The 115,343-nt window shown below is 64.6% G+C and carries 80 protein-coding genes, 3 tRNA genes, 1 other RNA gene and 12 pseudogenes (1 of these 96 only partly in view); 34 read left to right on the forward strand and 62 right to left on the reverse strand.

Annotation, left to right across the window (positions count from 1 at the left end; all coding sequences use genetic code 11):
- Positions 1-385, forward strand: partial view of a fimbrial protein gene (locus LN139_RS14060; RefSeq protein WP_236354433.1) — the final stretch only. 689 nt of this gene lie to the left of the window's left edge; only the last 385 of its 1,074 coding nucleotides appear in the window; its start codon lies off the left edge, out of view; its stop codon occupies positions 383-385.
- Between the two features lie 33 nt (positions 386-418).
- Here LN139_RS14060 and ffs read toward each other — a convergent pair.
- From ffs to LN139_RS14085, 5 genes and pseudogenes are all read right to left on the reverse strand, one after another.
- Positions 419-515: signal recognition particle sRNA small type (ffs, locus tag LN139_RS14065), an RNA gene on the reverse strand.
- 111 nt (positions 516-626) lie between these two features.
- Positions 627-2,954 (reverse strand): NAD-dependent DNA ligase LigA, encoded by a 2,328-nt coding sequence (gene ligA / locus LN139_RS14070; protein WP_236354435.1) that lies wholly within the window; start codon positions 2,952-2,954, stop codon positions 627-629.
- Positions 2,955-3,052: 98 nt separating this feature from the next.
- A complete protein-coding gene (zipA, locus tag LN139_RS14075; protein WP_236354440.1) occupies positions 3,053-3,931 on the reverse strand; it encodes a cell division protein ZipA in 879 nt (292 codons plus the stop codon).
- 196 nt (positions 3,932-4,127) lie between these two features.
- A pseudogene (gene smc / locus LN139_RS14080) lies at positions 4,128-7,611 on the reverse strand (chromosome segregation protein SMC).
- A 3-nt stretch (positions 7,612-7,614) separates the two neighbouring features.
- Positions 7,615-8,274, reverse strand: coding sequence for a GntR family transcriptional regulator (locus LN139_RS14085; protein WP_236354442.1), 660 nt, complete (start codon positions 8,272-8,274; stop codon positions 7,615-7,617).
- A gap of 156 nt (positions 8,275-8,430) precedes the next feature.
- Here LN139_RS14085 and guaD point away from each other — a divergent pair, with 156 nt between their 5' ends.
- From guaD to LN139_RS14120, 7 genes and pseudogenes are all read left to right on the forward strand, one after another.
- Positions 8,431-9,738 (forward strand): guanine deaminase, encoded by a 1,308-nt coding sequence (guaD, locus tag LN139_RS14090; RefSeq protein ID WP_236354444.1) that lies wholly within the window; start codon positions 8,431-8,433, stop codon positions 9,736-9,738.
- An 83-nt stretch (positions 9,739-9,821) separates the two neighbouring features.
- Positions 9,822-10,529 (forward strand): 4'-phosphopantetheinyl transferase family protein, encoded by a 708-nt coding sequence (locus tag LN139_RS14095; protein WP_236354448.1) that lies wholly within the window; start codon positions 9,822-9,824, stop codon positions 10,527-10,529.
- Between the two features lie 367 nt (positions 10,530-10,896).
- Positions 10,897-13,773: a ribonucleoside-diphosphate reductase subunit alpha gene (locus LN139_RS14100; RefSeq protein WP_236354450.1), complete on the forward strand. Its 2,877-nt coding sequence runs from the start codon at positions 10,897-10,899 to the stop codon at positions 13,771-13,773.
- Positions 13,774-13,894: 121 nt separating this feature from the next.
- The gene (ypfJ, locus tag LN139_RS14105) at positions 13,895-14,770 is read left to right on the forward strand and encodes a KPN_02809 family neutral zinc metallopeptidase (protein WP_236354452.1); all 876 of its coding nucleotides are present in this window, start codon (positions 13,895-13,897) and stop codon (positions 14,768-14,770) included.
- Positions 14,771-15,024: 254 nt separating this feature from the next.
- Positions 15,025-15,195, forward strand: coding sequence for a YhfG family protein (locus tag LN139_RS14110; RefSeq protein ID WP_236354453.1), 171 nt, complete (start codon positions 15,025-15,027; stop codon positions 15,193-15,195).
- Positions 15,196-15,197: 2 nt separating this feature from the next.
- A pseudogene (locus LN139_RS25730) lies at positions 15,198-15,796 on the forward strand (Fic/DOC family protein).
- Positions 15,797-16,105: 309 nt separating this feature from the next.
- A complete protein-coding gene (locus tag LN139_RS14120) occupies positions 16,106-17,362 on the forward strand; it encodes a ribonucleotide-diphosphate reductase subunit beta (protein WP_236354455.1) in 1,257 nt (418 codons plus the stop codon).
- 67 nt (positions 17,363-17,429) lie between these two features.
- On the opposite strand, the pseudogene LN139_RS14125 reads toward LN139_RS14120, so the two are convergent.
- The 7 genes and pseudogenes from LN139_RS14125 to LN139_RS14155 form a co-directional block, all read right to left on the reverse strand.
- Positions 17,430-18,688: pseudogene (locus tag LN139_RS14125) on the reverse strand (IS256 family transposase).
- A 133-nt stretch (positions 18,689-18,821) separates the two neighbouring features.
- The gene (cobA, locus tag LN139_RS14130; protein ID WP_236354459.1) at positions 18,822-19,577 is read right to left on the reverse strand and encodes a uroporphyrinogen-III C-methyltransferase; all 756 of its coding nucleotides are present in this window, start codon (positions 19,575-19,577) and stop codon (positions 18,822-18,824) included.
- 51 nt (positions 19,578-19,628) lie between these two features.
- Positions 19,629-21,297 (reverse strand): annotated as a pseudogene (locus tag LN139_RS14135) (protein kinase domain-containing protein).
- Between the two features lie 10 nt (positions 21,298-21,307).
- On the reverse strand, positions 21,308-22,519 hold the full coding sequence (locus LN139_RS14140) for a nitrate/nitrite transporter (protein WP_236354461.1): 1,212 nt from the start codon (positions 22,517-22,519) through the stop codon (positions 21,308-21,310).
- A gap of 331 nt (positions 22,520-22,850) precedes the next feature.
- Positions 22,851-23,426 (reverse strand): ANTAR domain-containing response regulator, encoded by a 576-nt coding sequence (locus tag LN139_RS14145; protein WP_236354463.1) that lies wholly within the window; start codon positions 23,424-23,426, stop codon positions 22,851-22,853.
- Positions 23,427-23,438: 12 nt separating this feature from the next.
- Positions 23,439-24,653 (reverse strand): CmpA/NrtA family ABC transporter substrate-binding protein, encoded by a 1,215-nt coding sequence (locus tag LN139_RS14150; RefSeq protein WP_236354466.1) that lies wholly within the window; start codon positions 24,651-24,653, stop codon positions 23,439-23,441.
- A gap of 59 nt (positions 24,654-24,712) precedes the next feature.
- Positions 24,713-28,794: pseudogene (locus LN139_RS14155) on the reverse strand (molybdopterin-dependent oxidoreductase).
- Between the two features lie 582 nt (positions 28,795-29,376).
- Here LN139_RS14155 and nirB point away from each other — a divergent pair.
- Both nirB and nirD read left to right on the forward strand, forming a co-directional pair.
- A complete protein-coding gene (gene nirB, locus LN139_RS14160; protein ID WP_236354468.1) occupies positions 29,377-31,929 on the forward strand; it encodes a nitrite reductase large subunit NirB in 2,553 nt (850 codons plus the stop codon).
- Complete coding sequence (gene nirD / locus LN139_RS14165) at positions 31,929-32,300, forward strand: nitrite reductase small subunit NirD (RefSeq protein WP_236354470.1); 372 nt, start codon at positions 31,929-31,931, stop codon at positions 32,298-32,300. The genes nirB and nirD overlap by 1 nt, the downstream gene beginning before the upstream one ends.
- 43 nt (positions 32,301-32,343) lie before the next feature.
- On the opposite strand, the gene LN139_RS14170 is transcribed toward nirD, so the two are convergent.
- From LN139_RS14170 to LN139_RS14180, 3 genes are all read right to left on the reverse strand, one after another.
- Positions 32,344-33,042 (reverse strand): anti-sigma factor, encoded by a 699-nt coding sequence (locus LN139_RS14170; protein WP_236354471.1) that lies wholly within the window; start codon positions 33,040-33,042, stop codon positions 32,344-32,346.
- Positions 33,039-33,515, reverse strand: a complete 477-nt coding sequence (locus tag LN139_RS14175; protein WP_236354473.1) for a sigma-70 family RNA polymerase sigma factor — start codon at positions 33,513-33,515, stop codon at positions 33,039-33,041. Before LN139_RS14175 ends, LN139_RS14170 begins: the two co-directional genes overlap by 4 nt.
- A 175-nt stretch (positions 33,516-33,690) precedes the next feature.
- Entirely contained in the window at positions 33,691-34,218 is a 528-nt protein-coding gene (locus LN139_RS14180) for a DUF3455 domain-containing protein (protein ID WP_236354476.1), read from the reverse strand.
- Between the two features lie 104 nt (positions 34,219-34,322).
- Here LN139_RS14180 and LN139_RS14185 point away from each other — a divergent pair, with 104 nt between their 5' ends.
- From LN139_RS14185 to LN139_RS14200, 4 genes are all read left to right on the forward strand, one after another.
- The gene (locus LN139_RS14185) at positions 34,323-34,964 is read left to right on the forward strand and encodes a sigma-70 family RNA polymerase sigma factor (protein ID WP_236354479.1); all 642 of its coding nucleotides are present in this window, start codon (positions 34,323-34,325) and stop codon (positions 34,962-34,964) included.
- A complete protein-coding gene (locus LN139_RS14190; RefSeq protein ID WP_236360607.1) occupies positions 34,961-35,302 on the forward strand; it encodes a hypothetical protein in 342 nt (113 codons plus the stop codon). Before LN139_RS14185 ends, LN139_RS14190 begins: the two co-directional genes overlap by 4 nt.
- On the forward strand, positions 35,272-35,667 hold the full coding sequence (locus LN139_RS14195) for an anti-sigma factor (protein WP_442964315.1): 396 nt from the start codon (positions 35,272-35,274) through the stop codon (positions 35,665-35,667). The genes LN139_RS14190 and LN139_RS14195 overlap by 31 nt, the downstream gene beginning before the upstream one ends.
- Positions 35,668-35,793: 126 nt before the next feature.
- Positions 35,794-36,303 (forward strand): fasciclin domain-containing protein, encoded by a 510-nt coding sequence (locus tag LN139_RS14200; RefSeq protein ID WP_236360415.1) that lies wholly within the window; start codon positions 35,794-35,796, stop codon positions 36,301-36,303.
- 177 nt (positions 36,304-36,480) lie between these two features.
- On the opposite strand, the gene LN139_RS14205 is transcribed toward LN139_RS14200, so the two are convergent.
- The 4 genes from LN139_RS14205 to LN139_RS14220 all read right to left on the reverse strand — a co-directional run bounded on the left by LN139_RS14205 (position 36,481) and on the right by LN139_RS14220 (position 41,141).
- Positions 36,481-37,932, reverse strand: coding sequence for an amidase (locus LN139_RS14205; protein ID WP_236354481.1), 1,452 nt, complete (start codon positions 37,930-37,932; stop codon positions 36,481-36,483).
- A gap of 11 nt (positions 37,933-37,943) precedes the next feature.
- Positions 37,944-39,161: an MFS transporter gene (locus LN139_RS14210; RefSeq protein ID WP_236354483.1), complete on the reverse strand. Its 1,218-nt coding sequence runs from the start codon at positions 39,159-39,161 to the stop codon at positions 37,944-37,946.
- 11 nt (positions 39,162-39,172) lie between these two features.
- Positions 39,173-40,099: a SphA family protein gene (locus tag LN139_RS14215; protein WP_236354485.1), complete on the reverse strand. Its 927-nt coding sequence runs from the start codon at positions 40,097-40,099 to the stop codon at positions 39,173-39,175.
- Between the two features lie 79 nt (positions 40,100-40,178).
- Entirely contained in the window at positions 40,179-41,141 is a 963-nt protein-coding gene (locus LN139_RS14220; protein WP_236354487.1) for a helix-turn-helix domain-containing protein, read from the reverse strand.
- Positions 41,142-41,344: 203 nt separating this feature from the next.
- Between LN139_RS14220 and ada the strand changes: the two genes are divergently transcribed.
- Positions 41,345-42,433, forward strand: a complete 1,089-nt coding sequence (ada, locus tag LN139_RS14225; protein ID WP_236354488.1) for a bifunctional DNA-binding transcriptional regulator/O6-methylguanine-DNA methyltransferase Ada — start codon at positions 41,345-41,347, stop codon at positions 42,431-42,433.
- 28 nt (positions 42,434-42,461) lie between these two features.
- On the opposite strand, the gene betA is transcribed toward ada, so the two are convergent.
- The gene (gene betA / locus LN139_RS14230; RefSeq protein WP_442964316.1) at positions 42,462-44,201 is read right to left on the reverse strand and encodes a choline dehydrogenase; all 1,740 of its coding nucleotides are present in this window, start codon (positions 44,199-44,201) and stop codon (positions 42,462-42,464) included.
- A gap of 49 nt (positions 44,202-44,250) precedes the next feature.
- Positions 44,251-45,724: pseudogene (betB, locus tag LN139_RS14235) on the reverse strand (betaine-aldehyde dehydrogenase).
- A 267-nt stretch (positions 45,725-45,991) separates the two neighbouring features.
- Between betB and LN139_RS14240 the strand changes: the two are divergent.
- Positions 45,992-47,617, forward strand: coding sequence for a BCCT family transporter (locus tag LN139_RS14240; protein WP_442964317.1), 1,626 nt, complete (start codon positions 45,992-45,994; stop codon positions 47,615-47,617).
- A 69-nt stretch (positions 47,618-47,686) separates the two neighbouring features.
- On the opposite strand, the gene LN139_RS14245 is transcribed toward LN139_RS14240, so the two are convergent.
- The 5 genes and pseudogenes from LN139_RS14245 to LN139_RS14265 all read right to left on the reverse strand — a co-directional run bounded on the left by LN139_RS14245 (position 47,687) and on the right by LN139_RS14265 (position 52,004).
- On the reverse strand, positions 47,687-48,661 hold the full coding sequence (locus LN139_RS14245; protein WP_236354490.1) for a biotin-dependent carboxyltransferase family protein: 975 nt from the start codon (positions 48,659-48,661) through the stop codon (positions 47,687-47,689).
- Positions 48,658-49,532: pseudogene (locus LN139_RS14250) on the reverse strand (5-oxoprolinase subunit B family protein). The gene LN139_RS14245 and the pseudogene LN139_RS14250 overlap by 4 nt, the downstream one beginning before the upstream one ends.
- Positions 49,529-50,899 carry an acetyl-CoA carboxylase biotin carboxylase subunit gene (locus LN139_RS14255; RefSeq protein ID WP_236354491.1) on the reverse strand — a complete coding sequence of 457 codons (1,371 nt, stop codon included), beginning with the start codon at positions 50,897-50,899 and terminating at the stop codon, positions 49,529-49,531. Before LN139_RS14255 ends, LN139_RS14250 begins: the two are co-directional and overlap by 4 nt.
- A 9-nt stretch (positions 50,900-50,908) precedes the next feature.
- A complete protein-coding gene (locus LN139_RS14260; RefSeq protein WP_236354493.1) occupies positions 50,909-51,154 on the reverse strand; it encodes an acetyl-CoA carboxylase in 246 nt (81 codons plus the stop codon).
- A 91-nt stretch (positions 51,155-51,245) separates the two neighbouring features.
- Positions 51,246-52,004, reverse strand: coding sequence for a 5-oxoprolinase subunit PxpA (locus LN139_RS14265; RefSeq protein ID WP_236354495.1), 759 nt, complete (start codon positions 52,002-52,004; stop codon positions 51,246-51,248).
- A gap of 117 nt (positions 52,005-52,121) precedes the next feature.
- Between LN139_RS14265 and LN139_RS14270 the strand changes: the two genes are divergently transcribed.
- Positions 52,122-53,039: a LysR family transcriptional regulator gene (locus LN139_RS14270; protein ID WP_236354497.1), complete on the forward strand. Its 918-nt coding sequence runs from the start codon at positions 52,122-52,124 to the stop codon at positions 53,037-53,039.
- Between the two features lie 329 nt (positions 53,040-53,368).
- Positions 53,369-54,481, forward strand: a complete 1,113-nt coding sequence (locus LN139_RS14275) for an acyl-CoA dehydrogenase family protein (protein WP_442964318.1) — start codon at positions 53,369-53,371, stop codon at positions 54,479-54,481.
- A 6-nt stretch (positions 54,482-54,487) separates the two neighbouring features.
- Here the strand turns inward: LN139_RS14275 and LN139_RS14280 are convergent, their stop codons facing one another.
- The 3 genes from LN139_RS14280 to LN139_RS14290 all read right to left on the reverse strand — a co-directional run bounded on the left by LN139_RS14280 (position 54,488) and on the right by LN139_RS14290 (position 55,683).
- Positions 54,488-54,949, reverse strand: a complete 462-nt coding sequence (locus LN139_RS14280; protein WP_236354502.1) for a YitT family protein — start codon at positions 54,947-54,949, stop codon at positions 54,488-54,490.
- Positions 54,904-55,095: a hypothetical protein gene (locus LN139_RS14285; protein ID WP_236354504.1), complete on the reverse strand. Its 192-nt coding sequence runs from the start codon at positions 55,093-55,095 to the stop codon at positions 54,904-54,906. Before LN139_RS14285 ends, LN139_RS14280 begins: the two co-directional genes overlap by 46 nt.
- 114 nt (positions 55,096-55,209) lie before the next feature.
- The gene (locus LN139_RS14290) at positions 55,210-55,683 is read right to left on the reverse strand and encodes an Lrp/AsnC family transcriptional regulator (protein WP_236354507.1); all 474 of its coding nucleotides are present in this window, start codon (positions 55,681-55,683) and stop codon (positions 55,210-55,212) included.
- Positions 55,684-55,854: 171 nt separating this feature from the next.
- Between LN139_RS14290 and LN139_RS14295 the strand changes: the two genes are divergently transcribed.
- Positions 55,855-56,697: a hypothetical protein gene (locus tag LN139_RS14295; protein WP_236354509.1), complete on the forward strand. Its 843-nt coding sequence runs from the start codon at positions 55,855-55,857 to the stop codon at positions 56,695-56,697.
- Between the two features lie 24 nt (positions 56,698-56,721).
- On the opposite strand, the gene LN139_RS14300 is transcribed toward LN139_RS14295, so the two are convergent.
- Entirely contained in the window at positions 56,722-57,738 is a 1,017-nt protein-coding gene (locus LN139_RS14300; RefSeq protein ID WP_236354510.1) for a LacI family DNA-binding transcriptional regulator, read from the reverse strand.
- A gap of 185 nt (positions 57,739-57,923) precedes the next feature.
- Between LN139_RS14300 and LN139_RS14305 the strand changes: the two genes are divergently transcribed.
- From LN139_RS14305 to LN139_RS14325, 5 genes and pseudogenes are all read left to right on the forward strand, one after another.
- Positions 57,924-60,128 carry a TonB-dependent receptor gene (locus tag LN139_RS14305; RefSeq protein ID WP_236354512.1) on the forward strand — a complete coding sequence of 735 codons (2,205 nt, stop codon included), beginning with the start codon at positions 57,924-57,926 and terminating at the stop codon, positions 60,126-60,128.
- 3 nt (positions 60,129-60,131) lie between these two features.
- A pseudogene (locus LN139_RS14310) lies at positions 60,132-61,457 on the forward strand (LLM class flavin-dependent oxidoreductase).
- Between the two features lie 15 nt (positions 61,458-61,472).
- On the forward strand, positions 61,473-62,510 hold the full coding sequence (gene mgrA, locus LN139_RS14315) for an L-glyceraldehyde 3-phosphate reductase (protein WP_236354513.1): 1,038 nt from the start codon (positions 61,473-61,475) through the stop codon (positions 62,508-62,510).
- Positions 62,507-63,457: an aliphatic sulfonate ABC transporter substrate-binding protein gene (locus LN139_RS14320; protein WP_236354514.1), complete on the forward strand. Its 951-nt coding sequence runs from the start codon at positions 62,507-62,509 to the stop codon at positions 63,455-63,457. Before mgrA ends, LN139_RS14320 begins: the two co-directional genes overlap by 4 nt.
- A 433-nt stretch (positions 63,458-63,890) precedes the next feature.
- Positions 63,891-64,808 (forward strand): hypothetical protein, encoded by a 918-nt coding sequence (locus LN139_RS14325; protein WP_236354516.1) that lies wholly within the window; start codon positions 63,891-63,893, stop codon positions 64,806-64,808.
- Between the two features lie 1,040 nt (positions 64,809-65,848).
- Here the strand turns inward: LN139_RS14325 and LN139_RS14330 are convergent.
- The 10 genes and pseudogenes from LN139_RS14330 to LN139_RS25750 all read right to left on the reverse strand — a co-directional run.
- Positions 65,849-67,069, reverse strand: coding sequence for a hypothetical protein (locus LN139_RS14330; protein WP_236354517.1), 1,221 nt, complete (start codon positions 67,067-67,069; stop codon positions 65,849-65,851).
- A complete protein-coding gene (locus tag LN139_RS14335; protein WP_236354518.1) occupies positions 67,066-70,209 on the reverse strand; it encodes an outer membrane lipoprotein-sorting protein in 3,144 nt (1,047 codons plus the stop codon). Before LN139_RS14335 ends, LN139_RS14330 begins: the two co-directional genes overlap by 4 nt.
- On the reverse strand, positions 70,202-70,666 hold the full coding sequence (locus tag LN139_RS14340) for an SRPBCC family protein (RefSeq protein ID WP_236354519.1): 465 nt from the start codon (positions 70,664-70,666) through the stop codon (positions 70,202-70,204). Before LN139_RS14340 ends, LN139_RS14335 begins: the two co-directional genes overlap by 8 nt.
- Entirely contained in the window at positions 70,653-74,627 is a 3,975-nt protein-coding gene (locus LN139_RS14345; protein WP_236354522.1) for a non-ribosomal peptide synthetase, read from the reverse strand. The genes LN139_RS14340 and LN139_RS14345 overlap by 14 nt, the downstream gene beginning before the upstream one ends.
- Positions 74,624-74,878 (reverse strand): acyl carrier protein, encoded by a 255-nt coding sequence (locus LN139_RS14350; RefSeq protein ID WP_442964439.1) that lies wholly within the window; start codon positions 74,876-74,878, stop codon positions 74,624-74,626. Before LN139_RS14350 ends, LN139_RS14345 begins: the two co-directional genes overlap by 4 nt.
- A 29-nt stretch (positions 74,879-74,907) precedes the next feature.
- Positions 74,908-76,707 (reverse strand): acyl-CoA dehydrogenase family protein, encoded by a 1,800-nt coding sequence (locus LN139_RS14355; protein ID WP_236354525.1) that lies wholly within the window; start codon positions 76,705-76,707, stop codon positions 74,908-74,910.
- On the reverse strand, positions 76,704-77,213 hold the full coding sequence (locus LN139_RS25735; protein WP_442964440.1) for a hypothetical protein: 510 nt from the start codon (positions 77,211-77,213) through the stop codon (positions 76,704-76,706). The genes LN139_RS14355 and LN139_RS25735 overlap by 4 nt, the downstream gene beginning before the upstream one ends.
- Before the next feature lie 39 nt (positions 77,214-77,252).
- A pseudogene (locus tag LN139_RS25740) lies at positions 77,253-78,460 on the reverse strand (AMP-binding protein); the annotation flags it as partial.
- Between the two features lie 236 nt (positions 78,461-78,696).
- The gene (locus LN139_RS25745) at positions 78,697-79,578 is read right to left on the reverse strand and encodes a methyl-accepting chemotaxis protein (RefSeq protein WP_442964441.1); all 882 of its coding nucleotides are present in this window, start codon (positions 79,576-79,578) and stop codon (positions 78,697-78,699) included.
- 27 nt (positions 79,579-79,605) lie between these two features.
- Positions 79,606-80,661, reverse strand: a pseudogene (locus LN139_RS25750) (methyl-accepting chemotaxis protein); the annotation flags it as partial.
- A gap of 228 nt (positions 80,662-80,889) precedes the next feature.
- On the opposite strand from LN139_RS25750, the gene LN139_RS14375 reads away from it, so the two are divergent.
- Entirely contained in the window at positions 80,890-81,654 is a 765-nt protein-coding gene (locus LN139_RS14375) for an SDR family NAD(P)-dependent oxidoreductase (protein WP_236354531.1), read from the forward strand.
- Here the strand turns inward: LN139_RS14375 and LN139_RS14380 are convergent, their stop codons facing one another.
- The 6 genes and pseudogenes from LN139_RS14380 to LN139_RS14400 form a co-directional block, all read right to left on the reverse strand.
- Entirely contained in the window at positions 81,655-82,206 is a 552-nt protein-coding gene (locus LN139_RS14380) for a C40 family peptidase (RefSeq protein ID WP_236354533.1), read from the reverse strand.
- A 117-nt stretch (positions 82,207-82,323) separates the two neighbouring features.
- Positions 82,324-82,560: a C40 family peptidase gene (locus LN139_RS25755; protein WP_442964319.1), complete on the reverse strand. Its 237-nt coding sequence runs from the start codon at positions 82,558-82,560 to the stop codon at positions 82,324-82,326.
- Positions 82,491-82,985, reverse strand: coding sequence for a C40 family peptidase (locus LN139_RS14385; protein ID WP_442964320.1), 495 nt, complete (start codon positions 82,983-82,985; stop codon positions 82,491-82,493). The genes LN139_RS25755 and LN139_RS14385 overlap by 70 nt, the downstream gene beginning before the upstream one ends.
- A gap of 653 nt (positions 82,986-83,638) precedes the next feature.
- Positions 83,639-84,346, reverse strand: a complete 708-nt coding sequence (gene hda, locus LN139_RS14390) for a DnaA regulatory inactivator Hda (protein WP_236354535.1) — start codon at positions 84,344-84,346, stop codon at positions 83,639-83,641.
- 99 nt (positions 84,347-84,445) lie between these two features.
- Positions 84,446-85,519, reverse strand: a complete 1,074-nt coding sequence (locus tag LN139_RS14395; RefSeq protein WP_236354536.1) for an AI-2E family transporter — start codon at positions 85,517-85,519, stop codon at positions 84,446-84,448.
- A 9-nt stretch (positions 85,520-85,528) separates the two neighbouring features.
- Positions 85,529-86,532, reverse strand: a pseudogene (locus LN139_RS14400) (DUF2066 domain-containing protein).
- A 252-nt stretch (positions 86,533-86,784) separates the two neighbouring features.
- On the opposite strand from LN139_RS14400, the gene purM reads away from it, so the two are divergent.
- The 4 genes from purM to LN139_RS14420 all read left to right on the forward strand — a co-directional run bounded on the left by purM (position 86,785) and on the right by LN139_RS14420 (position 89,649).
- Entirely contained in the window at positions 86,785-87,843 is a 1,059-nt protein-coding gene (gene purM / locus LN139_RS14405; RefSeq protein ID WP_236354538.1) for a phosphoribosylformylglycinamidine cyclo-ligase, read from the forward strand.
- A complete protein-coding gene (gene purN, locus LN139_RS14410) occupies positions 87,843-88,496 on the forward strand; it encodes a phosphoribosylglycinamide formyltransferase (protein ID WP_236354543.1) in 654 nt (217 codons plus the stop codon). The genes purM and purN overlap by 1 nt, the downstream gene beginning before the upstream one ends.
- Positions 88,497-88,504: 8 nt before the next feature.
- Complete coding sequence (locus tag LN139_RS14415) at positions 88,505-89,215, forward strand: DUF3108 domain-containing protein (RefSeq protein ID WP_236354544.1); 711 nt, start codon at positions 88,505-88,507, stop codon at positions 89,213-89,215.
- Between the two features lie 254 nt (positions 89,216-89,469).
- Positions 89,470-89,649: a hypothetical protein gene (locus tag LN139_RS14420; RefSeq protein ID WP_236354545.1), complete on the forward strand. Its 180-nt coding sequence runs from the start codon at positions 89,470-89,472 to the stop codon at positions 89,647-89,649.
- A 145-nt stretch (positions 89,650-89,794) separates the two neighbouring features.
- Here the strand turns inward: LN139_RS14420 and LN139_RS14425 are convergent, their stop codons facing one another.
- The 11 genes and pseudogenes from LN139_RS14425 to tig all read right to left on the reverse strand — a co-directional run bounded on the left by LN139_RS14425 (position 89,795) and on the right by tig (position 104,486).
- Positions 89,795-90,334 (reverse strand): DUF2058 domain-containing protein, encoded by a 540-nt coding sequence (locus LN139_RS14425; RefSeq protein ID WP_236354546.1) that lies wholly within the window; start codon positions 90,332-90,334, stop codon positions 89,795-89,797.
- A gap of 36 nt (positions 90,335-90,370) precedes the next feature.
- Positions 90,371-91,203, reverse strand: a pseudogene (gene mazG / locus LN139_RS14430) (nucleoside triphosphate pyrophosphohydrolase).
- A gap of 10 nt (positions 91,204-91,213) precedes the next feature.
- Positions 91,214-93,460, reverse strand: coding sequence for a GTP diphosphokinase (relA, locus tag LN139_RS14435; protein WP_236354547.1), 2,247 nt, complete (start codon positions 93,458-93,460; stop codon positions 91,214-91,216).
- Positions 93,461-93,532: 72 nt separating this feature from the next.
- Positions 93,533-94,906, reverse strand: a complete 1,374-nt coding sequence (gene rlmD / locus LN139_RS14440) for a 23S rRNA (uracil(1939)-C(5))-methyltransferase RlmD (protein WP_236354549.1) — start codon at positions 94,904-94,906, stop codon at positions 93,533-93,535.
- The gene (cysM, locus tag LN139_RS14445; RefSeq protein ID WP_236354551.1) at positions 94,906-95,808 is read right to left on the reverse strand and encodes a cysteine synthase CysM; all 903 of its coding nucleotides are present in this window, start codon (positions 95,806-95,808) and stop codon (positions 94,906-94,908) included. The genes rlmD and cysM overlap by 1 nt, the downstream gene beginning before the upstream one ends.
- A gap of 186 nt (positions 95,809-95,994) precedes the next feature.
- The gene (locus LN139_RS14450; RefSeq protein WP_236354553.1) at positions 95,995-97,869 is read right to left on the reverse strand and encodes a SurA N-terminal domain-containing protein; all 1,875 of its coding nucleotides are present in this window, start codon (positions 97,867-97,869) and stop codon (positions 95,995-95,997) included.
- A 172-nt stretch (positions 97,870-98,041) separates the two neighbouring features.
- Positions 98,042-98,314, reverse strand: a complete 273-nt coding sequence (locus tag LN139_RS14455; protein ID WP_236354555.1) for an HU family DNA-binding protein — start codon at positions 98,312-98,314, stop codon at positions 98,042-98,044.
- Positions 98,315-98,464: 150 nt separating this feature from the next.
- A complete protein-coding gene (gene lon, locus LN139_RS14460) occupies positions 98,465-100,864 on the reverse strand; it encodes an endopeptidase La (RefSeq protein WP_236354556.1) in 2,400 nt (799 codons plus the stop codon).
- Between the two features lie 187 nt (positions 100,865-101,051).
- On the reverse strand, positions 101,052-102,332 hold the full coding sequence (gene clpX / locus LN139_RS14465) for an ATP-dependent Clp protease ATP-binding subunit ClpX (RefSeq protein ID WP_236354557.1): 1,281 nt from the start codon (positions 102,330-102,332) through the stop codon (positions 101,052-101,054).
- A gap of 106 nt (positions 102,333-102,438) precedes the next feature.
- On the reverse strand, positions 102,439-103,077 hold the full coding sequence (gene clpP, locus LN139_RS14470; RefSeq protein ID WP_236354558.1) for an ATP-dependent Clp endopeptidase proteolytic subunit ClpP: 639 nt from the start codon (positions 103,075-103,077) through the stop codon (positions 102,439-102,441).
- Between the two features lie 92 nt (positions 103,078-103,169).
- Entirely contained in the window at positions 103,170-104,486 is a 1,317-nt protein-coding gene (gene tig / locus LN139_RS14475; RefSeq protein WP_236354559.1) for a trigger factor, read from the reverse strand.
- A 149-nt stretch (positions 104,487-104,635) separates the two neighbouring features.
- Between tig and LN139_RS14480 the strand changes: the two genes are divergently transcribed.
- Together LN139_RS14480 and LN139_RS14485 are read left to right on the forward strand one after the other, a co-directional pair.
- Complete coding sequence (locus LN139_RS14480) at positions 104,636-105,301, forward strand: biliverdin-producing heme oxygenase (protein ID WP_329610959.1); 666 nt, start codon at positions 104,636-104,638, stop codon at positions 105,299-105,301.
- On the forward strand, positions 105,298-107,457 hold the full coding sequence (locus LN139_RS14485) for an ATP-binding protein (RefSeq protein ID WP_236354562.1): 2,160 nt from the start codon (positions 105,298-105,300) through the stop codon (positions 107,455-107,457). Before LN139_RS14480 ends, LN139_RS14485 begins: the two co-directional genes overlap by 4 nt.
- 265 nt (positions 107,458-107,722) lie before the next feature.
- Here LN139_RS14485 and LN139_RS14490 read toward each other — a convergent pair.
- The 3 genes from LN139_RS14490 to LN139_RS14500 form a co-directional block, all read right to left on the reverse strand.
- A tRNA-Leu gene (locus LN139_RS14490) sits at positions 107,723-107,807 on the reverse strand.
- A gap of 58 nt (positions 107,808-107,865) precedes the next feature.
- Positions 107,866-107,941 (reverse strand) — tRNA-His (locus LN139_RS14495).
- Between the two features lie 36 nt (positions 107,942-107,977).
- Positions 107,978-108,054: transfer RNA gene (locus tag LN139_RS14500), tRNA-Arg, on the reverse strand.
- Between the two features lie 272 nt (positions 108,055-108,326).
- On the opposite strand from LN139_RS14500, the gene folD reads away from it, so the two are divergent.
- The 3 genes from folD to LN139_RS14515 all read left to right on the forward strand — a co-directional run bounded on the left by folD (position 108,327) and on the right by LN139_RS14515 (position 112,475).
- A complete protein-coding gene (folD, locus tag LN139_RS14505; protein ID WP_236354563.1) occupies positions 108,327-109,181 on the forward strand; it encodes a bifunctional methylenetetrahydrofolate dehydrogenase/methenyltetrahydrofolate cyclohydrolase FolD in 855 nt (284 codons plus the stop codon).
- A gap of 79 nt (positions 109,182-109,260) precedes the next feature.
- A complete protein-coding gene (locus LN139_RS14510; RefSeq protein WP_236354566.1) occupies positions 109,261-112,017 on the forward strand; it encodes an ATP-binding protein in 2,757 nt (918 codons plus the stop codon).
- 35 nt (positions 112,018-112,052) lie between these two features.
- Positions 112,053-112,475 carry a hypothetical protein gene (locus tag LN139_RS14515; protein ID WP_236354568.1) on the forward strand — a complete coding sequence of 141 codons (423 nt, stop codon included), beginning with the start codon at positions 112,053-112,055 and terminating at the stop codon, positions 112,473-112,475.
- A 29-nt stretch (positions 112,476-112,504) separates the two neighbouring features.
- Here the strand turns inward: LN139_RS14515 and LN139_RS14520 are convergent, their stop codons facing one another.
- Together LN139_RS14520 and prmB are read right to left on the reverse strand one after the other, a co-directional pair.
- Complete coding sequence (locus LN139_RS14520) at positions 112,505-114,067, reverse strand: inorganic phosphate transporter (protein WP_236360426.1); 1,563 nt, start codon at positions 114,065-114,067, stop codon at positions 112,505-112,507.
- Positions 114,068-114,336: 269 nt separating this feature from the next.
- Entirely contained in the window at positions 114,337-115,254 is a 918-nt protein-coding gene (gene prmB / locus LN139_RS14525) for a 50S ribosomal protein L3 N(5)-glutamine methyltransferase (RefSeq protein ID WP_236354575.1), read from the reverse strand.
- Positions 115,255-115,343 lie beyond the last annotated feature (89 nt).

Consider the following 115,343-nt stretch of genomic DNA (forward strand, 5'->3'; position numbering starts at 1 on the left):
CACCAGTGACTTCACCGGCCCTGGCTACACCACGGTGGCCACGAAGTTTTCCATCGCCCTGGCCAATTGCCAGGATGACCCTGCCAACGGCGCCACCGAGGTGTATCTGCAGTTCGACCCTCAACGTGGCTCGCTCACCATTGATCGGGACAAGGGTATCTTTTCGCTGATGACCGGCTCGACCGCCAAAGGCATCGCGATGCAGGTGTTGCAGAGCGACGGCAGCCCAATGATGCTCAACGATATCGTGCACATGCAGCGGCTCCCGGTCAGCGGGGCAACACAGCTGGATTTCGCCGTGAGGTTGTATCAGACAGGCACGGCTTCGGAGGTTGTGGCAGGAATAGCGTTGGGGGCTCTGGGATTCACCATCAGCTACATGTGAGGTGAGCGATACGGCGGGGGAGTTGGGTGGCAACCCCTCCAGCCACACCCCGGCACACGATGTTCCCGCTATGGCTGCTCCCTTCCGGGCCTGACCAGGTTAACGGGTAATCATTGCGAGGGGACCGAAGGGGTCACCATAACGCACACCTGGCAGGGTTGCCCTGGCAAGCGGGGGCCATTGTACAGGCTTGCCGGCCGGATACAACCGGCAGCCCGAAAAAACACGCCACTTCAAACGCTTACCGCGAATGCCCGGCCAGCAAGGCCTGCAACGCGGCCTCATCCAGCACCGCAACACCCAGTTGCTGAGCCTTGGCAAGCTTCGAGCCTGCGCCAGGGCCGGCGACCAGCGTGTGGGTCTTGGCCGAGACGGAACCGGCCACCTTGGCGCCCAGCGCTTCCAATTGCTCCTTGGCCTGATCGCGGGTCAGGCTTTCGAGCGTGCCGGTGAGCACCCAGGTTTGGCCGGCCAGTGGCAGGTCACTGCTGGCCTCGCGGCGTACGCTGGCCCAATGCATCCCGAAGTCGCGCAGTTGCCGTTCTGCGGCCAATGCCTGCTCGCGGCGGCCTTGATCACTGAAATAGGCACGCACCGATTCGGCGGCACGCTCCGGCAGCGCCTGGCGCAGGTCCAGCCAGTCGGCCTGCACCAGCTGCTCGATGCTTGCGAATTTTTCTGAAAGCTTTTGCGCAGCGCCTGGCCCCACATAAGGAATCTCGAGCTTCGCTATCAGCCCGTCGAACGTGGTGCTGGCGGCAAACTCGGCGTGCACCTCACCCTCTCCCTGCGGCGTGACACCGCGGGCGAGCAACTGCTCGATCACGGTACGGTTGTGGGCCTCTTCGAAGAAATGCCCGATCTCGTAAGCCACTTCATTGCCGATATCCGGCAGGTAGGTGAGCAGCAAGGGCTGAGCCACCTGAATCCGCTTCAAGCTGCCCAAGGTGCGGGCCAGCACCTTGGCGGTTTCCTCGCCTACGTCCGGGATGCCCAATGCGAACACGAACCGCGCCAGGGTAGGCTGGCGGCTGGCGTCGATGGCGTTGATCAGGTTGCGGCTGGACACCTCGGCAAACCCCTCCAGCGCCAGCACCTGTTCCTGCGCAAGCGTGTAAAGGTCGGCCGGCGACTTCACCAGCCCGCTCTCCACCAGTTGCTCGACGATCTTGTCCCCCAGCCCGTCCACGTCCATCGCCCGGCGCGAGACGAAATGGATGATCGCCTGCTTGAGCTGCGCGGCGCAGGCCAGCCGGCCGACGCAGCGATACACCGCGCCTTCGCTGATGGTTTGCTTGCCTTTGCTTCGCTTGATCAGTTGCGTGCGCTCCACCTCGGAGCCGCACACCGGGCAGTGGCTGGGCACCTCTACCGCCGTTGCGTTCTCCGGGCGGCGATCGGTGACCACTTGCATCACCTGCGGGATCACATCCCCTGCTCGGCGGATGATTACCGTGTCGCCGATCATCACCCCCAGGCGGGCCACTTCGTCCATGTTGTGCAGCGTGGCGTTGGCCACCGTCACACCTGCCACCTTCACCGGCTGCAAACGCGCGACCGGTGTTACCGCGCCCGTGCGGCCCACCTGAAAGTCCACGCCCAGCACCTGGGTCAGCTCTTCGGATGCGGGGAATTTGTGCGCGATCGCCCAACGCGGCTCTCGGGCGCGAAAGCCCAGCTCGCGCTGGCCGGCGATGCGGTTGACCTTGAACACCACACCGTCGATTTCATACGCCAGGCCCTGGCGTCGCTCGCCGATGTCGCGGTAGTAATCCAGGCAGCCCTGCACATTGGCCGCCACCTTCAGCTCGCGGCTGATGGGCAAGCCCCAGCTGCGCAGCTGTTCCAGATTGCCGATGTGGGTGTCGCTCACGTCTTCGCTCACCTGGCCGATGCCATAGCAGCAGAATTCCAGCGGGCGGCTGGCGGTGATCTTCGAATCCAGCTGGCGCAGGCTGCCAGCGGCTGCGTTGCGCGGGTTGGCGAAGGTTTTGCCGCCCACCTCGGCCTGGGCGGCGTTGAGCCGTTCGAAACCGGCCTTGCTCATGTATACCTCGCCGCGTACCTCCAGCGTGGCTGGCCAACCCTTGCCTTTGAGCTTGAGCGGCACGTTGCGGATGGTGCGCACATTCACCGAGATGTCCTCGCCAGTGCTGCCGTCGCCCCGCGTGGCGCCGCGCACCAGTTGCCCGTCCTGGTACAGCAGGCTCACCGCCAGCCCATCGAGCTTGGGCTCGCAACTGTACTGCACCGCCTCGTCCTCCAGCCCTTCGCGCACGCGGCGGTCGAAATCGAGCAGGTCCTGCTCTTCGAAGGCATTGCCCAGGCTGAGCATGGGCACTTCATGCCTGACCGTGGCGAACGCCGACAGCGCCGTGCCACCCACACGCTGGGTCGGCGAATCCGGTGTAATCAGGTTGGGGTTGGCCTCTTCCAGCGCCTTGAGCTCGCGAAACAGGCGGTCGTACTCGGCGTCGGGAATGCTGGGTTCGTCGAGCACGTAATAGCGGTAGTTGTGCTCGTCCAGTTGCTGGCGCAGTTCGAGGATGCGGGTTTCGTCGACGTTCATGGCGATGGTTTCACAGGTTCCGGAATGACAATCGCCCGGCACCGCCTGCCTCGGTTACTGGAGGCCGGCCATGCCGGGCGACGCGTGAAAGGTGAAGCTTAGCGCTTCTGAGTCAATGCCCGGCGCTCGAATTCGACGATGCGCTGGCGGTAATGCTCGATGGTCTGGGCGGTGAGCACGCTGCGCTGGTCGTCCTTGAGCTCGCCGTCGAGTTCGTGGGCCAGCTTGCGCGCTGCAGCCACCATCACATCGAACGCCTGCTTGGGATGGCGCGGGCCAGGCAGGCCGAGGAAGAAGGTCACCGCGCGGGTGCTGAAGTGGTCGATGTCGTCCAGGTCGAACACACCAGGGTGCAGGGCATTGGCCATGGAGAACAGTACTTCGCCATTGCCGGCCATGCTTTCGTGGCGGTGGAAGATGTCCATTTCACCGAAACGCAGGCCGCTTTCCAGAATGTTCTGCAGCAGTGCCGGGCCTTTGAAGCCCGCTTCGCTACGCGATACCACCAGGATCACCAGCACCTCTTCAGGCTCGCCCACCAGGCCCGGGCCACCGCTGTGCGACGGCGCAGGCGCGTCTTCATCAGGGAAGTCATCGAGGCGCTCGCGCGGCTTGATACGCGGCTCGTCCACTGCCAGCTCGACATCGAGCTCAGGCTCCACGTGGCGAGGGGCTTCGGCAGCTACCGCTGCCTTCTTGCGCTTGCCTTCACGGGGTTCGCGAGGCTCGCGAACCGGCGCGCTCATCGACGGCAGGTCAGCTTCGTCCAGTTCAGGCTCCTTCTGGGTTTCCAGCACCCGCGAAGGGCCCAGTACCTCTGCGCTGCCTTCCTCATCGGGAAGGTTGCTGTAATTGCGGTCCAGTCGGAACCTCAGTTTGCCCTTGCCACCGCGCATACGGCGCCAGCCATCGAAGAGTATCCCGGCGATCACTACGATGCCGATGACGATCAGCCACTCACGCAGACCGATTTCCATGTAAACCTGTGCCTCGAATAAAAAGTGAACACAAAAATAAGGGTGTAAACCCCTTTAAATCGTGGCGCCAAGCCGCTGTTCTGACTGGCGTTTTACCCACGCATAGAAAAATCTTGACACTAAACTAGCACGACCTGCGGCAAACATACACCGCCAGTCGCCTTCACCTTGCATTTAGAGCCACCCTCCCCTCTGCTCAGCTTTCCACCATGGCCATGGCTTCTTCTACATCCACCGCCACAAGGCGCGAACAGCCCGGTTCGTGCATGGTGACCCCCATCAGTTGATCAGCCATTTCCATGGCGATCTTGTTGTGGGTGATGTAGATGAACTGCACCGTTTCGGACATCTCCTTCACCAGCCGCGCGTAGCGGCCGACGTTGGCGTCATCGAGCGGCGCATCCACCTCATCGAGCATGCAGAACGGCGCGGGGTTGAGCTGGAAGATCGAAAACACCAGGGCCAGCGCCGTCAGCGCTTTTTCACCACCGGACAGCAAATGGATGGTGCTGTTCTTCTTGCCCGGCGGGCGGGCCATGATCGTTACCCCTGTATCGAGTAGATCTTCGCCCGTCAGTTCCAGCCAGGCGCTGCCACCGCCGAAAACTTTCGGAAAAAGTGCCTGCAAACCGCCGTTTACCCGATCGAAGGTTTCCTTGAAGCGGTTGCGGGTTTCCTTGTCGATCTTGCGGATCACGTTTTCCAGGGTTTCCAGCGCTTCAGTGAGATCGTCGTTCTGCGCATCAAGGTAGCGCTTGCGCTCGGACTGCTGCTGGTACTCCTCGATCGCCGCCAGGTTGATGGCGCCCAGGCGCTGGATACGCGCATCGATCAGTTCCAGATGCTGCTCGGCGCTTTGCTCGGTGGCCTCGTCCGTGAGCGTGGCGAGCACCCCGTGCAAATCGTAGCCATCGGTGCGCAGCTGCTCCTGAAGGCCGGTGCGGCGAACGCTCAGGCCCTGCCATTCCAGGCGCTGGCTTTCGAGCTGGCCACGCAGCATCTGCGATTGCTGCTCGGCCTGGGTGCGGCGTTTTTCGGCGTCGCGCAGCTCGCGGTCAGCGTCATCGAGGCTGGCGCGAGCCATGCGCATCTCGTCGTCCACGCCCATGCGCTGTTCGAGCAGGGCTTCGAGCTTGATGCGCAGCTCCTCGAGCGGTGCGTCGCCTTCTTCCAGGTTCAGCGCCAGTTGCTCCTGGCGCTCCACCAGCCGCGCCGATTGCATCTCAAGCCGCTCCAGCGCTTGCTGGGTAGAACGGTGCTGGGCGCGCAACGAGCCCAGGCGCAGAGCAAGCTGGTGGGCGCTGTCCTTGTGCTGGCGAGCCTGCTGGCGCAACTGGTCGAGCCCTTCGCGCAGCTGTTCGCGCTGGGCCATCAGGCGCTCGCGCTGGTCGGTGTCTTCGGCCATGGCCTCAAGGGCTTCCTGCAATTGCAGGCGCGCCTCGCCGACGCTTTCGGTTTCGATCGCACGCTGCTCGGCGAGCTCCGCCAGCTCTTCTTCGAGCCGGCGCCGGCGCAGCGCCAGTTGCTCGGCCTTGGCCTGGCTGGCCGACAGCTGAGCGCGGTATTCACCTTGCTGGCGGGTCTGTTCCTGCAAGCGGCGGCGCAGTTGCTCACGGGCCTGCTCCTGGTCGGCCTGAGCCTGGCGCAACTCGGCCTGGCGCTCGGCAAGCTCGGCCAGCGCCTGCTCCCCGGCTTCGCGCCGGGCCTGCAACTGGTCGATTTCCTGCCCACGCGCCAGTACGCCACCCTGGGCATCGTTGCCGCGGCTGACGCGTAGAAAGTGCCGCCCCACCCAATAGCCATCCTGGGTGGCGAAGCTCTGCCCGCCCGCCAGCGAAGCACGCTGGGCCAGCGCAGCCTCCAGGCTCTGGGCCGGCAACACCTGGCCCAGCCAGGGGCTGAGGTCGACCGGGCTGTGCACCTTGCCCAACAGGCTGCCCTCGGCCACCGGCGCCGGGCCGGCACTGGCCAGGCGCAGCTCGCCTTGGTCGAAGCTGTCGAAACGTGAGGCCTGAAGATCATCGACCAGCACCGCCTGAAGGTCGGCGCCGAGCACCGCCTCCACTGCGGCCTCCCAACCCGCCTCGACCCGCAGCCCTTCGGCCAGCCGTGGCTGCTGCGCCAGGCCCTGCTCCGCCAACCACTGGCTGGCACCGGCACCAGGCTCAAGCGCGGCCTGCTGCAAGGCTTCGAGCGAAGCCAGGCGGCCTTCCAGGCGTTGCTGCTCGCCCTGGGCCTGCTGCTGCTCGGCAGTGACGGCCTGCAATTGGGCACGCACCTGTTCCAGATCGAGGGCGCCCTGTTCGTCTTCAGCCTGCAAGGCTTCCAGCGCCATCTCGCACTCGGCCAACTGCTCGCTGGCCTCGAGGATCGCAGCACTCTCGGGGTCGGCCGCCAGCTGCCCACGCTCTTCGCCCAGACGGCGCTGGCGCTCGCTGAGGCGCTCCATCGACTGCTCAAGCCCAGCGATGCGCGACTGCTGCACCTCGGCCTGGCGGCGCGGTTCGGCGGAGCGGGTGTTGAAGGCGTCCCACTGTTCCTGCCAGCCGTGCAGGCCGGCTTCGGCTTCTTCCAGCGCTGCGGCACTCTGCTCCGATGCTTCGGCCAGCCCCTCGTGCTCGGGTTCGAGCATTTCCAGCTCTTCGCCCAGGGTTGCCAGCAAGGTGCGGTCATGGCCCAGGTGCGACTCGGTTTCAAGCCGCGCCCGCTCGGCCTCTTTCAGGTCGTCCTGCAACTGGCGCAAGCGCTGCTGGCCGTGCTGGATGCTCTGCTCGACCCGGGCGATGTCGCCACCGACCGAATAGAAACGCGCCTGCACCTGGTTGAAGCGCTCCGACAGTTCGTGATGGCCGTCGCGCAGCCGCTCGATGCTGGCGTCAGCGTTACGCTGCTCGGCCACCAGCGCTTCGAAGCTCACTTCCTGGTCGCCGATCACCCGCTCGCGCTCGGCGACCTGCTCGTTCAGTGCGCGCCAACGCAAGGCTGCCAGTTGCGCCTTGAGCTGGCGCTCCTCGGCTTTGTATTCCTGGTATTTCTCGGCAGCCTGGGCCTGGCGGTGCAGGCGCTCGAGCTGGCGGTCGAGCTCTTCGCGCAGGTCGGTCAGGCGCTCGAGGTTCTCATGGGTGCGGCGGATGCGGTTCTCGGTTTCGCGGCGGCGTTCCTTGTACTTGGAGATGCCGGCCGCTTCTTCGAGAAGTTGCGCAGCTCTTCGGGCGGGCCTCGATCAGGCGGCTGATCATGCCCTGCTCGATGATCGAATAGCTGCGTGCGCCGAGGCCCGTGCCGAGGAAGATGTCGGTGATGTCGCGGCGCCGGCACTTGGTGCCGTTCAGGTAATAGGTGTTCTGCCCGTCGCGGGTGACCTTGCGGCGAATGGAAATCTCGGCGTACGCGGCGTATTCGCCCACCAGCGTGGTTTCGCTGTTGTCGAAGATCAGCTCGATGCTGGCCTGGCTCACCGGCTTGCGGCTGGTGGAGCCGTTGAAGATGACGTCGGTCATCGACTCGCCGCGCAGGTTTTTCGCCGAGCTTTCGCCCATCACCCAGCGCACGGCGTCGATGATGTTGGACTTGCCGCAGCCGTTGGGGCCCACCACTGCGGCCATGTTGCTGGGGAAGTTGACCGTGGTGGGGTCGACGAACGATTTGAACCCGGCCAGGCGCACGCATTTGAGCCGCATCGGTCAGCGCTGCCCCAGGCTTGCGAGGATCTGTTCGCAACTGCGCTCGCCATAGGCGCCGAGCACCGCACGCACGCCGGCCAGGTGCCGCGCACGCACCGCTTCGAGCAAGCGCGCGAACAGCTCCAGGTACTCGTGCATCGAGGCCTTGCGGGCGTCCAGCGCCAGGAGATAATGGCGGCTCATCGCCGGCTGGAGATTTTCCACGGTTTCCTGCAGGTAAGGGTTGTCAGCGAACGCGTAGGCGGCGCGCATCACCTCGAAGCTGTGATCGACGAAAGCGTTGATGTCGCCACGCTCGCAAGCCGCTGCCAGGCGCTGCTGCAGGGTGAGAAACGGCATGAAGTCGGCATCGGCCTGCCAGCGCTCGGCCACCGCCAGGCCAAGCAGGATGTACAGCTCGGTCATCAAGGTGCTCAGGCTGCGCACCTGGCGCTCGGTGATCGGCATCACCTGCGCACCCCGGCGCGGCAGGATCGCGATCAGATGGCGGCGTTCGAGAATCAGCAGCGCCTCGCGCACCGAACCGCGGCTCACGCCCAGCGCCTGGGTGACCTTCTGCTCCTGGATGCGCTCACCCGGCGCCAGCTCGCCACGGATGATCCGTTCGGCCAGGTGATGGGCAATCTGTTCGCAGAGGCTGTCCGAGGCCTTGAAGGTCATGGCGGGTCCTGGCAAGGGGCGTGGGGCGAGAAAAGCGGCGATTGTAGCCTAATTGCCGATTGAAATTGGAACCGGCGCAACAGCCGGAACATGCCGTGCGTGCCGGCAACGTTCTACACTGGCGTTCTTTCGCTGTTCGCGCCTCGAGGCCACCCCATGCCCGCTCACCGCCAAGCCTATCGCTGCGCCCTGCTGCACAGCCTCGGCGACCCTGCCGTCACCGGCCTGGATGGCTCGTACCAATACTGGCCCGATGGCCTGCTGCAAGTGGAGGATGGGCACATCGTCGCCGCCGGCGATGCCAATGAGGCGCTGCCGTATCTGCCGCCGGGCATTGAGGTGGAGGCACTGCCTGGCCGGCTGATCATGCCGGGCTTTGTCGACACTCACATCCACTTGCCTCAACTGGGCATGATCGGCGCGTTCGGCGAGCAACTGCTGGATTGGTTGAACCACTACACCTTCCCCTGCGAAGCACGCTTCGCCGACCCCGCTCATGCTCAGGACGTCGCTCGGCGCTTCATCGCCGAACTGCTGCGTAACGGCACCTCCACCGCGCTGGTGTTCGCCAGTGTCCACCCGGCGTCGGTGGAGGCGTTCTTCGAAGAGGCGCTGCGCCTGGGCCTGCGCATGCTCTGCGGCAAGGTGATGATGGACCGCAATGCCCCGCCTGAGCTGCTCGACGGCCCGGACCACGGCTACGCCCAGAGCCGCGACCTGATCGAGCGCTGGCACGGGCGCGGGCGCTTGCACTACGCCGTCACCCCGCGCTTCGCCCCTACCAGCAGTGCAGAACAACTTGAAGCCGCCGGGCGGCTGCTGCGCGAATACCCCAGCGTCTACCTGCACACGCACCTGAGTGAAAACCGCCAGGAGATCGACTGGGTGCGGCAATTGTTTCCCGAGCGCGCGGGCTACCTGGACGTGTACGCCCACCATGGGTTGCTCGGCCCACGCTCGGTGCTGGCCCATGGCGTGCACCTGGACGGCCACGAGTGTGCGCAGCTGGCGGCAGCCGGTGCTGCGGTCGCCTTCTGCCCCACCTCGAACCTGTTTCTGGGCAGCGGCCTGTTCAACCTGCCCCAGGCCGAGCGGCATCAGCTGAAGGTTGGGCTGGGCACCGATGTGGGCGCGGGCACCAGCTTCTCGATCCTGCAGACGCTCAATGAAGCCTACAAGGTGATGCAACTGCAGGGCGCTTCGCTGCACCCGTTCAAGTCGCTGTACCTGGCCACCCTCGGTGGCGCGCGTGCGCTCAGCCTGGATGACCGCATCGGCCAGTTGCGGCCTGGGCACGAGGCCGATTTCGTGGTGCTGGACCTGGCCGCCACGCCGCTGCTGGAGTACCGCCTGCGCCAATGCCGGGATATCACCGAAACGCTGTTCGTGCTGATGACGCTGGGCGATGACCGGGTGATCGAGAGGACCTACGCCCATGGAAACCGGGTGCATCAGCGCGGCTGACATATCCCTTCCAAGGCATCGAGGCGCCAAGCTGGTATGCTTGCCGCCCTCGAATCGCCACACCTCAAACGCCCGATACGCCCATGCAACCGACCCTCGGCCCCCTGAGCACCACCTGGCCCCTGCCCAACCCTGCCGGCGGCGCGGTGCTTACCTGCTGCACCTTCGCCCCCGCCGCCCTGCGGGCCGATGACTTCGCCCGCCATGCCGTGCAGCCACCGGAAAACATCCAGCGCTCGGTCGCCAAGCGCCAGGCGGAGTTCCTCGCCGGCCGGGTGTGCGCGCGGGAATCGGTGCGCGCGGTCAGTGGCCTGGAGTGGGTGGCGCCTGTGGGTGACGACCGCGCCCCGATGTGGCCGGCCGCGGTATGCGCCTCCATCACCCATAGCGACAACTGGGCCGCCTGCATCGCCGCGCACAGCGACGATTGGCAGGCCCTGGGCCTGGACGCCGAAACCCTGCTGGCGCCGGAGCGCGCCCAGCGGCTCAAGGGTGAAATCCTCACACCGGCCGAGCTTGAGCGGCTGCCGAGTGATGACGCACAAGCAGCGCTGGCGGTGACCTTGACCTTCTCGCTCAAGGAGAGCCTGTTCAAGGCGCTCTACCCGCTGGTGCGGCAGCGTTTCTGGTTCGAGCATGCCGAGCTGTCGAGCTGGTCGGCCGATGGCCAGGCACGTTTGCAGCTGCTGATCGATTTGAGCGAACGGTGGTGCCACGGGGTTGAAATCGACGCGCAGTTCTGCATCGAAAACAACCGTTTGCTGAGCCTGGTGGCGATCGCGAAAAATTGAAAAAATCCGCTGTTCGGCTGCAGCCCAGCAACCATGCAGGCGGGCGGTTTTTTCTACACTTTGCCCACACCTTATCCACACCCCCGCACGGTTGCAGATCCCCGCAGACCGCATTATCTTGTATCGCGAATTTACCGAACCACTACATGTTGGGGTTTTGGTGGAACCAGAACCACAATTCGAAGTCATAGCGCAAGCGTGTAAAAACGCTTTTTTTGCCAAATGCTTCGCTTTTCGCGCGCCGTCCGCGCACTGAAAGAATCAGTCGCCAGGAAGGGCTTCGCCGTACCTTCCCCGCCATTAACATGATGCCGCGAGCAGCGCCCAGCACGCCGCCGGCCAACACAGAGCTATCATGGAGAGCCCCATGCACACCGAACCGACTCGCGAGAACCCGCAGGCCAAGGCGCCACAGGGCGCGGAACAGTCCCATGAACTGACCGCCACCGCCCCCGGCCAACTGCGCGTGATCAAGCGTAACGGTACTGTCGTCCCCTACACCGACGACAAGATCACCGTCGCTATCACCAAAGCGTTCCTCGCAGTCGAGGGCGGCACTGCTGCTGCTTCCTCGCGCATCCACGACACCGTAGCGCGCCTGACCGAACAGGTCAGCACCACCTTCAAGCGCCGCATGCCATCCGGCGGCACCATCCACATCGAAGAAATCCAGGACCAGGTCGAGCTGGCGCTGATGCGTGCCGGCGAGCACAAGGTCGCCCGCGACTACGTGATCTACCGCGAAGCCCAATCCGTCAAGCGCAAGCAGCAGGGCGAGAACAGCATCGCCGAGCCGCACCCGAGCATCCGCATCAAGCGCGATGACGGTAGCCTCGAACCGCTGGACATGGGCCGCCTGAACACCATCATCAACGAAGCCTGCGAAGGCCTCGAAGAGGTCGACGGTGCGCTGATCCAGCGTGAAACCCTGAAGAACCTCTACGACGGCGTGGCCATCAAGGACGTCAACACCGCCCTGGTGATGACCGCCCGTACCCTGGTGGAGCGTGAGCCTAACTACTCGTTCGTCACCGCTCGCCTGCTGATGGACACCCTGCGCGCCGAAGGCCTGGGCTTCCTGGGTGTGGCCGATAGCGCCACTCACCACGAGATGGCCGAACTGTACGCCGCTGCCCTGCCCGCCTACGTCGCCAAGGGCGTGGAGTTCGAGCTGCTCAACCCGGAGCTTGCCAACTTCGACCTGGAAAAACTCGGCAAGGCGATCGATCACGAGCGCGACCAGCAGTTCACCTACCTGGGCCTGCAGACTCTCTACGACCGTTACTTCATTCATAAAGACGGCATCCGCTTCGAACTGCCGCAGGTGTTCTTCATGCGCGTGGCCATGGGCCTGGCCATCGAAGAAAAGAACCGTGACGAGCGCGCCATCGAGTTCTACCGCCTGCTGTCGTCGTTCGACTACATGGCCTCCACGCCGACCCTGTTCAACGCCGGCACCCTGCGCCCGCAATTGAGCTCGTGCTACCTGACCACCGTGCCGGACGACCTTTCCGGCATCTATGGCGCCATCCACGACAACGCCATGCTGTCCAAATTTGCCGGCGGCCTGGGCAATGACTGGACCCCGGTGCGCGCGCTGGGCTCCTACATCAAGGGCACCAACGGCAAGTCCCAGGGCGTTGTGCCGTTCCTGAAAGTGGTCAACGACACCGCCGTGGCAGTGAACCAGGGCGGCAAGCGCAAGGGCGCGGTGTGCGCCTACCTGGAAACCTGGCACCTGGACATCGAGGAATTCCTCGAACTGCGCAAGAACACCGGTGACGACCGCCGCCGCACCCATGACATGAACACCGCGAACTGGATCCCTGACCTGTTCATGAAGCGCGTGTTCGAAGGCGGCAAGTGGACCCTGTTCTCGCCGTCGGAAACCCCTGACCTGCACGACCTGACCGGCAAGGCCTTCGAGGAGCGCTACGAGTACTACGAAGCGCTGATCGAGTACGGCAAGATCAAGGTCTACAAGACCGTCGAAGCCAAGGACCTGTGGCGCAAGATGCTCTCGATGCTGTTCGAGACCGGCCACCCGTGGCTGACCTTCAAAGACCCGTGCAACCTGCGCAGCCCGCAGCAGCACGTGGGCGTGGTCCACAGCTCCAACCTGTGCACCGAGATCACCTTGAACACCAACAAGGACGAGATCGCAGTGTGCAACCTGGGCTCGATCAACCTGCCCAACCACATCGTCGACGGCAAGCTCGATACCGCCAAGCTGCAGCGCACCATCAACACCGCCGTGCGCATGCTCGACAACGTGATCGACATCAACTACTACTCCGTGCCGCAGGCGAAGAACTCCAACTTCAAGCACCGCCCGGTGGGCCTGGGCATCATGGGCTTCCAGGACGCGCTGTACCTGCAGCACATCGCCTACGGTTCGGACGCGGCCATCGAGTTCGCCGACCGTTCGATGGAAGCTGTGAGCTACTACGCCATCCAGGCCTCCTGCGACCTGGCCGACGAGCGCGGCGCCTACGAGACGTTCCAGGGCTCGCTCTGGTCCAAGGGCGTGCTGCCGCTGGACTCGCTGGCCACCCTGATCGAGCAGCGCGGCGCCAAGTACATCGAAGTCGACCGTACCGAAACCCTGGACTGGGCCCCGGTGCGTGCGCGAGTGCAAAAAGGCATCCGCAACTCGAACATCATGGCCATCGCGCCGACCGCGACCATCGCCAACATCACCGGCGTTTCGCAGTCGATCGAGCCGACCTACCAGAACCTGTACGTGAAATCGAACCTCTCCGGCGAATTCACCGTGATCAACCCCTACCTGGTGCGCGACCTCAAGGACCGCGGCCTGTGGGACTCGGTCATGATCAACGACCTGAAGTACTACGACGGTTCCGTGCAGCAGATCGAGCGCATCCCGCAGGAGCTCAAGGACCTGTACGCCACCGCGTTCGAAGTCGACACCCGCTGGATCGTCGAAGCCGCCAGCCGCCGCCAGAAGTGGATCGACCAGGCGCAGTCGCTGAACCTGTACATCGCCGGCGCCTCGGGCAAGAAGCTCGACGTGACCTACCGCATGGCGTGGTTCCGTGGCCTGAAAACCACCTATTACCTCCGTGCCCTGGCTGCCACCAGCACCGAGAAGTCGACCATCAACACCGGCAAGCTCAACGCCGTTTCCAGCGGCGGTGACAGCGCCCCGGTCCAGGCTGCCGGCCCGGCTCCTGTGCCGAAGGCTTGCGCCATCGACGAGCCGGATTGCGAAGCTTGCCAATAAGCTGAGCTGCGGCAGCCGACCCCTCGCCCCGCTTGCCGGGCCGAGGGGTTTTTCATGCCCGAACGAACCTGGCGCGGCTGCCTGGGTCTGTTGCTCTGACAACCCATCAGGAGATGCCACCATGCTTTGGAAAAAAGGCCGCCGCAGCGACAACGTGGTCGACGCCCGTGGTGACGGCGGTGGCGGAGGCGGCGGCATCCCCTTGGGCAAAGGCGGCCTGAGCCTGGGCGCGGTAGTGCTGATCGTCGGCTTCGGCCTGCTCACCGGCCAGGACCCGCTGCAGCTGCTCAGCGAGCTGACCGGTGCAGGCCAATCCAATACGCCGGCCCAGCGCCAGGCGCCGCCGGCCAACGATCAGCAGGCTGATTTCGTGCGCGCCATCCTTGGCGACACCGAAGACACCTGGCAGCAATTGTTCCAGGCGCAGGGCAAGCAGTATCAGGACCCGAAACTGGTGGTGTTCAACGGCCAGGTGAGTTCGGCCTGCGGCCGGGCGACCTCGGCAGTAGGGCCGTTCTACTGCCCCGGCGACCGCCAGGTGTATCTGGACATGGACTTCTTCCGCGAGATGCGCGAACGCTTCGGCGCAGCAGGCGACTTCGCCCAGGCCTATGTGATTGCGCACGAGGTAGGCCACCATGTGCAGAATCTGCTGGGCATTTCCGACCGGGTAGAAGCCGCGCGCCGGCAGGGCCAGCCGATGGAAGGTGCCAACGGGCTTTCGGTGCGCCAGGAATTGCAGGCCGACTGCTTCGCCGGGGTGTGGGCCAACCATGCGCAGGCGCGCCTGAACTGGCTGGAGCCAGGTGATATCGACGACGCCCTCAATGCTGCCAACGTCATCGGCGACGATCACCTGCAACAGCAGAGCCAAGGGCACGTGATGCCGGATGCGTTCACCCATGGCACCTCTGCGCAGCGCCAGCGCTGGTTCAAGGCAGGCTTTGCGCAGGGGCGTGTGGGTGACTGCGATACGTTTGCGGCAAAGGCGCTTTGAAGGTTTGCTCGACAGGCTTGAAGTTTGCCTCGTCGCGCGGCAAGCCGCCCTCCCCCTATATGAAGTGCGAAGCCGGATTTCAGTGGGAGGCCGGCTCGCCGGGCGATGAGCGACGAGCCGCTCCCCAACATCGAAATCGCTTGGGCATTGCAAACCCCAAAAGCATAGGGCCTCCAAAGCCGCGTTAAGCGCCAGGCGTTTGCGGTGTGGCAATTAGGCGTATACTTGCGCCATTCTCCAAGCAGGCAACCCTTATGCCCACGTCCCTGGAAACCAAACGCGCATACTTCGCCAAGGTGCGCCGCGCCAATTACGCGGCAAGCCTACGGCTCGAAGGGTTCAATGTGCCTCAGGGTGATGAGGAAAAGCCTGTCCCCACACGTGAGCAGGTACTGCAGCGGTATCGTACCGATAACGCTCGGTGACAGTGGACAAGTATGGGGTCGGGCAAGACCCTTACTGTTACCCCGGTACGTCCGTATTGCGCAATCACCTGAATCTTCGGGTTCAGTCAATGCTGGACGACGCTGAGCGAGAGCTGAGCAGCATTGCCGCCAGCGAGGTGGTTTTTCACCCCCCGCCCTACGACCTAAAGAGTTTGCAGGCTCTGCACCGTCATCTGTTCAAGGATGTTTATCCATTCGCCGGTGAGGTGCGTGAAGTCGACATCTCCAAAGGCGTGACGCGATTTTGCAACGTCTCCCGCATCGAACCTGAAGCCGCCAACTATTCGCTTGGGCAGGTAGCAGGCGATGGTTTCAAAGGCTCGAAAGGCCAGTGCTCATGGCGCTGCTGGCGGAATTCTTCGGCGAGCTGAACATGCTTCACCTTTTTCGAGAAGGCAATGGCCGAGCTCAACGGCTGCTATTCGAGCAATTGGTCATTGCTGCCGAGTACCCTATCGACTGGCGCCCCGTTTCACCCGACGAGTGGATTCAGGCCAATATCAGCGCTGTAGCCTGCAACTATGCACCGCTTGCCGGCATATTCGACCGCTGCATCGGTCAGGTGCCATTTTCGTCTTGATCAGCATGATGGACTTCTGCGGCGAAGCCTATATCCTGTGCCCCTGATCAATGAAACCTACCATATGTAGTTTTTACCCTGTAAAGAGCTGGTTTCTAACCAAAGAAGCTCGTTAAGCTAAAAGGGCGCGTCAAAGCACACTTTCCAGTACAATCGTGCCCCCTTAGTCGGCCGATACGCACAAGTGCATCGGCCCTCTCGAACTCACGCCGCCCGAGCCGGCATCCAGCTAAAGGCGCGGGCAACGTACAGATTTCCAACATCCACATGGCTGCCACCCATGCAGCCCTCACGCAGGAGCCACCCACCATGCTGAGCTGGGACGAATTCGACAAAGACGACACCGAAGCCACCTCCGCTGCCAAAGGCGCCGCGCCTTCGCAGCCGGCTGTTGGCGCAGAGCTGGAGCGCCTCGACAGCGCCGGTGACGCCGCCGCCCACCAGGCCCGCGCCATCGCTGCCGACGACAGCGCCGCCGTTGCCCGTGCCAAGGCCGCATTGAACGATCTCGACATCGCCGAAGGCCTGGCCGAGCTCGAAGGCTCAGCCGCCCGCGTGACCGTCGACTCCAAGCGCATGATCAACTGCCGCGCCGACCTGAACCAGCTGGTGCCGTTCAAGTACGACTGGGCCTGGCAGAAATACCTCGACGGCTGCGCCAACCACTGGATGCCGCAAGAGGTCAACATGACCACCGACATCGCCCTGTGGAAGAGCGCCGACGGCCTGACCGACGACGAGCGCCGCATCGTGCTGCGTAACCTGGGTTTCTTCTCCACCGCCGATTCGCTGGTGGCCAACAACCTGGCGCTGGCGGTGTACCGCCTGATCACCAACCCCGAATGCCGCCAGTACATCCTGCGCCAGGCCTTCGAGGAAGCGATCCACACCCACGCCTACCAGTACTGCATCGAGTCGCTGGGCATGGATGAAGGCGAGATCTTCAACATGTACCACGAGATCCCGTCGGTCGCGAAAAAGGCCGCCTGGGGCCTGAAGTACACCCGCGCCATCTCCGACCCCGAGTTCAAGACCGGCACTCCGGAAACCGACAAGGAGTTGCTGCGCAACCTGATCGCCTACTACTGCGTGCTCGAAGGCATCTTCTTCTACTGCGGCTTCACCCAGATCCTCTCCATGGGCCGCCGCAACAAGATGACTGGCGTCGCCGAGCAGTTCCAGTACATCCTGCGCGACGAATCCATGCACCTGAACTTCGGCATCGACGTGATCAACCAGATCAAGATCGAGAACCCGCACCTGTGGGACGCCGAGATGAAGGAAGAAGCGACCCAGATGATCCTGCAAGGCACGCAGCTTGAGATCGAATACGCACGCGACACCATGCCGCGCGGCGTGCTGGGCATGAACGCGGCGATGATGGAGGACTACCTCAAGTTCATCGCCAACCGCCGCCTGACCCAGATCGGCCTGAAGGAAGAGTACCCGGGCACCACCAACCCGTTCCCGTGGATGAGCGAGATCATGGACTTGAAGAAAGAGAAGAACTTCTTCGAAACCCGTGTGATCGAGTATCAGACCGGTGGGGCGTTGAGCTGGGATTGAGGCTTTGGGGACTGTCAGATTTTTTGTGTGCGGGCGGTTAACGCCCGTCACCTGACGGACAGTGAAATCACCAGGTTGGCCTGGTAAAGCGATCTTCATACAGGATCGCAAATTGATTCATCGCACTTTTCCAGTCATGCGCAGCCTTGCCCCAGTTGGCGGTGATGTTTCGCAGTCCCAGCCAGATCAGCTTGGTCGCCGCTTCGTCATTCGGGAAGTGCCCGCGCGTCTTGATGATCTTGCGCAACTGGGCGTTGATGCTCTCGATGGCGTTGGTGGTGTAGACCACCTTGCGTATTGCCTGCGGGAACACGAAGAACGGGATCACGCGATCCCAAGCCCGCCGCCACGCGGCAACAACCGTCGGATACTGCTTGCCCCAGGGCCCAGCCTCGAAGTCGTTCAATGCCTGCTCGGCGGCCTCGGCATTGAGTGCCTGATAAATCGGCTTCAGAGCTTTGGCCAGCCCTTTGCGTTTGTCCCAGGAGGCGTATTCAAGGCTATTGCGGATCAGGTGGACGATGCAGGTTTGCAGAGTCGTTTCAGGGTAAACAGCCGCCAGTGCTTCCGGCATGCCCCTGAGTCCGTCCGTGACGGCAATCAGCACATCCTCAACGCCTCGGTTGCGCAAGTCGTTGAACACTTTCAACCAAAACTTCGCACCCTCGGTGTTCTCGATCCAGATACCCAGAATGTCACGGGTGCCGTCCGGCAAAACGCCCAGCGCCAAGTAGATCGCCTTGTTGCGGACCACACCTTCATCGCGGATCTTCACCCGCAAGGCATCGAAGAAAATGACCGGATACATCGGCTCCAGAGGCCGCTGTTGCCATGCACCCACTTCTTCCATCACGGCGTCAGTAACAGAACTGATGAAGTCATGAGAGACGTCCGTGCCGTACTGCTCCAGCAGAAACGCACGGATCTCGCGTACCGTCATGCCACGGGCATACATGGCGATGATCTTGTCGTCGAACCCTGTGAAGCGGCGCTCATGCTTGGGAATCAGGATGGGCGCGAAACTGCCGTCGCGATCGCGGGGAATGTCCAGCTTGAGCGGGCCATCGTCAGTCAGCACTGTCTTGCCGCTGGTGCCGTTGCGCTGGTTATCGGTGCCTTCCGGGCGCGTCTCGCCGGACGCATAGCCCAAGTGATAGCCAAGCTCCGCACCCAGTGCGCGCTCGACCAACGCCTTCTTGAAGGCCATCGAGATGTCCTGGATCGCCTCAGCTGTCATCGGGCCTTTGACGAACTGTTCGACCAGGTCTTTGGGGATCTCTGGGAGGTCTTTCTGGCCTTGCCGGCCGGGGTCTTTTTGCTTGGCATGTCATGCACCTTAAACGCATGTGATGCCCGAACACAAAATTACTGATAGTCCCAGGCTTTGGCCTGAGCGTCTCCAGGCCACTCCCGTGTGAAGAAACCGCCAGCCTCCGCAAACGAGGCTGGCGGTTTTTTTCTAGCCTGTGAGTTTCTCCGCAAACCCCGGCAAACACCTACCACCCCTCCCCTCTACAACCACCTGCCCGATCACCAGCACCGCCGGCGCCTTGAGCTCGAACGCCAACGCCGCCTCATGCATGCCTGCCAGCTCACTGAAGCATTGCCGTTGCTGCGGCAGCGATGCGTTTTCGATCATCGCTACGGGCGTCTCCGCCGCCAATCCACCCGCGAGCAGCTCGTCGCGAACCTCCTTGAGCTTCGCTACCCCCATATAGACCACCAGGGTCGTACCCGCCTGCGCCAGCGCTCGCCAGTTCAGCGGGCTGTCGTCCTGCGTATGGGCGGTCACCAACGTCACACCGCGGGCCACCCCACGCAGCGTCAGCGGGATATCGCACTGCGTTGCGCCCGCCAGGCCAGCGGTGATCCCGTTGACCAGTTCCACTTCAATACCACGCTCGCCAAGCCACTGAGCCTCCTCACTGCCGCGGCCGAAGATGCACGGGTCGCCGCCTTTGAGGCGCACAACGCATTTGCCTTGGCGTGCATAACGCAGCATCAGGCGTTGGATGAAGGCTTGAGGGGTGGAGCGGCAGCCGCCGCGCTTGCCCACGCCGATGACCTTTGCGCCGGGGCAGTGCTCCAGCACGGCCGGGTTGACGAGGCTGTCGATCATCACCACGTCGGCGCCACGCAGCGCGCGCACCGCCTTGAGGGTCAAGAGCTCCGGGTCACCCGGGCCGGCGCCTACCAACCAGACTTTTGCGTTCATGCCGTTACCTCATCAGCGTTGCGAACCGCGAGGCGCGATCCGGGGTGGGTTTCATCCGTGCAACATCCAGATCAACAGCAGCCCGTTCACCAACAGTGAACACAGCGCCAGGGTGCGCCACACCTTAAGCGGTTCGCGCTCCAGCAACGGGCGAAAGCTTGTGCTGGGCTGTTGCTCGCCGTTTTGCAGCGCCAGCGCCCATTGTTCGGCCGTTTCGAAGCGTTGGGCCGGGTCGCTGGCCAGTGCCTGGTCCAGGTTGTGCACCAGCCATTCGGGCAGCTCGGGGCGATAGCGGCTGGCCGGCACCGGTGTGCCGAAGCGCGGGCGCTGGAAGGCCTCGACCTCGCCATGGGGATAGTGGCCGGTCAGCAGGAAATACAAAGTCACGCCTGCGCTGTACAGGTCCTGAGCCACGCTCGGCGCGGCGCCTGCGTAGGCTTCTGGCGCGATGTAGTTGGGCGTGCCCGGCAATTCGCCTGCGATGTGCGCAGACAGCCCCGGGCAGTGCGCCAGGCCGAAGTCCAGCAGGCGCAAGTCACCGTCTGCATCGAGCAGCAGGTTCTCCGGTTTGATGTCGCGGTGCAGGATGTTGCGCCGGTGCAGCATGCCCAGCGCCCGCAGCAGGTGCAGGGCGATGCCCAGGCCTTGCGCCAAACTGAGCGGGCCGTGCTGCCGATGGTGCTCGGCCAGGGTGATGCCGGGATGCTCGCGCATCAGGTAATACAGGTGCTGCCGCTCAGGGGCGGCATGCACCTCAGGAAAAAAGCGCCCGGCCACGCGCCGCAGGAACCACTCCTCCTGAAGCAGGCGCTGCCCGGCTTCGCTGTCACCGTCACAGTGGTTGGGCAGGGTCTTGAGCAGCCAGGGTTGCTGCTGGGCGTCGCGGACGCGATACAGCACCGATTGGCGTGTCTCCACTGAGCCGCGCCTCGACCTGCCAGCCTTCAAAGCGTTGCCCCAATTTCAGTGCAGGCGGCAGCGGCCACTGTTCGACCTGCTCCAGAACATCACCCAGGCAGGCCTGGCCGATGGCCTCGACACGCACCAGCACGGCGCTGGCGTTGTCCTGGCTGCCGGCCAGGTGAGCCGCGCGAACCAGCGCTTGGGTAGCGCTCTGCAGATCAGGCTCGTCGCGCAGCACGCCGGCGATCGACGCCTCGCTCAGGGTCGCCCAGATGCCATCGCTTGCCAGCAGAAAACACTCGCCCGCGCGCAACTCACCCTCGAGGTAATCCACCACCAGATGCTGCTCCAGCCCCATGGCGCGCTTGAGCACGTGCTGCATGCCCGGCTGGCGCCACACGTGGTCTTCGCTGATGCACTGCAATTGCCCGCCATGCCAGCGATAGGCTCGGCAGTCGCCGATGTGCGCCAGGGTAAAACGCTGGCCGCGCAGCACGATGGCGCTGAGGGTGGTCAGCAAAGGCTGGCCGCCACCACTGGCATGCAGCCAACGGTTCTGGGCCAGCAGCAGGCGGTCGAGCGCCTGTGTCACGCTCCAGGTCTGTGGCGTGGCGTAGTAATCGTGAGCCAGGGCTTGCAGGGTCGAGCGCGCCGCCAGGCCGCCGTCGCTGCACTGGCTGACGCCATCGGCCAGCGCGAACAGGTAGCCCTTGCTGGCCGCCAGCGACGGCGCCGGGCTGACCATGCGCGTAGCGTCCTGGTTCTCGGCGCGGGGCCCGCTGGCGCTGCTCTGGGCGTAGCTCAGTTGCAGGGGCATGGCGGGGGCCTCACACCCGCGCTGCGGTGAAGGCTGCCGAACCCCAGGTGGTTCTCCAGCGGCGCTTGACGCTGGCCAATCCGAACCAGGCCACCACGCCGAGGCTCGCGAACAGCCACAGGCCCAATTGATAGTCACCGGTGCTCTGCTTGATCGCGCCCAGGCCCGCCGCCAGGAGGAAGCCGCCGATACCGCCAGCCATGCCGATCAGGCCGGTCATCACGCCGATTTCGCGGTTGAAGCGCTGCGGCACCAGCTGGAACACCGCGCCGTTGCCGGCACCCAGGCCCAGCATGGCGCTGACGAACAATGCCAAGGCTGCCACCGAACTTGGCAGGTGCATGCCCACCACCGCGATGCACAACGCCGCCACGGCATACATGCCGAGCAAGGTGCGAATGCCGCCGAAGCGGTCGGCCAGCGCGCCCCCCAGCGGCCGCATCAGGCTGCCACCGAAGACACAGGCCGCCGTGTAATACCCGGCGGTGACCGGGCTCAGGCCGTACTGGTCGTAGAAGTAGCCTGGCAAGGCACTGGCCAGGCCGATGAAACCGCCGAAGGTCACGCTGTAGAAGAACATGAACCACCAGCTGTCGCGGTCGGCCAGGGCCTTGAAGTAGTCAGCCCGGGATTTCGGCTTGCTGCGGTTGGGAGCGTTTTTCGCCAACAGGCCGAACACGATCAACGTGAGCGTCAGCGGAATCAGCGCCAGGCCGAATACCTCGGTCCAGCCGAAGGCGGCAGCCAGTACCGGTGCCGCCAGCGCGGCCAGTACGGTGCCGGAATTGCCGGCACCGGCGATGCCCATGGCCTTGCCCTGGTGTTCAGCCGGGTACCACTGCGACGCCAACGGCAGCGCCACGGCGAACGATGCACCGGCCATGCCCAGAAACACGCCCAGCAGCAGGGCCTGTTCGTAACTGTGGATGCCTAGCTGCCAGGCCGCCAGCAGCGAGGCGATGACGATCACCTGGCCGATGATGCCCGCCGTTCTGGGCGACAGCTGATCAGCCAGCATCCCCATCACAAAACGCAGGATCGCACCGGCCAGGATGGGTGTCGCTACCATGAAACCGCGCTGTTGCGTGGACAGGTGCAGGTCGGTCGCGATCTGCACGGCCATAGGGCCGAGCAGGTACCAGACCATGAAGCTGAGGTCGAAATACAGGAACGCGGCAAACAATGTCGGGGTATGCCCGGCTTTCCAGAAACTGTTGTTCATTCCAGCACCTCATCTGCAAAAAGAGTCAACGAAGGTCACGTGCTTGCAGGTGGGCGAGCCATCACGGCTGCTCCACCGCCCCGTTTCGCGAGGCCAGAAACGCAAAAGACGTCGCCATCCCGTAATCGCTCGCGCGGGGGGATGTGCGACGTCTTTGTCGTGGTGGGCAACCGCCGTTGGTTACCTGTTCAAAGGCAAAAGCAGGTTGTGTGCCAACACTGCCGGAAGGCTCTGGCTCGGCAATTTCAGGGGTCAGTGCGAGGCGGTGAAAGCCTGCGGGTGAACACCCTCGCCCTCATTGGTGCAGCGGCTGCCGCATTGCGGTGCACGGTCAGGTCAACAGCTCGTTCATGGCAATGATCTGCTCCGCCACCTGGATCAGCTTCTGCTGTTTGCTCATGGCCTGGCGGCGCATGAGCGTGTAGGCCTCTTCTTCGCTGCAATGCTTCATCTTCATCAGCATGCCCTTGGCCAGCTCGATGCGTTTGCGTTCGGCCAGTTGCTGATCCCGCGCCTGCAGTTGCGAGCGCAGCACCTGATCGCTTTCGAAGCGCGCCATGGCCACCTCCATGATCGGCTGCAGGCGCTGGGCATGGATGCCTTCGACGATGTAGGCGCTGACGCCCGACTTGATCGCCTGGCGCATCACCAACGGGTCGTGCTCGTCGGTGAACATGACGATGGGCCGGGGCTGGTCACGGGTCACCATCACCACCTGCTCCATCACATCGCGGCTGGGGGATTCGGTGTCGATCAGCACCACGTCCGGGCGCACCGCTTCAACGCGCGCAGGCAGGTCGATGGTCAGCCCCGACTCGTCGATGACGTCGAAGCCGGCCTCGCTCAGCGCGGTGCGCAGGCGGCCGACGGTTCTGGGGGTGTCGTTGATCAGCAGGATGCGCAACACAGGGACCTCCGGTTACTGATCATGACGAGCATGCAAGGCAAAGCTGCGCGCATAGGCGGCAGGGTCGCCGCCGTCCCAGACGCTGCCGTCCAACAGTTGCGAGCGGCGCAGGGGGCTGGCCGGCACGGCGATTTGCAGCGCATGCGCAGCTTCGCCGTACAGAGCAAGCTGTTGCACCCGCTGAGCCACGGCCAGGTAGTCCGGGTCATCGCGCAGCAGGCCCCAGCGGCGGAATTGGGTCATGAACCACATGCCGTCGGAGAGATACGGGAAGTTCGCCGCGCCCTGGTTGTGAAAACTCAGCGGATGGGCGTCTTGCCACTGGTTGCCGAGCCCATCGTCGTAGAGGCCCATGAAGCGCGGTTCGATGCTGGCGAGCGGCACGTCGAGGTAGTCGCTGCTGCTCATCAGTTGCGCGGTGCTGCGGCGGTTCTCCTGGCTGGCCTCGATGAAGCGGCTGGCTTCCAGCACCGACATCACCAGCGCACGGGCGGCGTTGGGGTACTGCTCGACGAACGCCCGCGTGCTAGCCAGCACTTTTTCCGGGTGATCCGGCCAGAGGGCCTGGCTGGTCGCAACCGTGCAGCCCTGGCCGAGCAATACGGCATTGGCGCACCAGGGTTCGCCTGCGCAAAAGCCGTCGATGCGCGCTGCCTGCAAGTGCGCAAGCATCTGCGGCGGCGGGACGACCACGCTGTTGACGTCCTGCAATGGGTGAATGCCCTGGCTGGCCAGCCAGTAATACAGCCACATGGCGTGGCTGCCGGTCGGAAAGGTGTGCGCAAAGTTGAGCTTCTCACCCACCTGCCCGGTGCGCTGCTTGAGTGCGCCGGGGCACGCCATGCCGGCGCTTTTGAGCGGTTGTGAAAGGTTGATGCTCTGCCCGTTCTGGTTGAGCCCCATGAGCACCGCCATGTCGGTGGCCGCTGCGCCGCTGATACCCAGCTCGATGGCGTAGACCATGCCGTACAACGCATGCGCGGCATCCAGCTCGCCACTCGCCAGCTTGTCGTTGACCCCTGCCCATGACGCCTGCCGATGCAGATTGAGGGTGAGCCCGTAAGGCTGGGCAAAGCCCTGGGTGGCGGCGACCACCACCGAAGCGGCGTCGCTCAGCGGCATGAAGCCGATGTTCAGCGCGTTCTTTTCAGGGCCGTCGCTGCCGGCTACCCACGCCAGTGCGCGCGCTGTTGTGGGGTCATCGAGGTTGTCGCTCACGCTGCTCATTCCCTGTCCATGTTGCTTGAAAGAAGGCTGCCCCAGAGGCGAACCACGCGAGCCCGTGTTCAATAGACATCCCGCAGATACCGGCGCGCCTTGCTCATGTGGCTGACGTACAGCGCTGCCGCAGCGCTGCTCATCTTGCCATGGGCCTGCACAATCTTCTTGAGTGCCGCGTCGACATCCTTGGCCATGCGGGCGGCATCGCCGCACACGCACACGTGGGCGCCCTGCTCCAGCCATTGCCACAGCTCAGCGCCCTGCTCGAGCATGCGCTGCTGCACATAGACCTTCTCGCTCTGGTCGCGGGAGAAGGCGGTGTCCAGCCGCTGCAACACACCGTCGCGCTGCCAGCCGAGCAGTTCGTCACGGTAGTAGAAATCGGTACAGGCTCGCTGCTCACCGAAGAACAACCAGTTCCTGCCGCTGCCCTGCACCTGGCGCTCCTGCAAGAAGGCGCGAAACGGCGCGATGCCGGTGCCGGGGCCGATCATGATCAGCGGTGTATCAGGGCACTCTGGTGTGCGGAAATGCGCAGAAGGCTGCAGGTAGATGCGCACGCCGTGCTCAAGGGCGCGATCGGCCAGGAAGGTCGAGCACACACCGCCCCGTGCGCTGCCCTGATGCCGGTAGCGCACGGTGGCGACGGTCAGGTGCACCTCGTTGGGCGTAACCGCCGGGCTTGAACTGATGGAGTACAGCCGGGGTTGCAAGGGTTTCGAGCAGGCCCACCCATTGCTGCGCGTCCAGCGCCAAGGGGAATTCACGCAGCAAGGTGGGCAGTTGCCGGCCCCACAGCCAGCCTTGCAGGGCGGCATGCTGGTCTTCTTCGAGCAACGCCTGCAGTTGCCCGTGATTGCCTTGGGCAGCCACCCGGCGCAGCAGGTCCGGGCTGATGCGGGCGATTTCCAGGTGCTCGCTCAGGGCACAACGCAGCGTCATGGCCGGCTGATTGTCGAGCTGCACCTGAGCGTTCCCGTCCAGAGCGGCCGTGCTCAACCACTCCTCCACCAGCTCAGGCGAGTTGATGGGCCACACGCCCAGCGCATCGCCGGCACGGTAAGGGAAGTGCTGGCCGGCGAGGTCGAACGACAGGTGCCGAGTCTCCTTCTCGGCACCTGCTCCATTGAGCAGGCGATTGCTCAGCAGCGTGGTGCGCAGCGGGTGCGCTCGGGTGTAGGGATTGCGCTCGGGGGCAGCCGCCGTGGAGGGCGCTGCCTGAGCAGGCAGGGGGGCCTCGATTGAATGGGCGGCCAATTTGCCGCACAGCTCGAGCAACCACTGTTCGGCAGGTGCTTCGTAGTCGGGTTCGCACTCCAGGCGCGGCTGGATACGCTCGGCGCCCAGGGCGGCCAGGCGCTCATCGAGCTGGCGGCCGAAGCCACAGAATTGCCGATAGCTGGAATCGCCCAGTGCCAGCACGCCGAAGCGGCTGTTTTCCAGGCTCCGGGGCTGGCGCTGGCCAACGTCTGCCAGAAATCGACGGCGTTGTCCGGTGGGTCGCCGTCGCCGAAGGTGCTGGCGACCATCAACACCCCGCGGCACCGCGCAGTTGCTCAAGCTCGACACTGTCCATCGCCAGCACCCGCGCGTGCTGGCCGGCGCTGCCCAGGCGTTGGGCGCACAGCGCCGCGAGGTTTTTCCCGTTGCCCGTTTGCGAGGCCCACAGCACCAGCCATTCAGGCTCGGGCGCGAGGGCCGGCGCGCTCACGGCCGCAACCGATTGGCCGGCGCGGGAGAACATGCCCGCGAGCAGGCCGTTGAGCACCAACCGCTGCTCCGCACCGAAGGGTGCGTGCTCGGGGATCGTCGGCACGCCGGCGTGCGCACCGTCGGCGCTGCGCAGCCCAAGCAGGTAGCCGCGCATGTACAGCTGCTCTCGGGCGCTCAAGGTCGGCGGCGCGACATCGTCGAGGTTCAACAGGCGGGCAACGCGATCGATCTGCATAGGGGCAAACTCTTGGGCTGAGCCTGTGGAAAGCGGCGCGGGTTGCTGCTCGGCAGAGGGCAACGCCTGCAGCGCTACCGCGCAGTACTTGAAGGCGGGCTGCAACGATGTGGGGTCGACGGCATCGCTGGTCACGGCATTGACCGCCAACGCCTCACCGAACACATCGTTCCAGTGAAACGGCGCGAAGCAATTGCCTGGCCGCACTCGCTCGCTGACCACCGCCGGGAGCACTGCCTGGCCACGCCGCGAACGGACCTGCACCTGATCGCCCGGCTCGATGCCCAGCCGCGCGGCGTCGGCTGGGTGGACCTCGACGAAAGGCCCGGGGTTGAGCCGGTTCAGCGCCGGCACCTTGCCGGTCTTGGTCAAGGTGTGCCACTGGTGCTGCACGCGGCCGGTGTTGAGCACCAGCGGGAATTGCTCATCCGGCAGCTCGGCCGGCGGCAGGTGCGGGCGGGCGAAGAACTGCGCCTTGCCACTGGCGGTGGCGAACACGATCGCCGGGCGGCTGCCTGTGGCCGCAGGCTGAACGTAGCGGATCGGGTTGCGCGCCGGCGCCTGCGGCGTTGCGCAAGGCCATTGCAGCGGTTGCTCGCGCAGGCGCGAATAGCTGGCGCCACGCAGGTCATAGCCGGTCGCGGGGTTTGCCGTGCGTTTGATCTCTTCGAACACCTCGGCTGCGCTCGCGTAGCTGAACGCCTCGGCATAACCCATGGCGCAGGCGACCCGGGCGATGATCTGCCAGTCCGGCAAGGCATCCCCCGGTGGCTGCACGGCCTGTTGGGCCAGGGTCAGGTTGCGCTCCGAGTTGATCATTACCCCTTCAGCCTCGGCCCACAGCGCGCCGGGAAGCAGAACGTCGGCGTAGCGATTGGTCTCGGTGTCCAGAAACGCCTCTTGGGTAATCACCAGCTCAGCCTTGCGCAGCCCTTCGATCACCTGCTGGCGATTGGGCACACTGGCCACAGGGTTGGTGCAGATGATCCAGCAGGCCTTGATGCTGCCGGAGGCCATGGCCTGGAACATATCGACGGTGCCATTGCCGGCTTCAGCGCGCAGGCTGCCGGCCTGCAGCCCCCACAACCGTTCGATGAACGCGCGGTCTTCGGCGGCCAGCGCCGAACGCTGGCCGGGCAGGCCCGGGCCCATGTAGCCCATCTCCCGCCCGCCCATGGCATTGGGTTGGCCAGTCAGGGAGAACGGCCCGCTGCCGGTGCGGCAGATGGCGCCGGTGGCCAGGTGCAGGTTGCACAGTGCGTTGGTGTGCCAGGTGCCTTGCACGCTCTGGTTCAGGCCCATGGTCCAGCAACTCATCCAGTTCGCCGCCTCGCCGATCCACTGTGCGGCCTGGCGTATGTCGGCCTCGGCAAGGCCTGTGACCTGCGCGACGTGCTCGGGCGTGCAGGCCTGCAGGAAGTCCTCCATCACCTCCCAGCCCTCGGTGAATTCGGCGATGAAGGCCGGATCGGTGTGGCCGTTCTTGACCAGCAGGTGCAGCAGGCCGTTGAGCAATGCCAGGTCAGTGCCGGGGGCGATTTGCAGGTACAGGTCGGCTTTTTCGGCGGTGCCGGTGCGCCGTGGGTCGACGACGATCAGCTTGGCACCGGCCTTGACCCGGTCCAGCAGGCGCAAAAATAGAATCGGATGGCAGTCGGCCATGTTCGCGCCGATCACCAGAAACACATCGCTGTGTTCGAAATCGTCGTAGGCGCCGGGCGGGCCGTCGGCACCCAGGGAGAGCTTGTAGCCGCTGCCGGCGCTGGCCATGCACAGCCGCGAGTTGGATTCGATATGGCGGCTGCGGATGAAACCCTTGGCCAGTTTGTTGGCCAGGTACTGAGCCTCCAGAGACATCTGCCCACTGACATACAGGGCGACCGCATCGGCACCGTGCTCGTCGATGATGCCGCGCAAGCGGCTGGCCGTGGCTTCGATGGCCTGGTCGATACCCACCCGCACCGGGTCGCGGCTGCGGTCCTCGCGCACGAAGGCATGCTGCATGCGCCCGGCGTCGGTCACCGGCAAGGCGCAGGTGCTGCCTTTGGTGCACAGCCGCCCGGCATTGCTGGGGTGCTGCTTGTCGCCTGAAACCTTGACGATCAGATTGTCTTGCACCTGCATGACGATGCCGCAGCCCACCCCACAGTAGGGGCAGACGCTGCGTACGGCCTTGCTGGGCTGGAGGGTGTTCACCATCGCCGTGCTCTCTTGCAGAAACGACAAAGGCGCCATGCGGCTCGACCGTTTTTCAACGGAAGCTGCACGGCGCCTTTGTCGTGGGGTGATGCCTGGAAGAACGGCCATCGTCGTTGACGGCCTTTGCCTGTGCGTAGCAATGGCTGGGCCAACCTGTGCCGATACGGCGGTAAGCACCCGCGCCCGGGGGTTTGTGTGCCCCTGGCCTGGCGATGGACGCAGGCAAGGCTGATCGATACCGCCTCGCCCTGGGGCGGCGGTGGGCCACTTGCACCGTTTTGGAACGGGCCGGGGGCCGGCTGCGCAGCCACGAAAGCCACGCAAGCCCCGAACGCCAGCCTTGCACGCGGCTGCCGAGTTTGTGGCACAAGCACTGCATAGGGTTTACCTGCCCGCTGCACCGTGCCAGCGGACTACCTGGTCGATCAACGGCGATCGTTCGGCCCCTCATGGCCCAGGTGACAACGACTGCGCCAGGCCCATGGGCCGGCAGCAAGAACAGGCAAAGGCGCCTGGGACCTTCTGGTTCCAGGCGTTTTTTTTGCTTCGAAACAACCGGATCGGCTTTGAGAGGCGCCCCCCATGAACAGCGAATTGGCAAGTGGTCTGCAAAACCTGGTGGTCATCGGCAACGGCATGGTCGGCCACCACTGCGTCGAGCAACTGGTGGAAAACGGGGCCTTGAGCCGCTACCGGATCCATGTGTTCAGCGAAGAGCCGTTGCGCGCCTACGACCGCGTGCACCTGTCCGAGTACTTCACTGGCCGTGACGCCGAATCCCTCGCCCTGGGCGATGCAGCGCTCTACCAACGCCCGGGTGTGACCTTGCACCTGGGCGCGCCGGTGCTTGCGATCGACCGTGCCGGCAAGCAAGTCATCACCGTGAACGGCTGCACCCCTTACACCCACCTGATCATGGCCACCGGTTCCTATCCCTTCGTGCCGCCCATCGAAGGTGCAGCTGCGGATTCGCGGCTGGTCTACCGCACACTGGCCGACCTGGACACTATCCGCGCCGCTGCCGGGAATGCCCGGCGCGGCGTAGTCGTCGGCGGCGGCCTGCTGGGGCTGGAGGCGGCCAACGCGCTGCGCAGCCTGGGCCTGGAAGCGCACGTGGTCGAGTTCGCGCCTCGGCTGATGCCGGTTCAACTGGACGAGGCCGGTGGCGTGGCGCTCAAGGCGCGCATCGAAGCGCTGGGGGTTCAGGTGCACCTGGGCCGGAGCACCCAATCGATCACCCCCGGTGAGCACTACCGTTTCCGCATGAATTTCGCAGGTGATGACAGCCTGGAAACCGACCTGGTGGTGTTCTCGGCCGGCATCCGCCCGCAAGACGCGCTCGCCAGGGCCTGCGGGCTTGAACTGGGTGCACGGGGCGGCATCGCCATCGACAACGATTGCCGCAGCAGCGACCCGCACATCCACGCCATCGGTGAGTGTGCGGCGTGGAACGGCAGCATCTTCGGGCTGGTGGCGCCGGGTTATCAAATGGCGCGCAGCGTCGCGGCGCAGCTGTGCGAGCGCGAGAGTGGGCCGTTCACGGGTGCCGACATGTCCACCAAGCTCAAGTTGCTGGGCGTCGACGTCGGTTCCATCGGTGACGCCCAGGCCAGCACAGCGGGGGCGCGCAGCTACCGCTTCATCGACGAAGCCACCGCCAGTTACCGCCGGCTGGTGGTGTCGGCCGATGGCAAACGGGCCATCGGCGCTGTGCTGGTGGGCGACAACAGCTACTACGACACGCTGTTGCAATACATCCAGAACGGGATCGCACTGCCGGCCGATCCTTCATCGCTGATCCTGCCTCAGGGCGCGGCCGCGCCGAGCCTGGGCGCGGACGCGCTGCCAGCCACTGCCACCGTTTGCTCATGCCATAACGTCAGCAAGGGCGCAGTCTGCTGCGCCATCGACGCAGGCTGCAGCGACCTGGCCGGGATCAAGCAACAGACCAAAGCCGCCACCGGCTGCGGTGGCTGCGCGAGCCTGCTCAAGCAGGTGTTCGAGCATGAGCTGATGGCCCGCGGTGTGGCGGTCGACAAAAGCCTGTGCGAGCACTTCGCTTTCACCCGGCAAGAGCTGTACTCGCTGGTGCGTGTCGAGGGCATCGAAACCTTTGACGAACTGCTGGCCCGCCACGGCAAAGGCCACGTGGGCTGCGACATCTGCAAGCCTGCGGTCGGCTCGATCCTCGCCTCGTGCTGGAACCGCCCGATCATGGAGCCGTGGCTGGTGCCGCTGCAGGACACCAACGATACCTTCATGGCCAACATGCAGAAGAACGGCACCTACTCGGTGGTGCCGCGCATTCCCGCGGGTGAAATCACCCCACAGGGGTTGATCGCCATCGGTGCGGTCGCTCAAAAGTACGACCTGTACACCAAGATCACCGGCGGCCAGCGCATCGACCTGTTCGGCGCCCAGTTGCACGAGTTGCCGGATATCTGGGCCGAGCTGATCGCCGCCGGTTTCGAAACCGGCCATGCCTACGGCAAGTCCACGCGCACCGTGAAGAGTTGCGTCGGCAACACCTGGTGCCGCTACGGCGTGCAGGACAGTGTTCGAATGGCCCTGCACATCGAGAACCGCTACAAGGGGTTGCGTTCGCCACACAAGCTCAAGTTCGCCGTGTCCGGCTGTACCCGCGAATGCGCCGAAGCACAGAGCAAGGACGTGGGCGTGATTGCCACCGAAAAGGGCTGGAACCTCTACATCAGCGGCAACGGCGGCATGCGCCCGCGCCATGCCGAGCTGTTCGCCACCGACCTGGACGACGACACCCTGATCCGCTACATCGACCGCTTCCTGATGCTGTACATCCGCACCGCCGACAAACTGCAGCGCACCTCGGTGTGGCGCGAGAGCCTGGAGGGCGGGCTGGATTACCTCAAGGCGGTGATCATCGACGACAGCCTGGGGTTGGCGGCAGAGCTTGAAGCGCAGATGCAGCTGGTGGTCGACCGCTATGAATGCGAGTGGGCCAACGCCCTGAACGACCCGGAAAAACTCAAGCGCTTTCGCACCTTCGTCAATGCGCAGGGTGCCGACCCGGACGTTCAGTTCGTCAAGGAGCGCGGCCAGCGGCGGCCGGCGCGCCCGGAAGAATCCAACCGGATCAATGCAACGGAGGTGGTGTGATGAACGGCGCTCATGCAATGCCGAATGAGAGCGGTGCAGGCTGGCTCAAGCTGTGTGGGCGCGACGACCTGGTTGCCCATTCCGGCGTCGTCGCCCTGCTCGGGGGCACCCAGATTGCGTTGTTCTACCTGCCGGGCGAACAGGGCGATGAGCGGGTTTTCGCGCTGGAAAACCGCGATCCCCGGTCGGGGGCCAATGTCATCGGCCGTGGCCTTGTCGGCAGCCTGGCGGGGAAGCTGGTCGTGGCTGCGCCGTTGTACAAACAGCGCTTCGGCCTGGAGGATGGTGTGTGCGTCGAGGCGCCGGATGAACGGCTGAGGGTGTGGCCCGCGCGGCTGCGAGGGGATGACGTCGAAGTGAACGTCGCCTAGCGCTTGGGCCTGGGGCGCAGGCAAACCCTCTCCCGACAGCGGCTCATATCACTTTCACCGCACGGCCGATGAATTGGATCGGCCCCGTTGGCAGCCCGGTGGGCGACCCTCCGGCTTTCTCAAGGGTCAATTCGAACAGTTGGTTGGGCTGCAACGGCGGAAGGCTATCGAGTTTGACCCGATTGGAGGCGCCGGGCTTGACCAGGCCCAGCGAAACCGGTGCGCCCCAGTGATCGCCTTTGGTCCAGAATTGCAATGCCATGCCGTCAGGCACCTGCTCATCCGCCAGCGGAAGCAGTTCGATCGCCCGGGTGTCACTGGCCTGCACCACCCAGCCGGGCGCCTGGCTGTTCGGGGCCACCAGTACCACGAGGTATCGGGTGGAGGGAGGAGAGGCAGTAAGCAAGGTAAACGCCAGCAGCAGGCTTGCAGCCAGCCCGGCGGCGCTCAGCCCCTGCCAAAGCCCCAGGCGACGCCACCCACGTGCCTGAGCTTGCGTGGGCGCAGCAGCAAGCTCGCCGAGGCTGCGCTGGATGCGGCCCCACAAACGTCCACTGGGCGGCAGCGGCTCGGCCAGTGCAGCAAGGTCCAGCAGGCGAGCCTCCCAGGCATCCACGGCAGCGCGCAGCGAAGCGTCTTTGCGTATACGTTCGGCCGCTTCGGCGTGTTGTAGGGGCGATAACGTTCCCAGCACATATTCGCCTGCGAGTTGATCCAGCGCGTCGGCAGATTCGGGCTTCATTCCAGGCACTCCCTCAGCGCCGCGAGGCTGCGCTTGATCCAGGCTTTGACGGTCCCCAGCGGCGCGTTCAGCAAGGTCGCGATTTCGGCATGGCTGCAGCCGTCGACGTAGGCGTGCAGGATGCAGCGCTGCGGTGCGGGCTGCAGTTGCTCGAGGCAACGGTAGATCTTCGCCGACCCTGACCAGAGGTCCATATCCTCGCCTCCCCCGTGTGCACCGGCTGCGGCATCGATGTCGGGCTCTGAGAGCGCAATTTCACGGCGAGTATCGCGTATCGAGTTCAGCGCCAGGTGACGGGTGATGCTGTAGATCCAGCCCCGGGCTGAACCTCGCGCAGGGTCAAAGCTGGCCGCGCGGGTCCAGATGCGGATGAAGGCATCGTGGACGATGTCTTCTGCTGTGGCATCGTCCCGTGCGATGCGCCGAGCCACGCCCAGCAGGCGTGCGCCTTCGTGATCGTAGAGCGCGTGCAAGGCTTTGCGGTCACCCTGAGCACAAGCCGCCAGGCAGCGCTGGAAATCGAAGGGGCTACAGGTGCGTTCAACGTGTGCGGTGTCCTTGGTTCAAGCCGGGTGCCCCGGCCATCGGGCCGGGGTGGTTTTCCCAGAGCGTAGAAGATCGATTGCAAGGCGCTTGCCTAATCGCGTTTCACTTGGCCTTCCAGAACACATAGTCGGCCTGATACTTGACGATCTGCTGCGTGCCTTTGTTCTTCACAGTGCATTCGCTGGCCGGTGCCACACCGCCGCGGGTGGCCACGCGCTGGATGTAGCTGACGCCCTGCAGGGCACCCTTGCCTTCGGCCGGGTTGGCCTTGACCAACTGGTAGGGCAAGTCGCCTTCACCGGCCTTTGCCACCGCCACCTGAGTGCCGGTGACTTTCGAGCCATCCTTGGCCTGCCAGGTCGCCGGAGGGCCGAAGTAGTCGCCGACGGTTTTGCCAGCGCGGTCGTTGAGCACCGCCTTGGGCCCCACGAAGGTCCACTCGGCCTGGCCAGGGGCATTGGCCTTGTCGCGGCACTCGTAGGTGATTTCGCCGACGCCGGCGGTTTCGAGCATGACGCTATGGCCATCGGGCACCTTGACGGCATCCGGCAAGGTGGCCTGGGCATGTGCGGCCTGCAGGCCGAGGGCAAGGCTGCAAGCCAGCAGGCAGAAGGTAGGTTTGACGTTCATGGGCAATGCTCCTGACAGGTCATTTGGCTGGGCGATCACACGCCGCCCGTTATCAATACCCGCCCGCCAGCGTTCTGGATGCAGCGCACGGGAAAAGTTTCTCCATGGCTATTCGCGCGGCATCGAAAAAGCAGGTTAGAGTGCATGCACTCGCCGCAGGAGAAAGCCCTTTGCCAGCCAGACCGGAGACAGCGCACGCCGTGCAGAGGGACAACGATCCCTTGGCGCTGAACGTTCTGCTCAAGGCGTGTGGCGACGGAAACCGATGGGCATTCGAAACACTGTATCGAGCCACCTCGGCCAGGCTGTTCGGTATCTGCCTGCATTACCTGGGCAACCGCGCCGAAGCCGAAGAAGTGCTGCAGGAGGTTTACATCAGCCTGTGGCTCAAGGCGTCCAGCTTCGATCCCGACCTTGCCAATGCCGGCACCTGGCTCGCCAGCATTGCGCGCAACAAGGCCATAGACCGGCGCCGCGCGCGGCGTGTGCACGAGCCGCTCGAAGCTTCCCTGGAGCTGCCTGCCAGCGATGCGGTGGTCGAAAGCGTGGAACGCGAACGTCAGCACCAGGCTATCGAACGCTGCCTGGCGACACTGGAGCAAGATCACCAGCGCTATATCCGCTTTGCATTCTTCGAGGGCTGCTCCTATGCCGAACTGGCCGAACGTCACAACATTGCGCTGGGCACCATGAAAAGCTGGATCCGCCGTGGATTGCAGCGCCTGGGCCGGTGCCTGGGGCTATGAACGAGCACGGTTTGCCACCTGCCGATGAACGCGATCAGTTGATCGCGGAATATGCGCTGGGCGTGCTCACCGGCGAGGAGCGCGCTCGGGTCGAGGCGATGGCGGCACAGGACCCGAATGTGCAGGCGGCGATTGTCGCCTGGCAGTCGCATTTCGATTGCTGGCTCGATCAGTTGCCCCAGCCAGCCCACCGGCGCATGTGTGGCAGGCCATCGACAGGCAACTGTTCACGGCTGGCACGCCTGAGCCGCGCAGGCGTACAGGGCCGTGGCGCGACGTGCGGTTCTGGCGATGGGCCTCGGCGGCCATGGCGGCGTGCCTGCTGGCGAGCCTCATAGCACTGGTACAGCCTGGCAAACCCGTCGCCCCAACGATGCTCGCGCGGCTGGAGCAGAACGACGGCAACACACTCTTCGCCGCGACGGTTCAAGCCGATGGCCGAAGTGTGCTGTTCGTCCCGGCACGGCCAACTGCCTGGCAGGGCCGCAGTGCACAGGCCTGGGTGATTGCTGGCGATGGCAAACCGCGTTCGCTTGGCCTGCTGCCGCCCGATGCCGCCGTTGCACTGGTGGTACCCGTTGGCCTTGCCAGCGCGCTCAATGAAGGGGCCACGCTGGCGGTCTCGCTGGAACCCTTGAACGGCTCACCCACCGGCCTGCCCACCGGGCCGGTCATCGCCCAGGGAAAAATATCTGCGCTCTGATGCATCCGCGCACGCTGCTGCTCCGTATATACCCTCACCCTCATCCTGAGGGTCGAAGAATCCAGGAGAAGCATCATGCTCAAGTTCACTCAACGCATTGCCGCAACCTGCCTTGCCGTGCTCTGCATGGCAGCTTCCTCAAGCTTTGCTGCCAGCCCACCCATGGTCGGCGGTGCGCCGATGTACCCGGACAAGACCATCGTCGAAAACGCGGTCAACTCCAAGGACCACACCACCCTGGTGGCCGCCGTCAAAGCCGCCGGCCTGGTGGACACACTCAACGGCAAAGGCCCTTTCACCGTTTTTGCGCCGACCAACGAAGCCTTCGCCAAACTCCCCAGCGGCACGGTCGACACGCTCGTGCAACCGGCTCACAAGGCTGACCTCACGAAAATACTGACCTACCACGTAGTGCCCGGCACCCTGACCTCCAAGCAGTTGATGGCCGATGCCAAACAGCACGGCGGCAAAGTAACGCTCAACACCGTTCAGGGCGAACCACTGACCGTCCTGGTACGTGACGGAAAGCTCTGGCTGATGGATGCCAAAGGTGGCAAGGCCGCCGTCACCATTGCCGATGTGATGCAGTCCAATGGCGTGATCCATGTGATCGATACCGTCCTGATGCCCAAATGACTTCGCCGTCTGTCGCAGGCACTTCAAACCGGCTGTGCCGAGCGATGTGCAGGTCCTGATCGTTATGAGTTTCAGACCGGCGCGTCGCCCGGCGAGCCGGCCTCCCTCAGCTTTGAGGCATGCGCCGGTGTTCGCCCGGTGGGAGGCCGGCTGTGCCGGGCGACGCTGGCAAGCAACTCACCGCCCCACTGCACTCAACCCTGGCACCCTCCCCGCCCACGGCTGAGCCCGCTCCAACTGCGCCGCCAGGCACAGCAAGGTCCCCTCCTCCCCGAACCGCCCGGCGAAATGGCTGCCCATGGGCAGGCCTTGCGCCGTCCAGTACAGCGGCACCGACATCGCCGGTTGCCCGCTGGCATTGAACAACGCGGTATAGGGCCCGTAGCCGTGAGACAGCTCGATGAAGCTCGCCAAAGACGTCTGGTCGTCCTCGACCCTCAGTTCGCCCAGCGGTGGCGGCTCTCGCGTGGTGGTCGGGCTCAGAATCACATCGAACACCGTCAGCATGCCGGCCAGGGTCCGCCCCAGCGCGTGTACGGCCTCAACGGCGGCGGTGTAGCGGTATGCCGGGATGTCGCCGCGTTCGCGCAGCAGAATGCGAGTGATCGGTTCCAGCTCTTCCTCACGCACGGCGGCCCCGCGCTGCTGGCCCAGCACGTTGATGTAGTGGCGAGTGCTGGGGCCGATGATGTCGAAGACCTGGTCGAAGAACGCCGACAGGTCCACCGGCAGCGCTGCAGGTACCACGCTGTGGCCCAGGCTTTCACACAGCTGCGCGGTATGGCGCACGGCGGCCAGCGCCTCGGGGGCGTTGGCCCAGGGCGACGGGTTTTCGATCAAGGCGATGCGCAGCGGGCGTGGGTCGTGCTCGAGCCAGCTCGGAAAAGGCCGGTCGTAGGCCGGTGCGGCGTAGGGCGCGCCCAGGTCGGCGCCGGCAGTGGCGTCGAGCAGCGCGGCGTTATCTCGCACTGAAAGGCTCATGGCATGGGGCGTGCCCAGCCCGGCCCAGCCCTCCCCCATCACCGGCCCGGCCGGCATCAGCCCGCGGCTGGGCTTGAAGCCGAAGATGCCGCAACACGATGCGGGCACGCGCAGTGAACCGCCGCCATCGTTGCCCTGGGCGAAGGGCACTGCCCGTGCGGCCACCAGTGCGGCAGCACCGCCGCTGGAGCCACCGGCGCTGTGGGCGGTGTTCCACGGGTTGGTGGTGGCACCGAAGCGCCGCGACTCGGTGGTGTAGGAGGTGCCGAATTCGGGCGAAGTGGTGGTGCCGACGAACAGGCAGCCCGCCTTGCGCAGCCGCATCACCAGCTCGCTGTCGAAGCCCGGCCGCGCCTCGCCCAAGGCGAGGGAACCGTTGGTCATGCGTGCTTCGGCCAGCGGCGTGAAGAGGTCTTTGGCCAAGGTCGGCACACCGGCAAAGGGCGCGGCGGGGTCCAACGGCAGCTCGGCGGCCGCGCGGGCATGGTCGTAAAGCCGCTCGCTCACGGCGTTGAGCGCGGGCTCGACGGCGTCCAGCCGCTGGATCACTGCCTCCACCAGTTCACGCGGGTGCACCTCCCCTTGGCGCACCTGTTCGGCCAGGCCCAGCCCGTCATGGGCGTCGATCAAACGTTGAATGTCTTGCATGGCAAAGTCCTTTACGACGGCAGAGAGGAAGAAGGCAGTGCTGGCCGGCGGCGCAGCAGCGCACTGCACAGCCAGCAGAGCGCGGCCACCAGGGCGGCGATGGCCAGGTAGTGGATCGCCAGCGGCAGGTCATGGGTGCAGGCCACAACGGCGGCGACCACCAAGGGGCTGGCGAACTGCCCCAGGTACAGGCAGCCGGTAAAACCGCCCATGCCGCGGGCGCGGGCGGCGGGGCTCAAGGCCTCCATCACCGGCGCCATGCTGTTGGGCACCAGCATGCCGACGCCGATGCCGTGCAGCGCCACTGCCGCGAGCACCTGGCCGTAGGTGTGCGCAGCCGCCAGCAGCCACAGCCCGATACCCAGCAGCGCCAACAGCAACACGTTGCAGCCAGCGAAACCGACCCGGTTGCGCACCATGGGCCAAAGCAATGCACCCACCAGGGTCGCCAGCAAACCCAGCCCGGCGCAGGCGCCGATCAGCGTGCTGGAGGTGACACCCAGGTTCACCAGCAGCGCAGGGCTCTGGATGGGGACGATCACGCTCAGCACCATGCCGCACAACACCAGCACATAGTTGACCACCAGCGGCCAGGCTGCACTTGTAGAGGCCGCGCCCGGTGCAGATGCGGTTTCAAGGCGACGCTGCGGTTCCCACAACACCTTGAGCATGAACGGCACCAGCAGCAGCGGCAGCAGATAGAGGTAGAAAGGCGTGCGCCAGGAATGCTCGCCCAACGCGCCACCCAGCACGAAGAACAGCGCGCCCACCAGGCCGATGGTGATGACCTGGCCATTCACATAGCGCAAGCGCTGGGCACCGTGCCAATAGTCGGCAATCAGCGTGGCGCAGCAGGTCATGATCACCGCTTCGGCAAAGCCGAACGCAAAACGCGCATACACGATTTGCGGCAGCGCATTGAGCAGCGCCGGCAAGGCACCGAGCAACGCATAGAGCACCGTGGCCAGCACCAGCAGGCGCTTGCGCCCCAGCCGGTCGGCCAACCATCCGGCCACAGGTGCGAACAGCGCGATCACCAGCGCAGGGCCGGTAATGGCCAGCGGGATCAACACGCTGGCCTGAGGGTTCGCCGGGCCGAATTCGGCGGCAAGCTTGGGCAAGGCCGGCGCCACCATCACCGAGCCCATGATCGTCAGGCTGCTGCCCAGCATCAGCACAATGCCTTGGCGCCGGCCGGGCAGCGGAGTGTTTTTCTTTGCAGTGTTCATGAGCGCGCCCTTCAGAAACTGTGGGAGACACGCAGCGCTACGGCGTAGCCCTGCGCACGGTTACGCGAGTCGAATTCCTTGTAGAGGTGGAACCACACCGGCGGCAGCCCGGGCTGGAAGTAGTTCAGCGCCGGGCCCAGCGCCAGGGTGCGGGCGCGGTTGCCGCGGGTCAGGCCCGGGGCGTCGTCGTCGCTGAGCTGGCGGTAGTAGTAGCCGCCCAGGCCCGCCGTCCACGGGCCGATGTGCTGGCCGACGGCGAATTCGTGGCGATACTCCACACCGTTCCTGTAGTCGGTGTCGGGGTTGCGGGTGCTGAAGTCGGCCTGGAAGCTCGATGAGGCTTCAAGGCCCGAATCGGTGATGTAGCTGAAGTTGAGAATGGGCGAGAACGCCCAGTGGTTCAGGCCCGGGTTGGCCAGGCGATTCTTGTCGTAGTCGCCGGTGGGTGCCTGCACCTGCAGCCAGAAGTTCACGCCCAGGTTGCGCGACGGCTCCCACTGCAGGATCAGCGGCATCACTTGCAGGTCGGCCTGGCGAAACAGGTGGGCGTCGTCAGCGAACACTGTGGTGCCGCCGGCCTTGACCTTCAGGTCCACGTCCATCTTGAAGAACGGCGCCACCAGCCCGTAGCCGTAGCGCGCGCCAAACACCTCGGTCTGGGTCATCTTCAGGTACGCAAAGCCCAGCGACAGCACCCCCAGCGAAATGTCCGTGCCGTTGTCGCGGCCGTGGCTGTCGCGGACCGTGTTGGCCCAGTGGTAGTTGGTGCGCAGGCCCACCGTGCCGTGCGGGGTGGGCGGCGGTGTGAAGCCGGCGCCGAAGTCGTAGACCCCGAAGGCGGTGGTCGGCGCCCCACCCTCGGTGGCGAAGCCGGACGATGCGGCGCCCAGTGAGGCGGCGGTGAGTGCGAGTGTGGCCAGGTTGCGAGTAACGTTCATCAAGCTCCCCCCTTCTTGTTGTTGGCCCACTCAGCCTGGGGGGAATGCGCCGGCGGTGGTTATCCGGATTTGGTAAACCTCACAACGCGGCGCGGGCGCTCTTGAGGGTGTGCGAGGGCAATTGGCCGAACAGCTGGCGGTAATCGGTGGCGAAACGGCTCAGGTGCTCGAAGCCCCATTGCAAGGCGATGTCCTGCACCCTGCCCGCTTCGCTGCGGCGCAGGGCGCGGTGTACCGCATTGAGGCGCAGCACACGCAGGTAGGCCACCGGGTTGATGCCCAGGGTTTGCTGGAAGCAGTACTGAAGTTTGCGCCGGCTGGCGCCGACACGGTTGCACAGCTCCAGGATGCTCGGCGGTGTGCCTGGCTGGGCCAGGGCGCATTCGCGGGCGCGCCGCACCAGCCGCATTCGTGCGTTGGGGGTGACCTCATCGGGGCGGGTGGTGTCGAGCAGGTCCAGCAGATGCAGCAGCAGCGTTTCCCGCATCGCGGTGCGCAGGGTGCTGTGCTCAAGCCACGCGAGCGGCTGCTGGCCGAAGATACCGCCTGCCAGGCGCGCCAACGCCTGGTGCGAACCGTTCGGCCCCAGACGGTAGCACTGCGACAGGGCCCCAAGGTTGTCGGCGATGCCTTGCCGCGCCAGCGCACCGGCCACTTCCCCGGCCGGCACATTGATGCACAGCAGCTCCAGATTGGCCGGGGTACGCAGCACCGGCAGGTCATCGCTGCAGGCCACCAGCAGTCGCGGCTCTTCGATGGAATGGCCGGCGCAATGGAAGGCCCCTGCCCCGCGCAACGGCAGGCTGAAGGTCAGGGTGCCGCGCCCGGCATCGCCGCTCTTGATCATCGCCTGGTTCGACTTGTCCCATACCACCTGCATGCCGTCGAGCCACAGCTCGCCCAGCTGGCCTTCGAAACGCCCCGAAGACACCTGGTCGTAATGCATGTGCCAGCCGTCCAGCGCCAGGGCATGCTCGTCGATGTCCTGGGTGTGGCTGAACCTGATACCGGGAAGTAACGCAGCGGCGCAGTTGTGGTGCATTTTCGAAACCTTTTTGGCTGCCGGGCCGGGTTAGCCAATCGCGTTACAAGTTTCATACCCCTTATTCACCGCCGGGCAAAAGAGTGCCAATTTCGGATAGTGCGCAGCGCCACCGATCAATCGAAAATATGAAAGCAAGGCCCGGATTGGTATAACCGCCCGCCAGCGTTAGCCTCGTATCACCCCCAGAGAAAGGCGCAGCCATGGACACTATCGATCAGGCCCCGGCCCGGCGGCGGCACACAACCGAAGACGACCCGCGCTGGCAGGTGCTCGTGAGCCGCACGCACGTTGCCGGCATCGAATTCGTCTACGGCGTCATCACCACCGGGGTGTACTGCAGCCCCCACAGCCCGACCAGGTTGCCCAAGCCTGAAAACGTGGTGTTCTTCGACAACGCCGCGCAGGCCGAGGCTGCAGGCTATCGGCGCTCGCGGCGCGCCGGCAGCGCCCGCGACGTGGTGGCAGCCCGGCATGCAAAACTGGTGGCCGAGGCCTGCCGCCTGATCGAGGCGGCCGAGCAGGCGCCGAACCTGAGCGGGCTGGCCGAGCAGGCTTGCATGAGTGCCTTCCACTTCCATCGCGTGTTCAAGAAAATCACCGGCCTTACGCCCAAGGCCTACGCCAGCGCTTCGCTGCGCTCACGGGTAAGGGAGCAGCTCACCCAATCGCGAACCATCACCGAAGCCGTCTATGACGCCGGCTACAACTCCCACAGCCGTTTCTACGAAGCCTCGCAGAAGATCCTCGGCATGAAGCCCACCCAATACCGCGCTGGCGGTACGGATACCGATATCCGCTTCGCTGTGGGGGCGAGCGCACTGGGCGCGATTCTGGTGGCGGAAAGCGCCAAGGGCATCTGCGCGATCTCGCTGGGTGACGATGCCAATGCGCTGGTCGAACGGTTTCAGGATCAGTTTCCCAACGCCAACCTGATCGGCGGCGACCCTGAATTCGAGCGGCGAGTGGCTGAGGTGGTGGGATTCGTGGAGTCGCCCGACATGGGCTTGAACCTGCCGCTGGATATCCGCGGCACGGTGTTTCAGGAACGCGTGTGGCAGGCGTTGCGGGAGGTGCCTTTCGGCGCAACCGTGACCTACGCGCAGATCGCCGAACGCATCGGCATGCCCAGTGCGGTGCGCGCCGTCGCCAACGCCTGCGGCGCGAACACACTGGCGGTGGCCATCCCTTGCCACCGCGTGGTGCGCAGCGATGGCTCGCTGTCCGGCTACCGCTGGGGCGTCGAACGCAAGCGCACGCTGCTGGAACGAGAACAGGCCCCGCGCCGGTGAACACCGGGCAAGGGCCTGCACAACGGGTTTACGACAGCACCGGCTCGGCCATCGCCGGCACCGCCAGCGCTTCCATCCCGGCGGTGTGCTCGGTCTTGCGCATCGGCGTGCCGCGCACGGGAGCGCCGTTGGCTTTGTAGTACCGGGCGGTGCTACGCGGCAGCGGTTGGCGCCCTCGGATACGGTCGGCGATCTTCTCGGCCAGCATGATGGTGGTGGCGTTGAGGTTGCCGGTGATGATCTCCGGCATGATCGACGCATCCACCACCCGCAACCCTTCCAGCCCATGCACACGGCCCTGGCCATCGACCACGGCCATCGCGTCGGTGCCCATCTTGCAGGAGCAGGAAGGGTGGAACGCAGTTTCGGCGTGCTCGCGCACGAAAGCGTCGAGCTGCTCGTCGGTGGTCACCTCGGGGCCTGGGCTGATTTCGCGGCCGCGGAACGCGTCAAGCGCAGGTTGGGCAATGATTTCGCGAGTGATGCGAATGCCGTCGCGAAATTCCTGCCAGTCCTGTTCCGAGGCCATGTAGTTGAACAGGATGCTCGGGTGCTCATGCGGGTCGGTGGACTTGATCTGCACCCGGCCACGGCTGGGCGAACGCATGGAGCCGACGTGCGCCTGGAAGCCGTGCTCACGCACGCCGTTGCTGCCGTTGTAATTGATCGCCACCGGCAGGAAGTGATACTGGATGTTCGGCCACTCGAACTCCGGGCGGCTGCGGATGAAACCACCGGCCTCGAACTGGTTGCTGGCGCCGATACCGGTGCCGTTGAACAGCCACTCGGCACCGATGGCCGGCTGGTTGTGCAGCAGCAACGAGGGGTACAGCGACACCGGCTGGGTGCAGGCGTACTGGATGTACATCTCCAGGTGGTCCTGCAGGTTTTCGCCCACGCCGGGCAGGTCATGCACCACTGGCACGCCATGCTCTTGCAGCAACTGCGCCGGGCCCACGCCGGAGCGCTGGAGGATCTGCGGCGAGGCGATGGCGCCGCCGCACAGCAGCACTTCCTTGCGCGCCCGGGCTTCATGGGCCTGGCTGCCGACCAGGTAGCGCACGCCGCTGGCGCGCTTGCCGTCGAACAGGATGCGGTCTGTCATGGCGTGGGTAACGATGGTCAGTGTGTCGCGCTGCTTGGCGATGTCCAGATAACCGCGTGCGGTGCTCGAGCGCCGGCCCTTGGGGGTCACGGTGCGGTCCATCGGGCCGAAGCCTTCCTGCTGGTAGCCGTTGAGGTCTTCGGTGCGCGGGTAGCCGGCTTGCACGCCTGCCTCAACCATCGCCTCGAACAGCGGGTTCACGCCCGGCTTGGCGGTGGTTACGCTCACCGGGCCGTCGCCGCCGTGCCAGTCGTTGGGGCCGGCATCGCGGGTCTCGGCCTTGCGGTAGTACGGCAGGCAGTCCAGGTAGGTCCAGTCCTCAAGGCCCGGCAGGGTGGCCCAGTTGTCCAGGTCCATCGCATTGCCACGGATGTAGCACATGCCGTTGATCAGCGACGAGCCACCCAGGCCCTTGCCGCGCCCGCACTCCATGCGGCGGTTGTTCATGTGCGGCTCGGGGTCGGTTTCGTAGGCCCAGTTGTAGCGCCGGCCCTGCAGCGGGAACGCCAGCGCAGCCGGCATCTGGGTGCGGAAATCCAGGCGGTGGTCGGGGCCGCCGGCCTCGAGCAGCAGCACGCTCACGCCGGCATCTTCGGTCAGGCGGGTGGCGAGCACGTTGCCCGCCGAGCCCGCGCCGATGATGATGTAGTCGTAGTCTTTCATGATGATCTTCTCCTGCGGCCCGTCACTGCGGCGCCTTCACGAATGCCGTTCAGAACACCGAGGCGTAGTCGCCCAGCTCCACCTGCACCGACTTGACCCGGGTGTACTGGGCCAGCGACAGGATGCCGTTCTCGCGGCCCACGCCAGACTGCTTGTAGCCACCGACCGGCATCTGCGCGGCCGATTCGCCCCAGGCGTTGATCCAGCAGATGCCGGCTTCGAGCTGGTGAATCACGCGGTGCGCGCGGGTCAGGTCCTGGGTGACGATGCCGGCGGCCAGGCCGAAGTCGGTGTCGTTGGCGCGGCGGATCACCTCTTCTTCGCTCTCGTAGCTGAGGATGCTCATCACCGGGCCGAAGATTTCCTCGCGCACGATGGTCATTTCGTCGCTGCAGTCGGTGAACACGGTGGGGGCGACATAGGCACCCTGGCCGAAGGCGCCGTCGGTGAGGCGCTCGCCGCCGATCAACAGGCGCGCGCCCTCTTCCTTGCCCTTGGCGATGTAGCCCAGCACGCTCTCCATGTGCGCGAAGCTCACCAGCGGGCCGAAGTTGGTGTTTTCAACGGTAGGGTCGCCCACCCGGATGCGTTTGACGCGCTCGACGATCTTGGCTTCGAACTCGGCCTTCAAGGCGCTGGGCACGAACACCGCGAGTACCGTTGGTGCATACCTGCCCGGAGCTGTAGAAGTTGGCCATCATCGCGATGTCGGCCGCCTTATCCAGGTCGGCGTCGCTGAAGATGATCAGCGGCGACTTGCCGCCCAGCTCCATGGTCACTTCCTTCAGAGTGGACGCCGAAGCGCTGGCCATGACCTTCTTGCCAGTGTCGGTGCCACCGGTGAAGGAGATCTTCTCGATCAGCGGATGTTCGGTGAGCGCGGTGCCCAAGTCACGGCCGCTGCCGGTCAGCACGTTGAACACGCCTGCTGGCAGGCCGGCTTCGGTGTAGATCTCGGCCAGTTTCAGGGTGGTCAGCGAGGTGACTTCGCTGGGCTTGAAGATCATCGCGTTGCCGGCAGCCAGCGCCGGGGCCGATTTCCACAGGGCGATCTGGATCGGGTAGTTCCACGCGCCGATGCCGGCGGTCACGCCCAGCGGCTCGCGCCGGGTGTAAACGAAGGACGTATCGCGCAGCGGGATCTGCTCGCCTTCGATGGCCACGGCCAGGCCTGCGTAGTACTCCAGCACGTCGGCGCCGGTGACGATGTCGACGTAGCGGGTTTCGGAATAGGACTTGCCGGTATCCAGGGTTTCGAGCATGGCCAGCTCGTCGTTGCGCTCGCGCAACAGGTCGACGGCCTTGCGCAGCACCCGCGAGCGCTCCATGGCGGTCATCGCGGCCCACACCTTCTGGCCTTTTTCGGCGCTCTCGATGGCGCGGTCGACGTCTTCACGGTTGGCGCGCTGCACCTTGGCGAGCACTTCGCCGGTGGCCGGGTTGATGGCGTCGAAGGTCTCGCCGCTGCTGGCGTCGACATAACCACCACCGATGTAGAGTTTTTGCAGATCGAAACGGGCCATAAATCCCTCGCGAAGGTGTGCGTGTAGTGAAGGGCCGGCTGCTTGAGCGCCATGCCCGGATTGCAGACAGAGTATTTGTTTTATATTGAACGATCAATCAACAATCGATAAGCTCTGCGACAAAGCGCCACACCCGCCGGCAGATATGCCCGCAAAGTGGTCGCATTAGAGGCCTTCAAAGGCCCTGCGGCGAAAAGACGGCGCCTCAAGGACCGTGACAAAAACCTGCGCCCACTACCCCCAAGCTCTGCCTGGAGCCTTCGTGCAATGAGTTCTGTACCCCTCAAATCGCCGGCACCCGTTCGGCTCAATCGCTCGGTGTTCTACACCTCGGCCACGCTGATCCTGGCACTCACCGCGGTGCTGATCGCCACGCCCGAGGCTGCCGGCCACTGGCTTGGCACCGCGCAGACCTGGCTGTCGCGTACCTTCGGCTGGTACTACATGCTGATGATCGGCGCCTACCTGGTGTTCGTGATCGCGCTGGCCTTTTCCTCGTTCGGCAAGCTCAAGCTGGGCGGGCCCAATGACAAGCCCGACTTCAGCTACGGCGCCTGGGCCGGCATGCTGTTTTCTTCCGGCATCGGTATCTCGCTGCTGTATTTCGGCGCGTCCGAGCCGCTGGACCACTTCTACAACCCACCCCAAGGCACCCCGCAAAGCCTCGACGCTGCGCGCCAGGCCTTGCAGTTGAGCTTCCTGCATTGGGGCCTGCACGGCTGGGCGATCTACGCGCTGGTGGGCCTGGCGGTGGGCTACTTCGCGTACCGCCACGGCCAGCCGCTGGCGCTGCGCTCGGCCTTGCACCCACTGATGAAGCAACGCTGGGTTCAGGGCTGGGCGGGCAACGCGGTGGACGTGTTCGGCATGTTCGTGACCCTGCTGGGCCTGGTCACCAACCTGGGCATCGGCGCGCTGCAGGTGTCGTCGGGGCTTGAGTACCTGTTCGGCTGGCAGCACAGCCAGGCCAACCTGCTGCTGGTGATTCTGGTGATGAGCACCGTGGCCACCATCGCTGCGGTGTCGGGCGTTGAGAACGGCATTCGCCGGCTGTCGAACCTGAACATCATGCTGTTCAGCGGCCTGTTGCTGTTCGTGCTGTTCTTCGGCCCCACGCTGCATCTGATCAACGGCTTCGTGCAGAACCTGGGCGACTACCTCAACGGCATCGTGCTCAAGACCTTCGACCTCTACGCCTACCAGCCCGACCCGGCCAAAGCCGAGCGCTGGCTGGGCCTGTGGACGGTGTTCTACTGGGCCTGGTGGATTTCCTGGGGCCCGTTCGTGGGCATGTTCATCGCGCGCATTTCCCGTGGCCGCACGGTGCGCGAGGTGGTCTGGGGCGTGCTGCTGATTCCGCTGGGATTCACCCTGGCCTGGCTGTCGGTGTTCGGTAACACTGCGCTGGACCTGGTGATGAACCACGGGGCGGCGCAGCTGGGGCAGACCGCACTGACGTCACCGTCGATGTCGATCTACCAACTGCTGGAGTTCTTCCCTGCCGCCAAGCTGGTGGTGGGCGTGGCGGTGTTCGTGGGCTTCGTGCTGTTCCTCACGCCGGCCGACTCGGGCGCGGTGATGATGGCCAACCTTTCGTGCATCGGCGGCGAGGTCGACGAAGATGCACCGCACTGGCTGCGGATCTTCTGGGCAGCGCTGATCACGCTGGTGACGGTGGGGCTGCTGTTCGCCGGCAACTTCGAGGCCATGCAAACCATGGTGGTGCTGGCCGGGCTGCCGTTCTCGGTGGTGTTGGGGGTGTTCATGTGGGGCTTGTACAAAGCCATGCGCGACGACACTGCCAGCGAGCAGGCGCAACTTGAGCTGCTCAGGGCTGAGCGCGACGCCGATGCCCGAAGCCATGAAGCGCTGCTACAGCGCCGCAGTGCCTGAAGCGGCGCTGGGCTGGCACTCGCCCAGCCCAGCGTGCCGGTAGAGGCCGCCCGCGCCAGGCGGGCAGTTTCAGGAAGCAAACAACCGGCTCAGGCAAGCGAGCCTTTTCTTGTAGGTCTGGCGGGCGTCGAGCGCCTGCTCCAGGGTCACCGGCACAAAGCGCGCCTTCTGGTTGGGCTGCATCTGGCCGATCAGGTCCAGGTCGGCGCTGATGACCGTGCCGATCATCGCGTAGCCACCGCCGGAGACCGCATCGCGGTGCAGCACGATCGGTTCAAGCCCCGCCGGCACCTGGATCGAGCCGATCGGGTCGCAGCTGTCGACGATGTTCGAAGGGTCCGAGCCGGCACCGAAGGGTTGCTCGCGCGGTTTGAAGGCCAGCGCGCTGCCGCCCTTGAAGCGGTAGCCGATGCGGTCGGCCTCCGAGCCGACGGTCCAGGTGTCTTCGAAAAAGCCCGCAGCGGCCTCGGGAGTCAGCCGGTCGTGGTACAGGCCCGGCACCACACGCAGGGTGATTTCACCACCCAGCGATTGGCGCAGCGCCATCGGCAGGCTTGCCTTCGCCTGGCCGCGGCCGCTGGGCACCCCCAGCGAAAGCCGATCACCGGCCAGCAGCTTGCGGCCCTGGTAACCGCCCAGCGCACCGAGGGCGTAGGTCGACCGGCTGCCCAGCACTTCGGGCACGTCGATGCCGCCCGCCAGCGCCAGGTAGGCCCGCGCACCACCCCGAGGGAAATCGAACTGCAGCACTTGCCCGGCTTTGACTTCGAAGGCCGTGCTGTGGTGCTGCTCCACGCCATCGACCTTCGGCGCCATGTTCGCGCCGCACACCGCCACCAGCGCATCCTGCTCGAAGGCCAGCTCCGGGCCCAGCAGGGTGCACTCCAGCGCCGCGGCGTTTTCCGCGTTGCCCACCAGGAGGTTGGCCGCGCGCAGAGCGTACTGGTCCAGCGCACCGCACGGCGGGATGCCCAGGTGGTAGTACCCCTCGCGCCCCAGGTCCTGAACGGAGGTCGCCAGGCCCGGCTTGATGACTTCGATCATGCCAACACCTCCTGCAAGGTTTTCGGATAGCCGTCGGGGTCGGCGAGAAACGCGTCCAGCGAAAACACCACGGGGCGGATCTTCAGGTTGAAGCGCCCTGCATCCACCTCCGCCACCGCGTGGTCGTAGGCCGCACGGTCGATGGGTTTGAACTGCACGATGTCGCCGGGGCGGAAGAACACCATGTGCTCCTGCAGGTACGCCAGGCGCTGGGCCGGGTCGTAGATCGGCGCCGGGGTGACACCGAACATCTGATAGCGCACCGGCACCGCGCACCGAGTACGATGCAGCCGAAGCAGCCGCCGTGGCCAAGGGTGTGCTTGGGCGTGTCGGTGCGCGGGCGCAGGTACTTGGGCACCTGCAACTGCCGTTCGCGCTCGACCATCTGGAACATGAACGGCAACCCGGCCACGAACCCCACCATCGACACGAACCACGGCGCACCACTGTGTGCCGCGATGAAGGCGTCGACGTCTGCCAGGCCGTTGATCCGCGCGGCGTATTCCAGGTCCGTGCTGGTGGGGTCCTGGTGACGGTCACGAAAGCGCATCAGGGTTTCGTGGGTCCAGGGGTCGTTGTAGAGCACCGGGATCTCGATGATCCGGGTCTTGATGCTGCGCTCGGCGACCGCCTCGCGTTCGGCGCCCTTGACCGCCTCCAGCAAGCGCTGCGGCGCCAGGCGGTCGGGGTCGAAGCGGATCTGGAACGAAGCGTTGGCCAGGCACACGTCCAGCACCCCGTCCAACGCCAGCCGCTCGACCGCGCGAGTAATCGCCATGCCCTTGAAGAACGCCTCCAGCGACATGCTTTCGCTGACTTCGGCGAACAGATGTTCGTCGGCGCCGAAGCTGTAGCGGATCGAATCACTCATGCCTCATCTCCTTGGCCACGCCTGGCCAGCCAGCCTTCCAGCGTGTTGGTGTGAAATTGCGCCTGATGCAGCCAGGGCTGCTCGAGCAGCTCGGCGTGCAGGCCCAGTGTGGTCGCCATGCCGCTGAGCGTGGTGCCGGCCAGCGCCTCGCGGGCACGCTCCAGTGCCTGGGCGCGGTCCCGGCCATGCACCACCAGCTTGGCCAGCAGCGAGTCGTAGTAAGGCGGCACGCGGTAGCCTTCGAACAGATGGCTGTCCACCCGCACGCCCTCGCCTTGCGGCCAGGCCAGCGTTTGCACCGTGCCCGGGCTTGGGAAAAAGTCGCGCTCGGGGTCTTCGGCGTTGATGCGCAGTTGCACGGCGGCGCCGTCGAGGCGAATGTCGCTCTGCTGCAAGCCCAGTGGCTCGCCGGCGGCAATGCGCAGCATGGCCTGCACCAGATCGATACCGGTCACCATTTCGCTGACGGTGTGTTCCACCTGGATGCGGGTGTTCATCTCGATGAAGAAGAATTCGCCGGTGGCGTCGTCGTAGAGGTACTCCAGGGTGCCAGCGCCCTGGTAGCCGATGCTCTCTGCCAGGCGCACCGCACTGGCGCACAGGGTATCGCGCTGGCTGGCGCTGAGCACTGGCGACGGGGCCTCCTCGAACAGCTTCTGCCGGCGGCGCTGCAAGGAGCACTCGCGCTCGAACAGGTGCACGGCGCGCTGGCCGTCGCCCAGCACCTGCACTTCGATGTGCCGCGCGCGTTCGATGAACCGTTCCAGGTACAGGCCGCCATTGCCGAATGCGACCTGAGCTTCGAGCTGAGCACGTGGGAATTCCACAGCGAGCTGCTCAGCGTCGGCGGCCAGGCGAATGCCGCGCCCGCCACCGCCGGCCGAGGCCTTGATCAGCAGCGGGTAGCCCACCGCCTCGGCCGCCACCAGCGCCTCGCCAACGCTTGCCAGCTCTCCCTCCGAGCCCGGCACCACCGGCACCCCGGCCTGCTGCGCGGTGCGCCGGGCTCGGGCCTTGTCGCCCATGCAGCGGATCACCTCGGCGCTGGGCCCGACGAAGATCGCCCCGGCGTCGGCCACAGCCTCGGCGAATTCGGCGTTTTCAGCGAGAAAGCCGTAGCCCGGGTGCACGGCATCCGCACCGCTGGCCTTCAGGGCCGCGATCAACGCGTCGATGTTCAGGTAGCTTTTGTCGGGGCGCGGTGGGCCGAGCACCTGCACTTCATCGGCCATGCGTACGGCGAGCGAGTCGACATCGGCCTCGCTGCAGGCCACCACCGTCGGGATCCCCAGTTGCCGGGCGGCACGGAGGATGCGCACGGCGATCTCACCGCGGTTGGCCACCAACAGTTTGCTGATTGCAGTCATGGCGCCGCCTCACTTCACACTCAAGGTGGCCACGGCCTGCCCCGGCTCGACCGGGTCGCCGTCCTCGACCAGGAACGCCTCCAGGGTGCCATCGGCGCCTGCGGTGAGTTCGGAAAACTGCTTCATCACCTCGATCAGGCCGATCACGGTGCCAGCGCTGACAGCCGCACCTTCCTCGGCGTAGTTGGGTGCGTCCGGAGAAGCCTTGCGGTAGAAGGTGCCGGGCAAGGGGGTCACAACGGTGTGTTCGGCCATGTCTGTTCCTGTTGTTGGATGCGTTATCAGAAAGGCAGGCAAAAAAGGTAAGGCGATTGGAAAGCCCTGGCCTGTGAGCGGCCGGGTGTTTTCAGCTGAAAGCGCGGACCTCGATCCCCGCCGCATCCAGCCGTGTTCGGGTTGCCTCGGTCAGGTCCAGCGCGCCGGGTGTGTCGCTGTGCAGGCAGATCGAGTCGAAAGCGATGTCCAGGTCTTCACCCTCGACGGTGCGCACCTTGCCCTGCTGGCAGGCACGCAGTACGCGTTCGGCCACTTGCTCCGGCTCGTAGGCACGAGCCTTGCGGGTGAAGACGATCGAGCCGCTGAGGTCGTATTCGCGGTCGGCGTAGAACTCGCGTACCACCGGCTGGCCCAGAGCGGTGGCGACCTGCCAGATCACCGAGCCGGGCATGCAGTACAGCCATAGCTCAGGTGCTACCCGCCGCAGGCTCCGCACCAGCAAGGTGGCGGCCTGTTCGTCACGGGCCAGGTGCATGTACAGCGCGCCATGGGGCTTGATGTGTTGCAGGGTGAGGCCTTGGCAGGCAGCCAGCTCGCGCAGTGCGCCGAGCTGGTAGAGCATGTCGTCCACCAACTCCTGGGCCGGGGCCTGGATATGCCGTCGGCCGAAGCCGACCAGGTCACGGAAGCCCGGGTGCGCCCCGACAGCCACGCCCTGCTGGCGGGCGCGCTCCAGCGTCTTGCGCATGGTGCTCGGGTCGCCGGCATGAAAGCCGGTGGCGATGTTCGCCGAACTGATCAAGCCCATCAGTTGCTCATCGACACCGTCGCCGATGGTCCAGGGGCCGAAGCCTTCGCCCATGTCCGAATTCAGATCTACCGCCTGCATGCCGCTGGCTCCTGCTGTGAGTGCGTGGCCACAAAAGTAGGGCTCGCGGCGCCCCCTTGGGAAGATCTATTATCAGATCGCCATCGTTCTGAAAAACAGATACCCGCCGGAGCCCGCATGTCCCTGACCCTGCGCCAGATCCGCTATTTCATCGCCACCGCCGAAATCGGTCAGATCTCGCAGGCAGCGATCCACCTGAACATCTCCCAGTCGGCAGTCACCACCGCGATCAAGGAGCTCGAAGCGCTGCTGGGGACCTTGTTGTTCCAACGCTCGGCCCAAGGCATGAGCCTGACCGACGCAGGCCGGCATTTTCTCAACCGCGCCTATGTGATTTTGCGCAGTGTCGATGACGCGTTGAACAGCCCGCTGCCCGACGCGAGTGCCAGCGGCCTGCTGAGCCTGGCCGCCAGTTACACGGTGCTGGGCTACTTCCTGCCGCATCACCTGCAACGGCTCGAACACTGGCACCCGGACGTGCGCATCCAGGTGCACGAGCGCGAGCGCCAGGCCATCGAAGAAGGCTTGCTCCAAGGCGAGTTCGACATGGCTGTGGTACTCACCGCCAACCTCACCCACCCCGATATCTTTTCCGAAACGCTGTTCAACTCCGAACGCAGGCTCTGGTTGCCGCACCAACACCCGCTGTGCGAGCTCACCAGCGTGAGCCTGCGCGAAGTGGCCGAGCAACCGTACATCTCGCTGACAGTGGATGAGGCCGAGCAGAGCGCCATGCGCTATTGGGCCAAAGCCCGGCAACGCCCGAACATCCGCGTGCGCACCAGTTCGGTCGAGGCGGTGCGCAGCATGGTCGCCAACGGCAGCGGCGTGGCGATCCTTTCAGACCTGGTACACAGGCCTTGGTCATTGGAAGGCAAGCGCATCGAAACCCGCACCCTGAGCGATGAGGTCACGCCCATGAGCGTGGGGCTGGCCTGGCACCGGGAACGGGCGTTCACGCCGGCGATGCAGGCGTTACGGGATTATTTTCACGGGGCGTTTCTGGCGCCGCAGCAGCAGGCGGCACGGCGGTGAGGGCGCGGTGCGGCCTGCGCGGCTCGGCCTGCGCGGCCCGGCAGCTCAGCTCGGCATGAGCTAATACCCAATGATTATTTCCCCCTGACCTCACCCCTCGTTTAGCGTGCCGGCTCATATCACGCACTCGGCACGGCCGCTGACTACCACCTCCTGAAGCCGCTCCACTGCCTGGTCGCGACGCCTCTCATCGTTCAAGGGCCGTCCCATGCCAGCTTCTTCGTTTCCATCCCCCACCCGCCGCGCCTGGGGCGCGGCGGCGTGCCGAGCGCTACGAGCGCCTTGCCGCGCCATTTCGCCCGTTGTTTGCGCGCATTCGCGAAAACGCGGTGGCCCGTGAGCTCAACCGTACCTTGCCGCTCACCGAGCTGGGCTGGCTGAAAGACAGCGGCTTCACCGCGCTGCGCGTGCCGCACGATTACGGCGGTGCCGGCGCCAGCCTGCCGGAGCTGTTCGGCCTGCTCACCGAGCTGGGCGAGGCCGACTCGAACCTGGTACAGGCGCTGCGCGGGCACTTCGGCTTTGTCGAAAACCTGCTCAACAGCCGCGATGTGCAGCGCCGCGAACGCTGGCTGGCGCGCGTCGGCAAGGGGGAAACCATCGGGCCTGCCAGCAGTGAGCCGGGCGACGCCAAGCGCGCCGAGTTCTCCACGCACTTGATCCGTGATGGCGCGAACTGGCGCCTGGAAGGCACCAAGTTCTACACCACAGGCTCGCTCTACTCGGACTGGATCGACGTCGGCGCCACCGACCCTGACGGCAACCGCGTGACCGCCAGCGTGCGCCGTGATGCGCCAGGGGTGGAGGTGCTGGATGACTGGAACGGTTTCGGCCAGACCCTCACTGCCAGCGGCACCGCGCATTTTCGCGAGGTGGCGGTGCGCGCCGAGGACGTGGCCTCGGTGGAACAGCGCTTTGCCTATTCGCCGGGGTACTTCCAGTTGTTCCACCTGGCCAACCTGGCCGGCATGGGCCGGGCCATGAGCGGTGAGGTGGCCGCTGCCGTGGCGGCGCGCACACGAACCTTCACCATCGGCAACGCCGACCGGGTGAGCCAGGACGCGCAGATTCTCGCGGTGGTGGGCCAGGTGCGCAGCGCCGCCTACTGCGCGGGCGCCATCGCTCAGCAGAACGCATTCGCCCTGCAGCGCGTGTTCGATGCGCGCAATGATGAAGCGGTGGCCGAAGAAGCGGCGATCGCGGAACTGGAGATCTGCCAGTCGCTGAACGTGGTGGCCGATTTGATCATCGACGCCGCCGGGCGGCTGTTCGATGCCCTGGGCGCCTCGGCAACGCTCAAGCCTAACGGCCTGGACCGCTTCTGGCGCAACGCCCGCACCCTCGCTTCGCACAACCCGCGCGTGTACAAGGAACGCATCGTGGGTGACTACGCCGTCAACGGCACACCGCCGCCGCCGCAGTGGAAGATCGGGGTGGCCTGAGGCGGCTCAGGCGTGATAGCGGCCGGCGCGGTGGTTCATGCCGATGATGGAGTTGAGCACCACGGCGCCGGCAATCGACATCAGCCAGATCGGCCAGGCCACCACGCTCAGCGACAGGCACAGGATCACCACGTCGCAGCCCAGTTGCAGCCAGCCCGCGCGCCAGCCGAAGCGCTGCTGCAGGAACAGCATCAGGATGTTGAGGCCGCCGAGGCTGGCGCGATGGCGGAACAGCACCAGAAAGCCCATGCCCAGGATCACGTTGCCCATCAGTGCGGCATACAGCGGCTCGATGTGTGCCAGCGCGATCAACCCTTTGCTGTGGTCGCTGATCAGCGACACCAGGCCGATGGCGGTGAAGGTCTTGACGGTAAAGCCCCAGCCCATGCGGCGCACCGCCAGGTAGTAGAACGGCAGGTTGATCAGAAAGAACACCAGGCCGAAGCCCCAGCCCCAGGCGTAGTGCACGAACAGCGCGATACCGGCGGTGCCGCCGGTGGCCAGGCCCCCTCGCGCACCAGCAGCAGGCCGAAGGCGACCAGCAAGGTGCCGACCAGAAGGGCGAGGCCGTCTTCGATGCGGGAATGGGGGAAAGTGGGTGTGAGGGTTGTCATGGGGCGGCGGGCTCAAGGTGGACGCGAGCGAATCTAGCACAGCCATGCACAGATCATGCACCCACGAACAATAAGCGCATGTTTATTTCTCATAAAAGACTAAAAATGCACCAATCAATCAGGCTGATGATCGGCCACTGCCACACCCGCCTCCTTGAAACGCTCCAGCACTACCGCCGTTTTCAGGTGGCTGATCATCGCGTTGGCCGTCAGCCGCCCCATCAGCGCATTGAGCTCGGCCAGCCCTGCCACCGCAACCTTCAGGCTGTAGTCCGCCTCGCCGGTGGTCTCGTGCACATCGATCACCGCCCCCTCCTCCAGCACAAAACGCTCGAAGCCCTCGCTGGTGCCCTGGGCGTGGTTGACCAGGCTCACCTCCACCATCGCCACCACCTCGGTGTTCATCGCCTGCGGCGCCAGGCGCGCGTGGTAGCCGAGGATAAGCCCCGCCTGCTCCAGCGCCATGCGCCGGCGCGAGCACTGCGAGGGCGACAAGCCCACCAGCTCGCTCAACTCCTGGTTGCCCAGCCGGCCGTTGGCTTGCAGCAAGGTGAGGATCTTCAGGTCATGTGCGTCGATGTCGGTCATGGATCAATTGGCCTGGGTGAGTCGGCGGGGTTGGCAGGGTAGCAGGTGCCGCCGAGTGCGGGGCCTCCAGATTTGAAGTGGCACCCGACCGGCAGCGAACGCCGGCAGAGGCTCAAGCAACCACCGCCTGCGCCGATAGCGATGATCATCAAAGCAAGGATGCCTCGCGCCATGCACCGCCGTACTCTGTTGTTGCTCGTGCTGCTGGCGATCGCCAGCGTCACTTATCTGGCCACTCAGGTGGACTGGTCGATACCCCGCACGCTGTATGTCATGTATCAGGAAATGCGGCATTACCAGGAGCTCGCCAGGGAGGACGATGGCGAGATGCTGAAACGCTTGAAGGCCAGATTCGGTGAAAACGCCGGGATGGTCTACAGCACCGCTATCGACGGTGATGGGCAAAGCGTGCGCACCCTGCAGGTCACCCGCCAGTGCGACGACAACGGCCAGTTCGACAGCATGGGCACGCTCAAAGAGCAGGTGCGCTTCCTCCACGAACAAGGCCTGCAATGGCCGGACAAGGTGCAGTACCTGTGGAGTTGTAACTTTCAGATGCCCGAAACGCTGGGCGTTGGCCCTGCCCGGTTGAACACGCTGCTCGACAAGCGCCTTGCAGCCAATCCTGGCTGCGCGGCGATCGATGCGCGCGCAGGCAGCTACAGCCAGGGCCGGCCCTTTGGCACTCGCCAGGTGATGGCCGAAGAAGGCGCTCTGGAATTGCGCCTGGTCGAAGGCTCCACGGGCGATGCCGACAAGGCGCTGTTGCAGGCCTGGCCGTCGTTGACCAGTGAAGGCGCACGCGCGCAAAAGGCATTGATGCGCTGCACGCTGGAGGCACTGCTTGCGGCGCTGGCGCCCGATGCCGAGAGCAAGACCGCGCTCGACGCCCTTGAGAAGTATTGGGCCGACAAAGGCAAGCACGGCGGGTTTCAACGAGTCGGCGGCTTGCAGCTGGAAGCGACACACGATCCCGTGGCGGTCCAGGTTTACCCGCGCCCGGCTACGCAGTAAGAGGCACCGCAGCGCGCTCTGTTGTCAGGCGCTCTCCCGCCCCACCACCTCACACTCCAGCCGGGCGGGCTGCCCGCTCGCCCGCCCGGCTATCTCCTCCAGTACCCAGCGTGCAGCCTGTTCGCCAATGGCCTGTGCCGGCGGGCGAATGCTCGAAAGGCTCGGCAGCAGCATCTGCGCGAAGGGGTAATCACCAAAGCCCAGGATCGCGCACTGGCCCGGCACGCTGATACCGGCACGGGCCGCAGCGAGCAGCCCGCCGGCCGCAAGGTTGTCGTTGGCGAAAAAGACTGCCTGCGGCGGCGATGATGCCTGCATCAGCGCCAGCAACGCGGCCTTGCCGGCGTCGAACGGCGCCAGCTCGACGCCGGGCACATAGCGGCCGGCCTGCCCGCCCAGTGCTTCGAAGGCCTGGCAAAAGCCTTCACAGCGTTCCAACGCACTGTGATCGCCCGTGGCGCTGTTGAGCACGAACGTCGCGCGCCGGTAACCGCGCGCGTGCAGGTAAGCCGCACCCTGCTCGCCCACCGCCCGATGAGAAAACCCGACCTGCACCGGCGCGCGTTCCGGGCAGTAATCCCAGGTTTCCACCAAGGGCACCTGGGCGGCGGCGAGCATGCTTTCGGTGGCGGCCGAGTGGAAGCGGCTGGTCAGCACCAGCGCTGCGGGTGCCCAGCCGAGGAAGGCGCGCACCGCGTGCTCTTCTTTCTGCTCATCGAAATAGCTGGACGCCAGCAGCACCTGATAACCCTCGGCCTCCAGCGCTGCGCTGAACGCCTGCAAGGTCGGCGCAAAGATCGGCCCGGAGATGTTCGGCACCACCATCGCCACGATCCGCCCGCGCGCCGAGGCCAGCCCGCCTGCGGCCAGGTTGGGGACGTAGCCGGTTTGCGCCACGGCCGCAGCGATGCGCGCGCGATGCTCTTCGTTGACCCGCTCGGGCTGATTGAAATAGCGCGATACGGTCATGCTGGAGACCCCGGCCAGCTGTGCCACGGTGGCCTGCGTGACGCGGCCGATGCCCCGGCGCTTGCGCGACATGCTTATTACCTCTGGCTATTTAAATCTCGATTTAAGGTATTGGACGCGATTAAAACTGCTGAGGATCATACGCCCGTTAGCGCTAACCAGCTACTGGCTCGAGCCAATGCCGCCCCGCGCGATCGCCCTGCAACGGCCACAAGAACCGAGGGGCGCACACTTGGCATTGAGCGAGCGAGCAGCACATGTATTCAAGCACTGGGGAACGTTTCACCAAGGCCCGCCTGGGCCAGGCCATCTGCGCGGCACTGGCGCTGGGCAATGCCCTGCCAGCCCTGGCAGAGGAAAGCATCGAACTGGGCACCGTCACAGTGACCGCCACCCGTAGGGAAGAATCCCTGCAGGACGTGCCGGTGGCGGTCAGCGTGGTCCAGGGCGAGCAACTGGAAAAAGACAACCGCAACGGCGTGGCGGGCCTCGCTCAGCAGGTGCCGACGCTGAACTTTCGCACCAACGCCTCGAACAAGGACACCGCGCTGTTCATTCGCGGCGTCGGCACCATCTCCACCTCGCCCGGTGTCGAACCGACGGTGGCGTCGGTGGTGGACGGCGTGGTCTACGCCCGCCCTGGCCAGGCCACCCTCGACCTGCTGGATGTAGACCGCGTGGAAGTGCTGCGCGGCCCACAGGGCACACTGTTCGGCAAAAACGCCTCGGCCGGTGCGCTGAACATCGTCACCCGCGCGCCGACCGACGACACCCATGGGTTCATCGACCAGGGCTGGTACCAGGGCAACGAAAGCCGCACCCGCTTCGGCCTCGGCGGCACACTGGTGCCGGGCCTGGTCAAAGGCTCGCTGACCGGGGTGGTGAGCAGCTATGACGGCAATGTCGACAACCAGGCGAACGGCCAGGAAGTGAACGGCTACAACCACCGCGGCCTGCGCGGCAAGCTGCTGTTCACCCCCAACGACGACCTGACCCTGACGCTGATCGCCGACTACATGCAGGCTCATGACGACACCCCCAACGGGGTGGTGAGCCGCACCACCACTGCCGCCTTCGCCAGCGCCCTGCAACCGGTGGCGGCGAGCAACCACAACCGCGACATCGAGAGCGACTATCGCAGCCATGTAGAGGACGTGAACAAGGGGCTGTCGCTGCAGGCCGATTACTTCCTGGCCGACTACACCCTCACCTCGATCACCGCCTGGCGCGGCTGGGACAACACCCAGTGGCAGGACGGCGACCGCCTGGCAACCATCAGCGCTGCCTTCCCCGGCATCGAGGACAAAGGCGACCTGGCCTTCGACCAGTACTCCCAGGAACTGCGCCTGGCCTCACCCAAAGGCGAATTCGTCGAATACGTGGGCGGCCTTTACTACATGCACGGCAAGGACGAAGAAACCTACCGGCGCACGCTGTTCACCACCACCACAACCCAGCGCGGCGTGGCCGATTACGGCACCCGCAGCGACAGCACGGCCGCCTTCGGCGAGGCCACGCTGAACTTCACCGAACGTTTCCGGGGCATCGCAGGCCTGCGCTACACCCATGACTACCTGAGCTACGACCACCGCCGGGTGTCCACCTCGGCCACTGCGGTGAACGGCATCCAGCCGTCCACGGCCAGCAGCGGCTCGGTCAACGAAGACGGCTTCAGCGGCCGGCTCGGCGTGCAGTACGACTTCACCGACAACCTCATGGGCTACCTCACCTGGTCGCGCGGCTACAAGGGCCCGGCCTACAACGTGTTCTTCAACATGCAACCGCGCGACACCGACCCGCTCAAGCCGGAAACCTCCAACAACTGGGAACTGGGCCTGAAAGCCACCGCGCTGGACGGCGCGCTGACCGCCAACGCCGCGCTGTTTCACAGCGACTACGACAACTACCAGGCCAACTTCTACGACAGCGTGGCCGGCCAGGTGGTGACCCGCCTGATCAACGCAGGCTCGGTGACCACCCAGGGCGCAGAGCTGGACCTGGCCTGGCAAACCACCGACCGGCTGAAGCTCTCCGGCGCCCTGGCCTACACCCACGCGCGCATCGACGAATTCGCCTGCCCGGCCGGTGCGGCGGCCGCGTGCAACGTCAACGGCAAGCCGTTGCCGTTCAGCCCCGACTGGAAGGCCTATGCCCGCGCCGACTACCGCATCCCGCTGAACAACGGCCTGGCGGTGGAGCTGGGCACCGATTACAGCTGGCAAAGCGAGGTGCAGTACGACCTGTCGCAAAACCCCAACACCAAGCAAGGCGCCTACGGGCTGTGGAACGCCAGCGCCGCACTTACCAACGAGCACGACGGCTGGCGCGTGGCGGTGCTGGGCAAGAACCTGGCCGACAAGAGCTACTCGCCGATGCTGGCCAGCGGCAGCGCCTACATCTACCGCATGGTGCCGCGCGACGACCGCCGCTACTTCGGCATCCAACTGAGAAAGGACTTCTGAACCATGACCACCCGGCAGATGCACCTGGGCGCTTTCCTGATGGCGACCGGGCACCACCTGGCCGCCTGGCGCCATCCGGAGGTGCCTGCGGATGCGGGCCTGAACATCAGCCACTACCGCCACCTGGCACGAGTGGCCGAGCAGGCGTGCTTCGATCTGCTGTTCGTCGCCGACAGCGTGGCAGCCGCCGAAGGCGAGCAAGCCAGCCGCATGGCGCGCTCGGACCACTTCGAGCCGCTGACGCTGCTGGCAGCGCTCAGTGGCAGCACCGAACGCATCGGCCTGGTGGCGACCGTGACCACCAGCTACAACGAGCCCTATCACGTGGCGCGCAAGTTCGCCTCGCTGGACCACCTGAGCGCCGGGCGCGCCGGGTGAAACCTGGTGACCTCCGATGCTGCGGCCGAAGCAGGCAACTTCGGCCGCACCCAGCACCTGGGCCACGCCGAACGCTATGCGCGAGCAGGCGCCTTTTACGATGCGGTCACGGCACTCTGGGACAGCTGGGCGGATAACGCCTTTGTGCGCGACAAGCGCAGCGGCCAGTACTACCGCCCCGAAGGCCGCCATGCTCCGGCTCACGCCAGCGAGCATTTCGACGTCCGTGGCCCGCTCAACGTGGCGCGCCCGCCCCAGGGCTGGCCGGTGGTGGTGCAGGCCGGCGCCTCGGAGGCGGGCCTGGCACTGGCGGCGCGCAGTGCCGAGGTGGTGTTCACTGCGCAGCCGAACCTGGCGGCCGCGCAGCGTTTCTACAGTGGGCTCAAGGCGCGCCTGCGTGCCCATGGCCGCGCTGAAGATTCGCTGAAGGTCATGCCCGGTGCCTACATCGTGGTGGCTGAAACCGAGCAGCAAGCCCAGGTGCAGCATCAGGCGTTGCAAGCCTTGGTGGCGCCGCAGGTGGGCATTGCCCTGCTCGGGCGCATGCTCGGCAATTTCGACCTCAGCGGCTACGACCGCGACGGCCCGCTGCCCGAGCTGCCACTGACCGACAGCGGCCAGCGGTCGCGCCAGCGGTTGCTAACCGAGCTTGCCGGCGACAAGCGCCTGAGCCTGGCCGAGCTGGGCCGGCGTATCGCCGGCGGCCGCGGGCACTGGACGCTGGTGGGCGATCCCGGCCAGGTCGCCGACCAATTGCAGCTATGGTTCGAACAGGGCGCTGCCGACGGTTTCAATCTGCTGGTGCCGCATTTGCCCGGCGGCCTGGAAGCCGTCGCCCGGCTGCTGGTGCCCGAGCTGCAGCGGCGCGGGCTGTTTCGCCAGCGTTACACAGGCAGCACGTTGCGTGAGCACCTCGGCCTCGCCCGCCCCGCCAATCGTTTCTTTACCTGAACAGGAGCCTCAAGCATGGCCTACCTCGCCGCCCCGGCCCGTTACGACCACATGCCCTACCGCCGCACAGGCACCAGCGGCCTCAAACTGCCGGCGTTGTCGCTGGGCCTGTGGCACAACTTCGGCGACAGCACGCCGCTGGAACGCCAGCGCGCACTGCTGCGTACCGCCTTTGACGCTGGCATCAACCACTTCGACCTCGCCAACAATTACGGGCCGCCCTATGGCAGTGCCGAAATCAACTTCGGCCGCCTGCTGCGCGAAGATTTTGCCGCCTACCGCGACGAGCTGATCATCTCCACCAAAGCCGGCTGGGACATGTGGCCCGGCCCCTACGGCCAGGGCGGCGGGTCGCGCAAATACGTGCTGGCCAGCCTGGATCAGAGCCTTGCGCGGATGGGCCTGGACTACGTGGACATTTTCTACTCGCACCGCTTCGACCCCGACACCCCGCTGGAAGAAACCGCTTCGGCCCTGGCCACGGCGGTTCAGCAAGGCAAGGCGCTGTACGTGGGTATCAGCTCGTACTCAGGGGTAAAAACCCGCGAAATCGCATCGCTGCTGGCGCAATGGAAGGTGCCGCTGCTGATTCACCAGCCGGCCTACAACCTGCTCAACCGTTGGGTGGAGCGTGACCTGCTCGATACCACCGCTGAGCTGGGCAGCGGCGTGATCGCCTTCACCCCGCTGGCCCAAGGGCTGCTCACCGACAAATACCTGAACGGGGTGCCGGGCGATGCGCGAGTCAACCAGCCCGGCGGCGGCTCGCTCAAGGGCGAGCACCTGAGCGAGGAAAACCTGGCGCGGGTGCGCGCACTCAATGCCATCGCCCAAAGGCGCGGCCAGAGCCTGGCGCAAATGGCCCTGGCCTGGACCCTGCGTGATCCACGGGTCACCAGCGCACTGGTGGGCGCCAGCCGCCCGGAACAGCTCACCGAGAACATTGCCGCCCTGAACAACCTGGCGTTCTCCAGCGAGGAACTGGCCGAGATCGACCAGCACGCCGTGGAGAGCCATATCAACCTTTGGGAAAAACCTTCGAGCGCCGAATGAACAGACGCCCCTTCCTGCTGGCAGCCCTGGCGGCTGCCTTTTCTCTGCTGCTCGGCCAGGCCCAGGCCGCCGAACCCACTGCCCCGGATACCCTGCGCATCGGCTACCAAAAGGGCTCGATCGCGCTGGTGCTGGCCAAACAACACAAGCTGCTGGAACAACGCAACCCGCACACCCAGGTGCAATGGATCGAATTCCCCGCCGGCCCGCAGATGCTCGAAGCCCTGAACATCGGCAGCCTGGACGTGGCCTCGACCGGCGACCTGCCACCGCTGTTCGCCCAGGCCGCAGGCGCTGACCTGGTGTACATCGGTGCAGAACCTGCCAAGCCGCAAGCCGAGACGCTGCTGGTGCCGGTGAACAGCCCACTGCACAGCGTGGCCGACCTCAAGGGGCACAAGGTCGCGCTGCAACGCGGGTCGAGCTCGCATAACGTGCTGCTGCGCGCGTTGGCCAAGGCTGGCCTGAGCCTGAAAGACATCACCCCGCTGTACCTGGCCCCGGCCGACGCCAGCGCCGCCTTCACCCAGGGCAGCGTGGATGCCTGGGCGATCTGGGACCCCTATGCCGCACTGGCTGTGCACAACGGCCAGGCACGCGTGCTGGCCGACGGCACCGGGCTCGGCCTCACCGGCCCGCTCTACACCGCCCGGCGTGCCTATGCGCAGCAATACCCGGAATTCATCCATAGCCTGCTGGCCACCCTCAGCGATGCCGAGGCGCTGACCCGCAGCGAGCGCGAACAGAGTATCGACACTCTTGCCGCCAGCATGGGCCTGGACCGCGCCGTGGTGGCCGCCTACATCGACCACCGCCCGCCTTCACCGGTCGGGCCGATTACCGAGGCAATCGTGCAGGCTCAGCAGCACACGGCTGATCTGTTCCTGCAGAACAAGCTGCTGCCCAAGGCGGTGGTGGTGAGGGATGCGGTGTTGCCGTTGCAGTGAGGGCGGAATCTGCGCGTCGCGCGGCGCAGCCGCACTCCTACGGTTTGAACGGCGCCGCTGTGCTGTGGTGGGAGGCCGGCTCGCCGGGCGAGGCGGCGATCTACGAGCTTGCGAAGCACAGGTTGGAATGCAGGCCTGCGCGTCGCGCGGCAAGCCGCACTCCTACGGTTTGAAAGGCACCGCGTTGCTTTGCTGTGGTGGGAGGCCGGCTCGCCGGGCGACGCGGCGATCTACGAGCTTGCGAAGCGAACAGGTTGGAATGCAGGCCTGCGCGTCGCGCGGCAAGCCGCACTCCCACGGTTTGAAAGGCGCCGCATTGCTTTGCTGTGGTGGGAGGCCGGCTTGCCGGGCGACGTGCCAATCTGCGAGCTTGCGAAGCGAACGGGTGGAATGCAGGCCTGCGCGTCGCGCGGCGCAGCCGCACTCCTACAGTTTGAACGACGCCGCTGTGCTGTGGCGGGAGACCGGCTCGCCGGGCGACGCGCCGATCTACGAGCTTGCGAAGCGAACAGGTTGGAATGCAGGCCTGCGCGTCGCGCGGCAAGCCGCACTCCTACGGTTTGAAAGGCGCCGCATTGCTTTGCTGTGGTGGGAGGCCGGCTTGCCGGGCGACGCGCCGATCTACGAGCTTGCGAAGCGAACAGGTTGGAATGCAGGCCTGCGCGTCGCGCGGCAAGCCGCACTCCCACGGTTTGAAAGGCACCGCGTTGCTGTGCTGTGGTGGGAGGCCGGCTCGCCGGGCGACGCGGCGATCTACGAGCTTGCGAAGCGAACAGGTTGGAATGCAGGCCTGCGCGTCGCGCGGCAAGCCGCACTCCCACGGTTTGAAAGGCGCCGCATTGCTTTGCTGTGGTGGGAGGCCGGCTCGCCGGGCGACGCGGCGATCTACGAGCTTGCGAAGCGAACAGGTTGGAATACAGGCCTGCGCGTCGCGCGGCAAACCGCACTCCTACGGTTTGAAAGGCGCCGCGTTGCTGTGCTGTGGTGGGAGACCGGCTCGCCGGGCGAGGCGGCGATCTGCGAGCTTGCGAAGCGAACGGGTGGAGTGCAGGCCGGCGCGTCGCGCGGCAAGCCGCACTCCTACGGTTTGAAAGGCGCCGCATTGCTTTGCTGTGGTGGGAGACCGGCTCGCCGGGCGAGGCGGCGATCTACGAGCTTGCGAAGCACAGGTTGGAATGCAGGCCTGCGCGTCGCGCGGCAAGCCGCACTCCTACGGTTTGAAAGGCGCCGCATTGCTTTGCTGTGGTGGGAGGCCGGCTCGCCGGGCGAGGCGGCGATCTACGAGCTTGCGAAGCACAGGTTGGAATGCAGGCCTGCGCGTCGCGCGGCAAGCCGCACTCCTACGGTTTGAAAGGCGCCGCATTGCTTTGCTGTGGTGGGAGGCCGGCTTGCCGGGCGACGCGCCGATCTACGAGCTTGCGAAGCGAACAGGTTGGAATGCAGGCCTGCGCGTCGCGCGGCAAGCCGCACTCCCACGGTTTGAAAGGCGCCGCATTGCTTTGCTGTGGTGGGAGGCCGGCTTGCCGGGCGACGCGGCGATCTACGAGCTTGCGAAGCGAACAGGTTGGAATGCAGGCCTGCGCGTCGCGCGGCAAGCCGCACTCCTACGGTTTGAAAGGCGCCGCATTGCTTTGCTGTGGTGGGAGGCCGGCTTGCCGGGCGACGCGCCGATCTACGAGCTTGCGAAGCGAACGGGTGGAGTGCAGGCCTGCGCGTCGCGCGGCAAGCCGCACTCCTACGGTTTGAAAAGCGCCGCATTGCTTTGCTGTGGTGGGAGACCGGCTCGCCGGGCGACGCGGCGATCTACGAGCTTGCGAAGCGAACAGGTTGGAATGCAGGCCTGCGCGTCGCGCGGCAAGCCGCACTCCCACGGTTTGAAAGGCGCCGCATTGCTTTGCTGTGGTGGGAGGCCGGCTTGCCGGGCGACGCGCCGATCTACGAGCTTGCGAAGCGAACAGGTTGGAATGCAGGCCTGCGCGTCGCGCGGCAAACCGCACTCCTACGGTTTGAAAGGCGCCGCGTTGCTTTGCTGTGGTGGGAGGCCGGCTTGCCGGGCGACGCGCCGATCTACGAGCTTGCGAAGCGAACGGGTGGAGTGCAGGCCTGCGCGTCGCGCGGCAAGCCGCACTCCTACGGTTTGAAAGGCGCCGCATTGCTTTGCTGTGGTGGGAGACCGGCTCGCCGGGCGACGCGGCGATCTGCGAGCTTGTGAAGCGAACGGGTGGAATGCAGGCCGGCGCGTCGCGCGGCAAGCCGCACTCCCACGGTTTGAAAGGCGCCGCATTGCTTTGCTGTGGTGGGAGGCCGGCTCGCCGGGCGACGCGCCGATCTGCGAGCTTGCGAAGCGAACGGGTGGAGTGCAGGCCGGCGCGCCGTGGTGCTTTCGCAGTGCTAGAACCCGTACTCCACCTGCGTATGAAGCACCCGGTTATCCCGCAACTGCCCGAGAAAACTGTACTGCGGCCCGTAGTAGTAATCCGTTCCCACCTTCAATGTCAGCGGGTCGCTCACCCGATAGCTGCCCTGCACCCGCGCAATGCCGCTGCCGTCGCTCTGGTTGGCGGCGCCGCTGAATTCCAGGGTCAACTGGTCGTTGAGCCAGCGGTTGGCCAGGCGCCAGGTGAAACCGAGCTGGTCGCGGCGCGTCTGGTTGCTGGTCGCCAGCTGCCGCATGGCAACCTCCCGCTCGAAGCCGGGCGCAAGATTTCGAGCGTCGGCGTAGTCGAAAACGTGCACCCAGGTCAGTTGCACGCCGAGGGTGGCGGTGCCAGGCAGTTGCCACTCGCCGCCTGCGACCGCCGCAAATTGCGGCTTCTTGTGCAGGAAGTCATCGGCGCCATCGCTGTCGGGGTGCGAATAGGCAACCTCGGCCCGCCACACCGTGCCGCCCTGGGTAGTGCTGAAATCGGCACCGAGCACCCGCGTGTGCTGGGCGGCCACCCGCACCAGTGCGCCACTCGGGCCGAGGCCGCCGGGCACCAGCACCGGCAGCGGGTCGGTGCCGTCGAACCACGACACCGAGCCATCGGCGCTGTCGCCGGTCTTGTCCCATTTGAGCGCCCATTGGTCGCGCCGGGAGTCCTCCTGGCGGTAGGCCACCCCGGGCAGGCTCAGCAGAGGGATCTGCGACTGCTGAGCGCGCGGGTACCACAGCCCCTGCAAGGTGCCCCAGGCGCTGTCGTGGCTCAGGCTGATGCCATCGTTGCCCCAGCGCTGGTCGCCGTCGACCGGGGTGAGCAGGCAGTAGTTGCGCGGGCTGAGGTTGTCGGTCGGGTTGACCGCGTCGGCGCGGCCCCAGACCACGATCTGCCGGCCCACCTTGAGGCTGTAGTCGGCAAAGTCATAGCGCCAGAACGCCTCGCGGACCAACCCGCCGCGCTCGCGGCTGGCCGATTGCGCCATGGCCCAGCCGTCGAAAACCAGCTCACCGAAGTCATCACTGCGCAGCGTGCCACGGCCCCAGGCCGAACCGGTGGCGATGCCGCTGCGATCGGTCAGCGCACGGTCGCCGCTCCACCACCCGCTGCGCAGCGACAGCGAATGGTCCAGCACCACCTCAGCGTTGGCCAGGCCTGGCAGCAGCGCCAGGCCCAGCCACCACGCTCGGCTCATCGGTCCAGGCTCTGGGCTTTGAAGTAGCGGTCTGCAACGCCTTGCTCAGCCACATAGCCACTGAGCGCGATCACCGTCTTGTGGCCGCTCTGCAAGTTCTCGGCCTGGGACTGCATGGCCTGCCGCTTGCCCTGGCTGCCGACCTGCTGCCATTGGCTGTTGTCGACCCGCTTGAGCGGCTGACCGGCCAGGTCATAGAAATCGACGTGCAGCGGCACCCGGTTGGCCTTGGCGATCAGGCTGACCATCTTCGAGTAGCCCGTGTCCTTGCCGACGGTGTCGTCGGCCGGCACCGATTCGATCTTCCAGGCCGGCTCACCGCCGGGCGCCGTCACCTCGCCCACCAGCGTGTGGCGCCACTTGCCGGGGTTGTGGCCGACGATGTCGCCGTAGCTGAAGTCGGTGCCGACGAAGCTGTCGCGCTTGTTGGAAGCCGACAGCCTGCGCACCTTGCTCAGGGCCGGCAGGTAGATCCACATGTCGTCATCACCTGCCGAATGCTCCACCAGCAGGGTAGCGGTGCCCTTGATGTCCTGCGGAGAGAGGAACTTGACGTAGCGGCTGTTATCGTCGCTGCCCTCCTGCAGGCGAGTCACGCCCTCGGTCTGGCGCACACGCTGCTCGCCAGCGGCGTTGATCAGGGTGAAGGTGGCCTGGGTGGAGGAGTCGCGCACCTTGGTCACCGCGTAGCTGTCACGCATGATCGCGGATGCGTCAGGTTGCTCGGCACGCGCAGTGCCGGGCGTGGCGGCCAGCGCCAGGCCCAGGGCGGCGGCCAGTACCAATGCACCGTTCAACTGGGCGGCGAGCCGAGGCTCGGCACCGCCGAAGATGAAGCGTGGGCGGAACACCAGCGCCAGCGCCGGCACCAGGGTGAGCGAGCCGATCACGCTTACCAGCATGGCGATCACGATGAACATCGACAGCCACAGGTGCACGTTGTAGCCCAGCGACAGGGCCAGCACGCCATAGCCGCCAGCCACCGCCGTGGCGACGAACAGGCAGGCCTTGCCGGCCGTGGCCAGGGTGGTGCGCACTGCCTGTTCGGCGCCCTGCCCCGCCCGCACCTGCTCACGCAGCCGGTAGAGGATGTAGATCGCGTAGTCGGCGCCGATGCCCACCGCCATCGCGCTGATCAGCGAGTTGGGAATGTTCAGCGGGATGTGAAGCCAGCCCATGGTGCCGAACACCGCCACCACGGCGAGGGCCAGCGGAGTGAGCACGATCAGGCCGGCGAACGGCGAACGGAACACCAGTGCCGAGATCACGAAGATCGCCAGCGCCACCTGCAGGATGTTGCGCAGCTTGCCCTGCACCAGGGTTTCGGTGAGCGCCACGGTTTGCGCCACGTCACCGCCGAAGCTCACTTTCACATCGGCCGGGAACGTCTTGGCGGCCTGCGCCTGCAGGTTGGAAAGCAGCGCCTTGACCACCGCGTTGTCGCCGGTCTTGAGCAACAAGGTGATCTTGGCGCGCTGGTAGTTGTAGTCGACCCACGAATCGAAATCGCCCGGCTCACCGGACATCGAATACAGCAGCAGGTACTGGGAAGTCAGCGCCTGGCTGTCAGGCAGGGTGTCGAAGCGGGCGTCGTCGCCGTGCATGGCTTTGTTCATGCGCGTGAGGTAATCGACGATCGACACCGCCTTGCCCACGTGCGGCTGGGCCTGGGCGTAGTGTTCAAGGCCGGCGATGGCCGCCAGCACATCAGGGCGCTTGATGGCGTCGGCGCCGGGGCCTTCGATCATCACGTAGAGGCTGTTGGTGCCACCGAACTGAGCGTTGAGCTGGGCATCGTCCTGCTGGATCGGCAGGTCGGCGGCGAAGAACTTCTTGGTGGCGTTATCGATCACCACGCCCTGCATGCCCCACACCAGCAATGCCGTCATCACCGTGAAACCCGCGAAGATGGCCGCGCGCCGAGGGCGGCACACCACCCACTCGGCGGCGCCACGGGCCAGGCGGTCCCACACACGCACCTTCTCGCCTTTGTTCAGGGCCTTTTCGCTGGGTGGCTTGAGCAGTGAGCGCACTGCCGGGATGAAGGTCATTTCCAGCAGCATTGCGCTGAGGATGCCAACGCCGGTGAACACGCCGAAAGAACGAATGGTGGCGATGTCGAACACCAGCAACGAGAAGAAACCGATGGCCGCGATGCTGCCGGCGATCAGCATCACCGGGCCCACGCCCGCCAGCGAAGCGATCACCGCTTCACGGTTGGCCTCGCGCGGGGCCAGCCCGCCTTCGTTGCGCAGGCGCGCGTAGTCTTCGTAGTAGCGCTTGAGCAACTGCACCGCGTGCCCCGCCGCCACCGCCAGGATGAGGATGGGCGTGGGCGAGTTGAAGATGTCCATCGGCTGCCCGAGCACCCATGAAGCCGGTGCCCAGGCCACTGCCATCAGCGCGGTCACCAGCGGCAGCACCAGGCCCTGCACGGTACGGAAGGCCTCGAAGTGCAACAGGCCGATCACCAGAATGGCGATGGGGAACAGGATGTTGATGCGCTGGGCGTATTGCTCGGTCTGCTCCAGGTACACAGGGTTGCCGCCCAAGGTTATGTTCAGGCCATCGCTTTTGAAGCCATCGAGTACTTCATGGATCGGCGCCATCATCGCAGTGAACCCGTCGGAGCGCTCCTTGAGCTCCACCAGGATCGCCGCGCTGCGGCGGTCGGCGGAGACCACCGTCTGCTCGTAGACCGGGTTGCCGGCCAGCGCCGCGCGCAAGGTCGCGGCATCGGGCAGTGCGCCTTCGCCCAGCAGCGGGCGAGCCTCGAAACCTTCGTCGGTGCCGCGAATGCCCTTGGCCTGGCGGCTGCCCAGGCTCAGCAGCGTCGAACGCACCACTCCGGGCGTGGTGTCCAGGCGCGCGGTGAGGTCGCGCACGGTGCGCAGCACCTCGGGCTGGTAGATGTCACCTTGCTTGGGCGTGATGCCGATGATCATCAGGTACTTGGAGCCGAACACCTTCTCGACCTGGTTGGTCGACTGGATCAGCGGGTGGCCCTGGGGCGCCAGAGTGGCCGGGTCGATGACGATTTTCAGCCCCGCGCCGAACACGCCCAGCACAGCGGTAAGCAGCACGGTGACGGCGATCACTGCCCAGCGGAAACGCAAGATGAATGCAGCGTAGTTACGCATGGTGCGCGCCCTCCTGGGCGGTGGCCTGCAGGAGCAGGGTTTCGAGGTTGGCGAGGTCCTTCTCGACCTGGGAAATCAACACTTTGCGCAGCAAGGACACCGGCAGGATGCCGAAGAAGCGCCCCGGCTCGACGTCGAACTGCCAGTGCAGGTCGGTGTGGCCTTCGGCGGTGTCGGCGAAACGGTACTGGCCCACGTATTTGAACGGCCCTTCGAGCGCTTCGAAGCTGTAGTGCTGGCATGGGTCGCTGGCCAGGATGCGGCAATCGAAATCCATCTTCTTGCCCAGGAAACTGAACTTGATGCGGTAGCGCGCACCCGGCGCGGTACTGCCGTCGAGCAGGCTGGCCTCCACGCACGAGCCTTGCCACAGCACATCGTTGGAAGGGTCGCTCAGGTAAGCGAAAACAGCGGCACGCGGCAGCGCCAGCGTGCGTTGGTACTCAGCCCGGATCATGGCTGTAACTCCACGGCAAGGGGGCGAAGAAGCGCTGGCTCAGCTCGCTGGCCACTGCTTCGACGAAAGGAAGGTAGAGAATGCTGTTGTGATCGCCGGCCACTCGGCCCACTTCCAGGTGCTGCGGGCACAGCTGCTCCCAGCCCAGCAAGGGGCCGAAGTCTTCCGGCTCGTCGGTGGCCAGCAGCAGGTACAGCGGCGCGTCGATACCCGGTGGGAAGTACAGCTGCAAGGCGATGCCGTTGGCCAGGTAGGTCTCGAACAGCCGCGCCAGTTGCCCGGCGTCGGCGTCGGGCTCCAGCACGCCGGCGGCTTTGGCCTGATCGAGTACGAAAGCGAACGCCGCATCGCTGTCCATACGCCGCAGCTCGGCGGCGTCCAGTTGCAGGCGGATACCGTGAGGCGTGGCGAGGTCGCGAGCGAACCAGGCGAGCAAGGTGGCGTCGTCGGCTTCGGCTGGCACGTTGGCGGCCACCGGGGCGCGGGTGTCGAGCAGGAAGGTGCCCTCCACTGCTTCGCCCGCTTCGAGCAACTGGCGGGTCACCTCATAGGCAATGGCACCGCCGAAGCACCAGCCGCCGAGCAGATAAGGGCCTTGCGGTTGCACCTGGCGGATCTGCTGCAGGTACAGGCTAGCCATGGCCTCGACCGTCACCTCGGCCTGCCCGGCCTCACGCAGGCCGGGCGACTGGATGGCGATCACCGGGCGCGGGGTGTCGAGCAGGCGGGCCAACACGCGGTAGCTGACCACATTGCCGCCGATGGGGTGGAACAACCACAGCGGCCGGCCACTGCCCTTGCGCAGGGTCACCCGCAGCGAGCCGTCGCCTGCACCGCGGTGCACACGGGCGGCCAGGCTTGCAGCGGTCGGTGCGCCAAGCAGGTCTGCCACCTCCAGGGTGCAGCCCTGTTCACGTGCCACCCGATCGACCAGCTCCACCGCCAGCAAAGAATGGCCGCCGTGGTCGAAGAAGTCGTCGTGCACGCCCAGGCCTTCGCGCTTGAGCACCGCCGCGAAATGCGCCAGCAGTTGTGCCTCCAGCGGCGTGCGCGGCGCTACCGGCTCGGCGCTGGTGAGCGGACCTTGCGGGGCTGGCAGGCGGCGGCGGTCGACCTTGTTGTTGGGCGTCAGCGCAAAGCGCTCCAGCTCCACCCAGAGGGTGGGCACCATGTACGCCGGCAACCGCGCGCGCAGCGCTTGCTGCAATGCAGCAGCGCTGACCTGGGCGCCAGCACGGCTGGCCCAGTGACCCACCAGTGCCTCACCACGCTCATCTACCCAGCGGCTGACGACCGCCTGCGCCACGCCTTCGCATGCCTCGAGCGCCGCTTCGATTTCGCCCAGCTCGATACGGTAACCCCGCAACTTGACCTGGAAATCCAGGCGGCCGTGGTGCTCCAGTTGGCTTTGGGCGTTCCAGCGCACCTTGTCGCCGGTGCGGTACAGGCGTGGGGCGAGCGCGGGCAGGTCGTTGCGAAAACGCTCGGCGGTCAGCTCCGGCCGTTGCCAGTAACCCTCGGCCAGACCCTGGCCGCCGATCCACAGCTCACCGAGCATGCCCGGTGGCACGGGTTGGCCGTGTTCATCGAGCACCCACAGGTGGGTATTGGCGATCGGTTGGCCAAGGGTCACCGGCTGGCCCGGGCGCAGCCGCGCCACGCTTGACCAGATGGTGGTTTCGGTGGGGCCGTAGAGGTTCCACACCTGGGCGCACTGGGCCAACAGGCGCTGCGCCAGGCTATGCGGCAGCGCATCGCCGCCACACAGCGCGGTGAGCCCGGCCAGTTGCCCGCGTTCATCGCTGCCTGCCAGCATCTGCCAGGTGGCCGGCGTCGCTTGCAGGGCCGTGATGCGCCGGCTGGCGACCCAGTGCAGCAAGCGCTGGCCGTCACGGGTGCTGGGGTGGTCCGCCACCCACACCTGGCCACCCACGCACAGCGGCAGGAACAGCTCCAGCAGGGAGATATCGAACGACGGTGTGGTGACGGCCAGCAGCCGCGTCTCTTGGCCCAGGCCAAGGGTTTCAGCCAGGCTCGCCATGAAGTTGAGCAACGCAGCATGCCCCACTTCCACGCCCTTGGGCTGGCCAGTAGAGCCGGAGGTGTAAAGGATGTAGGCAGGGCCTTGCGGGCTTGCCTGAAGCTCAGGCACCGGCAGGTCACCTTCGACGCCGGCCAGGTAGAGCCTTGGCAGCTCGGCGGGGAAGTCATCGAGTTCATGCTCGGTGACCACAAGGCTCAGCGCTGCGTCGGCGGCGATGTAGGCCAGCCGCTCTGCGGGAAAGTGCGGGTCCAGCGGCACGTAGCACGCACCCAGGCGCCAGATGCCGAGGATCAGCGGGACCAGGTGCGCGCTGCGCTCCAGCTTGAAGCCGACCCGGCTGCCGGTGCCCACGCCGCGCGCCGCCATCGCGGCGGCAAGCTGGGCGCTGCGCTGCAACAGGCCGGCGTAGGTCAGCGACAAGGCTTCATCGCCCAGCGCCAATTCATCAGGCCGGGCCTGGGCCTGTGCCAGGATCAGCTCAAGCACGCAGCGCTCGCGCCAGTGCCGCGCAGGCCCCGCCCCAAGCGCCGCCCACTGCTGGCGCTGGCAGGCATCGGGCGCGCAGAGCTGGGCCAGCGGCTGCTCAGGCTGGCTCAGCAGGCGCCCGGCCATGGCCACGAATGCGTCGGCCATCACCCGCACGCTGCCCTCACTGAACAGCCGGTCGTTGTATTTGAGCAGGCCCGTGAATGCGCCGTCGTGCTCGCCGCCCATCTCCAGGGTCAGGTCCAGTTGCCCCTCTTGTTGCGGCACATAGAAGCTGCTCACCGCCATGCCCGCCAGCACCTGCGCCTGCTCGCCCTGCGCCTGGCTGAAGAACTCGGCGAAGGCCTCTACCACCGGCAGCCGCTCCCAGGAAAAGCCCAGTTGCGACAGCGCCGAGTAACCCGGGTCGCGGCGCGGCGCAACCGCCTCGACCACTTCGTGAAATGGCAAAGCCTGGTGCTTGAGGGCACCGGCGAACACTTCGCGCGCCTGGGCCAACAGCGCAAGGAAGGTCATTTCAGGCTGGGCGCGCAAGCGCAGGCACAGGGTGTTGACGAATTGCCCCAGCGCCTGGCGTGTGCCGCGCTTGATGCGGTTGGCGAATGGGGTGCTCAGCACGACGTCTGGCTCGCCGCCAAAATGGCTGATGAAGGTGGCGTACGCCGCCAGCATCACCAGAAATGGCGTGGCCTGATGCGCGCGGGCCACGGCCTGAACCTGTTCGGTAGTGGCACGGCCCAGGTTTACCGGTACCGAAGCGCCGCCGTGCCACTGGGTCGCCGGGCGCGGGTGGTCCAGCGGCAGGCTGTGCAGTCCGGGCGCGTCGGCCAGTTGTGTACGCCAGTACTGAGCCAATTCTGCGCGCCGCTCGGGGGCCAGGTGCACGCCGGCATGCTCGGCATAGGGCTGGGCCTCGGCCGCCATGAGCACGCTCCCGGCACCGGCCAGGCGGCTGGCCGCCTCTTGCAGCAGCAGCCCCAGCGACCAGAAATCCAGCAGCACGTGGTGCACGACGAAGACGAACAGGTATTGGCCTTCGCCTTGGCGGTACAACTGCACCCGCCACAAGGGTGGGTGCGCCAGGTCGAAGGGTTGGCGGGCGTCGGCGCGGGCGCGCTCGGCCAGCGCCGCATCGCTCAGGCCGGTGCAGTCGGCGGTGCGCACCTCGGGCTGGAAGCGCTCGAACACGCGTTGCTCGACCCCGCCAGGCCCTGCCACGAAGGCGCTGCGCAACAGCGGAAAATCGCGCTGCAGACTGTCGAGCAGCGCCGGCAACGCCGGCCACTGCGCTGCAACCAGGCGCACCTGGCAGCTGAACAACAGGTTGAAGGCACCACAGCCGGGGTCTACTTGCTGGACGTACCACAAGCCTTGCTGCTCGGCGGCCAGCGGCCAGGCGGTCGCCGGGTGGGCGATCGCGGCGCCTGTCATGCCAGCCCCGGTGCGTCGGTCAACAGCGCCGCAGCAGGCTGCACCGGCTCGGCCAGGCGGCTCAGGTAGGCGGCCAGGGCATCGACCGAAGGGTAATCCCACACCAGGGTAGGCTCCAGCGTCATGCCCAGTTCATCCTCAAGATCGCCCACCAGGGTCAGCGCCACGATCGAGTCCAGCCCGTATTCGGACAGGTTGCGCTCGCAGGCCAGGGTGCCTGGCTCCATGCGCAGTTCCTGCTCCAGCAGGATTACTCAGGCGCGTGCGCCAGTAAGCGGTGTCACGAGAAATCGAGTTCATCGCAGGCATCTTCCTTGGTGATCGAGGGAAACAGTTGTTCGGCAGAGCCGGCGCTTGCCAGCGGCCAGGTGAAGATCGACAGCATGTGGTTGGCGCTGCGCTGGTGAGCCAGTTGCGCCAACAGCGCATCGACCCGCTGCGGGGCCAGTACGCCGTGGCCGAAGTCGGCCGCCAGGCCACGCTCCAGCAAGCCCAGCAACCATTGGCCGCTGGCGAAGAAGGGGCCGAAGCGGTCGCGGTTGTACAGCCACACACCCAGGCAAGCCGCCACGCCGAACACGGCGCAATAGCGCTGCGCGTAGCCGATGCGGCGTGCCTCTTGCTGGCCGGCCTGGCGTGGGGTCTGGCGGATCTGCTCGGCCAGCGCCTGGGCCTGCTCGACGAAGGCTTCGCACAGCTGGCGCAATTCGGCCAGGGTGGCGGCCGGCAGGTGATCGCTTTCAGCCAGCGCCTGAACCTTGCCCAGCAGATGCGGCAACTGGCCGATGAGCGGGTCGCCGTGGCGGGAGTACAGCGTGAGGCGGCTGTAGTCGATGTCGGCCAGCGGTGCTTCGAGGTCGAACAGTGCTTGCAGGCACTGGCTCGCCTCGGGCTGGGCGGTGTCGCGCACCAGGGTATCGAGCAAGGTGGTGAGGCTGTCCAGGCACACATGGGTGCTGCCGTCGAAGATCGAGACGATGGCCCCGTCGCGGTAGAACTTCTGGAAAATGCCGACGTTTTGCTGATCGCGCATGTAGAAGCGAGCGCCCAGCACGTGCGACAGCTCGGTGCAGGCGTGGTCGACCAGCCGGCACACCTGCACCTTGGTGACCGACGACCAGGCCGCATACAACTGTGGGCACACATGCAGGCCGCGGGCGGCGACGATGGTCACGCACTCGGCTGCCAGTTGCGACAGGTAAGCGTTGGCCAGCACGTCGCGGTTGTGCGGCAACCGGTCGATCGGCTTGCCGTAGAGCACGCGGCGGGCCGCGTAGTCGCTGGCGATGCGCAGTGCGGTATCGCCCACGCCCAATGACAGCGCGGCGCAAAAGGTGCGCGTGACCTGGAAGCCCTTGAGTGCCAGCTCCAGGCCGTGGCCGGGCTGGCCGATCAGGCAGCTGGCCGGAATCGTGCAGCCGCGAAAGCCGATGCCGCTGATGTCGCAGCCCTTCAGGCCGTGCGTCTTCACCCGTGGCAGGTAGTAGTAGCGCTGGCTGTTGAGCTGCTCCTTGGAAATGATGAACAGCGAATGGTTACGCATGTGGTTGCCTTCGCTGGTGCGCGCCAGCAGCACCAGGAACCCCGAGCGGATCGCCCGGTTGATCGGCCACTTCTCGCCATCGAGGGTGTAGCTGCCATCCTCGTTGAGCGTTGCGGTGAGGCGGTTGGAGACAAGGTCCGCGCCGTGGTCGGCCTCTGAGTAGGCCAGGCACGGGAAGCTGGCGTTGTCCATCATCCAGCGGGCGATGGCCTGGCGCTGCACGTCGGTGCCGCCGATCCAGCCCAGCGTGCTCCAGAGCATGGTGCTGTAGGCCACCGCCACCGACATGTTGCGCCGGGCCAACGTACGGCCCAGCGCAACGAACGCCTCGCTGCTGCGAAATTGCCCGCCCAGGCCGTGCGGCACGTAGGCCTGGGGCAAGCCGAGGGCATTGAGGCCGGTGACTGCGGCTTCGGGGAAGGCATCCTGTTCGTCCAGTGCCAGCGCGCTGGGCCAGGACAACAGGTTGCTCTCAAGCCAAGGGTCGCCGAGGCGCTGCTCCAGCGACAGTGCGCCCAGGTATTGAGCCGGAATCATGGCTGCGCCCTCCCGGCCAGGGCCTGCAACGTGCCCTCCTCGACCGCCTGGCGCGTGCGCGCACGCTGCAACTTGCCGCTGGAGGTGCGCGGCAGGCTGTTCGGCGCCACCAGCAGCAGCTCACCTACGCGTAATTGATGCACCTGCGACACCGCTTCGACGATGCGCGCGCGCAGCGCAGCCAGCGCTGTTTCGGCGAGGTTGCGTTCAACCTCCACCACCAGCCCCAGCGCTTCCTCGCCACCCAGCTCGCGGGCATAGGCCGCCACGCCTTGCGGGCGGATCGCCACATCGAGTTTGCCGACGGTGTCTTCCAGGTCAGTGGGGTAATGGTTGTGGCCGTGGATGATGATCACGTCTTTCAGGCGGCCGGTGACGTACAACTGGCCCTCCAGCAATGCGCCCAGGTCCCCGGTGCGCAGCCATGAGTGTTGACCGCCTTCGAGGGTCGCGTGGAAGTTGGCCTCGGTGGCCTGCGGGCTGTTCCAGTAGCCGTCGGCGACCATTGGCCCGGCGACCCAGATCTCGCCCACCTGGCCCGGCGGCAGCACCTCCAGGCGCTGAGGGTCGGCAATCACCACGCAGGCACCGGCGGCAGGGGTACCGCTGCTCACCAGCACCACCGCATCGTCGCCCGTGGCGGGCTGGACCGTACCGCCAAGCAGCGCCTGGCGGTCTGCACGCAGTATCACGGGGGCAGCATCCGGCGCGCTGGCGGCCACCAGCAAGGTGGTTTCAGCCATGCCGTAGCACGGCGCAAAGGCGCTGGCATCGAACCCTGCAGCGGCGAACACCTGGCTGAACACACTCAAGGTGCGCTGGCGAATCGGCTCGGCGCCGTTGGCGGCCAGGCGCCAGCTGCTCAGGTCGAGGCTGGCGACCTGCTCGGGTTTCAAGCGACGGGCGCACAGCTCGTAGGCGAAATTCGGCGCTGCGCTGACCGTGCCGCGCAAGCGGCTGATCGTCTCCAACCAGCGCAGCGGGCGCTGCAGGAACGTGGCCGGCGCCATCAGGTGCACCGGGTACCCAGCGTACAGCGGCTGCAGCAGCCCGCCGATCAAACCCATGTCGTGATACGGCGGCAACCAGACCACGCCGACGTCATCGGCGCTGCTGGCCATAGCCTGGTGGATCATCGCCGAGTTCACCAGCAGGTGCCGGTGCAGCAAGCGCACCCCTTTGGCGCACCGGTGGAGCCGGAGGTGTACTGCAACACGGCCAGGCTGTTGGCATCGATCACTGGCATGTGCCAAAGCGCAGCCGGCTCTGTAGGCGCTTTATCGACAGGCAAGGTACGCAGGGCGCCATCCGCCAGGGCCGGCCATTGGCCGGCGTCCAGCGCTTGAACCACAGCTTCGGTGCTGACCAGCACGCGAGCCTGGGCATCCTCGACGATCAACCGCACACGCTCGTAGGAGGCGTTGAACTTGGGCGAAAACACCGGCACCGCGGTCGCGCCGGCGTACCAGCAACCCAGCAGCGCAAGCACGTAGTCGGCACTGGGCTGCAGCAGGATCACCACCCGCTCACCCGCCGCACCCAGCGCCTGCAAGCGGGCGCCGAAGGCTTGGCCTGCCTGGTCGAGTTGCGCGTAGGTGTAGGTTGCCGGGGTATCCAGGCCATTACCGAAGGTCAGCGCCAGGCGCTCAGGCTGAGTACTGGCCCGGTGGCGCAAGACCTCGAGAAAATGAACAAAGGGAGCCTCATGCTCCTGGCGGGGCGACTCCGCTAACAGCGTACCGGTAGCGACCATGTCCGAATCTCCGAATTAAGAGATCGCGGAATATACAGACCTGTCTATATACATCGCAATTTATTTAGTCCAATAGGATGAGAGCCCATGGCAGCCCTCCGGACAAACGGCATCTTCTGAACGATCAACGCACACTTGCGCGCTCGAAAAAATGCAAAAAGGGCCGGCCCCTCTCGGATGCCAGCCCCTCCCCTTGAAGCTTGAAGCTTGAAGCTTGAAGCTTGAAGCTTGAAGCTTCAAAGCTTGAACTGGCTCACCATTCCCTTCAGCTCCGCTCCAAGCCCCGCCAACTGCTCGCTGGCGCCAAGGTTGCTCTGCATGGCCCGGGCAGAGTGGTCGGCACTGCCGCGAATGCTGACCACGCTGCGGTTGATCTCCTCGGCCACCGAGCTTTGCTCTTCTGCGGCGGCGGCGATCTGTTGGTTCATCTGCTGGATGGTCGACACCGCATCGGCAATGCTCGCCAGCGCGCTGGCAGTCTGCTGGGCATCGCCCACTGCATGTTGAACCAGCTCGCCGCTGCCGCGAATCTGCACCACCGAGGCCTCGGCTGCCTGGCGCAAGGCGCTGACCAGCCGTTCGATTTCCGCCGTCGATTGCTGAGTACGCCTGGCCAGCGCACGCACTTCATCAGCCACCACCGCAAAGCCCCTGCCCTGCTCGCCAGCCCGTGCAGCTTCGATGGCCGCATTGAGCGCCAGCAAGTTGGTCTGCTCGGCCACGCTCTTGATCACGTCCAGCACCTGGCCGATGTTCTGGATTTCGCCACTCAGGCTCTGAATACCGTTGCTGGCCGACTCGGCCGAGCGCGCCAGACGATCGATACGTTGCAGGCTCTGCTGCACCACCTGTTGGCCAGTGCCGACCCGCGCATCGGCGCTTTCGGCGGCCAACGCCGCTTGTTCGGCATTGCGGGCCACGTCATGCACGGTGGCGGTCATCTGGTGCATGGCGGTGGCCACTTGCTCGGTCTCAGCCTGCGCCGAGCTGACTTCCTGGTGGGTCTGGCGGGCGACGCTCGACAGCGAGTCTGCATTACTCGCCAGCTGCACGATCCCCGCCTGCAAGCCGCTGACGATTCGTGCCAGTGCCTGGCTCATCTGCTGCATCGCCTGCATCAACTGGCCGATTTCGTCGCGCCGGTTGACGCCTTCGCTCGCGCTCAGGTCCCCTTCGGCGATTGCCCGTGCTCGAGCGATCACTGCGCGCAGTGGCCCCACCACCAGGCGTGTGATCAGCCAGGCCGCCAGTATCCCCACCAACAGCGCAGCCACGGTGGAGGCGATGATCAGTGCAGCATTTTTCTTGAGCTCGGCCTGCATGGCGCCGTAGTGCTCGACATAGGCCTTGTCGACCAGGCCCATGGCCTGAGTGGCGCGGTCGTTCAGCTGTTGGTAAACACCTTTTTCCTTGGCCAGCAGGTCGGTGTATTCGGCGAGCTTCTCGGTAAAGGCCCCGATGTGATTGGTGACTTCTTCAAGCACCGTCTGGTAGCCAGCGTCCTGGATCTGCGCCTTGAGCGCCTGGGCGGTCTGCAAGGCCTGGTCGGCCTGCTCGATGCGCCCGCCGGCCGAATCGGTATCGCCTTTGCGGGCTTGCTCAAGGCGAACCCTGGCCTGTTCCATGGCCAGCAGCATCAACCGCGAGACCTGGGTCACCTGGCCGGCCTGGGCAATGAACTGCGCGCCATCCTCGCCCTTGGACTGTTTGAGGTTCCAGGTGCCGTCATCGGCCAGCCCCGACTGCAACACGTCCAGGTTGTTGGCCACACTCGACACCGACCAGCTGGCCATTTCCAGCGCGAGGTCCTTGGACTGGTTGATGTCGACGAACTGATCGAAGGCCTGGCGGTAGGCCTTGAGCGCGGCAATCACCGCCTGCATCGGCGCCTCGTTGGCCGAGCTTTGCCCGCGCAGCTCATCGGCGCGAGCCAGCAGCTTGTCCAGGCCTTTGCGCAGGGTGTCGGCCTCCTCGGCCTTGCCATGCAGGGCGTAGTCTTTCTCGACCTGGCGCAGTGCCAACAGCTCGCTGTTGAACTCGCTCATACGCTGCAAACCATCGAAGCGCTTGCCAATGGTACCCAGCGACCACAGGCCGATCCCCGCCACCAACGCAGTCAGCGCCAGCACCAGGGAAAAACCCAGTGCCAGCTTGCTCGCCATTCCCCAATTGGCCAGCAGGCCAGCTCGGTGCGTACTCATCACCCACCCCCCGTTGCAGTTCGGACACCACAATATCGGGAGGTTGCGACCTGAGCTTGAGTGTGAGCAATACCTTGACGTCGCAATAATGGCAAACAGCTATGCGCACGTCGCCCTGAGCTATGTCGACGCCGTTTCGGTGAATTCTGCGGAACGCTATCAACCCTTGCGCTTCAATATGCACAGGCATTATGCACAGGCATTCGAACCTTCAAGGAGACTCGGCACATGAACCGTTTCCACGAAAAGATCGTCATCGTCACCGGCGCAGGCTCCGGCATGGGCGCTGCCACCGCAGTGCGTTTCGCGCAGGAGGGTGCCCATGTGGTGCTGGCCGGGCGCCGCAAGGAAAAACTCGAGGAAGTGGCTGCACGCTGCAAAGGCGCACGCCCGCTGGTGGTGCCTACCGACGTCGCCGACCCGGACGCCGTTCAGGCGCTGATCGAAACCGCCGTGGCGCACTTCGGCGGCCTCGATGTACTGGTCAACAACGCAGGGGTTGCAGTGCCGGGCAGCTTTACCGACGGCTCGCTCGACGACTGGCGCAAAACCATGGCCACCAACGTCGACGGGGTGATCTACGGCTGCCGTGCAGCCATGCCGCATTTGCTGGCGAGCAATGGCTGCATCGTCAATGTATCGTCGGTGTCAGGGCTGGGCGGCGACTGGGGCATGAGCTTCTACAACGCCAGCAAAGGGGCGGTCACCAACCTCACTCGCGCCCTGGCGCTTGAGTACGGTTCGCAAGGCGTGAGGGTGAATGCGGTGTGCCCGTCACTGACGATCAGTGACATGAGCGCAGGTGTTTCAGAGGATGCGGCGCTGATGGCCAAGTTCGCCGAGCGCATCCCGTTGGGGCGCGCGGCTCAGCCGGAAGAAGTGGCTGATGTGATTGCGTTTCTGGCCAGCCACGACGCGCGCTTCGTCAATGGCGTGAACCTGCCGGTGGACGGCGGCCTGAGCGCGTCCAACGGCCAGCCTCAACTGGGTTGATCAGGGGTTGTTGGCCAACCGCTGCGGTTCGATGATGCGCTTGGCATCCAGATACGCCTTGGCCCAGTAGGGTTTGTTCAGGTAATCGAGCCGCACGGTGCCGCCGGTGCGCGGCGCATGCACGAAACGCCCCTCGCCCACGTAGATACCAGCGTGGCTGACCCTGCGCCCGCCTTGCGTCGAGAAGAACACCAGGTCGCCCGAGCGCAGCTCGCTGCGGTTGATGCTCTGCTTGGGCATGTCGAGCATCTCGCCGGTGGTGCGCGGCAGCGCGATGCCGGCGGCATCCCGATACACGAAGTCAATGAGGCCGCTGCAGTCAAAGCCTGCGGCAGGCGTGTTGCCGCCCCAACGGTAAGGCGTGCCGACCAGGCCGATGGCTCTGAACAATACGTCGTCGGCGCGGCCGGCCGAGTAATCGGCGGTATCGATGATGACCGGGCGAACCGGCGCAACCTGCACCACCGGCGGTGGCGAAGGCGGGCTGGCGCAAGCGGCCAGCAACGCAGCAGCACAGGCAATCAGGGCAAGGCGAGCTTGAAATAAGGCCATGACAGAAACTTCCAGTTAAGACTGCCGATGAAGACTAGCTCTTAAGACACTGTTTTGGATAAAAAACCCCGGCGAGAACAGACCGTTCGTCGCCGGGGCTTTTTTGCTGCGTTTTGCTTACTTGCGCGCGACCGTGGTGGTCGGTGCCTTGGCCAGAACACGCTTGGCCTCGATGTAAGTCTTTTTCCAGTAGGCGTCATCGAGGCTGTCGATGCGCACGCCACCGCTGCGGCGGCTGCTGGAATGGATGAACTGGTCGTCACCCAGGTAGATACCGGCATGGCTTACCCGGCCCTTGCCGCGGTTGGTGCCGAAGAACAGCACGTCGCCTGGCTTGAGGCTGTTACGGGCCACCAGGGGGCATCCATGTTGATCATTTCGCGGCTGGAGCGCGGCAGGGTCATGCCGGCTTCTTCGCGGAACAGGAAGTTGATGAACCCGCTGCAATCGAAGCCGGCTTCGGTGGTGCCACCGAAGCGGTAGCGCGTACCGATCAGCGACTTGCCACGCTCCAGAATGCTGTCGGCCAGCATCGGCATTTGATAGCGCTTGTCACCGCTGAACGCGTTCATCGCGTCGTCGTCGGCGCTGGCGTCATCGGCCTGGCTGTCGAAGGGCGACTGGGAAGCCATGTGCGGGCGGCTTTTGAATACCAGCGGCTGTTGTTGAGTAGCGGAAGCGTTTGAAACCTGCTCTTGCGAAACCGGTGAATTGGCGGCGCAACCGATCAGCAGGGTAACGAGTGCAAGGGGCACGAGGGGTGCTAAGCGACGCAGCATGGGCACGACCGTGGCATTGAAAATTGATGAGCGGCGACTATGCCTCCATTTGTCACTATTTGCAAATTCAATCGAACAAAATGTGACTTGGAACAATCGGCGTCACTTCTAACGCGCTCGCCGCCACTTGGGCGTCCGTGCTCAGGCCGTATGGCATGGGCATGGGGTTGATATTCATGGTGAAACGGCCCCTGTCACGTCCCTGTAATGCAGGTTTCAGGACGATTACACAGGGAGGCGAAAAGCAAGAGCGATCACCAGGCAGTAGCCATTGGCCACCTATTGATAGAGATCTTCAATCATGGTTCCGGAGTTTTTGGTCGGCTTCTGCCCTTTGGCAGCACACACCACCCCCAACACCGCTGCAGCGCGGAGGTAGCTCACGATGCAAATGACCGGCCAACCTGACCTTTTTGGCGCCATATTTCCGGCAAGCAGGTGCTATGAAACAGCCTGAAGCTATTGGTTGATTGCTCTGCCCTGCAGTCTCTGGGAGGCACGCGACCGCTCGTCGTCTGGCGAACAGGTGCGCCGTCATGGCTGTGACCGGGAAATGAACTGCCGCACAACGGTGCACGTTGCCGGGTAGAAAGTGCCCGTTTTCTGGCAGGCCACTCAGAAAACGACGGAAACCTGCCCAGCAGCGGGGCACATTACCAGCCCATGATTTCCTTGAGAAACGGGATGGTCAGCTTGCGCTGAGCCTGCAGCGAGGCCTGGTCGAGGCGCTCTAGGGTGTCGAACAGCGCGCTCATGCTGCGGCTGCCGCGGGTGAGGATGAAATGGCCGACTTCGTCGTTGAGTTGCAGGCCGCGGCGCGATGCACGCAGCTGCAACGCGCGCAGCTTGTCCTCATCGGAGAGCGGGCGCATCTGGAAGATCAGCGCCAGGGTGAGGCGGGATTTGAGGTCGGCCAGCTTGATCGGCAACTCGCGAGGCGAGGCAGAGGCTGCGATCAGCAAGCGCCGCCCGCTGTCGCGCAGGCGGTTGAACAGGTGGAACATCGCCTCTTCCCACTCGGGCTTGCCGGCGATGACGTGCAGGTCGTCAAGGCATACCAGCTCGTACTGGGCCAGGTAATCGAGCAGGCCGGTTCCGCGGTCGAGCATCTGCGCCAATGGCAGGTATACCGCCGACTGGCCGGTTTGCTCGAAACGAAGGCACGCGGCCTGCAGCAAGTGCGTGCGCCCTACACCCTGCTTGCCCCGAAGGTAGATCAGGCTTTCGGTCCAACCGGCCTCCGCTTCGCACAACCGCTCGACATAGCCCAGCGCCGCCGCGTTGGCGCCGGGGTAGTAGTTGACGAAGGTGGCGTCGTCACGCAGGCGCACGCCCAGAGGCAGTTGGATAGGTTGTTTCATGCGAAGGCGCAGGCAAAACCCGGGGAAGATGAAGCCCGGATTCTATACCGCGCCCGCCAAGGCGCACAACGCGCCGCAGAGCCTTGGCGAATCAACGGGTTAGAGGTCAGGGTCTTCACTGCCGGCGTACAGGTCGGACTGCTTGTACAGATCGTGCACATGGCGAATCAACACCATGATCACCGCGGCCACCGGCAAGGCCAGCAGGATGCCGGTGAAACCGAACAGCTCGCCGCCCGCCAGCACTGCAAAAATCACCGCCACCGGGTGCAGGCCGATGCGGTCACCTACCAGCAACGGGGTGAGCACCATGCCTTCGAGCGCCTGGCCAACGACGAATACACCGGCTATCAGCGACAGGTGCAGCGGGTCGAGCCCGTACTGGAACAACCCAGCGATCATCGCAACGCCGATGCCAGTGATGAAGCCCATGTACGGCACGATGGAGGCAAGCCCGGCGATGACCCCGACCAGCAACCCGAGCTCAAGCCCGGTCAGCATCAGGCCGCCCGCATAAATGCCGCCCAGCGCCAGCATCACCAGCAGTTGCCCGCGTACGAAGGCGCCCAGCACTTCGTGGCATTCACCGGCAAGGCCGACGATCTGCTTCTCCCGCTGGCGCGGCAGCAGGCTGCGGATCTTGGCCATCATCACGTCCCAGTCGCGCAGCAGATAGAAGCCCACCACCGGGATCAGCACCAGATTGGCCAGCCAGCCGAACAGCGCCAGGCTCGAAGCCGTCGCACGCTGCAGCACCAGGCCTACCACATCACCGGTCTGGCCCATGTGGCTGGAAATGGCGGCCTTGATCTTGTCGAACTTCCAGAAGCCCTCGCCCAAGCCCAGCTTGGCCTGCACCCAAGGCAGCGCCGATTGCTGCAGCCAGTCGAGCATCTGCGGCGCCAGTTCATAAAGCCGCACCACCTGGCGAGCCAGCATGGGGATCAGCACCACCAGGCCCAGCGCGAAAACCAAGGTGAACCCCAGGAACACCACCACCACGCCCAGGGTGCGCGACAGCCCCCAGGCTTCGAGCCGGTCGACCAGCGGGTCGGCAAGGTAGGCGAGCACCATCGCCACCAGGAACGGGGTGAGGATCGGATGAAGCAGATAAAGGAATGCGCACAGCAACAGAAACAGGCCAATCCAGTACCAGCGGCGAACATCGGTCATGGGGCTTCCTTACCAGTGAAAATGCAGCATGGCGGGTGTACCGGCAGGCTGCGGCTGAGCCGGGTCGGCAGGGGTTTCCTGAAGCTTGGCCAGGCTCAACTGGGCACGCAACTGGTCGGGGCTACCGGTCACCTGATACACCACCTTGTCGCCCTCGACCGACACCAGGCGCCCGCCGAAACCTTCGAGCATGCGGCCCAGTTGGGCGTAGCGGTCCAGGTTCATGCCTTGAACTTCCAAGGCCAGGTCACTGCTGGCACCCGGTTTGACGATAAAGCGCGGCGCGAGCTTCTGGCTGACCGCGAGCATCACTGCATCGGCGAGTGCTGCGTTGTTGGCACCTTGCACAGTGCCTTTTTCGCGTTGATCGCCCAGCCAGAGCTGCCATTTGGCCTGCATCTGGCCGTCGCTGCCGGTGGCATGCACCGCCAGCAGGGCATCTGCGCCGTAGCGTTCCGAGGCACTGCGCAAACCGGCCGGGTCGTTACCTTCCAACGCCTTGGCGCTGGCCAGCGGCTGCTCGGACAGGTCGGCCAGCGGCAGGCGCAGCGGCAGGCCACGGTGCTGGGCAGCACGGCGCAGCGGCTCCGCGCTGGGCTGGCCGTCGCCGGTGAGGTTGGTACCGTCGGCGTTATCGGTCAGCCACCAGGCGATGATCGAGGGGCGGTTCGCCCCCACAGCGAGAGGCCGGCCTTGCGCAGCGCTGCATCGGTAGCAGCGGGGTCGAACTCCACTTGCACCGAGGGCGGGTTGCCACCCTCGAAACCGAACTGGCTGATGATCTGCTTGGGGTCGGCGCGTAGTGCGGCGAGGGCCGGGCTGGAATAGGCCTTGGCATCGCCGGTCAGGCGCAGCACCAGGGTTTCCACGGCCTTTTGCGTTGCCTGGTCACGCTCGGCAGCGTCCTGGCTGCTGGCCGGCTCATGCACCAGGTAAAGGTTGTTGACGGTTTCTGCCTGGGCCAGCGGGGCCAGGCCCAGGCAGCAGGCGAGCAAGAGGGTGTGAAAACGCATGTAGGCTTCCCGAAGGGCTGAGGCGATCAATGGCCGTGTGACCACACTTTCCGACAAAACATTCAGCCTCGCCAACAAAACTTTCGCGTAACGCACAACCGCCAACGGTTCAGCCGGCGGTGGTCGCTCATGGCCAAGCCTGTTAGAATCGCGCGCCTTCACAGACCGAGCCTGCCTCGCTGCCAGCGGGCACTGCCCCGAGGCGGTGGCACGGTCTTTTTCTTCGAACGCCCCCTTCATATAGGCCTTGATATGAGCAAGCAACCCTCCCTGAGCTACAAGGACGCCGGTGTAGACATCGACGCCGGCGAAGCACTGGTCGAACGCATCAAGGGCGTGGCCAAGCGGACCGCGCGCCCCGAGGTGATGGGCGGGCTGGGCGGCTTCGGCGCGCTGTGCGAGATCCCGGCCGGCTACAAGCAGCCCGTGCTGGTCTCCGGCACCGACGGGGTGGGCACCAAGCTGCGCCTGGCACTGAACCTGAACAAGCACGACAGCATCGGCCAGGACCTGGTCGCCATGTGCGTGAACGACCTGGTCGTATGCGGCGCCGAGCCGCTGTTCTTCCTCGATTACTACGCCACCGGCAAGCTCAACGTCGACACCGCAGCCACTGTGGTCACCGGCATCGGCGCGGGCTGCGAACTGGCCGGTTGCTCGCTGGTGGGCGGTGAAACCGCCGAGATGCCCGGCATGTACGAAGGCGACGACTACGACCTGGCCGGCTTCTGTGTAGGCGTAGTGGAAAAGGCCGAAATCATCGATGGCTCCAAGGTTGCTAGCGGCGATGCGCTGATCGCCCTGCCCTCGTCCGGCCCGCATTCCAACGGCTACTCACTGATCCGCAAGATCATCGAAGTGTCCGGCGCCGATGTCGAAACCACGCAACTGGGCGGCAAGCCGCTGGCCGACCTGCTGATGGCTCCTACCCGCATCTACGTGAAGCCGCTGCTGCAACTGATCAAGCAAACCGGCGCCGTCAAGGCCATGGCCCACATCACCGGTGGCGGCCTGCTCGACAACATCCCGCGCGTGCTGCCCGAAGGCGCCCAGGCGGTGGTCGACGTCGCCAGTTGGGAACGCCCAGCTGTATTCGACTGGCTGCAACAGCAAGGCAACGTCGACGAAACCGAGATGCACCGCGTGCTCAACTGCGGTGTCGGCATGGTGATCTGCGTGGCCCAGGCCGACGTCGAGCGTTCGCTCAAGGCTCTGCGCGATGCCGGTGAGCAGCCTTGGGTCATCGGCCACATCGCCCAGGCCGCAGCCGGTGCTGCACAGGTCGAGCTGCAGAACCTCAAGGCGCACTGATGCCCCAGCCTTGTAATGTGGTGGTGCTGCTCTCCGGCACCGGCAGCAACCTGCAGGCACTGATCGATGCAACGACTGCCGAGGGCAACCCGGCGCGCGTATGTGCAGTGATTTCGAACCGCGCCGAGGCCTATGGGCTGGTGCGCGCCCGTGAGGCCGGCATTGCCACTGCGGTGCTCGACCATCGCCAGTACGAAGGCCGCGAGGCCTTCGACGAGGCGTTGATCGGCGCCATCGACCAGCACCAGCCTTCACTGGTGGTGCTGGCCGGTTTCATGCGCATCCTCACGCCTGCTTTCGTGCGCCATTATCACGGCCGCCTGCTGAACATCCACCCTTCCCTGCTGCCGCTGTACAAGGGCCTGCATACTCACCAGCGAGTACTGGAAGCCGGTGATGCCGAGCACGGTTGCAGTGTGCACTTCGTCACCGAGGAACTCGATGGGGGGCCACTGGTCCTACAGGCCGTCGTCCGGGTAGACTCCGGCGATACGCCAGCCACACTGGCGCAGCGGGTGCATGCCCGGGAACATCAGATCTACCCACTGGCGGTGCGTTGGTTCGCCGAAGGCCGGCTGAAACTGGCCGGCGACGGCAGCGTACAACTGGATGCCCAAGCCCTGCCCGCCAGCGGCCACGTGATACGCCACTAGGAGAACCTATGCGCCGTGCCCTGTTACTCGCCTGCGCGCTGCTCGCGCCCCTGGCTCAAGCCGCTGACCTGAAGCCCTTCAGCGCCAGCTACACAGCCGACTGGAAACAACTGCCCATGAGCGGCACCGCCGAGCGAAGCCTCAAGGCCAACGCCGACGGCAGCTGGAACCTGGCCTTCAAGGCTTCGATGATGATCGCCAGCCTCAGCGAAAACAGCACCTTCAAGTTCGACAAAGGCACCGTGCAGCCCGTGAGCTACACCTACGAGCGCGGCGGCCTGGGCAAAAGCAAGAGCGTCAACCTGACGTTCGACTGGGCTGCCAAGAAGATCACCGGCAATGATCGGGGTGACCCGATCACCCTGCCGCTCAACGGTGGCGTGCTGGACAAGTCCAGCTACCAGGTGGCTCTTCAGGAAGATGTCGCTGCTGGCAAGAAGAGCATGAGCTACCAGGTCGTCGACGGTGACGAAGTCGACACCTACGACTTCCGCGTACTGGGCTCGGAAAAAGTCACCACCAAGGCTGGCGTGGTCGATGCCATCAAGGTCGAGCGCGTGCGTGACCCCAGCCAGACCAAGCGCACCACGGTGATGTGGTTTGCCAAGGATTGGGATTACTTGCTGGTGCAACTGCAGCAAACCGAAACGGATGGCAAGGAATACACCATCATGCTGCAGGACGGCACCGTTGACGGCAAAGCGGTAAAAGGCAGCTAGGCCGCGTTGTTGTTTCTGGAAAACCGGGCTCAGGCCCGGTTTTTTCGTTTCTGGGCGGCAGATGAACGATTGTTCACGAAAGCGAACCGGCTGCGACACTCTGCCGCACCCCGCATGAACCGCGGCCTGTACGATTGTCTTGAAAAACGTAAAACACCCTTGCAGGCCCGCGCGGTTTACGTAGCTCGCTAACAAACTCTATAACGAAGACGTGCACACATCTGACACAGACCCGTTATCAGAGGAAATGCAGAATGACCGTACGAGTAACCGAACGAGACGATTCGCATAAATCCCATGAAGCTGTTGCCGCTGGCACTCGGCTGTGGGACGTCTACCAGCAAGACTTGCTGGTCGGCATCTTCCACGAAGAGAGCCAGGCTGACGCCTACCGCCAGGAACTCGAAGCGCAAGAGCAGCAGCATCACGCCTAGGTGATGGAATCCGTGGGAGGGCGGCCCTGCCGCGCGACGAGACGAGGCGAGTGATTCAGCGCGACCGTCGCCCGGCGAAGCCGGCCTCCCACAGTTGCAAGTGCGTCGCCCGTCGCAGCCTGCACTTACAGTTGCAAATGCGGGCTTACCACATCAGGTCGTCAGGGATCTTGTACGCAGCGTACGGATCGTCAGCGTCGATTTCTTCGACCTGATCGTTGAGCGAGACGATGCGCTTGGGGTCGCGTTCCTGGATTTTCAGGGCCGCCTCACGTGGCACCACTTCATACCCACCGCCGTGATGCACGATCGCCAAATGGCCGTTGCTCAGTTTGCTGCGCATCAGGCTGTTGACCGACAGGCGCTTGACCTTCTTGTCGTCGACGAAGTTGTAGTAATCGTCGGTGGTGAGCTTGGGCAGGCGTGTTGCTTCGATCAATTGCTTGACCTGAGCCGCACGCGCCTTGGCCTCTGCCTTTTCCTGCACCTGCCGATTGAGCTCCAGATCACGCTGGGCCTTTTCAGCGGCCGCTTCTCGGGCGATACGCTGCTGAGTGTCGTCTTTTTCCGCCTGGCCCTTGTGCTCCAGGCGTTGCTGCTTTTTCTGGTCCTTGTTGACCTGCTTGACCTGCTTCTGGTTGACCAGGCCGGCTTTCAACAATTGATCGCGAAGAGAGAGGCTCATCGTTTCGTTACCTTGCTCATACTGAGTGCGGCGGCTTCAGCCACACGCGGGAGTGTTCTTTTCCTGGCGCTTGGCCTGGGCCCACAGCGCATCCAGGGTTTGCAGGCTGCAATCTTCCACGGCCTTGCCCTGTTCGCGCAACGCCTGTTCGATACGGCGAAAGCGCCGCTCGAACTTGGCGTTGGCCTGGCGGAGGGCGTGTTCGGGATCAGCCTTGAGGTGGCGGGCCAGGTTGACCACGCTGAACAGCAGGTCGCCCAGCTCCTCGGCCATGGCTTCGGGGTCATCGCCGGCGATGGCTTGCAGAACTTCGTCGAGCTCCTCGCGGACCTTGTCTACCACCGGCAGCGCGGCAGGCCAGTCGAAACCCACGGCCGAAGCGCGCTTTGCAGCTTGGCGGCACGTGAAAGCGCAGGGAGTGCAGCAGGCACATCATCGAGCAACGAGAGCTGTTCGGGCGCTGCAGCTTTTTCGGCGCGTTCCTGGGCTTTGATTTCCTCCCAGCGACTCTTGACCTGGGTTTCGTCGAGCTTGGGGGTATCCAGCGGCGCATGGAGATCCCCGGTGGGAAAGACATGCGGATGGCGGCGTACCAGCTTGGCGGTAATGCCGTCGACCACCGCTTCGAAGTCGAAACGCCCCTCTTCGCGAGCCAGCTGCGCGTAATACACCACCTGGAACAGCAGGTCGCCCAGCTCACCGCGCACCTGGTCGAAATCGCCCTGCTCGATGGCATCGGCAACCTCATAGGCCTCTTCGATGGTGTGCGGCACGATACTGCGCCAATCCTGCTTGAGATCCCACGGGCACCCGTGAGCTGGGTCACGCAGGCGCGCCATCAGATAAAGCAGGTCGTCGAGTCGATACATCGGTGTTCCTTCAGGTAGTGCGCTGGCGCCGCGCCTCGATGATGTTCGGCAACTGGGAAATACGCCCCAGCAAACGGCCAAGGGCATCCAGGCCAGGGATCTCGATGGTCAGCGACATGGTCGCAGTGTTGTCTTCCTTGTTCGAGCGGGTATTGACCGCCAGCACGTTCAGGCGCTCGTTGAGCAGCACCTGGGAGACATCGCGCAACAGCCCGGAGCGGTCGTAGGCGCGGATCAGGATGTCCACCGGGTAGGTGAGCACCGGCACAGGCCCCCAGCTGACCTGAATGATGCGCTCAGGCTCGCGGCCGCTCAGCTGCAGCACCGAGGCACAATCCTGGCGGTGGATGCTCACACCACGGCCCTGGGTGATGTAGCCCACGATCGGGTCGCCCGGCAATGGCTGGCAGCACCCGGCGATCTGGGTCATCAGGTTGCCCACACCCTGGATCTGGATATCACCGCGTTTGCCGCCTCGAGGCAGGCTGCCCTGGCGGCGGGTGATGAGATCGGCAGGCTCCGGCTGGCGCTCAGGCTCGACCAGTTGCTGCGCGCTGTTGACCACCGGAGCCAGGCGCAGGTCGCCTGCCCCCAATGCCGCAAACATGTCTTCGGCGCTGCGCAGGTTGGTTTTTTCGGCGAGCCGCTCGTAGTCCACCTGAGGCAGGTCGAGCCTGGCAAGCTCACGCTCGAGCAATGTGCGGCCTGCGGCGACGTTCTGGTCACGCGCCTGCAGCTTGAACCAGTGCACGATCTTGGCTCGCGCACGCGAGGTGGTCACATAGCCCAGGTTGGGGTTGAGCCAATCGCGGCTGGGGTTACCGTGCTTGCTGGTGATGATCTCCACCTGCTCGCCGGTCTGCAGGCTGTAGTTCAAGGGCACGATGCGCCCGTTGATCTTGGCGCCGCGGCAGTTATGGCCGATCTCGGTGTGCACGCGGTAGGCGAAATCCAGCGGAGTGGCACCCTTGGGCAGGTCGATGGCGTGGCCATCGGGGGTGAACACGTAGACGCGGTCTGGCTCGATGTCCACACGCAACTGATCGGCAAGCCCGCCGATATCGCCCAACTCCTCGTGCCACTCCAGCACCTGACGCAGCCAGGAGATTTTCTCTTCGTAATGGCTGGAGCTGGGCTTGACGTCAGTGCCCTTGTAGCGCCAGTGCGCACAAACACCCAGCTCGGCCTCTTCGTGCATGGTCTGGGTGCGGATCTGCACCTCGAGCACCTTGCCTTCCGGGCCGATCACCGCCGTGTGAAGGGAGCGGTAGCCGTTTTCCTTGGGGTTGGCGATATAGTCGTCGAACTCTTTGGGAATGTGCCGCCACAAGGTATGCACGATCCCCAATGCGGTGTAGCAGTCACGCACTTCCGGCACCAGCACACGCACCGCACGGACGTCGTAGATCTGGCTGAACTCAAGGCCCTTGCGCTGCATTTTGCGCCAGATCGAATAGATGTGCTTGGCGCGCCCACTGATGTCGGCGTGCACGCCGGTGGCTTGCAGTTCCTGGCGAAGCTGGCCCATAACGTCGTTGATGAAGCGCTCGCGGTCCAGCCGCCGTTCATGCAACAGCTTGGCGATCTGTTTGTACTGATCAGGCTCCAGGTAACGGAACGAAAGGTCTTCCAGCTCCCACTTGATGTGGCCGATACCAAGGCGATGGGCAAGTGGGGCATAGATGTCGAACACCTCGCGGGCGACGCGCTGGCGCTTTTCTTCTGTGGCGCCCTTGACCGCGCGAATGGCACAGGTGCGCTCGGCAAGCTTGATCAACGCCACTCGCACATCGTCGACCATGGCCACCAGCATCTTGCGCAGGTTCTCCACCTGCACCTGGGTGCCAAGCACCGCCGACTGGCGCGGGCTGAGGCTGGCGCTGATGGCCGCCATGCGCAGCACGCCATCAACCAGTTTGGCCACCACCGAACCGAAGCGCTCGCCCACCTGCGCGATGGACACCTTGCCCTCGCGCACGGAGCGATAGAGCACGGCAGCGACCAACGAATCCTGATCCAGCTTCAGGTCTGCGAGGATTTCGGCCATTTCCAGGCCCGCCTGGAAACTGGAGGTGCCATCGGCCCAGCTTTCCTTGGCCGATGGATCCTGCTGATCGAGGCTGCGGGTGAATTCGCACGCCACCTTGAGCGCTTCGCGGTCCAGGGCCGCGTCGACGCTCACGATATGATCGAGCCATGCATCGAGGTTGATGCTGCCGTCGGTATTGATCGGCTGCTCTGCTCTCACCTGTACCATGTTGCTTACCTTCCCTACGGCAAGGCTCGCGGCCTTGCCAATATTCACGGGCCCAGTGGCTCTCTGGGCCAGTCAGATCATCCGCGCATCCCTGCGCTTTTCGAATAACGCCATGGCCTCGACATGGGAGGTTTGAGGAAACATGTCGAGCACCCCGGCCCTGTGCAAACGATAACCCTGTTTGAGCAATTCCACCGCATCCCGTGCCAATGTGGCCGGATTGCATGACACATACACAAGCCGCTGCGCGCCGCAGCCGGCCAGGCCACGCACCGCCTCGAAGGCGCCCTCGCGAGGCGGGTCGAGCAGCACCGCGTCGAAACCTTCGTGCGCCCAGGGCGCATCGGCCAGCGGCGCGGCCAGATCGGCCCGGTGCACCTCTACATTATCCAGCCCGTTGGCCTGGGCATTGCCACGAGCGCGCTCGACCATCTCTTCCACGCCTTCGACCGCTACCACCCGTGCGGCGGTTCGCGCCAATGGCAATGAAAAATTCCCCAGCCCGCAGAACAGGTCGAGCACCCGCTCGCCGGGCTTCACGGCCAACCACTCCAGCGCCTGGGCAATCATCGCGTCGTTGACCTGCGCATTGACCTGCACGAAATCCCCCGGCCGCCAGGCAAGCTCCAGCGCCCAAGGCTGCAATGCAAAGCCCAGCCGCGCATCGGCATCCCGCGCACAAGGTGCACCTTCGCCCTGCAACCACAACTGGGCCTGCCAGCGTTCACAAGATTCTTCGAGCACTGCAAGGTCGGCTTCAGCCAACGGCGCCACATGGCGCACCAGCACAGCGATCGCGGTACCCTGGAACAGCTCGACGTGGCCAATGGCCTGCGGCTTGCTCATGCCCTGCAAGACACTGGACAATTCGAGCAGAATCGGCTGCAAGGGTTGTACCAGCACCGGGCATTCCTGAATCGCGACAATGGCCTGGCTGGCACTGGCCCGAAAGCCCACCTCGAGCTGGCGCGCTTTTACATCCCAGCGCACAGCGATACGTGCCCTGCGCCGATAACCAAAAGCTGGGCTGACCAGCGGAGCTGCCCAGTTCAAGGGCTCAACCCCTGCCACACGCTGCAGTTGCTCAGCCAGCTGGCGCTGTTTGAAGGCCAGCTGTTCGTTGTGGGGCAAGTGCTGCACGCTGCACCCGCCACAATGCCCGGCATGCCGGCAGGCAGGTGGCTGGCGCAATTCACTGGCCGTGAGGATGCGCTCGGCACGAGCCTCTACCACCTTGGCCTGAGCATTGAGCACACGCGCTTCGACCTCCTCGCCGGCCAGCGCCCCAAGCACGAACCAGGTGCGCCCTTCGTGGAAAGCGATCCCGCGGCCGTCACCGGCCAGGCGCTCGATCACCAGGCGCACCTTTTTCCCGGCAGGCACCTGGGGAGTGCGGCTGCCCCCGGCAGGCTGGAAGCGCAGGCCGCTGCTAGGTCTGCGTGCCATCAGGCGCCTGCGTCGAACAGGCCGCTGGACAGGTAGCGGTCACCCCGGTCGCAGACGATCGCAACGATCACGGCGTTCTCCAGCTCCTGGTTCAGGCGCAGCATGCCCGCCACCGCGCCGCCAGACGACACGCCGCAGAAAATGCCCTCTTCCCGCGCCAGGCGCCGGGTGATGTCTTCAGCTTCGGCCTGGCCCATGTCGATAATGCGGTCGACTCGTTCGGCTTCGAAAATGCTGGGCAGATACTCCACTGGCCAGCGGCGGATGCCTGGGATGGAGGCGCCTTCGGTGGGCTGCAGGCCGATGATCTGGACAGCTGGGTTCTGTTCCTTGAGGTAACGCGAATTGCCCATGATGGTACCGGTGGTACCCATGGAGCTGACGAAATGGGTGATGCTGCCTGCAGTTTGCCGCCAGATCTCGGGGCCTGTGCCACGGTAATGGGCTTCAGGGTTGTCGCCGTTGCCGAACTGGTCGAGCACCTTGCCGCGGCCTTCGCGCTGCATGCGCTCGGCCATGTCACGTGCGCCCTCCATGCCCTGTTCGCGGGTGACGAGGATCAGCTCGGCGCCGTACGCTGCCATCGCGGCCTTGCGCTCGGAAGTCGAGTTATCCGGCATGATGAGGATCATCTTGTAACCCTTGATGGCAGCAGCCATGGCCAGGGCAATGCCTGTATTGCCAGAGGTGGCCTCGATCAAGGTATCGCCCGGGGTGATCTGGCCGCGCGCCTCGGCACGGTCGATCATCGACAACGCAGGGCGGTCTTTCACCGAGCCTGCCGGGTTGTTGCCTTCGAGCTTGAGCAGCAGCGTATTGCTGGTGCCAGCGCCCATGCGCTGCAGGCGCACCAGCGGGGTATTGCCGATGCAGTCGGCGATGGTGGGGTATTGCAAAGTCATGGCGTGTTCGCAATTCCGGTAATCGGAGGGCGCCTATCATACCGACAAACGCCTCCCACCCCTATCACCGAATGTATGCAGGTTATTCCCTTACGGAATAAGCCGGCGGGGTGATGCGGGCGGCGGCCGGAAAATGAAAAGGCCGCTTCAGCATGAGCTGAAACGGCCTTGAAGGTTAAACCAGGATCAATACCGATCGATCTTGGCCTGGGCTTCAAGCTGCTTGCGATAGGCGGCGAAATCCTGCTGGCCGTGGCGCGAGGCCAGGAACTGCCGATACTCGTCCTTCTCTTCAGCGCTCGGCGCAGGGCCTTCATTCACACCATTCAGGCGCGCTACAACGTAGCTGCCATCATTGAGGGTCACACCCGCATAGGTCGGTTTGCCCTTTTCGGAAGGCTTGGGCATCTGGAACACCTGCTGCAGCACTTTAGGGTCGACGCCATCCTGACCGCGGCTGGCAGCCTCCACCACTTTCCAGGCCTGGCCATCCTGGCTTGCAGCCAGAGCGGTCTTGCCGTCACGCAGGCCGGCGATCAACGTGTCGCCCTTGGCCTTGGCAGCATCAGCAGCCTTTTCGCGGGCCAGCTCCTTGCGAATCGGTTCGCTGACCGCTTGCAGGCTCAGCTGCTCCGGCTTGCGGTGCTCCTTGGCGCGCACCACGACGGTGGTGTCCGGGTCCAATTCGATGGCGTTACTGTTGGCGCCCTCATCCAGTACTTCAGGGCTGAACGCAGCTTGCACCACCTGCCGGTTGGCAGTGATACCCTCGGCGCCGCCGTCACGGCCGATCGGCTGCGAGGTCTGCACTTTCAGGCCCAGTTCCTGAGCAGGCTGCGACAGGTCAGAGGCTTCGAAGGCGGAGTCTTCCAGCTTCTTGGCCGCGTCCACGTACAACTGCTCGACCTGCTGACTCTTGAGTTCGCGGGTGAGCTTGTCTTTCAGGCTTGCCAGCGTCGGCACCTTCGGCGCCTGAACACCCAGCAGCTTGATCAGGTGCCAGCCGAACTGGCTGCGCACCGGCTGCGACACCTCACCCTGCTTGAGACCATAAAGCGCCTCTTCGAATGCAGGGTCGTAGACGCCCTTGCCAGCGTACCCCAGGTCCCCGCCCCGTTGTGCCGAGCCCGAGTCTTGCGAGGCTTCACGGGCGACGGTAGCGAAATCGTCACCCTTTGCCAGGCGTGCGGCGATTGCTTCGATCTTGCCTTTGGCTTCAGCGTCGCTGACCTTGTCATTGACCTCGACCAGGATGTGCGCTGCATCACGCTGTTCGGCCAGGTTGGCGATTTCCTTCTGGTATTGCTCGGCGATTGCATTGTCGCTGACCGTGGCCTTGTCGAAAAACGCAGACTTCTTGAGCTCCACGTAGTCGATCACCACCTGGTCGGGGCTCATGAATTCCTTGGCGTGGGCATCGTAGTAAGCCTTGACCTCGTCGTCGCTGGCACGCTGCGCGGCCGGGTCGGCCTTGTAGGTGACGGTGGCGAAATCGCGGGTCTGCTTGTCCAGGCGGGCGTAGGCATCGACATCGGCGTCGGTCACGAAACCACTGCCGGCAAGCCCGGCGCGTACCTGCGCAATGAGCATTTCCTGGCGCAGCATGTCGCGAAACTGCAAGCGGGTGAAGCCCATCTGGCGGATCTGCTGGTCGAACAGGTCGGCATTGAACTTGCCGTCAGCCTGAAACTGCGGTGTCTGCAGAATGACCTGATCCAGAGCACCTTCAGAGAAGGAGAACTTGGCATCCTGAGCGCCCTGCAACAGCAGCTTGCGGTCGATCAGGCCTTTCAGTGCCGCTTCACGCAGCAGCTTTTCATCCAGCAGCGCGGGGTCGAAATCCCTGCCCAGCTTCTGCATCAACTGGCGCCGTTGCATCTCCACGGCCTGGCTGAGGTCGGCCTGAGTGATCTCGTCACCATTGACCTTTGCAGCGTCCTGGCTATGGCCAGCTGCCCGGAAGATAGCCTCGAAGCCGGTCAGCGCCATCAATACGACGATAAGGCCGATGATGGTCTTGGCAATCCACCCTTGTGAATTGTCCCTGATGTTTTGCAGCATGCTTCCCCCAGAAACGACAGCCCATCATGGCTGCCGCCCAGAATCCGGATATGAAAAAGGCGCACCCGGTTTGGATGCGCCTTCTGGTAACTCGCGGAGCGAGTGCTTTCGGAACCACCCCACGCGGCCAAGGCCGCCTCCGCTGCCAGGCTCGGAGCCTGGCTGGCCAAACTCAGTTGACCGCGTCTTTCAGGCCCTTGCCGGCTTTGAAGCCCGGAATCTTGGCGGCGCTGATCTTGATCGCCTTGCCAGTTTGCGGGTTGCGGCCAGTGCGCTCTGCACGCTCTTTGACCTGGAAGGTACCGAAACCAACCAGCACCACGGAGTCACCGGCCTTCAGGGCACCAGTAACGGACTCGATGACCGCGTCCAGCGCACGGCCAGCAACAGCTTTCGGGATATCAGCGGATGCGGCGATGGCATCGATCAGTTCCGACTTGTTCACTCTAAGTCCCCTTATATCTCTATTGAGTTATTTCTAAATATGTATTCGACGCAGTGGATCTATTTCCGGAGCTGACGCCGGCAGAATGAGCGGCTTTATAACAAGTGCTCGAAAAATCTGTCAAGAAAGCTCCGGCCTACCGCAAAACCTTTAGTGCGTGCTGACTCTTTCCTTCGAGTCGCCGTCGCGCTTGTCTTCCTTCGCGACAATCTCAGGAGCCACATCCGGCAAGGGCTCCGGCGCGTATTGCAGCGCAATCTGCAGGACTTCGTCAATCCATTTAACGGGCTTGATCTGCAGATCTTGCTTGATATTGTCTGGAATTTCCTTCAGGTCTCGGACATTTTCTTCCGGAATGATCACAGTCTTGATCCCACCCCGGTGCGCCGCCAGCAATTTCTCTTTCAAACCGCCGATCGCCAGCACCTGGCCACGCAAGGTGATTTCCCCGGTCATGGCCACGTCGGCGCGTACCGGAATTCCGGTGGAGGCAGAAACCAGCGCCGTGCACATGCCGATGCCCGCACTCGGGCCATCCTTGGGCGTAGCGCCCTCAGGCATGTGAATGTGGATGTCGCGCTTTTCGAAGAAGTCCAATGCAATGCCCAGGCTACGGGCACGGCTGCGGACCACGGTTTGCGCGGCGGTGATCGACTCACCCATCACATCACCCAACGAGCCGGTCTTGATCAACTGCCCTTTACCGCCTGGCACTACGACCGCCTCGATGGTCAACAGTTCACCGCCCACTTGCGTCCAGGCAAGCCCGGTGACCTGCCCGACCTGGTCCTGCTGCTCGGCCAGGCCATAACGGAACTTGCGTACACCCAACAGGTGTTCGAGCGAATCAGGGGTGACCTGAACCGAGAACTGCTTGCTCGCAGCATGCTCCTTGACCACCTTGCGGCAGATCTTGGCGATCTGGCGCTCCAGGCCGCGTACGCCGGCTTCGCGGGTGTAATAACGGATTACATCGCGAATCGCCGCTTCACCGATCTCGAGTTCGCCTTTTTTCAGGCCGTTGGCTTTGATCTGCTTGGGTGCGAGGTAGCGGGTCGCGATATTGACCTTCTCGTCCTCGGTGTAACCCGGCAAGCGGATCACTTCCATCCGATCCAGCAGTGCCGGAGGGATGTTCATGGAGTTGGAGGTGCAGAGGAACATCACGTCGGAGAGGTCGTAATCGACTTCCAGGTAATGATCGTTGAAATTGTGGTTCTGCTCAGGGTCCAGTACCTCAAGCAATGCCGACGCGGGATCGCCGCGCATATCGCTGCCCATCTTGTCGATCTCGTCGAGCAGGAACAGCGGGTTGCGCACACCTACCTTGGTCATCTTCTGGATCAGGCGGCCAGGCATGGAGCCGATATACGTGCGCCGGTGGCCACGAATCTCAGCTTCATCGCGTACACCGCCCAAAGCCATACGCACAAATTTGCGATTGGTGGCCGAGGCGATGGATTCGGCCAACGACGTTTTACCAACGCCGGGCGGGCCCACCAGGCAAAGCACCGGCCCACGGATTTTCTTCACACGCTTTTGCACGGCGAGGTACTCAAGGATACGCTCCTTGACCTCTTCCAGGCCGTAGTGGTCGGCATCAAGAATGGTCTCGGCGCGCTCAAGATCCAAACGCACCTTGCTTTGCGCCTTCCAGGGCACCTGCACCAGCCAATCGATGTAGGTACGCACCACGGTGGCCTCGGCAGACATCGGCGACATCTGCTTGAGCTTGTTCAGCTCGGCCTGAGCTTTGGTCAGGGCATCCTTGGGCAGGCCAGCGGCATCGATACGCTTTTTCAGCTCTTCGATTTCGTTATGGCCTTCTTCGCCATCGCCGAGCTCTTTCTGGATGGCCTTCATCTGCTCGTTGAGGTAGTACTCCCGCTGGCTGCGCTCCATCTGCTTCTTCACGCGGCCACGAATACGCTTCTCCACTTGCAGCAGATCGATTTCGGCATCCAGCAAGGCCAGCACGCGCTCCACACGCGTCGACAGGTCGACGATCTCCAGGATCTCCTGCTTCTGCTCGATCTTCAGCGCCATATGCGCGGCCATCGTATCGACCAGCCGGCCCGGTTCGTCGATGCTGTTCAGAGAGGTCAGAACCTCCGACGGCACCTTCTTGCCCAGTTGCACATACTGCTCGAACTGCGACAACAGGCTGCGCACGAACACTTCAGCCTCGCGCTCGGCCGCATCGGTTTCCTCGATCAGGCTGACTTCGGCACGAATGTGGCCATCCTGCTCCTTGAAGCGTTCGACTGCGCCGCGCTGCTCGCCCTCGACCAACACCTTGACCGTGCCGTCGGGCAGCTTCAGCAGTTGCAAAACGGTAGCCACCGTACCAACGCGGTACAGGGCGTCCTGATCAGGATCGTCGTCACCCGGATTGCGCTGCGCCAGCAGCAGAATCTGCTTTTCGCCGGTCATCGCGGCCTCGAGCGCCTCGATCGATTTCTCCCGGCCCACGAACAGCGGGATCACCATGTGGGGGTAAACCACCACATCACGCAGAGGTAGCAGAGGCAATTCAATGGTGTTGTTCATGGTTTCGCCTCACGGCGGCCCGTGGCCGCAAACAGATGGTAAAAGACATGAGGCTCTATGTGGGGCCAGCCTCGAAAAATACAAGCATGGGCGTGCTTTTCCCAAAGAGCCAATTGCCACACGAATAAAAAAGGGGCCTTTACGGCCCCTTGTTCGCTTCGCAGCCTTGTACGGCAAGCCCCGCCGCTTACGCGTCGGGTGCCGCCTTGGCTTGCGGTTCGCTTTCGTAGATCAACAGCGGCTTGGAGGTCCCTTCGATCACGCTCTCGTCGATAACCACCTTGCTGACATCTTTCTGCGAGGGGATCTCGTACATCGTGTCGAGGAGCACGCCTTCAAGGATAGAACGAAGGCCACGGGCGCCAGTTTTACGCTCGAGCGCTTTGTGTGCCACGGACTTGAGCGCGTCACTGCGGAACTCGAGGTCAACGCCTTCCATCTCGAACAGCTTGGCGTACTGTTTGGACAGTGCGTTTTTCGGCTCGGTCAAGATCTGGATCAGCGCGGCCTCATCGAGTTCATCCAGAGTTGCAAGCACAGGCAGCCGGCCCACAAACTCGGGGATGAGGCCAAACTTGACCAGATCGTCCGGCTCGACTTCGCGCAGCGACTCACCTACCTTCTTGCCCTCGTCCTTGCTGCGAACTTCCGCACCAAAGCCGATGCCGCCCTTGGTGGAGCGATTCTGAATGACCTTTTCCAGGCCTGAGAACGCGCCGCCACAGATGAACAGGATATTGCGAGTATCGACCTGCAGGAATTCCTGCTGGGGATGCTTGCGGCCGCCTTGAGGCGGAACGGAGGCTACAGTGCCTTCGATCAGCTTCAGCAGCGCTTGCTGAACGCCCTCACCCGAAACATCGCGGGTGATGGAAGGGTTGTCAGACTTGCGCGAAATCTTGTCGATCTCATCGATGTAGACGATGCCCATCTGAGCCTTTTCTACGTCGTAGTCGCACTTCTGCAGCAGCTTCTGGATGATGTTCTCCACATCCTCGCCCACGTAACCGGCTTCGGTAAGGGTGGTGGCGTCGGCGATGGTGAACGGTACGTTGAGCAGGCGTGCAAGCGTTTCGGCCAGCAGCGTCTTGCCCGAGCCGGTAGGCCCGATCAGCAGGATGTTGCTCTTGCCGAGCTCGACTTCGTCGCCCTTCTTGTCACGCTGGTTGAGCCGCTTGTAGTGGTTGTACACCGCTACGGCGAGCACTTTCTTGGCACGTTGCTGGCCAATGACGTACTGGTCCAGGATGCCGCTGATTTCCTTTGGCGAGGGCAGCTTGTGAGCGCTGCTCTCGGCCTGCGCTTCCTGCACCTCCTCGCGGATGATGTCGTTGCACAGGTCGACGCACTCGTCGCAGATGAAGACCGAGGGGCCGGCAATCAATTTGCGCACTTCATGCTGGCTTTTGCCGCAGAAGGAGCAATAAAGCAGTTTGCCGTTGTCCTCGCCGTTGCGGGTGTCAGTCATTCGATCGATCCAATCCGGTAGGCTTGAAACACAAGATGAAGGCAATCGCGGGGTTTTTCAACCCCGCTCATGGTGTACAGAGCCCGCCGATGGCGGGCCGTACAGATCAGGCGGGCATTTGCCGCTTGTCGATCACCGAATCCACCAGGCCATACTCGGCCGCTTGAGTTGCGCTCATGAAATTGTCGCGGTTGGTGTCGCGTTCGATTTCTTCGAGGCTGCGGCCGGTGTGGTGAGCCAGCAGTTCGTTCAAGCGAGCGCGAATGTGCAGGATTTCCTTGGCATGGATCTCGATGTCCGAGGCCTGGCCCTGAAAACCACCCAGCGGCTGGTGAATCATTACGCGGGAGTTGGGCAGGCAGTGGCGCTTGCCCGCCGCGCCGCCGGCCAGCAGGAAGGCGCCCATGCTGCAGGCCTGGCCGATGCACGTGGTGGAAACGTCAGGCTTGACGAACTGCATGGTGTCGTAGATCGACATGCCGGCAGTGACCGAGCCGCCTGGGGAATCGATGTACAGATGGATATCCTTGTCCGGGTTCTCCGCCTCAAGGAAGAGCAACTGCGCAGCGACCAGGTTGGCCATGTAGTCTTCGACAGGGCCAATCAGGAAGATCACTCGCTCCTTGAGCAGGCGCGAGTAGATGTCATAGGCGCGCTCACCGCGAGCCGATTGCTCGATAACCATCGGGACCAGGCCGCCTGCGGCCTGGATGTCAGAGTTCTGAAAATAAGAATTGCGGGACATGTCCTGCACTCGCTCCCAATTAGTCACGTCTCGAATACGCATAAGCCAGCGCGAAGGCTGGCTTATGAGAGGCTCGAAGCTTCCTGCGGCTTTTACTCGGCGTCGGCTTCTGGTGCCTGGGCCGGTTTCACTGCTTCTTCGTACGAGACCGACTTGTCAGTCACACTAGCTTTCTGCAACACAGTATCTACAACTTGCTCTTCGAGTACAACCGAGCGGACTTCGTTCAGCTGCTGCTCGTTCTTGTAGTACCAGGAAACCACCTGCTCGGGCTCCTGATAGGCCGAGGCCATTTCCTGAATCAGCTCGCGCACGCGGTCTTCCTCAGGCTTGAGGTCGAACTGCTTGACCACTTCGGCGACGATCAGGCCCAGCACCACGCGGCGTTTGGCTTGCTCTTCGAACAGCTCGGCCGGCAGTTGCTCAGGCTTGATGTTGCCGCCGAACTGCTGCACCGCTTGAACGCGCAGGCGATCCACTTCGTTGCTGAGCAGCGCTTTGGGAGCGTCGACCGCGTTGGTGGCGATCAAACCGTCCATGACCTGGTTCTTGACCTTGGCCTTGATGGCCTGGCGCAGCTCGCGCTCCATGTTCTTGCGTACTTCGGCGCGGAAGCCTTCCAGGGAAGATTCCTTGATGCCGAACTGGGAGAAGAACGCTTCGTTCAACTCGGGCAGCTCAGGCGCCGAAACGCTGTTCACGGTAACGGTGAACTCGGCGGCCTTGTTGGCCAGGTCGAGGTTCTGGTAGTCCTCGGGGAAGGTGACGTTCAGCACGCGTTCTTCACCTGCCTTGGCGCCCACCAGGCCGCTTTCGAAGCCGGGGATCATGCGGCCGGAGCCGAGAACCAGCTGAGTGCCCTTGGCCGAACCACCATTGAACGCTTCGCCGTCGATCTTGCCGACGAAGTCGATGTTCAGCTGGTCTTCGTCCTGCGCGGCGCGCTCGACGGCCTCGTAGCGAACGTTCTGCTTGCGCAGTACTTCAAGCATGTTGTCGAGGTCGGTGTCGGCGACTTCGGCGCTCAGGCGCTCGACCTGAATCGACTCGAAGCCCGAAACGGTGAACTCGGGGAATACTTCGAAAGTAGCGATGTATTCCAGGTCCTTGCCCTTCTCGAACACTTTTGGCTCGACCGAAGGAGAGCCAGCGGGATTGAGCTTCTGCTCGACCACTGCCTCGTAGAAGGTCGCCTGGATCAGGTCGCCCAGGGCTTCCTGACGGGCGGAGTCTTCGTAGCGCTGACGGATTACGCTCATTGGCACCTTGCCAGGGCGGAAGCCCGGCACTTTGGCGCGACGGGCAGTCTGTTGCAGACGCTTGTTGACTTCGGTCTCGATGCGCTCGGCGGGCACGCCGATCGTCATGCGGCGCTCGAGCGCGGAAGTGTTTTCAACAGAAACTTGCATGGATATTCCTCGTTGCACAGACGTTAGCCGGCCATTCCGACCCCAGAATCAAGGGCAAGCATTCTAGAGGGTGATTTGCCAGAAGTCACCCTGTGATGAAGCACCCCCGCCAGGAGCCACTCAGGGCAGCTATAAAAGGCAGCGCGCCAATGATGGCAACCAGCGAGCATTCCGCTCCCGCTTGCGGTCAAAGACTGCTAACCTGCCCGCAAGCGCCCACACACGAGCCAGAGACTGCCACTATTACCGCCATCGCCTCCCCCGCGCTGCTTGCGCTGCGCGACGCTACACGCGAGCTGCACGCTGAACTCGACGGCCATTCGCCACTGACTGCGCCCGGGCTGGATACACAAGCCTATGCACTGCATGCCGGCCGCGTACTGGGCTGGATGCGCCCCCTCGAGGCACAGCTTTACGGCGAAGGTGCACGCTGGCGCGATGAGCTGCAGGCGCAGGAGCGCGCCTGCAAGGCGAGCTGGATCACCAGCGACCTGCGTGAAGCGGGCCATGATCCCGCGCAATTTGCCGACTGCCCCTTCACGCCGCAACCGGCCTCACTGGCCGAAGCATTCGGCGTCAGCTACGTGTGCGAAGGTGCCACCTTGGGCGGTGCGTTCCTTTATAAGCGCCTGCGCGAACAGCTCAAGCCTCTCTCGCTGCACTGGCTGCAAGGTTACGGTGCACAAACGGGCCCGCTCTGGCAACGCTGGCAGGCCGCACTGGCCGAACAGATCACCAAGCCTGCGGATATCGAGGCAGCCAGCAGCGCAGCCCAGGCCGCTTTCGATTCCTTTCGTCGCTGGGTGATCCAATGAGCGCACCGAACGAACCGACCGTCACGCTGGCCAACTGCGAGGACGAGCCGATTCACCTGCCAGGCGCCATTCAACCCCATGGTGCGCTGCTGGCGCTGGACGGCAACGGCACTGTGCTGTCGCGCAGCGGCAACTTCGAAACCTTGACCGGCCTCACCGCCACGCCCGGGCACGTGCTTGACTTGCACTCGTGGCCTGCCCTGCTGCAACTGTTCAATGAAGCCGTGGCGGGCACACCGACCGACAGCTGCGAGTTCGCGCTCGACGACACGGTGTTCGACGTCATCAGCCATGTCGACAGGCAGGTTTATTTTTTCGAATTCGAACCACGCACCGCCGGCACAGCCTCGTTCAACCAGCTTGCGCTCTATGCCCAGCGGGTGATCGGGCAGATGCAACGGCGCAGCAGCAGTGTCGAGCTGCTTGAGCGCGTGACCGAGGAAATTCGCACACTGACCGGCTATGACCGAGTCATGGCCTACCGCTTCCGGCCGGACCTGTCGGGCGAAGTGATCGCCGAATCACGGCGCGAGGATCTGGTCAGCTACCTCGGTCAACGCTATCCGGCCTCGGATATTCCCGCGCAGGCGCGGCGTTTGTATATCCAGAACCCTGTGCGCCTGATTGCCGATGCGGCCTACCAGCCCACAGCGCTGGACCCGGCGATCAACCCGCTCGACATGAAGCCTTTCGACCTGAGCCTCTGCGACCTGCGCAGCGTCTCGCCGATTCATTGCGAGTACCTGGCCAATATGGGCGTACGCGCCTCGATGAGCGTATCGATCGTGGTGGGCGGCAAGCTGTGGGGCCTGTTCGCCTGCCATCACATGGCGCCCAAGACCATGCCGCACCCGGTGCGCTTGTCTTTCCAGGTGATCTCGCAGGTATGCAGCGCCCTGGTGGAGCGCTTCGAGCAACAGCACACCGGCCAGTTACTGCACGACGCCAGCGAGCTGCGCAATCAGCTGGCCCATGCTGCGCAAGATGCCGATGACCTGCTCACCACGCTGGGCACCGGCTCACCGAACATCGCCCAACTACTGCCCTGCGATGGCGCCGTAATTGTGCTTGGAGGCCGAAGCCAGAGCATCGGCGGCCACTTCGACAATCTGGGCAAAGCGATCATCGAGCACCTGGCGCAATCGCCGGAGCTTGATATTTTCCACACCGAGCACTGGCCCCATACAGACCTCGGCACCGACGATGCCCGCTACTGCGGCGTACTGGCAGTACGTTTTCACGCCAATGAAAACGGCTGGGTGATCTGGCTGCGCCTGGAGGAAGTCCACCACGTGCGCTGGGGCGGCAAACCGGAAAAGATCATCAAGGTTGGCCCCTCCGGCCCGCGGCTCACCCCGCGCGGCTCGTTCGAGGCCTGGGAGGAGATCGTACGCGGCCGCTCGCCCGCCTGGACCGCGACCGACCTGCGCATCGCCGAAGAACTGCGCAGCGCCCTGGTCGAGCTCAGCCTGAACCGCGCTGGCGAGGTCGACCGCATGCGCCAACACTTGATTGCCATGCTCGGCCACGACCTGCGCAACCCACTGCAATCCATCTCGATGGCAGCCTCGATGCTGACCTCCAGCGAGAAACGCGATGCCCAGCTGCGCCAGCACATCAGCCAATCCAGCGGCCGCATGGAGCGCCTGATCAGCCAGGTGCTTGAAATGAGCCGCCTGCAATCGGGCATGGGCTTGATGATCGAGCGCCAACCAGTGGATATCTCGCAACTGACTCAAACCATCCTGGACGAGACGCGTGTCGCGTTCCCCGGCATGGAAATCGACGCGCATATACCTCCTGAGCTCACCGCCAACCTCGACCCCGATCGCTACGCGCAGATCATCACCAACCTGCTCGGCAATGCTCGCTACCACGGCCTGCCCGGCGAACCGGTGCGCATGGCACTAAACCAACTGGGCGGGCAAACCTCCCTGGCAGTGACCAACGCCGCCCCGGAGATCCCTGCCGACCGCCTGGCGACGTTGTTCCAGCCGTTCAAGCAACAAAGCCAGGCTGCCAGCCGCAACCGCAACGGCCTGGGCATCGGCCTCTACATCTCCCAGGCGATCGCAGCCGCGCACAGCGGGCAGATCACCGTCAGCCAACAGGACGGCGCGGTGACTTTCAACGTGATCATACCCAGCTGCACCTGAGCCGCCTCGCTCAAGGCCATGACGCCTGCGCCGATATCGTTTGATATATCCGCGCAGGTATTCGGGAGGTATGGCGATGAAACAAGTGATGGGGTGGGTGATGATTGCGATGATTGTAGTGCTGCCGGTGGCAGGGATGGTTGCCTGAGGGAGGCGGGCGCGCAACGTCTGGAATCAACGATGGAAACGGCAAAAACGAAAAACCCGCACTAGGCGGGTTTTTTCAGCGTTTCGTGGCGCTCCCGGGTACCGGTGAGACCGTATATGGTGCGGACGAAGAGACTCGAACTCTTACAGCTTGCGCCGCTGGAACCTAAATCCAGTGTGTCTACCAATTTCACCACGTCCGCAGAGACGTCATCTTAAAGCAAAGGCGCCGGATTGTTCATCAGGCGCCTTTTCGAAATATGGGGTGGACGATGGGGATCGAACCCACGACAACAGGAGTCACAATCCTGTGCTCTACCAACTGAGCTACGCCCACCATATTGCTTCACTTGCTTGCCAAAGCTGCCAAGAATGGCGCACCCGGCAGGACTCGAACCTGCGACCATCCGCTTAGAAGGCGGATGCTCTATCCAGCTGAGCTACGGGCGCTTATGCTCGACTCGGTTCAAGCCGAATCGGGACCTAGAAAAACATTTTAAATCAATGCTTTTGCTGTTCGCCTGTACCAGGCGCTGGGCCCTGCCCGACAAGTGCGACGAATCTTATAGATGGCCCCGAACCTCGTCAACACCTTTGTATAAAAAAACTCGATTTTTAAAGGGGTTAGCGATTTCGCCTGTGCAGACGCCTTTGAGCGACGCCCTTGCCGTGCGAGAATAGCGGGCTCTGTTCCTCACCCCTGCGATGGTTACCAACGCGTCATGACAGCACAACTTATCGACGGCAAGGCAATCGCCGCCGGCATCCGCCAGCAGATCGCCCAGCGCGTCGCCGAGCGCCGCCAGCAAGGCCTGCGCCTGCCAGGCCTTGCAGTTATTCTGGTGGGCACCGATCCTGCTTCCCAGGTCTATGTTTCCCACAAGCGCAAGGATTGCCAGGAAGTGGGCTTTCGCTCCGATGCCTATGACCTGCCAGCCAGCACGTCCCAGGCTGAGCTTGAGGCATTGATCGATCGCCTCAATGCCGACGCTGAAGTCGACGGCATCCTGTTGCAACTGCCATTGCCAGGCCACCTGGACGCTTCGCGCCTGCTCGAACGCATCCAGCCCGACAAAGACGTCGACGGCTTCCACCCTTACAACGTAGGCCGCCTGGCCCAGCGCATTCCACTGCTGCGCCCCTGCACCCCCAAGGGCATCATGACCTTGTTGCAAAGCACCGGCCAGGATCTGTACGGCATGGACGCGGTAGTGGTAGGCGCGTCCAATATCGTAGGCCGGCCGATGGCCATGGAGCTGCTGCTGGCCGGCTGCACCGTGACCGTCACCCACCGCTTCACCCAGGACCTGGCTGCCCACGTGGGCCGTGCCGACCTCGTCGTGGTCGCTGCCGGCAAGCCCGGGCTGGTCAAGGGCGAGTGGATCAAGCCCGGCGCGATCGTGATCGACGTGGGTATCAACCGCCAGGCCGACGGCCGCCTGGTGGGCGATGTGGTGTATGACACCGCTCTGCCTCGCGCCGGCTGGATCACCCCGGTACCCGGAGGGGTCGGCCCGATGACCCGCGCCTGCCTGCTGGAAAACACGCTCTACGCTGCCGAAGAGCTGCACGGCTAGGGCTCGCCATACCAGCACCCGGCACGGCACACAAAGTGATACATTCGCGGCACTGTAGCCGTTGCCAGGGGAAACCGGCGTGCTGAGAAAACTGGGAATCCGCGGCAGGGTCATTCTGTTGGCAATGGCGCCAGCCTGCGGCATGGCCGTGGTGCTGGGCGGCTGGTTCACCTGGGTGCAACAGAACGAACTGCGCGCCGAGCTGTTGCGCCGTGGTGAGCTGGTGTGCGAGCAGCTTGCGCCACTGGTGTCGCGCGGCCTGGTCGGCCAGGACAACAAGCTCCTCGACCGTATCGCTGCACAGGCGCTGGAACAGGCCGATGTGCGCAGCGTCTCGTTCCTGGATGCAGACCACACCCTGCTGGCCCATGCCGGGCCGAGCATGCTCAACCCCGCCCCCACCGGCAGCCCCCTGCGCTTGCTGCAACTGAGTGGCAACGACGCCACCCGCTACCTGCAACCGGTGCTCACTCACCATCGTGAACTCGCTGGTGCACCTGCAGCCGGTGAACAGGATCAATTGCTGGGCTATGTAGAGGTGGAGGTTTCCCACACCAGCATGCTGCTGCGCGGTTACCGGATGTTCTTCGCCAGCACCCTGCTGATCGGCGGCGGCCTGCTGTTGATTCTCTTCGCAGCGCTGCAGATCGCCCGTTCCATTGCCCACCCCTTGAGCCGCATCAAGGACGCCGTGGCGCAAATCCAGGATGGCAAGTTCGACACCCGCCTTGAACCCATGGGCAGCCAGGAGCTCGACGAGCTGGCCCGCGGTATCAATCGCATGGCCGACTCGCTGCGCACCGCCAATGAAGAGCTGCAGCACAGCGTCGACCAGGCGACCGAAGACGTACGCCAGAACCTTGAAACCATCGAGATCCAGAACATCGAGCTGGACATGGCCCGGCGCGAAGCCCTGGAAGCCAGCCGCATCAAGTCCGAATTCCTGGCCAACATGAGCCACGAAATCCGCACGCCACTCAATGGCATCCTGGGTTTCACTCATTTATTGCAACGCAGCGAACTCACCCCGCGCCAGCTCGATTATCTCGGCACTATCGAAAAATCGGCAGACAGCCTGCTCAGCATCATCAACGAGATCCTCGATTTTTCGAAGATCGAAGCGGGCAAGCTGGTGCTGGAGAGCACACCGTTCAACCTGCGCGACCTGCTTCAGGATACCCTCACCATCCTTGCACCGGCAGCCCACGCCAAAAGCCTGGAGCTGGTCAGCCTGATCTACCGCGATACCCCACTGGCGCTGATGGGCGACCCGCTGCGGCTCAAGCAGATTCTCACCAACCTGGTCAGCAACGCTATCAAGTTCACCCGCGAGGGCACTATCGTTGCCCGGGCGATGATCGAGGACGACGACGAGCAGACCGCGCAATTGCGCATCAGTGTGCAGGACACCGGCGTCGGCCTGTCCGCACAGGATATCCAGGCGCTGTTCCAGGCCTTCAGCCAGGCCGACAATTCGCTGTCCCGCCAACCTGGGGGTACCGGCCTGGGCCTGGTGATTTCCAAACGGCTGGTGGAGCAGATGGGTGGCGAGATTGGCGTCGACAGCACGCCGGGTGAAGGCTCGACCTTCTGGTTCAGCGTGCCGCTGCCCAAGGCCAGCGATGACATCGAAGATTTGCCGCCGCGCTCACTGGCCGGGCGCCGCGCGGCAGTGTTCGAGCGACACGACCTGGCCCGCCAGGCGCTGGAGCATCAGTTGGAAGACTGCGGGCTGCAGGCCACCTCGTTCCTGAGCCTTGAGCGCATGGCCGACAGCGTCGCCGCTGCGCACGATGCCGGCCAGCCTTATGACGTGGCAGTGCTTGGCGTGAGCCGTGCGCAACTGGAGCCCGAACGCCTGCGCGCCTATGTGCGCGAACTGTCGGCCCATGGCTGCCAGCCCCTGGTGCTGTGCCCTACCAACGAAGTGGCGCAGTTTCAGGCTGTGATGCCAGACCCACATCAGCAACTTCATCCCAAGCCTCCCTGCAACCGCGCCCTGCGCCGCACCTTGAGCGAACTGTTCGGCGCCCGCGCAGGGGGCAGCGCCAGTGCGGCGATGCCTCATCCGGAGCGCAGCGCTCGCATCCTCTGCGTCGACGACAACCCGGCCAACCTGCTGTTGGTGCAAACGCTGCTGCAGGACATGGGCGCGGACGTCACGGCACTGGATAACGGCGAGGCGGCAGTGGCACAGGTACGCCAGCAAACCTTCGACCTGGTGCTGATGGACGTGCAGATGCCCGGCCTCGACGGGCGCCAGACCACCGAACTGATTCGCCAGTGGGAAGCCGAACAGGGCCGTGCAGCGATGCCTATCGTGGCGCTCACCGCCCATGCGATGGCCAACGAAAAACGCGCGCTGCTGCACAGCGGCATGGATGACTACCTGACCAAGCCCATCAGCGAACGGCAGCTGGCCCAGACCGTGCACAAATGGACAGGCCTGGACTTGCACCTGGCCAACCTGCCCCGCCCCGACAGCCCGCGCGCAAGCGGTGGCGACGAGTTGGTGCTGGATCATGAAGAGGGCTTGCGCCTGGCCGCCGGGAAGGCTGACCTTGCCGCTGACATGCTCGCCATGCTGCTGGCCGGGCTCGACGATGACCGCCAGGCAATTCGCCTGGCCCACGACGATCGTGACGAGGAGGCGCTCATCGAGCGTGTGCACAGGCTGCACGGTGCCACGCGCTATTGCGGCGTGCCCCAGCTTCGTGGCGCCTGCCAGCGCACCGAGACTCTGCTCAAGCAACAGAGCCCGGCCGCCGAAGCGGCACTGGAAGAACTCGACCAGGCCATTCGCCGCCTGGCGGAGCAGGCGCGGGTCAACGCCTGACGTGATAGGATGCGCGCCTTTTTCCGGAGCCCACCATGGTCGAACACGATTTCCGCTACAGCCTGCTCACGCCGCAACACACCCTGATCGAATGCCGCGCACTCTCCCCCGGGCGCTATCAGGTCACCGGTAACGGCGGCGCGGTGCGCGCCGACGATGTGTTGCTGGTCACCCTCAAGGGCAGCCGTGAGCTGTTCATGCGCCTGAGCGTGGAAAAGGTCCGCCACCTGATCAACCCGGTCGGCCAATGGACTGCCGTGGCCTCGGGCCCGGCATTCAAGGAGCTGGGGATTTACACCTGGGAAGTGCACTGCGACCAGTGCAACAAGCCGCTTTCATTCGAGTTTGCGGCTGATGCGAGCCTGGGAGAAGCCGGCAAGGCGCCGGCGGCCGAGGCACGGATTGCAGAGCTGGGCTGGCGCAGCGAAAGCGGCAAGCATTTCTGCCCGTCCTGCTGACCAGGCAGCGCCAGGCCCGAGCGCTCAGCTCAAAAGATCGCGTGGAACAGAAAGAACAGCCCGCCCGCCAGCAGCATCGAGGCGGGCAAGGTGAACACCCAGGCCAGCGCCAGGTTGCGCACCGTTGCCCACTGCAGGCCGCTGCCGTTGGCGGCCATGGTGCCGGCCACGCCTGACGACAACACGTGAGTGGTAGACACCGGCAGCCCGAAGGCATCGGCCGCACCGATGGTGCCCATTGCCACCAGCTCGGCGCTGGCACCCTGAGCGTAGGTCAGGTGGGTCTTGCCGATGCGTTCGCCGACTGTAACCACGATGCGCTTCCAGCCGACCAAGGTGCCCAGGCCCAGGGCAATGGCGACGACCACCTTCACCCAGAACGGAATGAACCGCGTAGCCTCGGTGATCTGCTGGGTGAACGCCTCCACGTTCTTGCGCGTGTCCTGTGGCCAGCCGGCGTCGAGCTCCTGTTTTTTCATCAGCTTGAGGCTTTCGGACGCCAGGAACATGTCGTTGCGCACGTTAGGCATCGCCTGCGCGGGCACGTTGTTCAGGGTGCCGTAGTTCTTGACCTGGCTGGCGATGCTGTCGGTCACGCCGACCAACGCGGGCAGCAGGTTTGCCGGTGCTTCCTTCTTGTGCAGGTAGTCGAGCAGCACCTGGTTGGCGTTGGCCGGAACGGGCGCGTTGAGGCTGGCCTGGGCCAGGCTGTCGCGGGTCACCTGCGCCATGGCCACGAACTGGGTGGTCTGGGTGGCGGGCACCGCGCGGTTGAGCGCGTAGGCCATGAGGAAGGTGCCGACCAGGATCAGCATGATCAGGCCCATGCCCTTCTGCCCGTCGTTGGAGCCGTGGGCGAACGACACACCGCTGCAGGTCAGGATCAGCAAGCCGCGCACCCAGGCGGGCGGCGGATGGTTGCCCGTAGGTTCGCGATAGAGCTCACGGCGCTTGATCAGCACGCGCATGGCCAGCAACAGCATCGCCGCGCAGAAGAACCCGACCAAGGGCGAAAGCAGCAGCGCGTAGCCGACCTTCAGCACCTGGCTCCAGTCAAGGCCCTCCATGCCCGAGCGGCCACTGAGCAGCGCACTGGCAATGCCCACGCCCATGATGGAGCCGATCAGGGTGTGAGAGGACGACGCCGGCAAACCCAGGTACCAGGTACCCAGGTTCCACAGGATGGCCGCGATCAGCAGGGCGAAGACCATGATGAAGCCGTCCTGGGTGCCGACCTGCAAAATCATGTCTACCGGCAGCAAGGCCACCACACTGAACGCGACCGCTCCGCTGGAGAGCATGACACCGGCGAAGTTGCAGAACCCCGACCACACCACCGCTACGTTGGCCGGCAGCGAATGGGTATAGATCACCGTCGCCACGGCGTTGGCCGTATCGCGGAAGCCGTTCACGAACTCGAACCCCAGGGCGATCAACAGTGCCACACCCAGCAACCCGAAAGGCAGCCAGGTATGCGCAACACTGCCGGATTGGTCGACATCGCTGAAGATGCCCCATGCGGTGACCACCAGGCCGATGATCAGCAGCGCGACGAAGAGCAGGCTGGTGCGCCGGCTCATGCCGTGGTCCATGTGCGGCCGAGTGACCGCAGAGGCGTGTGCAGAGGCGTGTGCAGCGGAGTGTGTATTCACGAGAGCATCCGTGGGCAAGGGAGATGCTTCGGATACTGGGAGCCGAATATGACGGTTGTGCGACGAGCGCAGCGGCCGCGGCAACATTTTGAATTATTCTGACGAGGCGCCTTGGAACTGACGTTTTACTGGCGCTGGCCCCACTACGCAGGCGCCCAGCCTCCCCCCACTGCCGCCATCCAGGGGGGCAGGCAACCTCACTTACACAATCACGCTCGGGCCAGGCGGCTCTGGAACAGCGCCTGGTGGCCGCGGCACTGTTCGGCGCTGAGCATGAACACGCCATGGCCGCCCTGCTCGAATGCCAGCCAGAAGAAGTCGACATCCGGGTACAGCGCCTCCACGTGCACCTGGCTGTTGCCCACCTCGACGATCAGCAAGCCGCGGTCGTTGAGGTGATCGGCTGCCTCGGCCAGCAGGCGCCGGACCAGGTCCAGGCCGTCGTCGCCACAGGCCAGGCCCATTGCCGGCTCATGGTGGTACTCGGCAGGCATGTCGGCGAAATCCTCGGCGTCGACATACGGCGGGTTGCACACGATCAGGTCGAAGCGCTGCGCCGGCAAGCCCTCGAAACCATCACCCTGGACGGTGTAGACGCGCTCATCCAGCCCATGCCGCTCGATGTTCTGATTGGCGACTTCCAATGCATCGAACGACAGGTCGGCCAACACCACCTCGGCGTCGGGGAAGGCTTCGGCGCAGGCGATACCGATGCAGCCCGAGCCGGTGCACAGGTCGAGCACCCGGGCAGGGTCGGCCGGCAGCCAGGGCGAGAAGCGTGCCTGGATCAGTTCGGCGATCGGTGAGCGCGGCACCAGCACACGCTCATCGACGATGAACGAAAGCCCGCAGAACCAGGCCTCCCCCAGCAGGTAGGCGGTGGGAATGCGGTCCTTGATGCGGCGGCGCAACAGATGCTGCACACGGCCGACCTCATCCTCTTCCAGCGCGCAGTCAAGGTAGGCGTCGGCGATCTCCCAAGGCAGGTGCAGGGCGCCCAGCACCAGTTGGCGCGCCTCGTCCCAGGCGTTGTCGGTGCCATGGCCGAAGAAAACCTCCTCGGCATGAAAACGGGTGACAGCCCAGCGGATATGGTCGCGCAGGGTACGCAGGCGGGAATGGATCACGGCGCTACTCCAGAAAATACAGCGGCACAGTCTACCTTTTCATCTTTGAGATTCACAGGAAGGCCCCGGCAGTGGGACAATGCGGCAAA

This window comes from Pseudomonas sp. KNUC1026 (genome assembly GCF_021650705.1).
Classification (GTDB): Bacteria; Pseudomonadota; Gammaproteobacteria; order Pseudomonadales; family Pseudomonadaceae; genus Aquipseudomonas.

Coding starts and splice junctions, on each gene's coding strand:
- ada (WP_236354488.1), top strand. CDS start 41,345: ATGGACACTATCGATCAGGCCCCGGCCCGGCGGCGGCACACAACCGAA.
- LN139_RS14485 (WP_236354562.1), top strand. CDS start 105,298: ATGAGCGCACCGAACGAACCGACCGTCACGCTGGCCAACTGCGAGGAC.
- LN139_RS14380 (WP_236354533.1), bottom strand. CDS start 82,206: ATGGCCTTATTTCAAGCTCGCCTTGCCCTGATTGCCTGTGCTGCTGCG.
- LN139_RS14300 (WP_236354510.1), bottom strand. CDS start 57,738: ATGTCGCGCAAGCGCCGGGGCATCGGCCGCGTCACGCAGGCCACCGTG.
- LN139_RS14520 (WP_236360426.1), bottom strand. CDS start 114,067: ATGGACCACGGCATGAGCCGGCGCACCAGCCTGCTCTTCGTCGCGCTG.
- LN139_RS14340 (WP_236354519.1), bottom strand. CDS start 70,666: ATGATCCGGGCTGAGTACCAACGCACGCTGGCGCTGCCGCGTGCCGCT.
- guaD (WP_236354444.1), top strand. CDS start 8,431: ATGCCCGCTCACCGCCAAGCCTATCGCTGCGCCCTGCTGCACAGCCTC.
- clpX (WP_236354557.1), bottom strand. CDS start 102,332: ATGACTGACACCCGCAACGGCGAGGACAACGGCAAACTGCTTTATTGC.
- LN139_RS14240 (WP_442964317.1), top strand. CDS start 45,992: ATGAGTTCTGTACCCCTCAAATCGCCGGCACCCGTTCGGCTCAATCGC.
- rlmD (WP_236354549.1), bottom strand. CDS start 94,906: ATGGCACGCAGACCTAGCAGCGGCCTGCGCTTCCAGCCTGCCGGGGGC.
- purN (WP_236354543.1), top strand. CDS start 87,843: ATGCCCCAGCCTTGTAATGTGGTGGTGCTGCTCTCCGGCACCGGCAGC.
- mgrA (WP_236354513.1), top strand. CDS start 61,473: ATGGCCTACCTCGCCGCCCCGGCCCGTTACGACCACATGCCCTACCGC.
- LN139_RS14190 (WP_236360607.1), top strand. CDS start 34,961: ATGAACGAGCACGGTTTGCCACCTGCCGATGAACGCGATCAGTTGATC.
- LN139_RS14200 (WP_236360415.1), top strand. CDS start 35,794: ATGGCAGCTTCCTCAAGCTTTGCTGCCAGCCCACCCATGGTCGGCGGT.
- clpP (WP_236354558.1), bottom strand. CDS start 103,077: ATGTCCCGCAATTCTTATTTTCAGAACTCTGACATCCAGGCCGCAGGC.
- LN139_RS14140 (WP_236354461.1), bottom strand. CDS start 22,519: ATGAACAACAGTTTCTGGAAAGCCGGGCATACCCCGACATTGTTTGCC.
- betA (WP_442964316.1), bottom strand. CDS start 44,201: ATGAAAGACTACGACTACATCATCATCGGCGCGGGCTCGGCGGGCAAC.
- LN139_RS14100 (WP_236354450.1), top strand. CDS start 10,897: ATGCACACCGAACCGACTCGCGAGAACCCGCAGGCCAAGGCGCCACAG.
- tig (WP_236354559.1), bottom strand. CDS start 104,486: ATGCAAGTTTCTGTTGAAAACACTTCCGCGCTCGAGCGCCGCATGACG.
- ypfJ (WP_236354452.1), top strand. CDS start 13,895: ATGCTTTGGAAAAAAGGCCGCCGCAGCGACAACGTGGTCGACGCCCGT.
- LN139_RS14150 (WP_236354466.1), bottom strand. CDS start 24,653: ATGAGCAGCGTGAGCGACAACCTCGATGACCCCACAACAGCGCGCGCA.
- cobA (WP_236354459.1), bottom strand. CDS start 19,577: ATGAACGCAAAAGTCTGGTTGGTAGGCGCCGGCCCGGGTGACCCGGAG.
- LN139_RS14345 (WP_236354522.1), bottom strand. CDS start 74,627: ATGACAGGCGCCGCGATCGCCCACCCGGCGACCGCCTGGCCGCTGGCC.
- LN139_RS14095 (WP_236354448.1), top strand. CDS start 9,822: ATGCAACCGACCCTCGGCCCCCTGAGCACCACCTGGCCCCTGCCCAAC.
- LN139_RS14170 (WP_236354471.1), bottom strand. CDS start 33,042: ATGAAGCCCGAATCTGCCGACGCGCTGGATCAACTCGCAGGCGAATAT.
- LN139_RS14355 (WP_236354525.1), bottom strand. CDS start 76,707: ATGATTCCGGCTCAATACCTGGGCGCACTGTCGCTGGAGCAGCGCCTC.
- LN139_RS14195 (WP_442964315.1), top strand. CDS start 35,272: ATGGCGGCGTGCCTGCTGGCGAGCCTCATAGCACTGGTACAGCCTGGC.
- LN139_RS14270 (WP_236354497.1), top strand. CDS start 52,122: ATGTCCCTGACCCTGCGCCAGATCCGCTATTTCATCGCCACCGCCGAA.
- LN139_RS14110 (WP_236354453.1), top strand. CDS start 15,025: ATGCCCACGTCCCTGGAAACCAAACGCGCATACTTCGCCAAGGTGCGC.
- LN139_RS14375 (WP_236354531.1), top strand. CDS start 80,890: ATGAACCGTTTCCACGAAAAGATCGTCATCGTCACCGGCGCAGGCTCC.
- nirD (WP_236354470.1), top strand. CDS start 31,929: ATGAACGGCGCTCATGCAATGCCGAATGAGAGCGGTGCAGGCTGGCTC.
- LN139_RS14425 (WP_236354546.1), bottom strand. CDS start 90,334: ATGAGCCTCTCTCTTCGCGATCAATTGTTGAAAGCCGGCCTGGTCAAC.
- zipA (WP_236354440.1), bottom strand. CDS start 3,931: ATGGAAATCGGTCTGCGTGAGTGGCTGATCGTCATCGGCATCGTAGTG.
- LN139_RS14220 (WP_236354487.1), bottom strand. CDS start 41,141: ATGCACCACAACTGCGCCGCTGCGTTACTTCCCGGTATCAGGTTCAGC.
- LN139_RS14385 (WP_442964320.1), bottom strand. CDS start 82,985: ATGCTGCGTCGCTTAGCACCCCTCGTGCCCCTTGCACTCGTTACCCTG.
- LN139_RS14320 (WP_236354514.1), top strand. CDS start 62,507: ATGAACAGACGCCCCTTCCTGCTGGCAGCCCTGGCGGCTGCCTTTTCT.
- nirB (WP_236354468.1), top strand. CDS start 29,377: ATGAACAGCGAATTGGCAAGTGGTCTGCAAAACCTGGTGGTCATCGGC.
- LN139_RS25735 (WP_442964440.1), bottom strand. CDS start 77,213: ATGGTCGCCGACGGCTACTGGAACAGCCCGCAGGCCACCGAGGCCAAC.
- hda (WP_236354535.1), bottom strand. CDS start 84,346: ATGAAACAACCTATCCAACTGCCTCTGGGCGTGCGCCTGCGTGACGAC.
- folD (WP_236354563.1), top strand. CDS start 108,327: ATGACAGCACAACTTATCGACGGCAAGGCAATCGCCGCCGGCATCCGC.
- LN139_RS14245 (WP_236354490.1), bottom strand. CDS start 48,661: ATGATCGAAGTCATCAAGCCGGGCCTGGCGACCTCCGTTCAGGACCTG.
- LN139_RS14210 (WP_236354483.1), bottom strand. CDS start 39,161: ATGAACACTGCAAAGAAAAACACTCCGCTGCCCGGCCGGCGCCAAGGC.
- LN139_RS14205 (WP_236354481.1), bottom strand. CDS start 37,932: ATGCAAGACATTCAACGTTTGATCGACGCCCATGACGGGCTGGGCCTG.
- LN139_RS14120 (WP_236354455.1), top strand. CDS start 16,106: ATGCTGAGCTGGGACGAATTCGACAAAGACGACACCGAAGCCACCTCC.
- LN139_RS14290 (WP_236354507.1), bottom strand. CDS start 55,683: ATGACCGACATCGACGCACATGACCTGAAGATCCTCACCTTGCTGCAA.
- LN139_RS14305 (WP_236354512.1), top strand. CDS start 57,924: ATGTATTCAAGCACTGGGGAACGTTTCACCAAGGCCCGCCTGGGCCAG.
- LN139_RS14265 (WP_236354495.1), bottom strand. CDS start 52,004: ATGCAGGCGGTAGATCTGAATTCGGACATGGGCGAAGGCTTCGGCCCC.
- LN139_RS14420 (WP_236354545.1), top strand. CDS start 89,470: ATGACCGTACGAGTAACCGAACGAGACGATTCGCATAAATCCCATGAA.
- LN139_RS14450 (WP_236354553.1), bottom strand. CDS start 97,869: ATGCTGCAAAACATCAGGGACAATTCACAAGGGTGGATTGCCAAGACC.
- LN139_RS14260 (WP_236354493.1), bottom strand. CDS start 51,154: ATGGCCGAACACACCGTTGTGACCCCCTTGCCCGGCACCTTCTACCGC.
- purM (WP_236354538.1), top strand. CDS start 86,785: ATGAGCAAGCAACCCTCCCTGAGCTACAAGGACGCCGGTGTAGACATC.
- LN139_RS25745 (WP_442964441.1), bottom strand. CDS start 79,578: ATGCAGGCGATGCAGCAGATGAGCCAGGCACTGGCACGAATCGTCAGC.
- LN139_RS14330 (WP_236354517.1), bottom strand. CDS start 67,069: ATGAGCCGAGCGTGGTGGCTGGGCCTGGCGCTGCTGCCAGGCCTGGCC.
- LN139_RS14295 (WP_236354509.1), top strand. CDS start 55,855: ATGCACCGCCGTACTCTGTTGTTGCTCGTGCTGCTGGCGATCGCCAGC.
- ligA (WP_236354435.1), bottom strand. CDS start 2,954: ATGAACGTCGACGAAACCCGCATCCTCGAACTGCGCCAGCAACTGGAC.
- LN139_RS14255 (WP_236354491.1), bottom strand. CDS start 50,899: ATGACTGCAATCAGCAAACTGTTGGTGGCCAACCGCGGTGAGATCGCC.
- LN139_RS14085 (WP_236354442.1), bottom strand. CDS start 8,274: ATGACCTTCAAGGCCTCGGACAGCCTCTGCGAACAGATTGCCCATCAC.
- relA (WP_236354547.1), bottom strand. CDS start 93,460: ATGGTACAGGTGAGAGCAGAGCAGCCGATCAATACCGACGGCAGCATC.
- LN139_RS14180 (WP_236354476.1), bottom strand. CDS start 34,218: ATGAACGTCAAACCTACCTTCTGCCTGCTGGCTTGCAGCCTTGCCCTC.
- LN139_RS14415 (WP_236354544.1), top strand. CDS start 88,505: ATGCGCCGTGCCCTGTTACTCGCCTGCGCGCTGCTCGCGCCCCTGGCT.
- LN139_RS14395 (WP_236354536.1), bottom strand. CDS start 85,519: ATGACCGATGTTCGCCGCTGGTACTGGATTGGCCTGTTTCTGTTGCTG.
- LN139_RS14285 (WP_236354504.1), bottom strand. CDS start 55,095: ATGACAACCCTCACACCCACTTTCCCCCATTCCCGCATCGAAGACGGC.
- LN139_RS14480 (WP_329610959.1), top strand. CDS start 104,636: ATGATGGCAACCAGCGAGCATTCCGCTCCCGCTTGCGGTCAAAGACTG.
- LN139_RS14185 (WP_236354479.1), top strand. CDS start 34,323: ATGGCTATTCGCGCGGCATCGAAAAAGCAGGTTAGAGTGCATGCACTC.
- lon (WP_236354556.1), bottom strand. CDS start 100,864: ATGAACAACACCATTGAATTGCCTCTGCTACCTCTGCGTGATGTGGTG.
- cysM (WP_236354551.1), bottom strand. CDS start 95,808: ATGACTTTGCAATACCCCACCATCGCCGACTGCATCGGCAATACCCCG.
- LN139_RS14335 (WP_236354518.1), bottom strand. CDS start 70,209: ATGCGTAACTACGCTGCATTCATCTTGCGTTTCCGCTGGGCAGTGATC.
- LN139_RS14515 (WP_236354568.1), top strand. CDS start 112,053: ATGGTCGAACACGATTTCCGCTACAGCCTGCTCACGCCGCAACACACC.
- LN139_RS14215 (WP_236354485.1), bottom strand. CDS start 40,099: ATGAACGTTACTCGCAACCTGGCCACACTCGCACTCACCGCCGCCTCA.